We start from the raw sequence: 114,834 nt of genomic DNA on the forward strand, positions 1-114,834 counted from the left end.
TTCTGCCTGTTCATTTAACTCCTCCCCTGTTTTGGCCTTCACAAATTAATTGCTTTTTGTTCATTTCTTTTCGCTTTTCCCCTCTTTAAATTAATTTCTGCCATTATTGCATAACAAACTTATCTGAATATTCATAAAAATTTCAAAAATGTTGCATTGAATAAAATTTGGTAAAATAAAAGGGTTTTAAAGAAAGGTCTTGAATAAGGATTAAGGTATTTTTTACCTGAAGGAGCTGATGACATGGAAATAGAAAAAACGGAGCTGCAGAAACAGGGGAATTTCAATTCCTGGCGGCTGTATATGACATTGCCCATTGTATCATGGGCACTTTACGATTTTGCGAATACTATTTTTTCCTCAAATATTAATACCATTTTCTTTCCTTTTTACCTGCAGGAAGTAATAGGAGAGAATGAAGTTTTGAATCAGATAGCGAGCACCTTTATTTCTTATTCAAATGCGCTGGCAAGCTTTTTTCTTGTCCTGTTCTCTCCATTGTTTGGGGTTATGATAGACAGGACAGGAAGAAAAAAGAAATATATAGTAATCTTTACGCTTATTACTGTAATGGCGACCATTTTAATGGGGGTTTTTGCATCAAGCCAGATTAGCGGGAAAATATTTGGGCTTCCAGTTTATCTTGCACTCGTTATTATATGTTTTATTATTGCAAAGTTTTTTTTCCATTCCAGTCTGGTTTTTTACGATGCCATGATTTCCGATTTGGGAACAAAGCAGGATATACCGCTGATTTCAGGCTTTGGAGTGGCTGTTGGCTATATCGGAACCCTTGTAGGGCTGACAGTTTATTTATTTGTAGGAGATGACGGTTTTCACGAATCTTTTATACCAACTGCTATATTATTTCTGCTGTTTTCTTTGCCGCTGTTTTTCTTTGTAAAAGATAAGCCTTACCAGGCAAAAGAAAAACAAAAATTTTTATCAGGCTATAAGGAAATTTGGCAGACCTTTAAAGATATGAAACATTATAAGGCGATTTTCACTTTCATGATTGCCTATTTTTTTTTAAATGATGCAATTGCCACAACGATTGCCATGATGGCTGTTTACGCAAAAACCATTGTCGGCTTTTCAACTGGCCAATTCATTTTGCTATATCTTGCTTCAACGGTGTCCAGTATAATTGGTTCTTTTGTATTTGGATATATTACCAAGGCGAAAGGGCCCAACAAAGCGGTTAAATACGTTGGGATCCTTCTTCTTGTTGCTCTGGCAATTGCTGTTGGGGCTGTCAATGAAATCATGTTTTGGATTGCGGGCAGCATGTTTGGCGTCGCTCTGGGGTCCATGTGGGTTACCACAAGGACTTATATTGTGGAATTGACTCCAGAAGATAAAAGAGGGCAGTTTTTTGGTTTGTTTGCATTTTCAGGGAAAGTATCTTCCATAATCGGACCCGTTATTTATGGAAGCATTACTTTGATCTTTGCCAGCTATGGAAACCTGGCAAGCAGACTTGCTTTAGGTTCATTGATGATATTAACTATAATTGGACTGCTTGTTCATTCAAAAATTAAGGATGACAGCATTCCTGAATAGGTATGCATCTGTATCGCATGTAAGAAGCAAGCCGCCAATGGCTTGCTTTTTCTTGTTTTAGCAAAGCAGCTGACTTCCAGTCTCAGAAATAAGGACTTTTTTCATAATGAACTGAAATTTTTATAAGAAATTTTATCCATTCATGGTATATTAATAGAGAAAAAGATTCATAATTCATATTCGGTGTCTTGCTGCTCATAAAACAAGTGTCTTACAAACAGGAGCCGCGAACTTAGATATAAGCATATGAAAAAGGAAGGGCGAAAAAAGTGGAACAGAAAAAAGGCATTTTACTGGAAAGCGGAACGAATGAACTGGAGATTGTTGAATTCTCAATAGGAAGGAATAAATTTGGGATTAATGTTATTAAAGTGAAGGAAATTATTAATCCTGTCCCTGTCATTCCTGTCCCGCATTCTCATCGTAATATTGAAGGGATCATTGAACTGAGGGGAGAGGTTCTTCCAGTAGTGGATGTAGCATCATCATTAAATATGCCGGCCTCAGAAAGCCCTCAGCAGGATAAGTTTATTGTGACAGAGTTTAATCAGCAGAAAATTGTTTTTCATGTTCATAATGTTTCAAAAATTCACCGCATTTCCTGGAACCAAATTGAGAAGCCTTCTGAAATGTATCAGGGTCAGGAAAGCCAGATTATCGGAATCATAAAGCTTGAGGATGAGATGGTGCTGCTCCTTGATTTTGAAAAAATGGTCACTGAGATAAATCCTGATTCAGGGATTAGCATCCAGAAGGTGCAGAAACTTGGAAAGCGTGAAAGGTCTGACAAGAAGCTGCTTATTGCTGAAGACTCTCCACTCCTAAGAAAGCTTTTGAATGATACTTTAAATGAAGCTGGCTTTTGTCAAATTGAATTCTTTGAAAATGGATACGATGCTTATAGATATTTGCATTCCTTAGCCGAGTCGGGGCGTGATGTCACTGAGGAAGTGCAAATCATGATCACTGATATCGAAATGCCGCAAATGGATGGGCATCACCTTACTAAAAAAGTTAAAGATCATCCTGTGCTTGCAAAAATTCCAGTTATTATTTTTTCTTCATTGATTACCGAAGATCTTCGCCACAAGGGTCAGATGGTTGGAGCCAATGCGCAGGTGAGCAAGCCTGAAATTGCAGAATTGGTGCTTTTGATAGATCAGTATGCATTATAGAACCACCACAAAGAAAAAGCTGGAATACTCCAGCTTTTTCTTGTTAGGTAAGAAAGTATAACTTTGAACTTTGATAATTGTCTAGCTCCAGCGCCTGCCCCCTCGAGGTCACAAGCCTGTCTAGTTGCGGCTCCTAGGGACGAAAGCCTAGCCAAACCCTTCCAGAAGGAAAGAACACCTTCTTGCATGGCTCGTCTCATGCTTGTCGTCCCTGTGCAGCCGCCTCCACATTTCGGCAATCCTCCTAAAAAGGCAAAGGACGCCTTTCCATGAGGCCCGTCTTAGGCTTTTCGGGGGTGAGCACCTAGGGAAAGCTTCCTTGGATGTTCTTCGCAGGAACAAGCGGTTTCGGCTTGTTCCGAAGGCGCTTGCGCTTTTCTTGATTAAAAGTAACTTTCTCCTAATTTCTTAAATACAGGTTTTTCATAGCGGTGCTTTTTTGCATTTGGCTTGCTATTAAGCTCTTTTAGCCCTGTATATGACATAAGCAATTTTTTCGCCGCATTAAGAGATAGAGAAGATTTTGGATTTCTGACGAAGGAATCGAGTTTGCCCAAATGGGGAAGCTCTGAGAAATCCTCTTTAGAAGGCGGAAGATGGAAAGAATAATTCCCGCATTTTACGAGAACATCTGACTGCTGCTGGCTGTTTTTTGGATTGCCAGAATAGTGAAGGCCTGCTTTCTGGGCTTTTCCTTCTCTAATTAACTTTTGAAGTGCATCGTGCTTTAATTTATACAAAAATTTAGGGTTTGGTGCTGTCTTTGCATGGCGGTTAACGGTGAAGATGGCTTGAGAGAGGTTTTCAACCGTTGGTTGCAGATGGGGATATTGTTTCTTATCAGAATTCAATTTCCAATCTCCTTTCAAATTATAAAGGGGTATAAACAATATTATACCCTTTTTAGTCAATAAAACCAACTTGGATAAGGCTTTTAATAAAAAAGCTTATCCATCCAGCTGCTTTCTGCTTATAGGTTGTAAGGATCCTGACTTTTTCCATATAACCATCAGCATTGATGAACCTAATAATGTTGTTGCCAAGCCAGCGCCAATCATAACAAAAGAGGCACCTAGCTGTTTTGCAAGAAGAGCTCCTGCAGCAGGTGCAATAAGCATGGAAAAAGTCTGCAGGGACATGGCGGCAGCCGAAACTCTGCCCATCATTTGCTTTGGTGTTTCAGATTGGAGCACATAGCCGTAAGGAACAGATTCTCCAGCTCCTAAAAGACCTAATAGACATGCACCGATTATCCAGACCAGTGGAGGGAAATTAAGAAGACCTAAGCCTCCAAGTCCAACAGCTACAATAAAAGTGCCGCTTAATATGGCCGAAGAACTCATTAAATGGACGGGTTTTCGGTTCCACCCTGTCCAATGGCCCAGCAAAAGTGAGCCAGCAACACTGCCTGCTCCCACTGCACTGATCAGTAATCCAAAATTGCCCTCATTAAATCCAATCTGCTTTGCAATAAAAATAAATAACCCATCATAAAGGAAAATGATGAAAAATGCTGCAGAAGAAAGAATAATTGAGACCCTTAAAAGGGGAGTGTGGAAAATATGTTTTATGCCCTCTGAAAATTCTTTCCAATAACTTGTTTTGACAGTATAGTCTTCTGCCATTCTTTTATCTGATTCCTCAAAAGAAGTTAAGCTGGGAAGAAATAGAAGGAAAACAATGGCTGCAATGAATCCTGCTGCTTCAAATAGAAAGGGGCTTTTTGGTCCGAAAACTGCTATTATCCCTCCGCCTAATGCTGGCCCGGCAATTTTCATGGTATTGACTGAAAGCTGGCTTAGAGTTACTGCTTCAGGCAGCATGCTGTCAGGTACAATCATCCGGATAGCACTCTGCCTTGCCGGGTCGTAAAGGGCTGATACGGTTCCCTTTAAAAAGACAAATAATAGCAGAATGTATAGGTTGGGAGCGTAAAACAAGCCTCCGACAAAGACAATTCTTAAAAGGAGGCAAACGATCATAACAGCTTTTTTCGGTAATCTATCCACAAATACACTTGCAAATGGACCGATAATGACCCAGGGAAGGCCGAGAACAATAATAACAGAGGCAATTGCCGTTTCATCAAGCCCCCAGTGATAAGCGACAATAACCTGCAAAGCAATAAAATCGAGCCAGTTACCCAAATCGGAAAATAACTGGGCACCAAATAGAGAGCGAAAGGATTTCAGCTTGAGTGGTTTAAAAATGCCGGGTTTCATTGGCAATTCCCCTTATCCCCGCCAATGGCCCTCCTTCGCCTGTTTAGCAGCTTTTCAGTATTGCCATGAGGGTCCTGGCCATCTGGCAGATTATTATTTTGCAGCGCTTCAATTGATTCTTCAATCCATTTAATTTCTGTTTCCAGCTTCATTTCTGCATATCGAATAGAGAGGCAGCCAAGCTTGCTGACATAGGAGTATCCATTTCGCGGCCATTCTTGTACAAATTTTAGAATATCAGAGGTTTCTTCTTTTCTTTTTAATAAATGGCTAATTAACACTTCATTATCCATATCTTCATGCCATGTTGACATTTTCATTAGCAATTCATCTTTAATAACCGGGAAAGAAGGAGGAATCTTCAGCCAGTTCTCAAACTCTTTCCAGCCTTTTGCAGTGAGCTCATACATTTTTTTCTTTCTTCCTTCATCTTCCTGCTCGATTGCATAGATAAATCCTTCTTCCTCCAGCTTTTTTAATTTCGGGTAAATGCTCCCATAGCTCATTCCCCAATAAAGGCCAGCAGCTTTGTGTTCAAATTCAGATTTAATATTATATCCTGTGCTGGGCCAAAAGCTTAGTACAGCAAGAATGGTATGTTCTATAGACAATTATAAAACTCCTTTCAATGTATCATGCTGATATATCAATATGATATGTTGTGTTTAAAAAAATATCAACTAAAAAATAAAAACTTTCGCAATTTTTCAGCGAAAGTTTTGTTGAAAGGACGATTGTAAGTAACAGCTAAGGCTGTATCCGTACCCTGGTGCCATTTGGCACTATGCGTGACAATTCGAGCACATCCTGGTTATACATGCGTATACAGCCTTGGGAAACAGATTGGCCAATTGAGGAAGGATTATTAGTTCCGTGAATTCCATAGCCGGCTTTCGACAGGGAAAGCCACATGACACCATATGGGCCGCCGGGATTAGGTTCTCTGTTCACAATAACAAACTCTCCAATTGGGGTCTGTGTCAGCATTTTTCCGACGGCAATGGGGTACACTTTTTGAATGGAACCGTTATATAAAAGAGTTAAGCTTCTTTTACCTCTTGAAACAATGATGGTATACGGAATGGAATCTGGTTCCGGCAGCCCTGGTATTACTAATCGCTGGCCGGGATAGATCAGGCCTGGGTTTACAATGGAAGGGTTTGCCCCCAGAAGCTCGCTTAAAGGGCGGCGGTAATTCTTTGCGATTACAGACAATGTCTCACCAGGTTTTACTATATGGTACATAACAATCACCTCTTTCTGAAAGGTCTATTCAAATATATGCCTGCAAAAATGATCTTGTAACTTATTGAATAAATTGTGTCACGAAGGCAGCAAAAAAAGGAAAGCTGCAAAGGTGTGCTTTCCTTTAATTCCCGCTGTTTGATTGTAGGGTAAATACCGTCAGTTCAGGTTTGGATAAAAACCGGAAGGGCAGCCGGGTTGTACCAAGCCCTCTGTTTACATAAAGAGTTAAAGGGCGTTGGCTGCCGATTTCATAGAAGCCTTCATAGTATCTTTCAGCATGCGGCGGTTTAACTAACGCTCCAATGAACGGCAGTTTTATTTGTCCTCCATGACTATGGCCGCTCAACTGCAGATTGATGTTGAAAGCTGAGGCTTCATCTGCTAAATCCGGTGCATGGGACAATAAAATGTTATAGGAAGAATCGTCCAGACTTCCGCTGGCAAGCTTTATGTCCGGTTTGCCGAGCATGGCATCGTCAATGCCGATAATCTGGATGCTGCTTCCGGAAAACTCGATTTTCCGATTTTCATTCAGCAAAAGAATAAACCCGGATTCTTCCATAATAGATTTATAGATATCAGAACCATAGCCCCCGTGATCATGGTTTCCATAAATAGCAAACCTTCCAAGCGGCGCCTGAATCCTTTTCAGGAGGGGGGCGATTTGGTTTGCCTCTTTATATTTGTTGGGTTCATCCATCAGATCACCTGTAAAGAAGACAATATCAGGCTTCAAGCTGTTTATCTTTTCAATCAATTTTTCAAGCTGTTTCAGGTCATAATGAAATCCTAAATGGGTATCGCTGAATTGGATGATTTTTTTATTATGGAACGCTTGTGGAATAGCGTTGTCAGAAATTTTGTAGTTTGTGATTTCCAAGAGCCGCGGCTCAATATCCCGTGCATAATAATAGCCGCCTGCACTAATACCAAAAACAGCAGCAAAAAAGCCGAGAGCTCTTTTTAAAAAAGATCTTCTGGACACTTTTTCCGGCATTTAGCATACCAACCTATCTATTAAAATTTTTTTTGAAGTATTGAGCATGAGTAAAGGCAATGCTTCTCATAGCAGTATCTTTAATACTATCAAACTATCCTATTAAAAAGAAGAAATAACTATGCTTGTTTTTTATCCTTCATTTTCCTTAAAATTATTAATTAATTTGTAAATAATAATTCGAAAATTCTATATTTAATGGTAAAATATAAATGAATGATCATTCATTTTTTGAGAGGGGAATTAGAATGAAGAATAAAACAGTCATTGTTACTGGCGGTTCCAGCGGTATGGGAAAATATATGGCAAAGAGGTTTGCTGAAGCCGGAGCGAATGTGGTGATAACAGGAAGGAATCCGGAACGCCTCGAGACAGCAAAAGCTGAAATTCAAACCTTCCAGGGTCAAGTTTTGACAATTCAAATGGATGTCCGTGAAATTGAACATGTTAAACATATGCTCAACGAAACACTAAATGTATTTGGACAAGTTGATTTCCTTGTTAATAATGCAGCGGGAAATTTTATATGCCCTGCAGAGAGCTTGAGTGCAAATGGATGGAATTCTGTTATTAATATTGTCTTGAATGGAACCTTTTATTGTTCGAGTGAAGTCGGTAAACACTGGATTGAAAAAGGAGTTAAGGGAAGCATCATTAATATGGTGGCTACATATGCATGGGATGCTGGAGCGGGTGTTATACACTCGGCAGCAGCAAAAGCAGGTGTATTATCCATGACAAGAACCTTGGCTGTAGAATGGGGAAGAAAATACGGAATTAGAGTGAATGCAATAGCCCCAGGTCCGATTGAAAGGACAGGAGGGGCTGACAGGCTTTGGGAATCAGAAGAAGCTGCAAACAGGACACTCCAAAGTGTGCCCCTTGGCAGGCTCGGTAAGCCGGAAGAAATCGCAGAATTGGCATTCTTCCTTTTCTCTGAGCATGCAGGTTATATTAATGGGGAGTGCATCACTATGGATGGAGGACAGTGGCTGAATCAATTTCCATTTTAATGCTTATGAATACCGGCTGAATTAATTTCAGCCGGTTGCCATTTCTATTGGTAACTTACTGCTCTGGATTGCAATGCTTTCCATGATGAGATGAATCGTTCTTTAGAAACCTTCACCTGTTTTTTCCCTGAGAGGGGATCGTTTAGAATTACAAACTGTTCATCATAGCCTACCAATACGACTGCATGAAGATCTAAAGGAGTTTTAATGGTTTTGCCGGAGTGAGTCCAGGACTCCCAGCGGTCAGGAAGCCTATAATCTCCTGTTGTCCAGACCACAGCAGGATATCCCTTGGATACATGCATAAGAATCGCTTCAAAATTTTGGCCGGATAAATTTACGGCTCTTCCGGGAAGATATTTATTCACTAATTCTTCAATTGGTTTATCAAAAACAGCGTAGCCTGCACTTGTCCCGGTCATATCTCCTACAAATCCTTCTGCTGGATTACCCCATTTTAAAATATCGCCTTTTGAACGTATCAGCGGATCATTATCTTTCTTTACTGCATTATACAAATCCATTTTCCCTACTTGCACACCTGCATGCCGCAGGACCATTGTCAGGCTGGTTACTTCGCATCCATACTTCAATTCGGGGTTTTGTCTGATTAGTGGAACATCAATGATGACAGATTCCTTTTTCACAGCCGCAGGAGTTTTCGGAGATTGGGCTGTTGCTTTCTGCTGTACCTTCTTTGCCTTTACTGGTATTTGTGCATCCAGATCTTTTGAGGCCATGTCAGGCTTTTGCAAAGGACTGGCAGGTTCTGAATGGCCGCAGCCAAGCAAAGGAATAAGAAGGGATATAAATAGGAGATTTCTCATGAAATACCCTCTTTCTTTGATGTCCTGATATTAGCTTGTGAGAGAAGGCGCGGCAATATGATGCAAAGCTTTTGCCAAACAATGCTGTTTTATCAAAAAGTGGAATCTATATTTTGAATAGTAAAAGTTTTAAGCGAATATGGTATAATAACTCATTAATATACATAGGGAGGCTAGGACATGGATGCATTGGATATCCTTACAGATTTGGATAATGTATTTCCTTATTTCCAGCCAATATTCAGTGCAGATGAGCATCGTGTCATTGGTTATGAGGTTTTAGGCCGATATAGAGGATCTGATGGAGTTATAAGTAGTCTGGGGCCGTTCTTCCAGGATGAGAATATTCCTGAAGAATACCGGATTGAAGTAGATTATGAAGTATTAAAAAAGGCTTTGGATAAGGCCCGGGACCTGGATAAGGATATTTTGCTTTTTGTCAACAGGGATGCTGACTTGCTCATGTATAATGACGGGGAACAATTTTTAAATACCCTCCAGGAATATGAAAAACAAGGAATAAGCCTTGACAGGATTGTATTGGAAATTACAGAACGGAATTATAAGGGAGATATTGACCATCTGGACCATCTATTGAATTATTACAGGACTTATGGAATTAAATTAGCAATAGATAAACTTGGAAATGAAAGCAGTCATCTCGATAGGATCGGGCAATTGGCTCCCGACATTTTAAAGGTGGATCTGGAGTCCATGAAATCAAATGCTTCTGCTTATAATTTTAATGATATCCTCTATTCTTTATCCATGCTTGCCAGGAAAATAGGAGCGAGCATGCTTTTTGAAAATATTGAAATGGTTTACCAGCTTCAGTTTGCCTGGAAAAATGGAGGCCGTTATTATCAAGGTTATTATTTGCAAAAACCGGCTGAAAATTTCACTGATAGAGATATTTTAAAGGAAAAATTTCGAAGTGAATGCCATCGGTTTATTGTACATGAAAAGAAAAAACTGGAGTCCTTGTATCAGGTTACACTTGAGTTCAACGAAAAGATGATTGATTTTGCAAATAAAAATAAAAAGGTTTTTGTATATGAAGAAACCTTGGAGCAGATTGCGGTTCTTCTGGATGGTGCAGCTTTTCGCCTGTATATTTGCGATGAAGATGGATTCCAGAAATCTGCGAATTACTTCAAACGGGATGGGGAATGGATAACCCAGGAAGAATATCTTCACAAAAACTGGAGCTGGAGGCCATACTTTCTTGAAAATATCATGAAAATGCGAATAAATAAAAAAGGCATCCTCTCTGATTTGTATACTGATATTGAGACAGGTGAAACAATCAGGACGTTTTCCTTTCCGCTTAATACCAATGATTACTTATTTGTGGATCTATCGTATGAATTTTTATACAACCATGATGGGTTATTATAAGCATAAAATTTTAAAAGTATAAACAATCTTAATTTGAGGAAATGTAAGTGTAGAACTTTCCTTGAGGAGAGATTAGACATGAGCATGTACACATTGATCATTTTACTAATTGGAGTGGGTATCCTTGGATACTCCTTAGTTTACACTTTGTTTGTTGCAAAAGAGCGAAAAGCCGTAAAGGGCGATATTGATGCAGAATTGCCGGATAATGTTCAGAAGCATGCATATATTAGAAATCCGATTTTTCTAACGTATGTGATTTTCTTTGGAATTGTTCTTGTTATGATTATCTATTTTGCACTTACATGGAATTGGTAAAGACCCTCATAGGCAGGGTCTTTTTTTATTGAAATGGGTACTTGCTGCTGATTAACAATATTTACATCATTATTTATATACACTTTTCCGCTTATTGCGTTAATTCTTTGTCAATTCGGGTAGATTCATAACAAGAAAAGAATTATTATGTCAAAACGTAAGAGAATTTCGGGTGCGAAAACCGGCAACAGCAGCTTTATTTGCTGGTAAAATTGATGGTACACAATAGTAAACGATTAAGAAAGGGAGAGTGGAATGTACAAGCACTTAGCAGGAATTATTATAACAATTGCAGTCATGGCAGCAGCGATTCCTTCCCATACAAATGCCGAGAGCCTTAACAATAACCAAGAGGTATACAAATTCTTGCAAAATGCATTTCATACACAGGTTTCGCTGAGCGAGGAAGAGCGAAGCATGAAGGAAGTCGATGAATTGCTTGACCCATATTTTTCTGAAGAGCCTAAAGCTGAATTTCTGAATGAAAACCTTGTTTCAGAGAATGGCAAGTATTTTACCCTTGGATCTGATGCTGCTGCATATTACATTCCCTTCTTTACGTATTCAGATAGTACAAAAGTAGTTAAAGAAGGAAGCAAAATTTATGTGTATGAATACTTTCCGGAAAATAATGAAGGCCCAGTAGAATACGAAGGTCACTATGAGGGACTTTTACTTGTGGAACAAGAAGGGGAATTTAAAGTCGCCAAATTCCTGGGTGAAAATATACCCGAGAAAATTTTAAAGAAAGCCGAGAGTAATGAAGAAGCAGCAACACAAAGCTCATTTAAAACACCTGAAAATCCAAATTGGATTAACAAACCGTCGTATCAATTCGGTTTCCTGCTGAATCCATTCGACGCTTTGTTTCGTTCCGGAAGTATGGTTTTAACAGATAATAAACAAGGTATAATTGCTTTATTTGAACATCAGGAATTAAACGGGCAGCTGGCATCCAATTAGATGATAGGAGCTTAAAAGCTTAGCTTTTAAGCTCCTATTTTTATTATTGCAGCCTGACAGGCAGGAGATCCATGCAATTGAAGTTTCACTTTATGCCATCATCTAATACAGATTGCAGTCTTTCCAGGTCAAATCCCCTAATGACAGTATCTCCGATGACAATTGTTGGAGTGGAAAAAGATTTATATTGTCTGGTCAGCTCTTTGTGGGCTGCTGCATCTTTTTTAATATCTTTTATCGTATAAATATATCCTTTTTCATTCAAAAACATCTTCGTAATCTCACAGGGCGGACAATCCGGCTGTGTGTATAAAACAATTTCTTTCAAAGTGCTTCCCCCTGAGTTTTTTGTTATTCCATCATAATGCAGGATATTAAAGTAAGCAATCAGTTTGTTTTTTGCATATAATCTATCAATCCCATAGAGCAGACAGCGATATCCACAGAAAGGATCTTATATACAGGGTGGTCAGATGGGATGCCTCTGCCATTTAGATTGGCTTTAATTTTTTCTTCAAGCATGGCTTGCGCTGCCTGTGTCTGCTGATCAATAGAACCGCCTTCAGATACGGCAATTCTGCCTGTATGGAGGAATATCTTAAGCCAATCCTTAATTTGCCTGTAGACCTCTTTTGGGTTTGTACTCATTCCATAATGGCCAAAGAAAATAAAATCAAGATCCATTTTTTCATACATGCCAATGGATTCGAGCATTTTGCCTGGATCGAATTGGTTTGGTGAAGTTGAGGGCAGATACATTTCAATTCCATTTTCTTTTAATTGAGGATAAGATACACCAGCCGTGTCTCCTGTGAACATTCCATTTAAAGCAGGATGAAAGATACTGAAGTGGTGATTAGCGTGCCCAGGTGAATGAAAAAATTTCAGAGTGCAATTTGGTCCTATTTTAAGCTCTTCTTCATGTTCTTTTGTGATAATTTTATCCTCTCGAACAGGCAAAATAGGATTAAACAGTCCATCAAATTTATCTCCGTAAACAGCTTTTGCACCAGCAATTAAGCGTGAAGGATCTGCTAAGTGCCTGCCGCCTTTCGGGTGGACAATAACCTTTGCATTCGGACAATGGGTTAGTAAAAGGCCTGTGCCGCCTGCATGGTCAAGATGAATATGGGTAACGATGATATACTCAACTTCCTCAGGCCGAATGTGAAGCTGGCTTAGCCCTTCCAGTATGTAGGGAATTGAAGGGCTTGCGGAAGTTTCAATCAAAGTCAGCTTTTCCTCTGTTAAGACATATGTACCGGTACGTTTTTCCAGTGAAAGATCAAAATCGTCAATTAAATATAGATTTTCCGCTAATTTTTCAGGTTTTGCCAAAAAAAATCACATCCTTTATAAAGCTTTTGCTTGTACAAACACCTGACAATATTTTATTCTGTTAATATTGGTATGTAAAGCATCGAGCTTGAATATTCTGAATTTATTTCTTTAGGATAGAAACATGCCAAAAGAGAAACCTAAATGTAGAATTATGGGTTTTGTTTTGGAAAGGAGAGAGAGCATGTCACAGCTTCAAGGTATATTAACACGCTTAAAGAGCTTACAGGAACAAGCAACAGGCGGAGAGCCAATGCAAAGATTTTTTGAGGTGAATGGTGAAAGGAAATGCCAGGTAACTTTTCATCCGAAAAATGAAACATTTGAACTGGAAGTATATTACGATAAAGAAAAGCCAAAAAGATATCAATTCGACAACATTGATATGATTACGATCGAAATTTTCGATTTGATTCAATAATCCACCATATACATAAGGGGCCTTTTGGGCCTCTTTTCTTATTAAAAACAGCTTGAAGAAAAAGCGTGCTATAATATGAAATATCAATCTTCCAGAGGTGTGAAATGTATTATCTGCTCATGATTTTGCTGTTTTTTACAGTTCTTCTTTTGCTTGCAGATTTAATTAATACAAAAAAAGAAGTAATCCGGATCAGGAAAACTCTTGAAGAAATGAAAGAAATTTTAAAAGATAATAAGGACTCGAAAAAATAGGTATTGAGAACAATAAGTAATAAAGGACCCTTTGATTTGAGGTGAAGCAGAATGATGCCAATTGTAACATGTCCAGGATGCATGGCTGAAAAAGACATCGATGCCGTTTTAACCGCACAGTCCAATCAAAATGTTATTTTTCGCTGTCCTGACTGCGGCTATGAAGTAAAAGACATTCAAACGAGCAAAGGTTAATAGGGGCAAAATGCCGGAGACTATGATAAAATGGGTAAGAAGTATAACTAATTTTTGAGGAGTTTTCGGCGATGATCAGTCTCCATAGCGAGGAATTTTTAGAATTTAACATAAGTGATTTCATGATTCCTTCTGAACGGGTAGCACATGTACAGGTTGGCAATAACCTGGAGCATGCCCTCTTAGTGTTAACAAAAAGCGGATATACAGCAATACCTGTACTAGACCCGCAATATAAGCTGCAGGGCTTAATCAGCACACCCATAATCATGGATTCTATTCTCGGGCTAGAGCGGATCGAATTTGAGCAGCTGGAGCAAAAAAGGGTTGAAGAGGCTATGAACAGAAATATCCCGCGGCTTGATGCTGAGTCCTCTATACAGCAATCGATCGAGCTTTTAGTTGACCATCCCTTTATATGTATAGAAAACAAGGAAGGCTACTTTGAGGGAATACTGACTCGCAGAACAGTTTTGGATCAATTAAATAAGCACATCAGACGATTAAATAAGCGATAAACATCATTCAGCTCCCAGCAGTGGGAGCTTGCTTTATTTTCAATGATGAGAGTACCGGTGTATTTATTTCCGCTACTTGCAGGCGTTATTCATGTTTTTATTCATTTTGGAGGGGAAATGCTTGAGTCAGACTTTACATAAAAAAATGCCGGAAGGAAAGAGAAAAGTTACGAAAAAGCCTTTTGTGCTTGCTTCAGTTATGCTTGCCATGTTTATGGGAGCTATAGAGGCAACCATTGTTTCAACCGCAATGCCTGCCATTGTAGGGGATTTAGGCGGATTTGCTTTATATAGCTGGGTGTTTTCAGCTTATCTGTTAATGAATGCTGTGACTGTTTTAATTTATGGCAAGCTCTCAGACTTATTTGGGCGGAAGCCCGTTTTGACATTCGGGATTATCATATTTTTAATTGGTTCCATTTTATGCGGTTTTGCTGAATCGATGACAGCACTGATCATTTTCCGATTAATCCAGGGGGTTGGAGCTGGAGCAGTCATGCCGATAGCAACCACCATAGTCGGGGATATCTATACAAAAGAGGAAAGGGCACAGGTTCAGGGTTATTTATCAAGCGTATGGGGTATTTCAGCCATAATGGGTCCTGCAATAGGAGGGCTTCTAGTTGAATTCGTCAGCTGGCGATATGTTTTTTGGGTGAACATTCCGCTTGGCATTATGGCTATAGCAGGCTTATGGCTCTTCCTTCATGAGAATGTGGAAAGAAAAAAGCATCAGATCGATTATGCAGGGGCTGTGCTATTAACGGTTTCCATCTCATCTCTGATGTTTGTGCTTGTTGAGGGAGGAACAAATTGGGCATGGAATTCCATCGAAGCAATCAGCCTTATAGCGGTTAGTGTGATTTCCTTTATTTTATTTATCCTGCAGGAACAAAAAGCTGCAGAGCCGATGATGCCTTTTAATATTTGGAAGGAAAAACCGATTTTAATTGCTAATTTAGCTTCACTGACAACTGGTGTGATGCTGATAGGGATTTCCAGTTTTCTGCCGGCATTTGTCCAGGGTGTGATGGAAAGGTCGCCGATTGTTGCAGGTTTTACACTTACGACCATGTCGATAGGTTGGCCAATAGCTTCTGCAGCTGCAGGCAAGCTTCTTTTGAAAATTGGTTTTAGAAGCACCTCTGTAATAGGGGGAGTATTCTTAATTGCAGGGAGCATATTATTTGTCACACTCACTCCTGAAGCAGGACCTGTATGGGCGGCGGCTGGAAGCTTTCTGGTCGGGGCCGGCATGGGATTAACTAGCACTGCTTTTATTGTATCCATTCAGAGTACAGTGGAATGGAAGCAAAGAGGAATAGCTACTGCTGCCAATATGTTTATGAGAAATCTTGGCAACACTATAGGAGCAGCCTTGCTGGGCGGGATTCTGAACAGCCAGATAAAATCATATATACAGAATAATGGTGAAGGCATAGATTCCAGCCTATCTTTAGATTCAGCAAATGTACTTTTAAATGAAGAAGCGAGAAACAGCCTGAATACGGGAGTGAAGGAAATCCTGCAAAATGGTCTCACCATTTCACTTCATTCAGTGTATTATGCGGTACTATTATTTGCTGTTATAAGTTTCTTACTGGTAATTGCTCTGCCAAAGCATGAAAAGGAAGCTGCCGATTAAACGGCAAGAGATCTCTGCATTTAATTTGCAGAGATTTTTATATTCTTAAAGAACTGTAAGCTTTTAAGGTGCTGATGTCCTTTCTAATGATAATGAAACTCTAATTCAATTAAGATATACTATAAGAAAAAGTTATGAGGGGAAGATGTTTATGTCTTCACTTACGGAATTTCACCTTTTATCAGTGCTGGCACAGGAAATGAATATGAGAAAAGCGGCTGAACGTTTATTTGTTTCGCAGCCAGCCCTTTCACAGCGTCTTGTAAATATTGAAAAGGAATGGGGCAGCAAACTATTCCTCCGCTCACAAAAGGGTTTGTCACTGACGCCCGCTGGAGAAATCGTATTACAATTCATTAATGAAGTTCTTGCGAAGGAAGAAAAGGTCAGGGAGTCAATTACAGCCTTGAATTCAGAGGTCCATGGCACCTTAAAAATTGCAGTTGCTTCAATCGTAGGGCAGAATTGGCTGCCTCAAGTTCTTAAGAAGTTTGTCAGCCGCTATCCCCAGGCAAAAATTTCACTGATCACCGGCTGGAGCAGTGAAATATTAAAATCGCTCTATGATGATCAGGTTCACATTGGAATTATTAGAGGGACTCCGGACTGGAAGGGGATTAAAATCCCTTTATTTAAGGACAGTCTTTATCTAGTGGATACAGAGATTACAAGGCCGGAGCAGGTCCTTGAAACAGACAGGCCCTTCATTCAGTTTAAGAGTGATTCCAACTATTATCAGGAAATTCAGGACTGGTGGCTGCGGCAGTTCAAAACGTCTCCAAAACGGACAATAGTAGTTGATCAAATTGAGACGTGCAAGCAAATGACTTTCAATGGAATAGGATATGCCATTCTTCCAGCCATTACACTGAATGGTGCGGAGAAAAATATTTTTAAAATCCCGCTGCTGGATGAAAATAATTTGCCGATTAAGCGTGATACATGGCTGCTGGGATATGAATCCGCCTTTCAGCTCAAGCAAGTTCAGGCATTTGTTGAGTTAATTAAGGAGCATATTGAAGAAGAAGGAAAAGGATATCACCCATGACTTCTATTTTCATTTATTTTTCTTGTTTTCAGCGCTTTTGTTTGTTAAAGTAATGCTAGTTGCAATGTTATACATAGAGGAGGATTTTTAATATGAAAATGATGGATGCCAATGAGATTATTTCATTTATCCAGAACAGCACAAAATCAACACCTGTAAAGGTTTATATTAAAGGTGAATTAGAAGGAATCGACTTCGGTGATTCAGCAAAGGCCTTTATAAATGGCAGTACCGGTGTGGTTTTTGGTGAATGGTCTGAAATTAGCCAGGCAATTGAAGCAAATCAGTCACAAATTGAAGATTATGTTATTGAGAATGACCGCAGAAACTCAGCGATTCCACTGCTTGATATGAAAAATATTAAAGCCCGCATTGAGCCGGGGGCAATCATCCGCGACCAGGTTGAAATCGGTGATAACGCTGTAATCATGATGGGGGCATCCATTAATATTGGTTCAGTGATCGGAGAAGGTACAATGATTGACATGAATGTTGTCCTTGGCGGAAGAGCAACAGTCGGCAAGAATTGCCATATTGGAGCAGGAACTGTGTTGGCTGGAGTTATTGAGCCTCCTTCAGCAAAACCTGTTGTTGTAGAAGATGATGTAGTTATAGGAGCCAATGCAGTGGTTCTGGAAGGTGTAACTGTTGGTAAGGGTGCAGTAGTTGCGGCAGGTGCGATTGTCATTGATGATGTGCCTCCTTACACTGTGGTGGCAGGAACACCAGCTCGTGTAATTAAAGAGATTGATGAAAAGACTAAGTCTAAAACAGAAATTAAGCAGGAGCTTCGCCAATTATAAGAGTTTGAAAGCGTGGATTGCGATCCGCGCTTTTTCTAAAGGTGAAAGCCTTTTGGTTACCCAAGACTGCTATAGCGTTAATGAAATATAAGGGGCATTTTTAACAAGGGGGAAGAAAGTTTGGACACAAACAATCCATTCGTTGCATTACGGCGGGAGCTGCACAAAATACCGGAGTTAGGGTTCCGTGAATTTAAAACACAGCAGTTTCTATTAGATTACCTGTATTCTCTTCCTCAGGACAGCATGGAAATTAAAACTTGGAAAACAGGTATTCTTGTGAAAATCAGCGGCAGGAATCCGTCCAAGATGATTGGGTATCGTGCTGATATAGACGGCCTCCCAATCATTGAGGAAACAGGCCTGCCGTTCAAATCCGTGCATAGTGAACAAATGCATGCCTGCGGACATGATTTTCATATGTCGATTGCACTTGGCCTAATAGCAAAATTTATAGAAGAACGCATTAACGATGATTTACTGTTTATATTTCAGCCAGCAGAAGAAGGGCCTGGCGGAGCAGAACCCATGCTTAAATCTGAAATAATGAAAGAATGGAAGCCGGATATGATATTGGCTCTCCATATTGCTCCAGAATATCCCGTCGGAACAATCGCATTGAGAGAAGGGCTGCTGTTTGCAAATACCTCAGAACTTTTCATTGATTTAAAAGGAAAAGGGGGACATGCAGCATATCCGCATAATACCAATGATATGGTTGTGGCAGCATGTACTTTGGTCAGCCAGCTTCAGTCCATCATTTCAAGGAACATTGATCCTTTGGACAGCGCAGTCGTTACAATCGGAAAAATTACAGGTGGCACCGTTCAAAACATCATAGCTGAAAAAGCGAGGCTTGAAGGTACCATCCGAACGTTATCCCCTGAATCAATGAAAAAGGTAAAAAGCAGGATTCAGGCGCTAGTAAAAGGAATTGAAGTTGGGTATGAATGTGAAGCTTCAATCGACTATGGAAGCATGTATCATCAGGTTTACAATGAGACAGCCTTAACGAAGGAATTCATGGAGTTTGCGCGTTCCAACACAGACATAAACGTTGTTGAATGCCGGGAAGCCATGACAGGTGAGGACTTCGGATATATGCTTGAAGAAATTCCAGGCTTCATGTTTTGGCTTGGGGTCGATTCAGAATACGGACTTCATCATGCCAGGCTGAATCCAAATGAAGCGGCAATCGAAAAAGCGATTGAATTGATTGCAGCATATTTAAGGTATAAAGGATAAGTCAGCTCATTTTGCAATAAGTATTTACTAAATAAAGTGGAAATGTTAAAAAAGCTGATTTCGCAGCACCTTTTTAGGTTCTGCGAAATCAGCTTTTTGCTTACGGTTTTATCCGGCAGCACTTTCTGATCCTGCGTGTTTTTGAATGAGCACCTGATGAGGGAATGGAATTTCGATTCCGTTAGCTTCCAGGGCTTCCTTCAGTGCTTTTCTCAGCTGCCGTTCGACAGCCCACTGTTCCATGTTTTCTGTCTTTGCAATAATTCTTAATACAACATCCGATGAGCCTAATGTTTGTACGCCAATGACATTAGGTCCTTCCACAATCGCCTGGTTTACTTCGGCGATTTTGTCGCAGGTTTCCTGAAGTACTGTGATAGCTTCATCAATATTGTCATCATAGGAGATTCCTATATCAACCAGTGCGCGCATATTGCCGCGGGAATGATTGCTCAGACTGGTAATCTCCCGGTTCGGGATATAATGCAATGTACCGTCAAAACCGCGGATTTGAGTAGTTTTTAATCCAATTTGCTCCACTATTCCTGAGTAGCTTCCGGTAGTAACATAATCACCGACATCAATTTGCCTTTCCAGCAATATAAAAAATCCTGTTACTACATCGCTGACAAGGCCTTGAGCTCCAAAGCCGACCGCCAATCCGACTACCCCGGCACCGGCAAGAATGGCAGTTGCTTTTATACCGAAAATCTGAAGAATCGTAACAGCAAAAATAAAAATAAGTACGTAAGAGAAAATGTTTTTAGCAAGACTTTGCAGTGTCTTCGATCTTCCCGGAGATATTCTTTCCTTCCTCCCGATTCCCTCAAAACTTTTATGTATTATTTTATTCCCAGCAGACTTAACGATTAAAAATGCAAAATAGATAGCTGCCAGCTTTAATAGAATAAGTCCGGCATCAATCAGCAGGGCTTCCCAATTTATTTGCGATAAATTTAGATTCTCCATTCTAACGCTTCCTTTCAGTATGATTAAAGTCATCATTTTATCGCAACAGCACTTTATATGCAAACGGTTAGCCTTTCTATCATTCGGGCAGCTCTATATACTGGCTGGATGTGAAAAACTAAATTACTGATATGCAGGATTTTAGATCGAAAGCCTTTTAGCGATTTCAAAGGGTATTAATAAAGATTAGGAGTTTGAATAGACTCATTAAGAAGATAAGCTTAAAAAAAGTGGAAAAATCAAACAAAAAGGGGTGGAAAAATACTTCGAAACTCGATATATTTAATATTACGTTCTAACTTTTCTAATTTTTCCGCAAATTAAAGGGGGCATGCAGATGGAAACATTTAAAAAGTTAAAGCAATATTACTGGCCATATAAACATTACTTTCTCTGGTCCATATTCTTTCTGTTTATTGTGACAGCGATTACGGTTGTGTATCCAATGATCCTTCAGCTGACAATTGATGAGGTTGTCATTGGGGGAAATTATGGGTGGATACCTTATTTGGCTTTAGGCTTCATTGCCATAATGGGTGTAAAAGGGGCAGCGACATATATCCATCAGTACACTGGTGATTTGTTTGGGATCACATCGGTCTATAAACTTAGAAATGTACTTTATGAAAAGCTGCAGTTCTTGCCGTTTCGATATTATGACAATGCAAAAACAGGCGATTTAATGTCTCGGCTTACTGCTGATGTTGAGGGGTTCCGTTTTTTTCTTTCATTCGGATTTTCTGAACTCATACGTTTTGTTTTACTGATCTTTATCAGTGTTTCGGTCATGTTTTATTATTCTATTCCACTGGCGATTGTCACTCTTATTACGCTGCCTTTTCTTGCGGTAGTCACCTTTAAATTCGATAAAGCTGTGCATCCGGCATTCCGGAGCATCCGCAAATCATTCGGACGGCTGAATACAAAAGTTCAGGAGAATATAAGCGGAATTAATACAGTGAAGTCATTATCACGGGAAGATTTTGAGATAAATAAATTCAATGACTCTAACAGTGACTATAAAGATAAATATCTCTTTACATCGGATATTTGGGCTAAGTATTTTCCTTTAATGGAGTTTCTGGGCAATTTAAGTGTTGTATTGCTCCTGGCTTACGGAGGTTATCTTGTTATGGCTGGCAGTCTGAAGCCAGGGGAGCTTGTCGCTTTTTACAGCCTTCTCTGGTATATTATGTGGCCTATTATGAACCTTGGATTCATCGTTAATCTCTTTTCTCAGTCCAAAGCTTCCGGAGAGCGGCTTATTGAGATCCTTGAGGCAGATAATGAAATTGAGGATATAGAATCATGTGTTAAAGCAGAACGTTTGCTGGGTGAGGTGGAATTTCGCAATGTTACGCTGAAATATACCCAGGATGATAATGACGCTTTATCCAACATCTCTTTTCATGCTGAGCCAGGAAAGGTAATTGGGTTAATAGGCTCGACAGGATCAGGAAAAACGAGCTTAACACAGCTTATGACAAGATTTTATGAGCCAGTTGAAGGTCATGTGATTATAGATGGTGTAAATGTGCAGGAATACTCTCTTCAATCTCTGAGAAGAAATATCGGCTTTGTTCTCCAGGAATCCTTTTTGTTTTCTTCTTCGATTAAAGCAAATATTGCATTCGGAAAGCCTGAATCCACTATGGAGGAAATCATTGAAGCTGCCAAACGTGCACAGGCACATGAATTTATCATGGAGCTTCCTGATCAATACGATACCGTTCTTGGCGAAAGGGGCATGGGGCTTTCAGGCGGCCAGAAGCAAAGGATTGCGATAGCAAGGGCCATCTGTGCAGATCCCAGTATTTTAGTATTGGATGATGCAACAAGTGCTGTGGATATGGAAACAGAATTCAGAATACAAAAAGCCTTGAAAGAAGTAATGGCTGATCGAACTACCTTTATCATTGCCCACCGGATTTCTTCCCTGAAGCATGCAGATGAAATACTTGTACTAGAGAACGGGAGAGTGGCAGAACGGGGAACACATGAAAAGCTTCTTAAAAATAATGGCCCATATCAGCGGATTTACGATATTCAATATCAGGACCGCGATAAGGTTCTCCAATCAAATGCAGGCTAGGAGGTGCCTCCTTGAAAAAAAATAAAACAAAAAATGAAAATGTGTTAAATAGATTTCAATACTCAGCCGACGAAATTATTGAGAAGCCTTTTAACTGGAAGCAAATGCTGCGCTTATTCAGTTATATGGAGCCATACAGAAAAAATTTACTTCCGCTCTCAATTATTATGGTATTAATAAATACAGCAGTCAGGCTTATAATTCCCATCTTAATCGGTGTGTATACGTTAGATAAAGCTTTGATTGAAAAGGACGGCAGGCTGCTCGCCATTCTGGTTTCAGTGATTGCAGTACTCTATACCATTTCATATGCTGCAAACTATTACAGGATAAAATGGATGAATAAGCTTGGCCAAAGTGTAATTTATGATCTTCGGAAACATTTATTTACACACGTACAGACGCTTTCGCATCGTTTTTTTGATCAGCGTTCAGCAGGATCCATACTGGTAAGGATTATGAATGACATAAATTCGCTTCAGGAGCTGTTTACCAATGGGGTCATAAATCTGCTGATGGATCTGATTATGCTGGCAGGGATTTTTATTATTTTATTTACACTAAGCCCAGAACTGACTCTGGCAATCATGGTCATTTTGCCCATCATGTTTTTTATCTCGACCAGCTTGCGCAGAAATATCCGCAGATCGTGGCAAACGGTCCGGTTAAAACAATCCAAATTGAATTCTCACTTAAATGAAAGCATTCAGGGGATAAGGATTACCCAGTCTTTTACACAGGAAAAAGAGAATATGGCATTCTTTGATGGTGTGAATACTGAGAACTTTGAAAGCTGGAGAAATGCATCTCAGAAAAATGCAATGTTCAGGCCGCTGGTTGAATTGACCAATGCCCTGGGTACCGCTGTACTGATTTGGTTTGGGGCACATCTGATTCAGGATGGGTCAATCTCAATCGGTGTATTTGTTTCTTTTGCCTTTTATTTAGGGATGTTCTGGGAGCCTATTTCCCGTCTTGGAATGGTTTATAACCAGCTTCTCATGGGAATGGCTTCCTCTGAACGAATCTTTGAGTTTCTTGATGAGAAACCAATCGTATCAGAAAGGAACGATGCATTTCATTTACAGGAGATAAAAGGGAAGATTGAATTTGAGAATGTCACATTTTCCTATGATGAAAAAAGAACAGCCTTAAATGGGGTTTGCCTTGAGATAAAAGCAGGGCAAACCGCGGCGCTTGTGGGGCATACAGGATCAGGTAAAACGACCATAGCAAATTTAATCAGCCGCTTTTATGATCCTTCGGGAGGTTCTGTAAAAATAGATGGCTATGACCTGAAGGATGTATCTTTATCAAGTTTGCGCAAGCAAATCAGTGTGGTGCTGCAGGACACTTTCATATTTTCCGGAACAATCTATGATAACATCCGTTTTGGCAGACCTGATGCAACTGATGAAGAAGTAGTGGAAGCAGCCAAAGCCGTTGGTGCACATGGGTTTATTGCAAAACTTTCAAAGGGATACGAGACTGAAGTGGAGGAAAGAGGAAATATATTATCGGTGGGTGAGAGGCAACTCCTCTCCTTTGCCCGTGCTTTACTTGCAGACCCTCGTATTCTTATACTAGATGAAGCTACTGCCAGTATTGACACTGAGACAGAGGTCAAAATCCAGCAGGCTTTAAAAACACTCTTAAAGGGAAGAACGGCAATTATTATTGCCCATAGGCTATCCACAATCCGTGAATCCGATCAAATCTTTGTGCTTGATCATGGAAATATTTTAGAAAAAGGAAATCATGAAGAATTAATGAATGCAAAAGGTGAATATTATCATTTGGTAAAAGCACAATTCAATATGCTTGATGCAATGTGAATGAACAAAAAAACCTCCGAGCGTCCGAGCGGAGGTTTTATTTTATCAGGAAGGAATATCTAATAGCTATACTTCTGTTTATGCTAATATGGTATTATTGTCTATATTGCTAACTATTCTGGGGGAAGATAGGATGAAGAAAGAATTTGCTGTTATCGGACTTGGACGTTTTGGAGGAAGCATCTGCCATGCTCTGGCTGAAGAAGGAATGGAAGTAATGGCGATTGATGTAAATGAAGACCGGGTGAACGAATTCGCGAAAATCGCTTCACACGCAGTGGTTGGCGATACCACGGATGAATCCGTTATCAAGAGTTTGGGAATACGCAATTTTGACCATGTTATCGTAGCAATTGGCGATAATATTCAAGCCTCCATCCTGACGACTTTAATTTTAAAAGAGGTAGGAGTTAAAAAAATTACGGTTAAAGCTCAAAATGATTATCATGCAAAGGTATTGAGGAAAATAGGGGCAGATCATGTTGTTCATCCTGAACGGGATATGGGCAGAAGAATAGCCCATAGTATCGTTTCAAATAATGTTCTGGATTATCTGGAACTATCAGATGAGCATAGCATAGTAGAAATTGTTGCTAATGAAAAACTTGCTGGCCATAGCATTATTGATCTTGATATCCGTGCAAAGTACGGAATCAACATTGTTGCCATCAAAAGAAAAAATGAAATTATTGTGTCTCCGCAGGCGAATGAAAAAATACAATTTGACGACATCCTTATAGTTATTGGAGCAGACGTAGATATCAACCGTTTTGAAAAGAAAGTGATGTCTTAATTTGAAAAAGGCTGTATCTCTTACTAGAGAGATACAGCCTTTTTTTCTTATACTAAATACATTATAGATCCACACGAGCCCATGAAGGTTATTAAACTTCCATGATAATCGGTAAAATCATTGGACGGCGCTTTGTTTTTTCATAAAGGAAGGGTGCAAGTGTGTCAGTGATTTCATTCTTGATTTCTGACCATTGAGTTGTTCTGCGTTCCATAACTTTGCTTAAGTGTTTTGTAATGAGTGCCTGTGCATCATTGATTAAATCTCCGGATTCCCTCATGTAGACGAATCCGCGGGAAATTAAGTCAGGGCCAGCAGCAATTTTGAAATCCTTCATATTGATGCTCACTACGACAACCACTAAACCTTCTTCAGATAGAATGCGGCGGTCCCGTAAAACGATATTTCCGATATCACCAATTCCGCTTCCGTCAATATAAACAGAACCAGACGGTATTTTACCTGCTACTTGAGCAGAATCTTCGCTCAGGGCCAGGACTTCACCATTATCCATGATGAAGCAGTTTTCTTCATCTACTCCACAATCCACAGCTAATTTGGCATGCATTTTCTGCATTCTGTATTCACCATGAATCGGCATGAAGAATTTTGGCTTAATTAAACGAAGCATTAGTTTTTGTTCTTCCTGGCCGCCATGACCGGATGTATGAATATCGCTTAATTTGCCATAAATGACTTCTGCACCTGCACGGGAAAGTCTGTCAATAGTTCTGCTGACACTAATTGTGTTCCCGGGAATGGGTGAGGAAGAGAATACAACAGTGTCGCCAGGAATGATTTGGATCTGGCGATGCGTTCCGTTAGCAATTCTTGATAGGGCTGCCATTGGCTCTCCCTGGCTTCCTGTACATAGGATTGTCACCTGGTTGGCTGGAAGTCTATTAATTTGATGGGCATCAATAAAGGTGTCTTTTGGTGCCTGAATATAACCCAATTCCTGTCCGATATTTATAGCTGCTTCCATGCTTCTTCCAAAAACAGCAATCTTTCGGCCATTCGTGACGGCCGCTTCAGTCACCTGCTGAAGACGGTGAATATTAGAAGCGAAAGTGGCAAAGATAATCCGTCCTTCAACTTTGCGGAAGATGTCATGTATGCTGTCGCCAACTCGGCGTTCAGACATGGTGAATTCAGGTATTTCACTGTTTGTGCTGTCAGAAAGCAGACAAAGGACGCCTTCCTTTCCGATTTCAGCCATTTTTGTCAAGTTGGCCGGCTCTCCCACAGGAGTGAAGTCGAATTTGAAGTCCCCAGTGTGAACAACTTGTCCAGGCGGCGTTTTAACAACGATGCCATATGAATCAGGGATACTGTGAGTCGTCCGGAAAAAAGTCACAGAAGTTTTCCGGAATTTAATGATATCGTCTTCCTTGATTTCATGAAGAGTGGTTTGTCTCAAGAGTCCGTGTTCTTCAAGTTTGTTTCTTAGTAGGCCAAGGGCCAGCTTTCCGCCGTAGACAGGGATGTTAACTTCTCTTAGGAGATATGGAATTCCACCGATATGGTCTTCGTGCCCATGAGTGATAAATAATCCCTTAATCTTATCTTCATTTTTCACTAAGTAAGTGTAATCAGGAATAACATAATCGATTCCAAGTAGCTCGTCCTCAGGGAATTTAATTCCAGCATCAATCAGGATAATTTCATCCTGGAATTGGACAGCGTAAGTATTTTTTCCGATTTCACCCAGTCCGCCCAGGGCAAAAACGGCTGTTTGATCATTTTTAACAAATTTCATAAATTACTCAATCTCCAATACTTTAAAGTCTTCATTTTGTCTTTCGTATTCCAGGAATTCTCCTTGGACAGATGTTACAAATTCAATATTATAGTTGCGGTCAGCCAGCTTTAAGCGAACGTCTCTCTCAGAATCGCCTTCCACAAAAATGGTTTTTGTTTTTTCTCTAACCGGTACCTCTGTCTTAGAATCCTGATAATATACCTTGAAAATCATTTCTATCTCTCCTTAATCCGATAAAAAACTTTTATCTAATATATAAAATAATAACATGTATTACATGTTTTTTCCTGCCGGATATGAATAATAAATTCTTCTCAGTGCTAATATGCTCCCGAATCTATGTAAAAAAGTATACTGATAACCAATTTACAATAAGGAAGGAGCCCTTCGCAAGTTTGAAGGGCTCAAATTTGTCAGGCAATTGATTTTTTTCGAAGCATTTCATTCCACTGTTTTAAAAGCTTCTTTCTCAGCTTCTTTAACATAGTGGATCAACTCCTTACTTTCTATTTTAAACGATCCTTGTCCAAAGTAAAGGCAGCAAGGACGTTTTAAACAGATTTTTGTAAATAATGAGGTCTCTTTTAATAACTGTCTAGCGCAGGGAGCCTACCGCCTTGAGTTGTCAAGGGGCGGGGCAGGCGCATCTGCTTTTCTTAATTATATTATATGGTAAAATAGTTAAATCTCTCATGGGTAAAAATGGAAATGTTGTCTGTTAATAGCATGGGAATTGACTTTTTAACTTTATGGGTTTAGTGTTTTATTACGATAAATCATGTCATAGCAGCCAGTAAAAAAACGCTTGAAAGGAAGTTAATTTTAAAATGAAAAAGATTGTTTTCTTTGATATAGATGGGACCTTATTGAATCACGATAAAAACTTGCCGGACAGTACGAGAGAGGCAATCGGCAAGCTGAAAAAGAACGGAACTTTCGTGGCAATTGCCACTGGCAGGGCGCCTTTCATGTTTGAAAGTCTTCGCAGAGAACTTGATATTGATTCATTTGTCAGCTTTAATGGCCAATATGTAGTATTCGAAAACGAACCCATTTATCGTAATCCTCTTAAATCATCTGAGATTGAAAAGCTATATCTTCATGCACAGTCAAATGGGCATCCATTGGTGTTTATGAATGAGAAAACGATGAAATCCACAGTACACCACCATGCATTTATTGAAAAAAGCATGGGCAGCTTAAAGTTTCCGCATCCTGAGGAAGATCGTGAGTTTTACAGCGGAAGGGAATTGTATCAATCGCTCCTGTTCTGCGAGGAAAAAGATGAGGAAAAGTATATTTCTTCTTCTATATATCCTGATTTTGGCTTTATCAGATGGCATCCATACTCTGTTGATGTTTTGCCTGCAGGCGGTTCTAAAGCTGAGGGAATAAAACAAATGATTAAAAGGCTTGGGTTTGATTTGAAGGATGTATACGCGTTTGGAGATGGACTAAATGATATAGAGATGCTAAACGCTGTAGGAACCGGAATAGCAATGGGCAACGCAGAAGATGTGGTTAAGAAGGCTGCAGACCATGTAACCTCCGGTGTTGACGATGAAGGAATTTGGAAGGGGCTAAAGGAACATCAATTAATATAGGAAATGAAGGAAAGCATCCGAGTAATTAGCTGGAGGCTTTCCTTTTGTCATGCTATGGATCAGCAAGCTACCGCTCTATAGCAATTGCATTTTCAATTGGATGAAACGGATTTTGTTTATTAATGTGATCGTAAAACATGATACCGTTCAGATGATCAATTTCGTGCTGAAATACAATGGCTGGCAGCCCTTTGAGCTTGAGTTTTACTTCATTGCCCTGCAAATCAGTACCTTTTACTGTCACTTTTGCATATCTGGGTACAAAACCGGGTATGGATTCATCAACAGATAAACAGCCTTCTCCTTCAGCCAGATAAGAAAGCTGCACAGAATGACTAATGATCTTAGGGTTGAAGAGAGCATAACTGTATAGATCCTGGTTATAGGTTACATGAACAGCGATCATCCGCCTGGAAACATTAATTTGAGGAGCAGCTAAACCAATGCCTGCCCTTAAGCCATATTTTGCAGAAAGCTCTGGATCCTGGCTGTTTTTTACATATTCCATCATTTCTTTTAAGATTTGTATTTCTTCTGCAGATGGTGGCATGTTCACTTCCGCGGCAATTTTCCTTAAAGTTGGCTGGCCGTCGCGAATAATATCTTTCATGCTCAGCATGATTATCACTCCCGCTAAGTAATAAAGAATAGAAAAATGGCTAAATTATTGGCAAGAAGATCAAATGACATAGCCAAAAAAAACCATGAGTCTATTTAATTATATTCAGTCTATCAGAGCGGAGCAAAAAAGTTAATAAGAGAAGGCGCCTTTGGCACCTTCCCAAATAATTAAAACTTCCAGCAAGCGCAGCCAACTATGATTAAGAGAATGAATAATACTACTATTAACGCAAAACCTCTGCCGCAGCCGGCTCCTGCTACTGGATATCCGCATCCAAAACCGTAACCGCCATATCCGTACATGAAGGATAACCTCCCTAAAGTAAGATTATCGTCCATTTTTTTGAATTGCCGCATCGGACGATTAATATAGCCTATGTTTTTAATGATGTTTGGTGTAGGCCTATGCCCAAGTCATAAAGGAAAAATGGAGTGAATAGATTTAAATTATACTTGTAATGAGGACAAGCTTCTGCAATGATGCGAAGAGTGTCAAACCAAAGGGCTATTGTCAAACCGGGCAGGTACCTTTATAGTTAAAAATGTTATAAGTAAGGAGGTTTCAAGGTGTTGATTTTGAACAAAAGTAGACTGCTGCTTGTTTTTATCATAGGGGCTTTCATCCTCACAGGCTGTATGAACAGTCCGGATCCCGAGGAAAAAATATATGATGTGCTGGAGAGTGTTGTAGCTAAAGAAAAGGATTTTGAAAAGCAGCAGGAACCGCTCGTGAAGCTGGAGAAAAGAGAAAAGGAATTATACGATAAAATTATCAACCTGGGAATGAAGGATTTCGAGGAAATTAAAAAGCTGTCTGATGAAGCTTCCGCCATTGTGGATCAGCGGGTAGCTCACATGGAGAAAGAGCAGGAAAGCATCCAGGCGTCGAAAAAAGAATTTGAGACATTATCTCCGACCATAGAGGAGATAGAGGATCAAAAATTGAAAGATAAAGCTAAAGAGCTGTATGAGATCATGATGGAAAGGTATAAAATCCATGATGCTCTTTACAAGGATTATTCTAAAGCGACTCAATTAGATGAAGAGTTGTATGCCATGTTTAAAAAGGAGGATCTTACTCTAGAACAGCTGGAAGGTCAAGTGAGCAAAATAAATGATATGTATGAAAAGATACTGGCTTCAAATAAACAGTTCAATGAAAAAACAAAAGAGTATAACGAAGCCAAACTGGATTTCTATAAAGAAGCAGGACTTGAAATAAAAACAGAAGGATAATATTAATGCCGGCATATTAATGCCCGGCATTTTTTTGCTTTTGCTATTCTTAAAAGCAATTGAATGAGAGGAAATGCCGCTCGGGATGAATTTTAAAATAATGACGGGAGGGTTTTCTTTACTATAACACATCGAAATATAATAGTTTTTTATAGTACAGATGCGATTCAGTCGATAATACAGTTTTGATTATCAATAAAAAATATAAAAAGTATGGAAACTGTGAAAAACAAAAAGCAAGGTAATTGACTAAGGTCTTGGAGGTGTATTAAACTAAATCTCGTAATTAATTCTGTATCAATTATGTTGCAAAATAAATTGATACAGAATATGATAGTTAAAGATGAACAGAAAGACGTTTTTTTAGAAGTGATCTGTGGAACACTATTTAAAAGTATGCATATGGCAGAAACGAATGTTCTGCTTTTTAGAGATGCTTAATAAAACATGCCGGAAAGAGAAAACTTTTTGCCTTTGGAAAGAGTATCTAATATGGCTTCGTTTTGGGTAACCTAATTTTTGTGTATAAAACTCTATAAACGTCTTTTTATGAAAGGAAAGGGTGACTGATATGGCTTCTAAAACAAAGAAGGCACAATTCGATGCTAAAAAACAGCTCGAAACAGTTGAAGAACAGTTCCAAACTCTACAAATTTTAAACGAAGAAGGCAAGGTTGTTAATGAATCAGCAATGCCTGACTTAAGCGACGAGCAGCTTCAGGAATTAATGCGCCGTATGGTTTATACTCGCATTCTTGATCAGCGATCCATTTCACTTAACAGACAAGGCCGCTTGGGCTTCTATGCTCCTACTGCCGGACAGGAAGCTTCTCAGCTAGCATCTCATTTTGCATTGGAGAAAGAAGATTTCATTCTTCCAGGATATCGTGATGTTCCTCAAATCATTTGGCACGGCCTTCCGTTATACCAGGCTTTCCTCTGGTCCCGCGGACACTTTGAAGGCGGAAACATCCCTGAAGGTGTAAATGTCATTTCACCTCAGATTATCATTGGAGCTCAATATATTCAGACTGCAGGGGTTGCCCTTGGAATGAAGAAGCGCGGCGAAAAGAAGGTTGCCATCACTTATACTGGAGACGGCGGTGCTTCACAAGGTGACTTCTATGAAGGCATCAACTTTGCAGGAGCATTCAAAGCACCTGCTATCTTCATTGTTCAGAATAACCGCTTTGCAATCTCTACTCCAGTAGAAAAACAATCAGCAGCAAAAACAATTGCACAAAAAGCAGTGGCTGCCGGAATTCCTGGAATTCAGGTTGATGGTATGGATCCTCTTGCTGTCTATGCAGCTGTTCGCGAAGCGCGTGAACGTGCATTGAATGGTGAAGGTCCTACACTAATCGAAACTTTGACTTACCGCTACGGACCACACACAATGGCCGGTGACGATCCAACGCGTTACCGTACTTCTGACCTGGATAATGAATGGGAAAAGAAAGATCCGCTTGTTCGTTTCCGCAAGTTCCTTGAGGATAAGGGCATCTGGAATGAAGACATGGAAAACGAAGTAATTGAACAAGCAAAAGAAGATATTAAAGAAGCTATTAAAAAGGCTGATGATACACCTAAACAAAAGGTTACTGACCTTATGAACATTATGTATGAAGAAATGCCTTATAACCTAAAAGAACAGTATGAAATATACAAAGAAAAGGAGTCGAAGTAAGCCATGGCGCAAATGACAATGATTCAGGCAATTACTGATGCTCTTCGCACAGAATTGCGCAACGATCCGAATGTATTGGTATTCGGTGAAGATGTGGGCGTAAACGGCGGCGTTTTCCGTGCTACCGAAGGCCTTCAAAAAGAGTTCGGCGAAGAGCGTGTATTTGATACACCTCTAGCTGAATCCGGAATCGGCGGTCTGGCAGTCGGTCTTGGTTTACAAGGCTACCGTCCGGTGCCTGAAATCCAATTCTTTGGATTCGTCTATGAAGTAATGGATTCTATTTCCGGCCAGCTGGCACGCATGCGTTACCGTTCCGGCGGAAGATATAATTCACCGGTTACAATCCGTTCACCATTCGGGGGAGGGGTACATACTCCTGAAATGCATGCTGACAGCCTGGAAGGCTTAATGGCTCAACAGCCTGGGCTAAAGGTTGTGATTCCGTCAACTCCTTATGATGCAAAGGGACTGCTTATCTCTGCAATTCGCGATAACGATCCTGTTATCTTCCTTGAGCATATGAAATTGTACCGTTCTTTCCGTCAGGAAGTGCCTGAAGAAGAATATACAATTCCTCTTGGTAAAGCAGAAGTTAAACGTGAAGGTTCCGACCTGACTATTGTGACTTACGGAGCAATGGTTCATGAATCTCTAAAAGCGGCTGAAGAGCTTGAAAAAGAAGGAAAATCTGCAGAAGTTATCGACTTGCGTACAGTTGCTCCTATTGATATTGAAACAATTATTGCTTCTGTTGAAAAGACAGGAAGAGCAATTGTTGTTCAAGAAGCACAAAAGCAGGCTGGTATTGCAGCAAGTGTCGTTGCAGAAATCAATGATCGTGCTATTCTCAGCCTGGAAGCACCAGTTCTGCGTGTAGCTGCTCCAGATACTGTTTTTGCTTTCCCGCAAGCTGAAACTGTTTGGCTTCCAAACTATAAAGATGTTATTGAAACAGCTAAAAAAGTTCTTGAATTTTAATCGCATTTAACTGATGACACAAGGGGGGAAATATCCCCCTGACGTGTTTTATAATGAACGATCGAAATAATAGGAGGGTGAATTCCATTGGCATTCCAATTTAGATTGCCTGATATCGGTGAAGGTATCCATGAAGGTGAAATCGTCAAGTGGTTTGTAAAGCCAGGTGACGAAGTACAAGAAGATGACGTGCTTTGTGAAGTTCAAAACGATAAAGCGGTTGTTGAGATTCCTTCCCCAGTTAAAGGTAAAGTTGAAGAAATCCTTGTTGAAGAAGGTACAGTTGCAACTGTAGGTCAAGTATTGATTACTTTTGATGCTCCTGGTTATGAAGACCTTAAATTCAAGGGAGATCATGAAGATGAGGCTCCTAAAGAAGAAAAAACAGAAGCGCAAGTTCAGGCAACTGCTGAAGCTGGCCAGGATTTGAAGAAGGAAGAAGCTCCTGCTCAAGATGCACCAAAAGAAGGAGTAGTTATTTCTGAGACGGAAGTAGATCCTAATCGCCGTATTATTGCTATGCCGTCTGTTAGAAAATACGCTCGTGACAAAGGTGTAGATATTCGCCAGGTAGCTGGAAGCGGCAAAAATGGACGCATTCAGAAAGATGATATTGATGCATTCCTGAATGGCGGAGCAAAAGCTGCTGAAGCCACTGCTAAAGAAGACGCACCAAAAGCTGAAGCAAGAGAAACTGCACCTGCAGCTGCACAGGCGATTCCTGCTGGACAATATCCAGAAACTCGCGAGAAAATGAGCGGAATCCGTAAAGCAATTGCAAAAGCTATGGTAAACTCTAAGCATACAGCTCCACACGTAACATTAATGGATGAAATTGATGTTACGAAACTTGTTGCACACCGCAAGAAGTTTAAAGAAGTTGCAGCTAATAAAGGAATTAAGCTTACATTCCTTCCTTATGTGGTAAAAGCATTAACAAGTGCATTGCGTGAATTCCCAGCACTAAACACTTCAATCGATGATGCAGCAGGTGAAATCATCCATAAGCATTACTACAATATCGGTATTGCAGCGGATACTGAAAAAGGTCTTCTTGTGCCAGTTGTTAAGGATGCAGACCGCAAGTCGACATTTGCCATTTCTAATGAAATCAATGAGCTGGCTGGTAAAGCCCGTGATGGCAAGCTTGCTCCAGATGAAATGAAGGGTGCTTCATGCACAATTACAAATATTGGTTCTGCCGGCGGTCAATGGTTTACTCCGGTTATCAATCATCCAGAGGTTGCCATTCTTGGAATTGGCCGTATTGCTGAAAAGCCAGTAGTGAAGGACGGAGAAATTGTTGCTGCTCCAGTATTGGCATTGTCACTAAGCTTTGACCACAGAATTATTGATGGAGCAACTGCACAAAATGCATTAAATCACATCAAGCGTTTACTGAACGATCCAGAACTATTGTTAATGGAGGCGTAATAACAAATGGTAGTAGGAGATTTCCCAATCGAAACAGATACTATAGTCATTGGTGCGGGTCCTGGTGGATATGTTGCAGCGATTCGTGCAGCACAGCTTGGACAGAAAGTAACAATCGTAGAAAAAGCTAATATGGGCGGTGTTTGCTTAAACGTTGGATGTATTCCTTCAAAGGCTTTAATCGCAGCAGGCCACCGCTATGAAAATGCAAAGCACTCAGATGTAATGGGTATTACAGCTGAAAATGTAAAAGTTGACTTTACAAAAGTACAAGAATTTAAATCCGGTGTAGTTAATAAGCTTACTGGAGGAGTAGAAGGTCTTTTAAAGGGCAATAAAGTTGACATCGTACGCGGGGAAGCTTATTTCGTTGATGCGAATACCCTTCGTGTAATGGATGATAATTCGGCACAAACTTATACATTTAAAAATGCAATCATTGCTACAGGATCGCGTCCAATAGAATTGCCAACGTTTAAATTCTCTAAACGAGTTCTTGATTCAACAGGTGCACTGGCACTTCAAGAGATTCCAGAGAAAATCGTCGTTATTGGCGGCGGTGTTATTGGAATCGAACTTGGCGGAGCTTATGCGAATTTTGGTTCTCAAGTAACGGTTCTTGAGGGTGCGGATGATATCCTTGTCGGTTTTGAGAAGCAAATGACATCACTTGTTAAACGGAACTTAAAGAAAAAAGGCGTTGAATTCATTACGAAGGCACTTGCTAAAGGTGTTGAAGAGAATGAAAATGGAGTTACCGTTAAGTTTGAAGAAAAAGGCGAAGAGAAATCTCTTGATGCAGATTATGTATTTGTAATGGTTGGAAGACGTCCAAATACAGACGAACTGGGCTTAGAACAAGCCGGCATTAAGATGACTGAACGCGGTGTTATTGAAATCGATAAACAATGCCGTACGAATGTAAGCAATATTTATGCAATTGGTGATATTGTTGCAGGTCCTCAATTGGCTCATAAAGCTTCTTACGAAGGCAAGATTGCTGCAGAAGCAATTGCAGGCCATAACGCAGAAATTGATTACTTAGCAATCCCGGCTGTGGTATTCTCTGAACCTGAATTGGCTTCTGTAGGATATACTGAGCAGCAGGCTAAAGAAGAAGGAATCGAAGTAACGACAGCGAAGTTCCCATTCGCAGCAAATGGCCGTGCCCTTGCACTTGATTCCACTGACGGCTTTTTAAAGCTAGTGACACGCAAAGAGGATGGCCTTGTAATCGGTGCGCAAATCGCTGGTGCAAGTGCATCTGATATGATTGCTGAGCTTGGATTGGCTATTGAAGCAGGTATGACTGCAGAAGATCTTGCCATGACTATTCATGCTCATCCAACATTGGGTGAAATCACAATGGAAGCAGCAGAAGTTGCTATTGGAAGCCCAATTCACATTGTAAAATAATTAAAAAAATCCTCCCTGCCAGGGGAGGATTTTTTTGTATATGATGACTATTTTTCGTCTTTTTCATCCATTGCATCAGCAAGCGGATGAATGATCTTCTCTTTAGGTACCGTGCCATTAATTTCTACAATCACTTTATCTTGATAGACCAGCAGCATGGCAGGGCAGTTTTCTACATTATAATTGCTTATATGGCTGGATTCAGATGCTGTTATGATTTTCATATTCTTGATCAGATCCGGATAGCTTCTCTTTAATTCGATGATGGCATCATAATAGGATATTTCCTGTTCATATTGTTTTTTATCCGTGAAAAAAATGAGCTGTTTAACACTATCGTCTATCTTCAGCTCTTTTTTTACTTCCTTATGATTGCATGAAGAGGTTACAAACAAGAGTGCAGTAATTAAGATCAGCGGCAGACCTTTCATCATTTTGCCCTCACTTTATTATAAATTCCACCGTATGACATAAGATTGTTTTATCTAAAGCAGTATAGAAGTCTCGGTGATTTTCCAGTCTTCTGACAGTTGATGAGCAATTCATAATAATCTCCTAATATTTATGAGTATTTTATCATGTAGTGAAAGAAAATTTTGGCTTGTCATTCAAATGTTACAGAAATGAAAAATAAGAATATCCTTTTCAACATATATTACATACACAAGTGTTTCTTCTATTAAAAAAGCGGGTAAGGATTAAAAAATTTGGTGGTGGAGTGCATGAAGATTTATACAGCTCTTTTGCTGCAGATGTTAATTTGGAGCGGATATACTTTTATTGAATGGCTGTCAAAATATGACCAGCTCATATATAAAGTCATTATGTTTTTTGTTTTTTTCTATTTGGCAATAAACATTGGAAATTGGGTAATTAAGTCTGCAAAAAAAACATTTATGGTAACTGTTATGAGCTTAAGCTTATATGCATCTTTCCATTTTGCAATGTCCTACCTGTCCCATTGGTAAAGATAAGTATAAGGATAAAAAAATCGGCACCTTTTGCAGGTGCCGATTTTTTATTTGGCTTTATCAGCTGTTTTTTTCAGGATGTCCTCTTCTTTAAACGATTTAACCAGCGATGCCACAATTAGAAGCATAATGATGGTAAAAGGGAGTGCAGCTATAATGGAAGCTCTTTGGAGAGCTTCAAGACCTCCTGTCCATAAAAGGATGGCTGCAGATGCTGATTGAATAATGCCCCAGACAAATTTCACTTTTCCCGGAGGGTTCAGGCTTCCGTTAGTCGTCTGCATGCCAAGAACAAAAGTAGCTGAGTCTGCAGAAGTAATAAAGAATGTACTGATTAAGAAAATAGCCATTGAGCTAAGAACAGTGCTGAAAGGGAAGTTATCAAACACAGTAAATAGTGCTACCTCCATTCCCTGCTGCTCGATTGTTTCCATGATAGGCTTGGCCTCGAAGAATTCAAGGTATATACCTGTTCCTCCAAAAACAGAGAACCAAAGGGCTCCAAATAGGGTTGGAACAGCAAGCACACCAATGACGAATTCTCTTATTGTCCTTCCACGGGATATTCTTGCTATGAACGTACCGACAAATGGCGCCCAGGCAATCCACCATGCCCAATAAAAAATGGTCCAATCCTGAAACCATGTCAGCTCCTGATCAAAAGGGCTGAGCCTGAAGCTCATGGATGGAAGGTTTTGAATATAAGACCCAATTGTCGTTGTGAACAGGTCCATAATAAAGTTAGATGGACCTACAAACAGCAGAAATAATAATAAGGATATTGCTAAGATAATATTTAAGTTACTTAAATACTTTATTCCCTTGTTTAATCCGGTTTGGGCTGAAAACATAAACAAGACCGTCACAACGACAATAATAATTAATTGAGTGTTGAAATTATTACCGATACTGTCGAATATTCCAGAAAGTCCTCCGGAAATCTGAATGGCACCCAGACCTAGTGATGTTGCAACTCCGAAAACAGTAGCAAAGACGGCAATAAAATCAATTAATACGCCCAGCGGCCCGTCCACTTTCCTTCCTAAAATTGGCCTCAAAATGGAGCTGATAACTCCCGGTGCTCCTTTTCTGAACTGGAAATACGCCAATGCAAGCCCAATGACAGTATAAATAGCCCATGGATGAAGACCCCAATGGAAAAAGGAGTACCTCATGGCTGCCCTGGCTGCTTCAGGTGTCTGTCCTTCGAGAAAAGGGGGGGCATAAAAGTGATACATAGGTTCCGACACTCCCCAAAAAACCAGGCCTATTCCCATCCCGGCACTAAAGAGCATGGCAAACCATGATAAATAGCTATATTCGGGCCTATCTGCATCCTTGCCCAGACGAATATTCCCGTATTTGCTGAATGCTAATAGGATAGAAAAAATTAAAAAGATAGAAGCTGATAAAAGGTAAAACCAGCCGAACTTCTCCAATATGAATCCTTGAACAGATGCTGTAACAGAATCAAGATTGCCTTTTGGCAGTATAGTCTTTGGGACAAGTCCCCATAAAATAAAAATTGCTGTGAATATGACTGAAACCGTAAATACTGGTGTCAGTTTCTTCATCAAATCCCTCCAAATCTTATTATAATGAACGTAAATAAAATAATTCCGTAAAACTCCCAATCCTAAAAATGCAGGAAAATAAGAATTCCGCATTCCTGACAGTTATAGCTTGATTTTTAAAGCATTTTGAAGCTCAGCAGGGGAGAGCAGCTTCCCGAAAAAGATCGACTATGTAAAATCTAAAGGATGTATAGATCCTCACAGAAATTCTAAATTTTACTTTTTGAATGTTCAAAACGGATCTATTTCGGGTAAAATCAGTAGGTAATGGTAAGGTGTCAAAAAGGGGGACAACTCCTTTAAAAGGCCATTTCACATACTAACACTAATTGGAGTGAGATTAAAGGGATATGCACTGTAGGGGGGGCAATATGAAAATAACGGGGCTTATCATAGGTGTTTTTTTTCTAATGATTTTGGCTTCTTGCACGGATCTTACTGCGGTTCAAAAGCCATCAGAATTGGAAAAAGAAGAGTATAAGCAAGAAGAAAATAATTCGGATGACCATTCCAAAGTTCATGAATCAAAATTGCAGAAGAACAAGGGAGATGACGAAAGAGAGCCTAAAGAAGAGGCAGTATCCTTATCAGAGCCGCAATACAAGATAAATGCAAGTAATTGGACAGTAGAACCAATGAATCATGCAAACTCAAAGGTTGTATTACTGACTATTGACGATGCTCCAGATAAAAATGCATTGGAGATGGCCAGGATCTTAAAAAAACTTTCAGCACCTGCAATCTTCTTTGTTAATGGACACTTCATTGATACTCCGGAAGAAGCAGAAGTTTTGAAGGCAATTCACGAACTTGGTTTTGCTATTGGTAATCACACATACAGCCACTACAACTTAAAAACCTTATCCGAGGCACAGCAATATAATGAGATTGTTAGTCTTAATGATCGAGTAGAAGAGATTATCGGAGAGAGGCCAAAATTCTTCCGGGCACCATTTGGATCCATTTCAGACTACAGCCGAAAGGTTGCTAAGGATGAAAACATGATTCTCATGAATTGGACATACGGATATGACTGGGAAAAGGAATATCAATCAAAAGAAGCTTTGGCAGATATAATGATTAATTCACCCTTTTTAGTGAATGGTGCAAACTTATTGATGCATGATAGGCAATGGACAAAAGAAGCATTAGAGGATATTGTGAAAGGGTTGCGGAATAAAGGATTTACACCTGTCGATCCTGCTCAGATCAGCCAGGAAATAGAATGAGAACAGCAGCCGCTGTTCTCAACGTTTTTTATAAATGAATTATTTTCTTTTATAATAGTACATGATTCTTCCATTGAAGAGATGCAATTCACCTTGCAGCTTTTTAGCAAGAAATTTGCAAAATTCATTAGCTTTACCTTTATCTCCAAAAGTTGCAGTTTCCGGCAATGTAACCTGTATGTAGGCCTGCTCCCGTTCAGAGCCGTCTTCCTCAATAACTTTTTCTTTATCAATGCCAAGCAATATGGCATTATATCGGTCATGGTCTGAATATAGGTAAAACCAGGTTCCTTTTGCTTCAGGCTTCTCTTTAATCTCATAAGGAAAAGCGGCATCATTATATTCCCATTTAATCTGGCTGCCTGTTTTGCCTGTAATATCCTTATAATATAAGAAAAGTTCTTTAAGCTCTTCTGTTGAAATATTTTCCTTAGCTGATGAAGGAACCAGCTTGATAAAAGAATTAGCCGCCAACATCTTTCCCCCCATTATCCCCATAATTATGGTAATGAACATCTTCCTTCATTCTAGCATTAGATAAAATCTTATGACAACTTAAAATAGTAAGGTAAATTTAAATTACTTGTCAAAGCGCCTAAAATAAATTATAATAATATTCTAAATATTTATTTAAAAGGGAGGTATTTTATGGATTATTTTGAGAAGCTCTATGATGAGCATGAAAACGTGAATGTCCGTTTTGTTGGATTTACCACCGAGTCAACACGGTATGATTTTGGAATTGTTTATACAAACCTCTTCTTTTCTAAGCCTCTGGTTATTTGTATGCAGACCGGCCGCTCCACTCTCCTTGACCCAAAAGATCTCGAAGACATCGAATACTTGCAAAAGGCATTTAAGCTTGATTTATATGAACAGGCAGCTGATTTAAGCGAGTTTTTCATAGAAGCGATCCCTGGTGCACGTTTCGAAGAACAATACGATTAAACAAAAAAAACAGGCCGAATTGGTCTGTTTTTTTTATTATGTCATACTATTAATAAAGGTTTATAAATGTTGTCAACGTAAATACCAATAAAAAACAATAATTATGTTATACAATTAGGCTTGATAATTTAATAATGTTATATTATTATTGATTTATAGATAAAGCGCTTTCAAATGATTCTAAAACTCATTGAAAAGGAGAATGAAAAGATGGGTACAATCGTATGCCAGGCTTGCAATTCAACTATTGATCACTTTGAGGATGAAAAAGTAACAGTACTATATTCAAAAAAATGCAATTGCTGTGATGGAGAAAAAACAGAGAATACAAAAAATAATCGTTAATAATAAAAAGAGCCTTTCCTAAAATGGAAGGCTCTTTTGCATTATCTGATGGCCCGGTGCTCTTCAATGACACGAAGATATTTGAAGTCGTAATCTTCCGGCCCTTGAACTGGAAGTCCCGCTTCCATATTCGTTTTAATATAACGCAGGTTTTCCTTAGTAATGATTTCTCCTGGAATAAATATAGGTATTCCGGGAGGATAAACCATAATGAATTCGGCGATAATTCTTCCTTCTGATTCGTCAAATGGAACCAGCTCTGTGTCAGCATAAAATGCGTCACGGGGAGTAAGCGATAAAACGGGAATATCAGGCAGCAGCACTTGAGTTTCAAGCTTTTCAGTATTTCCTTTACGCTCATTAGCGAGTTCGGCAAGAGCGGAAACTAAAATATCAGCTTCTCTTTCCGTGTCACCGGGGGTAACAATGCAAAGGATATTATATAAATCGGACATTTCTACTTCAATATTATGATGTTCCCGAAGCCAATTTTCCACATCGAAACCATTCATGCCAAGTTCTTTGACAGAAATAATCAATTTGGTCGGATCGTAGTCATGCGCCGCTTTTGTTTCCAGTATTTCTTCACCGACACAATATAGCCGGTCAATTTCATTGATGCGGCGGCGAATGGACTGGGCCAAATCAATAGTCTTTTGAATGAGTTCCTTTCCTTCAGTGGCAAGACGTTTTCTGGCAACATCCAATGAGGCAAGCAGTAAATAAGAAGTGGAAGTTGTTGTCAGCATGCTTAAAATGGATTGTACCCTTTTGGCAGAAACAAGATTCCCTTTCATATTTAAGATTGAACTTTGTGTCATGGACCCGCCCAGTTTGTGGACTGATGTTGCTGCTAAATCAGCTCCGGCCTGCATGGCGGATAATGGAAGATCGTCATGGAAGTGAATATGCACACCATGGGCTTCGTCCACAAGGACAGGCACATTGTATGAATGGGCTATTTCAACAATTTTTTTTAGATCGGCAGAAATACCGAAATAGGTAGGATTAATTACTAATACCCCTTTGGCATCCGGATGAAGTTCCAGGGCTTTCGAGACGGATTCAGTTGTTATTCCGTGAGATATTCCCAAGTTTTCATCAATTTCAGGATGTATAAAAATAGGGGTTGCCCCTGAAAACACAATTGCAGACATGACGGACTTATGAACATTCCTCGGAACAATGATTTTATCCCCTGGCCCGCAGACAGCCATAACCATGGTCATGATGGCTCCGCTCGTTCCTTGTACAGAGAAGAATGTTCTATCCGCCCCAAAGGCCTCTGCTGCAAGATCCTGTGCTTCTTTTATAATGCCTTTGGGCTGATGAAGATCATCAAGAGGACCAATGTTAATCAGGTCAATAGCGAGTGCATTATCACCTATATATTCCCTGAATTCCGGATCAATCCCGGCACCTTTTTTGTGGCCGGGTATATGAAATTGTACCGGATCCTTTTTTGCGTGTGCAAGCAAACCGCTGAACAGCGGTGTTTTGTATTGAGACAACTTATTCCCACACCTCTTTAAAATAATATTTCAATATACTCATGCTGTTATAAAACATTTGCATTATAGCATTATTCAATCCCTTTGCATAGAAAGTTTTATTGCATACTGATTCTGTTAATGCCTGTCTAGTTTCCGTCCCTAGGGAGGAAAGACCTGCCAATTCCTTCCGGAAGGAAAGAATACCTCCTCGCATGGCTCGTCTTGTGCTTGCCGTCCGTCCCTGAGCAGTCGCCTGCTATTTCGGTTTGCCATTAGTTTTAGAAGTTAACAGGAATTTAAACCTTACAAATAGAAATAAAAGTTAGGAAGAAATGGAGGTTATATAAATGAACTGGAACACACGTGTGACAGAATTATTGAAAATTAAATATCCAATTATACAGGGCGGTCTTGCCCATCTTGCCTATTCAGATTTGGCTGCAGCTGTTTCAAATGCCGGAGGATTAGGGCAGGTTACCGCAATGTCTCTCAGCAGCCCGGAAAAACTTAGAGATGAGATACAAAAGGTGAAGAAATTGACAGACAAGCCGTTCGGGGTTAATTTTGCTATTGGACAGCATGGAAGGCCATTTTCTCACTACCTGGATGTTGCGATTGAAGAAGAAGTCCCTGTTATTTCTATGACAGGGGGAAATCCTGCTCCTATATTTGATCAATTAAAGGGTGTAAATGTTAAGAAACTTGTACTTGTGGCGGCAAAACGGCAGGCGGTAAAGGCGGAGGAACTTGGGGCCGATGCTGTGATGGTTGTCGGTCAGGAAGGCGGCGGACATTTAGGCAGGGACGATATTGGAACCTTCGTTCTTGTACCTCAGGTGGCTGATGCTGTATCAATTCCTGTTATAGCCTCAGGAGGAATCGGAGACGGCAGGGGCCTGATGGCAGCATTAAGTCTTGGCGCAGAGGGTATTGAGATGGGGACAAGATTTGTTGCAACAAAAGAATGCGTACATGCTTCTGAATTATATAAAAATCGTTTAGTCGAAGGCACAGAAAATGACACAGTAGTCATAAAAAGAACTATAGGAGCACCCGCAAGGGTTATCGCTAACTCATGGTCGGAAAAAATACTCGATATCGAAAAACAAAACGGCGGCTATGAGCAGTTAAAAGACTACATTAGCGGGAATGCTAATAAAAAATATATATATGAAGGGAAAGACCATGAAGGATTTGCATGGGCTGGACAAGTTATGGGATTAATTAAGGATATCCCGTCTGTTGAGGAATTATTCCAGCGGATCATTGCAGATGGAGAATCAATCAGAGGGAAATGGATTAAATAATTATGATAAAATAATGTGACAAAGCACCATGAATTATCATAAATGAGGTGAAGTGAAGTGGAATATCAATACCCGATTGACCTGGATTGGTCAACAGAAGAAATAGTTGACGTCATCAAATATTTTGAAAGCATTGAAATGGCATACGAAAAAGGAATTGAGCGAGAACAATTCATGAATGCATATAGACGCTTTAAGGAAATTGTTCCGGGAAAAGCCCAGGAGAAAAACATCTGTGATGAATTTGAAGAACAAAGCGGCTATTCCTCTTACCGGACAGTTAAATTGGCCAAAGAACTTTCACCTGGGGATAAAGTAAGAATGCAGAAATAGACTTGGTAAAAAAACAAACCTTCAAATTGAAGGTTTGTTTTTTTTTGAGCTGCCTGATCCACGTTATGCGAAACATGTTTATGCCATTTTGTATAGGGGTAATAAATTTCTAAATACAGATTCAGCTTTTTCAATAAACTGATCAGGTGACATGAGAACGGCATCTTCTCGAGAAATTTGATAGCCGCAAAGAATTTCAGCTTTTTTAACATTTTGCAGGCGCTGAAACATGGATCTCAATTCTTCTTTGGATAGTTCATTATGCATAACAGCATCTGGTTTTGTGTGATCGCCGGACCAGACATAATCTTTGGGTATTTCTTTATAAAATTTATCCAGGCTGTTCTCAAAAGACTTGCCTGCGGCAGCTTTATTCGGTGCTTCATAGATGATGGCAAACCAGATGAATACATGCGTTTCCCATAAACCTATTTGGAAATGAGGAAGCATTTTGTATCCCCTTGCATTGCCTGCAAATGCGACCCAAGTATCATTTGGCGGATTCTTTGTTCTTCTGGCATGCTTAGCAACATGAGGGAACATTTCATCTCCTGACAGGTTTGAGAGTGAGGGTGCAAAATGGCGTCCCAACTCTTCTAACTTAGGCCTAATAACAGATTTTAACCTGTCCATTCTTTCATCAAGACCATCTATTTTAAAGACATCGAAATCATCGTTTGTGAAACCAGGAAAAGACATAAGCTAACCTCCTATATGCTTTGTCAAATATTGTAGCATAACCTCGAACAATCGAAAAATTTTAAGCTTTAAAGAAGAGACTAAATAAAGTTTTAGGTTATCGCACAAATTAGTTGCAACTGAGAATTGTCCTTCATATGATAATAGTAAAAATAATCAGAAAATTAAACACTATTGGAAGGGGTGTACTGTCTAATGAAACAACTTATGAATACAGTGAAGAAGAAAAATGGTGATAGGGAAAGAACAGCGGTCTTAAGGCTGGAAATGGATTATGAGTTAGCTACTTTGTTTGATGCCATGTCAGAAAGGAATGAAGATCTCCAGAAACAATCAAAACTAAAGCTTGAAAAAATCAGGCAGGAACTTCTCAGATTAAAAGCACTTTAAGATTAATTGTGACTAAAGGAGATAAGGCAGAAAAAATGCAAAAGAAAAGAAAGAATAATTAGAAACGGACTCCCTGATTACATGAGGAGTTCGTTTATTATTTTGGCAATTGTTTTTTACTGCAAATGATAACCCGCATCATAGGAGAGTATATAACTTGAAGAACCTTGCTAATTCATTTAAGCTAGTTATATTTTAATGATATACCAAGCGGAGGGCTGACCAATGACAAATTGGAGTGAAATTCATACATATGCCAAAGCCTTGATTAGAGAGGCCGGCGAGAATATTAAAAATTCTTTCAGCAAAACGTTGACCATCACCACCAAGTCAAATGCAAACGATTTAGTGACAGATATAGATCAGGAAACAGAACAATTCTTCATAAAAAAAATTAATGAAAAATATCCCGGCCATCGAATCCTTGGTGAAGAGGGTTTCGGGGATAAGCTAAGTGATATGGAAGGAATTGTCTGGATTATTGATCCAATTGACGGAACGATGAATTTTGTCCATCAGCAAAGAAACTTTGCCATATCAGTAGGCATTTATGAAAATGGAAAAGGGAAAATTGGATTAATTTACGATGTAGTCCATGATGAGTTATATCATTGCATGAAGGGACAGGGTGTTTTCATGAATGATTTGGAACTTCCGCCATTAAAGGAAACGGAAGTATCAAAGGCAATAATCGGACTGAATGCTACATGGGTTACGGAAAATAGAAGAATTGATCCATCACTCCTGGCTCCACTTGTTAGAAATGCAAGAGGAACTCGATCCTATGGTTCAGCTGCAATTGAAATGGCATATATTGCATCCGGGAGGGTTGATGCATACATAACAATGCGTCTGGCTCCATGGGATTTCGCCGCAGGTGTGATCATGATCGAGGAATTGGGAGGAATTGCAACAACCGTTAAAGGTGATCCGCTGAACTATCTTGAAAACAATTCTGTTTTTGTCTCTAAGCCAGGGCTTCATCAGGAAATTATGAAAGAATACTTAAAAAATGGCAATTGGTAATTTATCGAGCAGCAGCGTCACACATGCAGACTTGACATTTTTTTTAGAGGTCATCAAGGATAGTGCTGCTTGGGAAGAAGAAGAAAAAAGCGGGCATAACCTAATGGAATATATGGCCAGGTATCAGAAATTGAATGGTGAGTGGAGAATTTGGAGGCTTGATGGAGAACGGATAGCCGTCACATTCCATGTGAATTCATCTCCTTCTAACGGGAAACCATGGCTCGGTACGATTCTGGTTAAGAACTGTATTCGCAGGAAAGGAATCGGTACTAAGATTATCGAGCAGTTGGCCGCAGAATTAAAGGAAAAAGGAGAAAAGTCTTTCTTTGCGGGTGTTCCTGAAAACCGGCAAAATTGGATATATTTTTTAGCTGACGCCGGTTTTGAGCAATTCAAAATGGAGGCTTCTCCTGATGAAAAAGAATTCTTAATAATGGTCTGTCCATTAATTTGAAAAAGCTGCAGCGCAGAGCTGCAGCTTTTATGCCGTTTCTATAATAAACCGTCTTCCTTCATTTTCTTCTTTGTTTTAAAACCGTATCCCATTACAAAAATTAAAGCAATGATGGCAATAATCATGCCTATAATGCTTCTTTCAGCTACAGCAACGCCTATGCCCATCATGCATAGAGCTGCGCCAATCGCAAAGGCTAATAAAGGCCACTTGATTTTGTCCATAAATTTTTTCCACTCCCAAGCGGATTATTTTAAGTAAATACTGGCGAAAAATATGTAAAGAGAATAAAAATAAAAAGCATACATGAGGAATAAATCCTTTTCTACATTATTTTACACAAAAAGCTTTTAGGTTTCTATAGTAATTGTGATATAATGTATCAGTTGTGAAAAATGTTAAAAAGTGATTCAGTTTTTATAAATAGGAGGAAATCTTTTGAAATTAAGAGAAGATATTCGAAATATTGCAATTATAGCCCACGTTGACCATGGTAAAACAACATTGGTTGACGAGCTTTTAAAACAGTCCGGGACTTTCCGTTCAAATGAGCATGTGGAAGAGCGCGCGATGGATTCAAATGATCTGGAAAGAGAACGCGGTATTACGATCTTAGCTAAAAACACTGCAGTTAAATATAAAGATACAAGGATTAACATTCTGGATACGCCTGGCCACGCAGATTTTGGCGGTGAAGTAGAACGTATCATGAAAATGGTTGATGGTGTCTTATTAGTAGTTGATGCATATGAAGGGTGTATGCCTCAAACGCGTTTCGTACTCAAAAAGGCTTTGGAGCAAAAATTAACACCAATCGTAGTAGTAAATAAAATTGACAAGGAATCTGCCCGCCCAACAGAAGTTGTTGATGAGGTTATCGATTTATTTATCGAACTTGGTGCAGACGAAGACCAGCTTGAATTTCCGGTCATATACGCTTCAGCTATTGCTGGGACTGCAAGTACAACTCCTGATAAACAGGATGATGATATGCATTCGGTTTATGAAGCAATTATTGACCACATACCAGCACCTGCTGATAATCGTGAAGAGCCGCTCCAATTCCAGGTTGCCCTTTTAGATTACAATGATTATGTGGGAAGAATCGGTATTGGCCGTGTATTCCGTGGAACAATCAAGGTCGGCCAGCAAGTTGCTTTAATGAAGCTTGATGGTTCGGTCAAGCAATTCCGAGTTACAAAAATCTTTGGATTCTTCGGACTTAAGCGCGAGGAAATTCAAGAAGCATTTCCTGGAGATCTGATCGCTGTTTCCGGAATGGAGGACATCAACGTTGGAGAAACCATCTGTCCTGTCGAGCATCAGGAAGCACTTCCTGTTCTAAGAATAGATGAGCCAACATTGCAAATGACTTTCGTTGTAAATAACAGCCCATTTGCAGGAAGAGAAGGAAAGTATATTACAGCCAGAAAAGTTGAAGAAAGATTGCGTGCCCAGCTTGAGACAGATGTGAGTCTTCGTGTCGAAAATACAGATTCACCTGACGCTTGGGTTGTATCTGGACGTGGAGAACTTCATTTATCAATCCTCATTGAAAATATGCGCCGTGAAGGTTTTGAATTACAGGTTTCCAAGCCTGAAGTAATTATTAGAGAGATTGATGGTGTTCGCTGCGAACCGGTAGAACGTGTTCAAATTGATGTGCCAGAGGATAATACCGGCTCAATCATTGAATCAATGGGTACACGTAAAGGTGAAATGCTTGATATGGTCAATAACGGAAATGGCCAAGTGCGACTAACATTCAACGTCCCAGCCCGCGGACTAATTGGCTACTCCACAGAATTTATGACGCTTACTCGCGGATATGGTATTATCAATCACACATTTGACAGCTACCAGCCTGAAATTAAAGGACAAATCGGAGGCAGAAGCAAGGGTGTGCTTGTTTCCATGGAAAGCGGAAAGTCATCCACATATGGTATTATGCAAGTAGAGGATAGAGGTACCATTTTCGTTGAACCAGGTACTGAAATCTATGAAGGAATGATAGTTGGAGAGCATACTCGCGAAAATGACCTTACTGTCAATATCACTAAAGTGAAGCATGCAACCAACATCCGTTCTGCTAATAAGGATCAAACGAATGTAATTAAAAAGCCGCGTATTTTGACTCTTGAAGAAGCGCTTGAATATTTGAATGATGATGAGCTGCTTGAAGTAACACCTGAGTCAATCAGACTGCGCAAAAAAATTCTTGATAAAAATGAACGTGAAAGAATGGCCAAAAAGAAGAAATACGCTGAAACTAACTAAGGCTAAGAAGGGGAGGAGAGAAGGATATGGATGTTTCACAGCGCCTTTCTTTTTTCGCTGCTTTGTTCAAAGTCCATGAGAATCCCACAACTGGAATGTGGCTTCTATATATAACAATTGTTCTACTATCCATACTGGTTTTTAAATTAGGGTTTGCCAAGAAACTTCCTATAATAAAATCAGCTGTTATATATACCTTCTTGATTTTAGGATGTACCGTGCTTACATTTCTTGGGGTATTCCTTCCTGTAGCAGAAGGTCTTGTTGTGGCTGCGTTAATCTTGATTATCTATAAAATCCGCCTTCACCAGGAAAAGAAAGAACAGGCAAAGGCGGAATAACCGGGAGAGGCTGAGATGAAATCTTTGCAGGATTCACTGTATAACTGGTTAACGATAAAAATTGTCTGTGATAAACGTCCGGATGATACAGCAGCAGCAGACACAGAAAAAATGTTTTTTGACATTCTTTCAGAAGAGCATAAGATTTCTGATATCGAAGTTGAGAAAGATGATCTAATGTACTTTGTGCATTATTCTAAGGATAAAGAACGGAAAAAGAGCCGTTTTCCCCGTGAATTAATAGAAGTGATGCTTAATCAGATTCAAAATGAACCAGAAAAGTATGTGAATTATCCAGAGGATTAAGAAAAGCCGTCCCTATATGTTGTTAGGGACGGCTTTTTTATAGTTTAGGAATTTATAAAATATACAGGACGTGGCGGTTTTAGTTGAACTTCAGCTGATCAAGGCGCTTCCGCTTTTATTCTGCTCTTCATGATCGGTGTTGCCCGATTTACCATTCTTCCTCCTGGACTTTGCTTCGGTAGAGCTTAAAGTTTCCGGTATCTGCTCTTTCTTGAGTTTTTTCGGTAATTCTTGTTTCACATGGTTTGCACATATATGTGTGAATAGGGCGGTTTCGAAGCCGTTTAGCCTGTAAGGACTCGTTTTCAATTGATTCGATTTTATCACAAAGTACACATTTTACTCGCATAGGACACCTCATATTGTTTTTGCTGTTGTTAATACCATTATAGTATAAGTTAAGGATTGATTCGAATGCTTTAACGGCAAATTAAAATTTTTACGGTCAGACCGTATCGGGTTTATTGTGTTAGTTCATATTAGTATAGAAAGTGCAAAGGCTTCAACCAAACTTAAGGATAGGATGTTATTGGTTGAAAGAAAAGCGTTATCATACTATGATGAAGTTAATAAAGGAGGGAAAAGAATGGCAAATCAGGTAGAACCGAAATTAATTAAACCATTATATGACGAACTGCAAAAGGAACGTTTTGTTACACTTGCTACTGTTGATTTTGAAACCGGCGGTCCTAATGTCAATGCGATTTCATGGGTTTTGGCAAAAAATGAGGAAACATTGTATTTTGCAGTCGATAACCGTTCCAGGATTGTTCAAAATATAAATAGCAATAACATGGTTGTTCTGAATATTATTGCGAATGAATCTACATATTCCATCGCTGGTAAAGCTTCTGTTAAGGCAGAAAAGATGGAAGGAGTACCTCTTAAGCTTGCCCTTATGGAAATCACTGTGAAAGAAGTCCGTGATGTTATGTTTTACGGGTCTAAGATCACTGTAGAGCCGCAATATGATAAAACATATGATAAAGACGCAGCAGCCCGTTTGGATAAACAGGTTATGGAAGCGATGAAAAAAGCTTAGTTCCCTCTTGGAACTAAGCTTTTTTTGGGGGGCTAAAAAGCGGCAGGCACCTATACCGATTAGCTAAAAAGCTATAGATGCCTGTCACCCTTTTATTTATGATAATTCGATTGTTCTTCCTGTTTTTGTTCGAGCTGTTTTTCCTGATCATTGTCGAGCTTTTTCTTTGGATCTTCGGTTGCGTTTTTCTCATTTTTCTTTTTGGGATCAACTAAATCGGCTGGAACTTCAGGCATAAGCCGGCCTGCGATATCTGCCAGTTCATTCATGATTCCTTGCAAGGGTTCACCGTTTTGGATGTCATCAGCTATTTCCCGCAGCCTTGCGTTAATATCCGGATCAGCCACTACAATTGCTCTTGCACCATGAGGATCATTTTTGAGGCTTTCGGCAACTGAATATTTAATTGTTCCAACCTCAGAACGGTCGAGGTTTTTGTTCACATCTACTCCGACTATAGCAAAACGTCCAAGGACAACAGCAGTGGCATCATTCACATTAGGAACTCGGGTAGCCAAATTGACAAGATGCCTGGAAACTTGCTGTCCAGTCTCCCTGTCAACTTCCTGTATTGTACTATTTTTAACATTTATCGTGTTGGTATTTTGCTGTTCCTGATGGTCTAGCGCCTGATTGCCGTTCATACCGCACCCTGATAATAGCAATCCTGTCATGCATATCAGCAGCCATCTATTCATATTTGACACCTCCGGGCGATCAAAATTTCCCTGAAATTGAAATTGGTCACTTGACTTTTCAGGTTCAGGAATAATGAGATTCTTTAATGTTATTGTGCAAAATTTCTTCTATCTTTATTCGGCATTACATATATTTTTACCAAGATAGATTTGTCCACTTCATTAGGTAGCTTTATTCCTGATTAATCAACATCTGTAAAAGAATGAATAATATAAAACAACAGGAGAATATCCATCAAGATTGAAGGTGATTCTTTCATGAAGCTGCAAATCCGCAAGCAGGGGACCTCGCTTTTGTAATTTGCTAAATAAAGACACAAGAGGAGCAGGAGGCATCATATTGAGTAAAATTTACGTATTAGATACCAATGTCTTGTTGCAGGATCCTAATTCCATATTTTCATTTGAAGAAAATGAAGTAGTCATTCCGGCTGTAGTACTAGAAGAAGTTGATTCTAAGAAAAGGTATATGGATGAAATTGGGAGGAACGCAAGGCAAGTATCCCGGCTGATTGACAGCATGAGGGAGACGGGTAAGCTGCATGAGAAAATACCTCTTGAAAATGGCGGAAGCCTGCGAATTGAGTTAAATCATAGGTCTTTTCATGAACTTCAAGAGATTTTTGTAGAAAAAACAAATGATAATCGGATTTTGGCAGTTGCAAAAAACCTATCACTTGAGGAAGAGACAAAAGAAAATGGACGAACGGTTATTCTTGTAAGCAAAGATGCCCTTGTCAGAGTTAAAGCGGATGCTATCGGGCTAATATCAGAAGACTTCTTAAGTGACCGTGTGGTTGAAAATGATCATTTATATCCTGGGTTTCTGGAAGTCTATATCGGACTCGATATTATGAACCGCTTTTATGAAAAAGGAGAACTGCCGTTATCAGAAATAGCGAACCATCCTTTCTACCCTAATCAGTTTCTGGTGATGAAGGATGCGCTGGGTTCATCTTCGTCTGCGCTTGGTATTGTGGACAAAGGTGGAAAAAAAGTGAAAAAGCTTATTTTTGACCATGATCATATTTGGGGGATCAAGCCAAGGAACGTCCAGCAAACAATGGCTCTTGAGCTCTTGCTGAGAGATGATCTGCCGCTTGTTACTCTTATCGGAAAGGCAGGGACTGGGAAAACTCTTATGGCGCTGGCATCCGGATTAATGCAGACAGAAGATTATGGCCAGTACAAAAAATTACTGGTGGCTCGCCCCATTGTGCCGGTAGGAAAAGATTTGGGATTCCTTCCCGGAGAAAAAGAGGAAAAGTTAAGGCCGTGGATGCAGCCGATATATGATAATTTAGAGTACCTGTTTAATGTCAAAAAGCCAGGTGAATTGGATGCGATATTGGCTGGTATGGGCTCTATTGAGGTTGAAGCTCTGACATATATTAGGGGGAGAAGCATACCAGATCAATTTATTATTATTGATGAAGCACAGAACCTGACAAAACATGAAGTTAAAACTATTTTAACCAGGGTGGGGGAAGGAAGTAAGATTGTCCTGATGGGAGACCCTGAGCAAATAGATCATCCCTACTTGGATGCTTATAACAACGGGCTCACCTATGTGGTGGAGAGATTTAAAGATCAGGTTATCTCAGGGCATGTTAAGCTTGTTAAAGGTGAGAGATCTGGCCTTGCCCAACTTGCTGCTGACCTATTATAGCCTGCATGAAAGCGGCTCTGGAATCTGCAGTCTTTAATGTCCGTTTGGCTCCCGAAAGAAAAGCGCAAGCGCCTTGCCCACGAATAAACCAGTCTAAGAGCAACACGTCCTCCCAAAAGCTACCGCTTTCGGTCGTGCGAATTTAATGCTGACGAAACTTTCCTTTCCTTGTCCTGGGGCCTCAAGCACAAGACGAGCCTCCCGGAAAGGCGTCCTTTGCCTTTTTGGGAGGATTGCCTGAAATGTGCAGGCGACTGCCCAGGGACGACAAGCATGAAGGTATTTTTTCCTTCTGGAAAGGGATTGGCTAGTCTTTCGTCCCTAGGAGCCTCAGCTAGACAAGCTTGTGACCTCGAGGGGGGCAGGCTTCATTCGCTAGACATTTTTGGGCGTTCAAATATTGTATATATTAAATAAAAGGGCGATGCACAATCGCCCTCTCCGGTCATTCCACTCTAAATGCCTTCACTCTTTTTATGGGTGAGTTTTGATTGCTTCCATCCCCGTAATAGACATGAACTGGCCCATCTTCTTTTAAAGGTTTTCCATCCTTTGAGAACCCTAATATCAAATCGTCGGCTTGAGATAAAGTTAATCGAGTTTCCCCATCTTCACTTTCAATGATAACAGTTTCAGCATTCTCCTTTGGTTCTGCATTCCTAAGAAATGGCTTAAAAGGTATACCGAAAGTGCCTGTCAGAACCTTTTCTTTTTCAAATTTCTTTTCTGTTTTAAGTGTTGGAGGAAATACTGCGCCTTCCATGATTTCTCTATCCCAGTGCTTTGAGACTGCCTTGGTATATTCCTCAAGTTCATTTTTCCTGATGCCATCTTGAATAAAGTATGTTGTCAAATCGAGTCTCCGATCATCGAATATCCAGACTCCTGGATCTAAGGTGATTTGGTATTTAACGTTTCCTTTAAAGGCAATTATATTTTCCATATTGATCCTCCTGTCGGCGCATTAATGTATGTATAGGGTAAGTATACAGATTTTTGAGCGGCTTGTCATACAGGCATTCCCCGCAGTGAGTTGGGACAAGATATCAATATGAAAAGAACGAATCCGGGAGGTTCACAGATGACATGTCATACAAACGCTGATCTTCAGAAGATTGTTAATGAGGCAGCCCTGCATACTGTTTATGGAGAGGTGGCAGGCTATATTCCCGCACTTGCAGAGGTAAATAGGCATGACCTCTCAGCTGCTGTATATAATATCCAAGAAAAAAGCTGTATTTACGCGGGTGATTATCAAAATAAATTCACTCTTCAAAGCATATCCAAAGTTCTTGTTTTGGCTTTGGCGATCGAGGATATGGGATACGAATATGTTTTCGGAAAAGTGGGAATGGAACCAACTGGTGACCCGTTCAATTCAATTTCCAAACTGGAAACTTCAATCCCCTCTAAACCATTAAATCCAATGATTAATGCAGGAGCTTTAGCAGTAACTAATATGATAAAAGGTGAGAGCTCCGATGAAAAATGGCATCGTATAATAGAGTTTGTGGGGCGGCTCGTAAATGATAAAAATGTATCTTGTAACGAAATAGTTGCAAAATCTGAATTTGAAACCTCATGGCTTAATAGGGCTTTATGCTATTTTATGAAACAGCATGGTGTAATTAATGGTGATGTAGAGGAACTAATAGACATATATACAAGACAGTGTGCAATCGAAATGAACTGCTTTGATCTTGCCAGGGCAGGTGCAGTACTGGCATTGGATGGAAAAGATCCTGAAACATATGAAGAGGTTATTCCGTCTGATATTGCCAGGGTTTGCAAGACGTTAATGGTGACATGCGGGATGTATAATGCTTCTGGAGAGTTTGCTATTAAAGTTGGCATACCAGCAAAGAGCGGGGTATCCGGTGGAATACTAGCTGTGGTGCCAAATAAATGCGGAATTGGCATATTCGGCCCTTCCCTGGACAAGAGAGGAAATAGCATCGCTGGTGTAAAAGTGCTTGAAATGCTTTCAAATCGAAATGACTACAGTATATTTTGAAATATATGGAAAGTGAGTATATTATGAAGGAATTCCTGGTCGAATCCCTTATTATCCTTGCTTTTTTCCAAGCTTAAGTATAAAATTTATAGATAGGATGATCGCTCGGAAATGGAGGGATTGAAAGTTGGCTTCTGACATGATTATTGATCACAAAGAAAAAGCAAATGCTCTATTAAAGGCAGATGCTGCTAAAATATTAAAATTAATTAAGGTGCAAATGGATAATCTGACTATGCCTCAATGTCCTCTATATGAAGAGGTTCTTGATACCCAGATGTTTGGCTTATCCAGAGAAATAGATTTTGCTGTCCGTCTTGGATTAATTGAAGAGGCTGAAGGCAAGGCTATTTTAGATGAATTGGAAAGGGAGCTATCCATGCTCCACGAAGCCTCAGTAAAAAAATAAAAAAAAACTCAAACATCTTTTAAAGATTGTTTGAGTTTTTTTATAACTGCATGAATTTTAAAAGAAATGAAATAGTATATCCACAAGAAAAGAAATCCCTAAGTTGTATAACTTATTTTTAAATTAGTATGGCATAATTATAGAATTTTTTTCTTTGCTGTGTTACATTTAAATTAACTTTTCTTTTCTTCAAAGCAGGATATTCAATACTATAGTAGAATAAGTAATAAACTTTAGAAGATAAGGGAAGAGGGCTGGATGTTTAAAAAAATATTAAAATCATATGATTATACCCTGATTATTGCAGTTGCCCTGTTATCTGTTTTTGGACTCATTATGGTATTCAGTGCAAGCATGGTAACAGCGGTGCAGATCTATGATCAGGAAAGCGACTATTTTTATAATAAGCAAAAAATGCATTTAATTATCTGTGCAATTGTTTTTATTATTGTCGCTCTATTTCCTTACAAAGCAATGCAAAGCAATAAATTTCTTGTTCCGATGGTGTTCATTTCGTTATTCGGCCTGATTGCGCTATTTATTTTTGGTAAAGTAGCCGGCGGGGCGATGAGCTGGTTTGAAATCGGGAGCAGAAGCCTTCAGCCTGCAGAATTTGTCAAGCTTTCAGTCATCATATATTTAGCAGCTGTCTATGCAAAAAAGCAGCCCTATATTAATGAGTTTAATAAAGGGGTTCTTCCCCCGCTTGCTTATCTGATTCTAGCTGCTTTGCTTGTTGCAGTTCAGCCTGACTTTGGTTCTGCGATGATTATTTTTCTGGTAGCAGCTGCCGTCATTTTTACTTCAGGCATGAATTTCAAAAACATATTTAGGCTAGGACTATTCGGGGTAATATTAGCTGCGCCTTTTATCCTTCTGTTAAAAGATAAGATTTTCGCACCTTATCGATTGGGCAGGGTCGAAGCATTTAGGGATCCCTTTGGATCAGAATTCGGGTATCAGCTATCGAATTCCTATATTGCCCTTGGTGCAGGCGGATTAAAAGGGCTGGGTCTTGGCGAAAGCATACAAAAGCTTGGTTATCTTCCTGAAGCGCATACAGACTTCATTATGGCTGTAATTGCTGAAGAGCTTGGGGCATTTGGAGTAGGTTTTGTAATTTTGCTTCTCGGGTATATTGTCCTGAGGGGAATCTTTATCAGTTTAAAGTGTAAAGATGCTTTTGGCAGCTTATTGGCTATTGGCATATCAGCTATGATAGGTATTCAGGCATTCATCAATCTTGCAGGGATTTCCGGTGTTATGCCGCTGACAGGTGTCACACTTCCATTTATCAGCTATGGAGGTTCATCTCTGCTTCAGCTTTCGATTGCAATGGGGATTTTAGTCAATGTATCTATGTTTGTAAATTATGAACAAAAATACAAAAATAAAAATGAACAGACAAAACCGGAATCCATGGAACTGGCTTCCGAAAAAACATTTTCCATTCGTAAATAGGCACAGAAACTTTTCAGTGCTTTATTTATACATCAATCAGCAGAAGCTGATTACATAATTGCTTCCATCAGGGAGCAGCCAATTCAAAGTTACTAAGGCCGGCCAGCGGGAAACCCACCCGGCCTCAACTTGGATTTGGCAGAATATTGCCAAAAAATACATAAAGACGAGGTGTTTTGGTTGAGCAGAAGAATTAACAAGGTATTAGTAGCCAATAGAGGAGAAATTGCCATTCGAGTGTTCCGTGCCTGCACAGAGCTGGATATCCGCACGGTAGCCATCTATTCCAAAGAGGACTCCGGATCCTATCACCGCTATAAAGCAGATGAAGCTTACCTGGTAGGGAAGGGAAAAAAACCGATTGATGCCTATCTGGATATTGAAGGAATCATTGACATTGCGAAAAGCAGTGATGTTGATGCCATTCATCCGGGATACGGATTTCTGTCGGAAAATATTGAATTCGCAAAACGCTGCGAGGAAGAGGGCATCATATTTATCGGTCCTACTTCTAAGCATCTGGACATGTTTGGGGATAAAGTTAAAGCAAGAACCCAGGCACAGCTTGCAGAAATTCCGGTTATTCCAGGCAGTGATGGCCCTGTAGAAAGCCTGGATGAAGTGATTAGCTTTGGCAAAAATCACGGATTCCCCATTATCATTAAAGCTTCACTTGGCGGCGGCGGAAGAGGCATGCGCATCGTAAGGAGCCTGGAAGATGTTAAAGAATCATATGAGCGTGCAAAGTCGGAAGCTAAAGCTGCTTTTGGAAATGATGAAGTTTATGTTGAAAGATTCATAGAAAGGCCAAAACATATAGAGGTACAAATTATTGGTGACAATGAAGGGAATATTGTCCACCTGTATGAAAGAGATTGTTCAGTCCAGAGGCGTCACCAGAAGGTTGTAGAAGTAGCACCTTGCGTATCTCTTTCCAAAAAATTAAGAGATGATATATGCCAGGCTGCTGTCAATCTTATGAAGAATGTAGATTATATTAATGCAGGAACTGTGGAATTCCTTGTATCAGGTGATCAGTTTTATTTCATAGAAGTAAATCCGCGTGTGCAAGTTGAGCATACGATCACCGAAATGGTAACAGGAGTAGATATTGTACAAACACAAATTTTAGTGGCTGAAGGCTACTCGCTGCACAGTAAAGAAGTGGGTGTTCCGGAACAGGAAAATATTCACATTCATGGATTTGCCATTCAATCACGTGTTACAACAGAAGATCCTTTAAATAACTTCATGCCTGATACTGGGCGTTTAATGGCTTACAGATCAGGCGGCGGTTTCGGCGTGCGGCTTGATGCGGGGAACGGTTTCCAGGGGGCAGTAATCACCCCTTATTATGATTCACTGCTTGTTAAACTCTCAACGCACGCTATGACTTTCCAGCAGGCAGCATCAAAAATGGTGCGGAACCTGCAAGAGTTCCGAATCAGGGGCATTAAAACAAATATTCCTTTCCTTGAGAATGTAGTAAAACATGAGAAATTCTTAAGAGGGGAATATGATACATCATTTATTGATGAAACACCTGAACTATTCCTGTTCCCAAAAAGGAAAGACCGCGGAACAAAGATGCTGAGTTATATCGGGAATGTAACTGTTAATGGATTCCCGGGAATTGAAAAGAAGAAACGTCCGGTATTTGATGAGCCGCGGGTGCCAAAATTAAAATACAGCACAGATTACCAGGACGGCACAAAACAAATATTAGATAATCACGGTCCTGAAGGACTTGTTAAATGGATTAAAGAGCAAAAAGAAGTTTTAATTACTGATACGACCTTCCGTGATGCCCATCAATCATTGCTGGCGACAAGAGTAAGGACGAATGACCTGAAGCATATCGCAGAACCGACAGCAAAATTGCTTCCTGATATGTTTTCCTTTGAAATGTGGGGCGGTGCAACTTTTGATGTCGCGTATAGATTCCTGAAAGAAGATCCTTGGGAAAGGCTGCTGACATTGCGCGCAAAAATGCCAAATGTTTTATTCCAGATGCTTCTTCGTGCTTCAAATGCAGTAGGATATAAAAACTATCCGGATAATGTAATAAGAGAGTTTGTTGAAAAATCAGCCTACGCTGGCATTGATGTCTTCCGGATATTCGATAGCCTTAACTGGGTTAAAGGGATGGAAGTCGCAATTGATGCTGTCCGCCAGACAGGGAAAATTGCAGAAGCCTCCATGTGCTATACAGGTGATATTTTGGATCCTGCAAGAACAAAGTACAATCTTAAATACTATAAAGACCTGGCAAAAGAGTTAGAGAATCAGGGAGCCCATATACTGGCAATCAAAGATATGGCTGGTTTATTGAAGCCGCAATCAGCATACACCCTTATATCTGAATTGAAAGAGACTGTTGATATTCCAATTCACCTTCATACTCATGATACGAGCGGAAATGGAATTTTCACATATGCAAAAGCTATTGAGGCTGGAGTGGATATTGTGGATACGGCCCTAAGCACAATGGCAGGTTTAACATCCCAGCCAAGTGCTAATTCTTTATATTACGCACTGCAGGGGAATGACAGACAGCCAAAAATTGATATCCAGTCGCTTGAGCAGTTATCTTACTATTGGGAAGATGTACGCAAATATTACCAGGACTTCGAAAGCGGCATGAAGGCCCCTCATTCAGAAGTCTACCAGCATGAGATGCCTGGCGGACAATACAGTAATCTTCAGCAGCAGGCTAAAGCTGTTGGCCTTGGAGATAAGTGGGATGAAGTTAAGGACATGTATTCCCGTGTGAATCAAATGTTTGGTGATATCGTTAAAGTTACACCTTCTTCCAAGGTAGTTGGTGATATGGCGTTATTTATGGTCCAGAATCAGCTGACAGAGCAGGATGTTTTGAATAAAGGCAAATCTCTGGATTTTCCAGACTCAGTTGTAGAATTGTTTGAAGGCTATTTAGGACAGCCGTATGGAGGATTCCCGGCAGAACTGCAAAAGGTCATATTGAAAGACAGAGAGCCAATCACTGTCCGCCCGGGTGAGCTTCTTGAAGACGTGGATTTCGATGCTTTAAAAGAAAAACTCTTTAAAGAACTGGGAAGGCAAGTTACAAGCTTTGATGCAATTGCCTATGCATTGTATCCAAAAGTATTTATGGACTATATTAAGACCAGTGAACAATTTGGTGATATTTCTGTTCTTGACACCCCAACATTCCTATATGGTCTAAGGCTGGGTGAGGAAGTCGAAATTGAAATTGAAACAGGTAAAACATTGATAGTAAAATTAGTTTCTATTGGCCAGCCTCAAGCTGATGGCACAAGAATTGTTTATTTTGAGCTGAATGGCCAGCCTCGTGAAGTAAGCATAAAAGATGAAAGCATTAAAGCAACTGTAGCCTCCAAGGCAAAAGCTGATCCGCATAATGAAAGTCATATTGCTGCCAGCATGCCGGGAACTGTAATCAAGGTGCTTGTAGAAAAAGGTGAAAAAGTCGAAAAGGGCGATCACTTAATGATTACAGAAGCTATGAAAATGGAAACAACTGTACAGGCGCCATTTTCTGGAACAGTTAAAGACATCCATGTCTCGAACGGTGAAGCAATTCAAACAGGAGACTTATTGATAGAGCTGTCAAAATAAAGTGAAACTGCAATCAGTGTGGATCTTATCCCCACTGATTGTTAGTTGAGGAGGCCACAGTCTTTGTTCTTCTTTTTGGGCCCTTCTATCCTCCTTGATTCCACTGTGTCATGAAGTGGGGGTCTCACTCCCATAAGACTGCGAAAAATTAACAAAAGAGCTTCGGCAGTTTGCCGAAGCTCTTTTGTTTAAAGCAATTATGGAATGGAAGTAATGGTCGGGATAGCAGCTTCATCATTTTTCTCATTTTCCCTAACAGCTGAAACAGCAAGCTCATTCTTCCTGCTCCGTGAGGACAGAAGGATAAAATAGCTTAATACTCCAAATAAGCAGGAAATAAAGAATGCGTGGGCAAGAGCTATATACAGGTTAAGTCGTGTTAAAACAACTAATGCACCAGCAGCAACCTGCAGGGTTACTAAGATAAATGAAATGATCCAGCCCCAATAAACAACTTTCTGCTCCTTGTAATGCTTAATTGCAAGATAAGTAATGTAACCGATCCATATGAAAATTAATCCGGCAGCAGCTCGGTGGCCCATTTGCACCCATTCATACATATTTTCCGGAAGAGCGAAAGAACCGTTAAAGCAAAGCGGCCAGTCACGGCAGACAAGACTTGCATTAACATGGCGCACAAGCGCGCCAGTGTATACAACAGCATAGCTGTATATAGAAACTCCAATAATATGTTTCCTCATTCTTTTATCAATAATGAGCTTCTCGGCTTCGAATTTCTTATCTACTTCAAAGATAAGCAAAGTCAAAAGCAGTACTGCAGCAAATGATATTAAGGAAATCCCGAAATGAAGGGCAAGTACAAAATCAGATTGCCCCCATACTACTGCGGCCGCTCCAATTAAAGCCTGGAGGACAAGGAAGAAGAATGAAGTGAGTGATAAAAACTTTGTTTCCCTTATATGTCCCAATTTTCTCCATGTCCAAATCGATAATATCAGGACCATAAAACCAACTGAGCCTGAAACAAGTCTGTGCGCCAGTTCGATAATCAATTCAGGAGTAATGTCGCTTGGAACAAATTCGCCATTGCAAAGCGGCCAGGATTTTCCGCATCCCATTCCTGATTCAGTTTTAGTTACCAGGGCACCGCCGAGCAAAATTAAGAGCATGCCGATAGTTGTAAGAACGGCAAACCATTTTAAAGATCGTTGCAAAGCCTTTCACCTTCTTTAAATATTCTATGTCTATCAATGGGAAAACAATTGAATTACTAAGTATTTGTCCGTTATCTATCTTATCAAAGATTCTATAAAAAGCCATATAGTAATGTGCGTCATTTTACTTTTTCGATAGTACAGGAATAAAGCTTTTTTTACAACAGTTATAAAATTTATAAAGTTAATTATAGTAAAAAAGGTTGAAACTTGTAATGGAGTTTGCTAGAAATATAAAGGGGGTATAAAATGGATAACCCCTGTCGCGGAAAGTATCACAAAATACATAAAAGTGAGTATATTTTTTCTTCTGTAGTTTTCTGAAGCAGTTTTATTATCTCAAAAAAGCAACCATTCTTTAAGTGAATTTATTTTTTGACACAAATTAGTCATAAATTATTCTAAAAAAATTCACAAAAGAGTTTTAAAGTGTGATTTAATATACAGAGAAATGGTTTAGTTTCATTTAGATAATAAACAGTTTGAATACATTATTAATGGAAGAAAACTATTAGGATTATTATTATTCATCCAGGGTTTACCCCTCGTTTTTTATCGCGTACATAGCTTTGCAGGGATTTATGCTTTATAGTAGGTGTTGTGCAAAGATACCTTTTGTCTGCGATAAGAGATAAAGGAGGAAAAGATATGTCTAACTCACGGGCTTTGAGTGATGCTGCAATTGAGGACAGTAAGCGAAGCCTTCAAAAAGATATACCTGAAACTACAGTTTGGAAGGATTTTCTTGCCCTAATCAAAATAGGCATTGTGAACTCCAATCTGATTACAACCTTCACCGGACTTTGGCTTGCACTGCATTTTTCCGGAAAGGGATTTTTCAATAATCTTGATCTGGTTCTTTATACAGTCATTGGCTCCTCATTGATTATTGCAGGCTCCTGCAGCCTAAATAATTATATTGACCGCGACATTGATCCATTAATGGAAAGAACAAAAGGGAGGCCAACTGTTACTGGGAAAGTAAACCCGGGCAAGGTTGCACTTTTGAGCTTTCTGCTTATTGGCCTTGGTACGGCCTTTTTAATGTTTACAACAGCAGCAGCAGTTGTAATTGGATTAATTGGCGTTTTCAGCTATGTTGTTTTATATACAATGTGGACGAAACGCAGATTTGTATCCAATACGATTGTAGGCAGCATTTCAGGAGCAGTTCCCCCGCTGATCGGGTGGGCAGCTGCTGATGGCAATCTCGACCCAATGGCTTGGGTGCTGTTCGCTATCGTTTTTATCTGGCAGCCTCCTCATTTTTATGCTTTAGCAATGAGAAGGGTGGAGGAATACCGGGCTGCGGGAGTTCCCATGCTTCCAGTTGTAAAAGGGTTTAAAGCTACCAAAAGGCATATTTACATATGGGTTGCAGCTTTATTGCCGCTGCCATTTCTTATGCCATCACTTGGATTGCCTTTTTTAATCCTGGCCACAGTATTGAATATTGGATGGTTATTGACGGGATTATATGCAAGGAGATTTAACAATGATATAAAATGGGCTACATTAATGTTTGTATACTCCCTGCAATATCTGACCATCATGTTTGTAGCTATGGTGATCATCACAATTATCTAACTTAGTTAGGAAATTCTTTCTTTCGCTAGTAACGAGAGAGGATTTATCCATATTTTTTGATCAAACAATTCAAAAAATGAAATTTTTACGAAAGAGGGGTTTGATTAAGCTATGAAAAGGCTTGCAAAGTGGCGTCTTTTTTCTCTGTTTGCAATGATGGCGCTCATTCTTTCCGCTTGCTCCGGCAAACCGTATTTATCTACGCTGAATCCTGCCGGCGAAGTGGCGCAAACACAATTTGATTTGATGGTGTTAAGTACTGCAATTATGGTAGGAGTAATTGCGGTCGTAACAGTAATCTTCTTTATTGTTATTTTTAAATTCCGCCGCAAGGACGACAGAATTCCAAAACAAGTTGAAGGAAGCCACAAACTGGAAATCATTTGGACTGTTATTCCTATTCTTTTGCTTCTAATTCTTGCTGTACCTACAGTTTCTGCTACCTTTAAGCTTGCAGATGTAAGCCCAATGGAAAAGAAGAATGAAGAAGGCAAAACAGACGCACTTGTTGTTAATGTGCGTGCAAACTTATACTGGTGGGAATTTGAATATCCAAACCAGGAAATTATCACTGGCCAGGAATTAGTTGTGCCAACTGATGAAAAAGTTTATTTCAATCTTATTGCTTCAGATGTTAAGCACTCCTTCTGGATCCCTGCTGTAGGCGGTAAGCTGGATACGAACACTGACAATGTGAACAAATTCTGGCTGAAATTTGATGGTGAAAAGGCTGCTGAGGCTGATAATTTCTTCTATGGAAAATGTGCTGAGCTTTGTGGTCCTTCCCACGCTCTAATGGATTTCAAAGTTAAAGCGGTTCCACGAGATCAATTCGATCAATGGGTAACTGCCATGCAGGACGTTAAAGAACCTAAAAAGGCAGAGACAGATCTGGCTCAAGCTGGTCAGGAAGTCTTCAATAACAGCTGTATCGGCTGTCATGCTGTAACACCGGCTAACACTGCTCCTGAAGCAGCTCGTCTAGCTCCTAACTTAACGAACTTCGGTGATCGTGACCGTATTGCTGGTATCCTTGACCATACTGAGGAAGATCTTAAGGATTGGTTAAGAGATCCAGAGACATTCAAGCCTGGAAATAAAATGACAGGTACGTATGGTGAATTGACTGAAGAACAGCTTGATGCCCTTACAGAATACTTAATGGGCTTGAAAGTTACCGAACAATAGGGGATTTTTGAAAAGGGAGGTAAAATTGTGAGTACCTTAGCACAAAAAAAAGGTTTCGGAGCGGTTTTATGGGATTACTTAACAACAGTTGACCATAAAAAAATCGCAATCCTTTATCTTATAGCTGGCGGATTTTTCTTCTTGCTTGGCGGATTGGAAGCCATGTTCATCCGTATCCAGCTAGCAGTACCAAATAATGACTTTGTAAGTGCCGGATTGTATAATGAGATATTAACAATGCACGGTACAACGATGATCTTCTTGGCGGCTATGCCACTAATTTTTGCTTTTATGAATGCAGTTATGCCACTTCAAATCGGTGCGCGTGACGTTGCGTTCCCATTCTTGAATTCTTTAGGATTCTGGCTGTTTTTCTTTGGCGGAGTTTTCTTGAACCTATCATGGTTCTTAGGCGGAGCTCCTGATGCCGGCTGGACTTCTTATGCTTCTTTATCAATTGCTTCTGAAGGGCATGGGATCGACTTCTATGCACTTGGGCTGCAGATATCAGGGGCTGGTACGTTAATCGGGGGTATTAACTTCCTTGTTACCATCATTAACATGCGTGCTCCTGGTATGACATACATGCGTATGCCGATGTTCACATGGGCAACTTTTGTTACATCTGCATTGATTTTGTTTGCATTCCCTGCTTTAACAGTAGGATTATTCCTGTTAATTTTCGACCGTATGTTTGGATCTAACTTCTTTGATCCGGCAATGGGCGGTAATACAATTATCTGGGAGCACTTCTTCTGGATTTTTGGTCACCCTGAAGTTTATATCTTGGTATTGCCGGCTTTCGGTATTTTCTCTGAGATATTTGCGATTTTTTCAAGAAAGCGTCTTTTCGGATACTCTTCCATGGTATTCGCAACGGTTCTTATTGGTTTCTTAGGATTCATGGTATGGGCTCACCATATGTTTACAACTGGTATGGGGCCGATTGCTAACGCAATTTTTGCTGTTGCCACTATGGCAATTGCAGTACCGACTGGTATTAAGATCTTTAACTGGCTATTTACAATGTGGGGCGGAAGCATAACGTTCACAACTCCAATGCTTTGGGCTGTTGCCTTTATTCCTTCCTTCGTAGCCGGCGGTGTAACTGGTGTAATGCTTGCATCTGCTGCACAGGATTATCAGTACCATGATAGCTACTTTGTAGTTGCTCACTTCCATTATGTTATTGTCGGCGGTGTTGTGTTTGCATTATTTGCAGGTGCACATCTATACTGGCCAAAGATGTTCGGAACAATGCTAAACGAGTTCCTTGGAAAAATTACATTCGTATTATTCTTTATTGGATTCCATTTAACATTCTTTATCCAGCATTTCCTCGGCCTTTGGGGAATGCCTCGCCGCATCTTCACTTTCCTTCCTGGACAGGGACTTGAAACGGCAAATATGGTTAGTACTGTCGGTGCCTTCTTCATGGCAGCTGCAGTAATCATTATGTTAATTAATATTGTCATTACAAGTGTTAAAAATGAAAAAGTTGGCAATGATCCTTGGGGAGATGGCCGTACTTTAGAATGGGCCATTCCATCACCGCCTCCATTCTACAACTTCAAGCAGCTTCCGCTGGTTCGCGGTCTTGATGCATATTGGCTTGAAAAAATGGAAGGCAAAAAAGGCATGTCACCTGCTGAACCGCTTGGTGATATTCATATGCCAAACAACTCTTTCATTCCATTTGTAATTTCTTTAGGTCTATTTGTTGCTGCATTTGGTGCAATGTACCGAGCGGAGCATAGCTGGGGTATTCCAGTCCTGATCGCTGGTATGCTTATTACCTTAGGTTCTATGTTTGTTCGTTCTGTTAAGGATGATCATGGATACCACATTCATAAAGAAGATTTGGAAGATAATAATGATAAGGGGGTTAAGGCATAATGGCTGCTGAACAAAAAATGACTTATGAAACTTGGCCGGCGTCGCCTGAAAAGCAAACCCTCGAAGCCAAGAACAAATTCTTAGGTTTCTGGTTTTTCCTTGGGGGAGAGACGGTTCTATTCGCATCCCTCTTCGCAACATACCTTGCTTTAAAAGATAAAGTACCTAGCAGTGATATGGCTTTAGCAAAGGACTTGTTTGAAATTCCATTGGCATTCATTATGACGATGCTATTATTAACAAGCTCGTTAACAAGCGTGTACGCTATGTACCACATGAAGAATTTTAACTTTAAAAAGATGCAGCTATGGCTTGGAATTACTGTTTTGCTTGGACTTGGATTCCTAGGATTGGAAATTTACGAGTTCAATCACTATGTGCATGAATTCCATCATAGCTTTACAAGCAGCGCCTTTGGTTCAGCTTTCTATACATTAGTCGGCTTCCATGGTGGTCACGTTGCATTTGGTTTACTGTGGATCACTACTTTAATGATCCGCAACAGCAAGAGGGGATTAAGCCTTTACAATGCTCCTAAGTTCTATGTAGCCAGCCTGTACTGGCACTTCATCGACGTTGTTTGGGTATTCATCTTCACTGTAGTATATTTAATGGGAATGGTGGGATAAACTGATGGCCAATCAACAACCAAACTCAGGTAACCCAAGAGTAGACATTGAATATAGACGCAAAAAAAGTGCAGAAGAGATGAAACATCAAGTTATCACCTTTGCACTTATGATCTTCCTGACAATTGTTGCGTTCGTAGCAGCAGGTTATGAAGGTTTCTCTGGATGGTTTATTGTTCCATTCATCCTGATTCTTGCAATTGTGCAAGTAATCTTTCAATTATATTATTTCATGCATATGAGTCACAAAGGTCATGAAGCACCTGCATTGTTCTTATATTCCGGAGCATTAGTCGGATTTATCACAATCATTGCTTTCTTGACTGTTATTTGGTGGTAAGTATAAGAGAAAATCGGCTGATGGCCGATTTTCTTTTTATGTAACGCAGCTTTAGCAAATTAATAAGCATTTATTGATTTATTGAGATTGCAGGCTGAAAAGAGTATAATGATACTTGTCAATATGGAAAGCAGAATATTCATGGCAGGATGCGTTTATGGCAGTTGAGCAATATTGAATGAGGTGAAAGCATGTCTTTAGAAATATTCGGTTTTCGTGCACTTTGGAGTCCATATTTCTTTTTATTTGTACTATTGATACTTACAGGCTACTATATGATTACAATAAAGTACCGCGGAAAGTTCAAGAATAGCGAGCCTTTAACTAGAAGGCAGGGTGTTTATTTTACTGTCGCGATGATCGTGTTATATGTAATTAAGGGCTCCCCTGTGGATTTGATGGGCCATTTAATGTTCTATGCCCATATGATTCAAATGGCTATCCTGTATTTAGTTGTTCCTCCCCTTGTTGTCATGGGAGTCCCTCAATGGTTATGGAGAGCAGTGATTAATCACAAAGCTATTAAACCTGTTTTCCGTCTTTTTACAAAGCCATTAATAGCAATAATCCTGTTTAATGGAGTATTTTCCATTTACCACATACCGGATGTTTTTGATGTAGTCAAAACAGATATGATGTTCCATACTGTGTATACATCTGCTCTGTTCCTGCTTGCAATCTTTATGTGGTGGCCGACGATTAATGAGCTCCCTGAAATGGAATCCCTTGACGGTCTGAAAAAGGTAGGATATGTTTTTGCCAATGGTGTTTTATTGACACCAGCGTGTGCACTGATCATATTTGCAGATACTCCAATGTACAACACATATTCTGATCCGAATGCCTGGGCGCAGGCGCTTCAGTTGTGTGTCCCTTCTGCAACACTGGCAAGCCTGAACCTCAGCGGACCCGAAATGTTTAATTCAATGTCACTTATACACGACCAGCAGCTTGGCGGCGTAATTATGAAGATCATCCAGGAAATTGTCTATGGCATCATCCTCGCGCAAATCTTCTATGCATGGTATAAAAAAGAACAGGAAATTACACCTTCTGAGGAAGAAACAATGCTAAATCCGCATTTAGTAAAATAATGAAACTCCAGTCAGCGGCTGGAGTTTTTTTTATAAAATACTTATTTTTCCTTTTCCTTAAACAAGCAATGAAATCTATCACTTACTAATTGATAAATATTGAACAATTAAGGAACTTTTATGAAAAGCCCTTACAGTTTGTTGAAAAAAACAGTGCACTCTACTAAAATTAACTTTGTACTAATCAACAACATATTGCTGAATTTCAAACCGATATTGGAGAGAGGAAGAATCTATGGAATACTCATTGCCTATACTGCCTACCATCAGCACTACTTTTATTGTACTCAGTGCAATAACGGTTGCGATTGGATGGGTCCAAATTAGCCAAAAGAAGCTTGAAGCTCATAAAAAAACAATGACCTTGGCTGCTGTGTTTGCTGTTATTTTCTTTATCATATATGCCAGCAGAACAGTATTTATAGGAAATACTGCTTTTGGGGGCCCTGATGATATAAAAATTTATTATACAATTTTCTTGATTTTTCATATTACGCTTGCAACTGTAGGAGCAGTATTAGGAATTATCTCATTATATACAGGCTATAAAAATAAATTGGCAGCACATAGAAAATTAGGCCCGGTTACTAGTGTAGTCTGGTTCTTTACTGGCATAACAGGTGTTGCAGTCTATTTGCTGCTGTATGTTTTCTATCACGGCGGAGAAACAACCTCTGTCATTAAGGCGATTTTGGGTACGTAACAGGTTAAAGATGCCGCTATCTATTCAGCGGTATTTTTTTTGCTCATAATTATATCCACTTCCTGTTTTAAAAGGACTTATTAAGTTTATGGCGAATATTATAAGGATATTTAATTGGGAGTGAATTTTGTGTCTGTAAGAAAATTATCAGAGAATGAATATATAGAGGCCATGAAGCTTTCCATGTATGCTTTTCAGTACAATGTGCCTGAAGCTGACATCCCAGCCAGGAAGGACCGATTAAAAAATCATTCCATTTTTGGTATCTGGGAAGAGGGAAGTCTGGCTGCGAAGCTTCACATCATCCCACTTAAAGTTCATATTAATGGATTTGAATGGAACATGGGAGGTGTTGCAGGTGTGGCAACATATCCTGAATTCAGGAGAAAAGGGTATGTAAGCAGCCTGATAAAGCACGCTTTGATCGAGATGGACAAAAAGGATCAGCTTTTTTCATTTTTGCATCCTTTTAATATTTCTTTCTATCGGAAATTCGGATGGGAGATATTCACCGAATATAAGAAAACCCTTATTAACAAAATAGATTTACAAATGGCCGGAAAATCTTCAGGGACCATTAAACGATATACTAAGAACCAGCACACAAAAACCATAGAAAAAATTTATAAAGAATATATGCTCCGTTATTCAGGCGGGCTTGTAAGAGACGCATATTGGTGGGAGAACTTTGTTTATTCAGACTATCAGATTGCGGTGTACTTTGACGAAGCAGGTGAAGGACAGGGCTATATTTTATTCAAAGTAAAAGACAATAAAATGGAGGTCGAAGAATTTGCAGCTTTAAATCAGGAAGCCAGAGTGAATTTATGGAATTTTATCTGTCAGCATGATTCGATGGTTGAGGAAGTAAAGATCATTACATCAGTACACGATCCATTTCCTTATTACCTGAATCAGCCAAATTTAAAAATGGAGGTTTTCCCTTACTTTATGGGGAGAATCGTCAATGCTGATAAGTGTCTCAGCCAATTTTCATTCAATGAAAATAGTGAAAATGTCTTTCTGCATATTGAGGATCACCATGCACCATGGAATAATGGAAGCTACTTAATTGCAGGCGATGGTGTCAGGGTGTTTAAAGAGAAAGAAGGAAGCCAATGCACAAAACCTCCAGCTCGAGGTCTGCGCTTGTCTATCAATGCCCTTTCAGCGATTATAATTGGCTATAAGAGGCCAATGGAGTTATATGATTTAGGCGAAATTAAAGGACCAAGAAATGATGCTGAGATACTGGAAAGAAAAATTCCTGTTCAACAATCCTTTTTCTACGACTTTTTTTAAGAAAACTCAGTAGAGATATATGCAGGAAAGAAAAAGCGTCCTAGCGGACGCTTTTTTACTTATTCATTGAGTTTATATTTTGAAATTCATCCTAATAAGTCCTGCTTCTTTTGCGGAATTAAACGCAATGACCAGTAATGGGCCAATAATGAAGCCCAGTATTCCAATGAGTTTCAGGCCTAGATACATGGCTATTAGCGTAGCAAGCGGAGATAGCCCTATATGGGTGCCCATTACCTTTGGCTCTACTGTTCTGCGGATAATTAACAGGACGGCTGCAAGAATTGCCAATTGTGTACCCATAGCTAAATCTCCTGTCAGCAGGTGGAACAATGCCCATGGGCCAAGAATGACAATCGAGCCAATAATAGGGATAAAGTCAATAATCCAAATGATTATAGACATGATCAATGCCATTTCTGGATTGATGAATAATAATCCAATCAGGGAAACGATAAAGATAATCACACTTACTAGAAATTGGGCCTTAAAAAAGCCAAATCCGACATAGGACAGCCGTGAAGTCATAAACTTGACTTTATCTGCTGTTTTTTCTGTAAGGTGATTATATAAGCCTTTCCTTAATCGGGGAAGATCTATTAAAAACAAAAATAATGCAATCAAATATACGATGAAACTGACAAGATAATTCGGGATGTTTGTCAGAAGTGCTTTTAAGCTATCAATATTTACGTAAGCGACAAGGTCATTCTTCGTTTTATTCAAGAAGGATTGAATCTGGTTGCTTATTTCATCAACAAGGTCTTTAGGAAGGTCTTTGGCGGCATTGGAAAAGTCCGCTTCTGCCCTGAGCCATGCTTTTGTGATTTCATTAATGTACATAGGAGCATTCTCAACAAGTTTAATGGCTTCAGTTATCACTTTTGTCGTAATAAAATAGCCTGATAAGCCAATGAAGAGGACAAATCCTAGAAAAGTAATCAGCACGGATACTCTTCGGTTTATTTTTATTTTATTTTGCAGCAGTTTCACAACCGGCTCCAGGATTAATGCGGTAATAAATGCAACAATCAGCGGAACAGAAACAGGCAAAATGAAATAAAAAACGGCAGTTATAAGAATTACAGCAATCAATATTAATAAAAAACGTTTTGTGAATATCGCAGACAAAATAAGTCCCCTTCCCCAATTTTGTTAACCATCAAAAGATCGTAACACTTTGATTATAGTATGCATTAAATATTATAAAAACTGAAAGTAATTTGGTTTAAAACTGAGAGATTATTGCCCGATATATAATAAATCGTACAGAAAGAAGTGAAAGAAAGATGCATAACGATCATCTTGACTTCGAGACGATTCAGGCAGCCAGTGATATAATCTCCGCAATCGTAGAATCGAGCCTGCAGGAAAGAGAAAGCGTCATTCCTCTTAATCATGAAAGATTCACATTCTTTAAGAAAATAAAAGACCCGATCTCAATATCTTTTAAAAACACTGAAGTATATCTGAAGATTAAGCTTAACTTTATAAAGGGAAAAAATATTTTGGAAGAAACTCTCCAGATTCAGGAAGAAATCAAAGATGAAATTGTTCATTTAACCGGACTGGAAGTTAAAAGAGTTGATCTCTCCATTCAAAAAATTATACCTGCGGGAAACAGTCTTCCGGAACGATGATTTTTTGAAGGTCATACAGCTAATGTAAAAAGACGCATGATGTTCATGCGTCTTTTCCATGTTAAAAATAAATTCATAAATCATAATGAAAAAGCAAAAATTACTCAGCGAATTGGTCAATCTCTGCTTTGATCTCACTTAGAATTTTTTCGCATTGACTTACTAATGATTTAGGGAAGGTTTCTCCTTCACCGTATTCTACCCCATGCGGATAATAATGTTTGCCAAGCAGGGGAGTCATAAGCTGGATATTTGCTCTATGTGCACCTACATCTCCTTCAGCAGCATATCCAAACACACGAAGGTAAAATACACCCTCTTTTAATTCGAACTTACGGTCATATGTAACTCTTTCATAATCCCATTGCCCTTCACGGACCAGGCCGTGTGAAAGCATTACTTCATCTAAGCGGGTTAAGTCTGCTTTTTTATTTTCCAGACCTGTGTTTTCAAATTTCATAATTGTCCCTCCTGAAAACAATCCATGGTTCAGATGAACGATCCATGCATAATTTTAACAAGTTTATCTCAAATTTAATAATAGTAGAAAAAAGGATAACTTGCAACGGATTCATGCAAGAAAACATCGATCTCTGAAAAACGTTAGTTGAAATGCCATAATTGAATGACTGGCTGCCTTAACATTAGCAAATATAAACTCGGTGCTGCCAAACTGTGAAAGGGGAAGCGTCAATTGCGGAAATTCAAAACCATTATTATCTTCTTTTTTCTTATTTTTTTCACAGCAGATCATGCGGGCGCAGCAACAGATTACAGGGTTGAGCAAAAGGACACTCTTTGGGAAATTGCGCTAAGATTCCAGCAGGATTTACAAGAAATTATTAATAGCAACCCCCAAATAGAAAACCCTGATTTAATTTTTCCTGGTGAAATTATTATCATTCCCGGTGATGGAAGGGAAATTGCTATTCCCAAAATGGATGTGAATGAAATTGAGCTTATCAAGCTTGCCAACCAAAAACGAAAAGAATTAAGGCTTAAACCATTATCTGCCGATTTGCATCTGAATGGTGCAGCCAAGAAAAAGTCTTTGGACATGATGAAATTAGAATATGTTTCACATAATTCTCCTACATATGGAAATCCTATTGAAATGTTAAGGAATCAGCGGATTTCTTTCCTGACCGTAGAGGAGAATATTGGGGCGGGCTATAAAACAGCTGATGAAATGTTTGCTGCCTGGATGAATTCCTCAGTCCACCGGGAAAATATTCTAAGCAAAAAGGCAACACATATTGGTGTTGGCTATATTCAAGGAGGCCTGCACGGTCACTATTGGACCATATTTATTGTTGAGAAAAAACAAGGAGGATAAAAAATGGAAATGATTCGTGATATTATGACCGGCCATGTTGAAAGCTGTTCTCTACTGGACAATGTGTATGAAGTGGCAGTTAAGATGAAAGAATTAAACGTAGGGGCTATCCCAATTGTGGATAATGAGAAGCTAGTAGGAATGATAACTGACCGGGATATAGTTCTTCGCTGTGTGGCAGAAAAACACCCTGCTTCATCCAAAGTAGAAGATATTATGAGCAGCCATTTAGTAACCGTTACCAGGGATACAGAGGCTCGGGAAGCTGCACGCTTGATGGCTGAACATCAAATTCGCAGGCTTCCTGTTGTGGAAGGTGACAAGCTTGTTGGAATAGTATCTCTCGGGGACTTTGCTATCCGTCATTTAACGGATGACCAGGCTGGAGAAGCGCTTACTGATATTTCAAAACACGGAACTGAAGCACAGCATTAAGAGGACACCATTAGGGTGTTCTTTTTTTATTATCTGCCTAGACCAAAACAGCAATCTAATAAGGAAACCGCTCTTTGTATACATAGATTATTTTACATGGGGAACTCAGTGAAAAGAATAGATAAACAATACACCTAATGGTATGATTAATAGTATAGATTGCATGATTTTAATTAGGTTCCATTATGCAGAACACACTGCAAGTTATACTTTTTACATACATTAAATACAATGAATGAGAGAAGGGAGGGACGGTTCTCTGAGGGCACTTTTTCGAATTTTAGTTTTGATTTCCATTTTTCTGGCAGCGGGCTTTTACATAGATATTGGACGTAATGAGAAAGGGGAAATACTTGTCAATCAGGAAAATACACAGCCTGGTGCAATTAAGGATATAAGTAACGATGACAATAATTTATCTTCCAATACAGGGTTCCCTGAAAAAGGCATGGTATCCTTTATAGGGAAATCCGCTGCGGAGCTTAAAGAAAGTTTAGGAGCACCCTCAAGAATAGATCCTTCTTTCTATGGCTACGAATGGTGGATATATAATAAAAGCGGTACTGAGTACATTCAGGCTGGGATAAGCAAAAATAAAGTGGTTAGTTTGTTTGCGACAGGTGAAGATGCAGACATTTATCCTTTCAAAATAGGGCAGCCCATTGGTGAATTATATGCATCCGTCTTTTTTGGAACAGATTTCAACCTTAAAGTAAAAGATAGCTCATATCGTTTCGAATTGTCCGAAGATGACCTGAATACAAGGCCGCTGGTTATGGTTGGAGAGTATTATGCACAGCTGAATATAGATAGATTTACAGGGACACTCTCCAGTGTGAGAGTAATGGATGCAGCCACCTTAATTAAGCTTCGCCCGTATGAAATGGTTTACCGTGGTGAATTATTGGAGCCCCCCCTGGCTTCTCCTGCCTTTGAGGAAGATGTAGAGAGAGCGAAAGAAAAGCAAATTCTTGACCTTACAAATGTAATAAGGGTCAGACATCATTTACAGCCGTTGAAATGGGATGATATGACTGCAGCTGCAGCTTTTGCCCATAGTAAAGATATGTATGAAAGCAATGACTTTTCTCATACTTCTAAAACTTATGGAGATTTGTCGGACCGACTTGAAGCTGGGGGAGTCTCATATGAGGCTGCAGGGGAAAATATAGCTGCAAATTATACGGATGCCCCCGCCGTCGTTGAAGGATGGCTTAACAGCAAAGGCCATCGGGATAGTCTGCTGAACGAAGAATTTACACATCTTGGAGTTGGAGTTTATAAAAAGCATTATACGCAAAATTTCATAAAAAAAGCTGATGAAGAAACCTAAAATTAAAAAGAGCCTAAGTATGAGGCTCTTTTTCAGTTTTTGCAATTTGAATACGGCCAACCTGAAAAAAGTCATCCTTCCAATTTCCATATAGGTGAACAGAATCGCCAATCTTTACAGAAGGGATTCTGGTATTTTTCATTAAAGGGGTGATTTTTTTAATATTGGAATGTTTGTTGCTCTTTGTTTGGATGGTCAGCTCAAGAACATGAACATAGCGGCTGTAATTATAGCGCTGCCTGCGCTCGCTGATCTGGACGACTTCGCCGGACATTATGGCCTCTTCAGGGACATTTTTTAAGCTTGCCCACTTCTCATAACCCTCACGCATTTCCTTTTTTGTCAGCCAAAAAAAATAAAGGCAAATAATTGGTATAACGATAGCGGTGACCATTTTCCCACCTGCTTTTAATTATTAACGTTCTTCTTTTCAATGATAAAAAAACTGCCTGTTGCCTGAGCAATTTTTCTTCCATCCGAGCGGAGTACATCTGCAGATAATACCATGCTTTTTGTTCCCTTATGGTCAATCGTCGCTCTGCATGTCACGTATTCTCCTTTACCAACTGCAAGATAATGAATGTTCAACTGTGTCGTAACAGCCCCAAAGCCTTCAGGAAGAAGTGATGCTGCAAGTGTTCCCATGGCAGAGTCAATAATGGTTGCGGTTATTCCTCCATGGAGAATGCCCAGCGGATTATTGACTATCTGACTTAAAGGAACAGTCAGAATGCATTCATCCGCGGTTATTTGCCGTTCTATATGAAGAAGTCCGCCGATATAGGAACTGTTTTGACCGGTCTGTCTTTTATGAAAACCTAATAGAAGGGACTCTAAGGCGCTCAATTCTTCCTCAGTTGCATTCTTGGTGCACTGATCAAATAATTCCATAAGTTCTCTGTTCATTCTAATTCACCTTTCGATAACTTTCTGCATTCATATATTATCATTAATGGCAGAATTTTTGAATTTATTTTAATGGCTGAATAGAGCAGGCATTTCATTCACCTTTTCCATTCCTATTCATATGGTATTATAGGCATTTGCATCAGAACGAGGTGATATGGCATGACTAAAACGAAACTTCATCCCTCAGTCGAAAAGTTTAAAGAGTTTGTAAAACAGAATCCGCAAATCATCAAGGAAGTCAGGGCTGGAAATACAACTTGGCAGGAATTATATGAGGATTGGTATTTGCTTGGGGAAGAAGATTCAAGGTGGGATTCCTATAAAGAAAACAAAGATGAAGCACAAAAGCCAGAAGAGAAAAAAAATGACTGGATGGGAAGTATCATGGGTACTCTTAAGCAAATGGATGCGAATCAAATGCAGGGGTACATCAGTAATCTCAGCCAGGCCCTTTCAGCAGTACAGGGTGTCATTTCCCAATTCCAGGGCGGCGGCCAGAAACCATCAGGAGGCTCAAAATCAAGTGTGTCTAAACCAAGCAGCCCTTTTACATTTAAAAAGGATTAAGGGGTTAAACAGATGAGAAAAGATATTGTCGAGTATCTAGAACAAAAAAAGGAACTAAAGCAATTTATCCGTGAGCAGCCTCATTGGTATAGAACACTGAGCAGAAATCCAAATGAAATTCAATCTCTTGAAGTGGCCGCACTGCATTATTACAAAAAAACGATTCCCCACCAAGTTGAAAAATTTACTAATGGAGTGCAAATGGCTTCCATGATGATGAGCATGTTTCAGGCTATGAATTCTCAATCCAGTTAGGAAGCTTTCTCGTTACCCGAGAGAGCTTTTTATTTGTTCTGTCCTGCTCCACGCCTGACTTTTGTCAGAGGCAGGCAAGAAGCTGTCACTTTAATAATTACAGAGTAAAAATAAGCTGCTGGGCAAACACTATCTTTATCAGATGGTTACGGATGACATTATTAAGGAGTGTAAAATAATGAAGAGGCAAAAATGCATTTTATTATTGCTGGTTATTTTTGTACTTGCAGCATGCCAGAAAGATCTGCCAGAACCAGAAACAAAATTGGAAGCCAGTCCGGTAAAAGAAGTTGAAGCAGCATCGCTTATAGGTCCTTCAGGTGTTGAAAGCGCAGCCAAAGATCCTTTTTATGTCAGACACCAGGTGAAAGGAAGAGACATTTTCGTTGAATGTATTGTGCAGGATGTTTCCTTTAGGAAACAAAGCAGCAAAGAAAAGGGCAAAATTCTTCTGTATATAAACGGAAAGAAAAAGGATGAAATCCATTCTGCTGCTTTTATAGTCAAAGGACTTCCATCAGGCAAACATCGAATTGGATTGGAGCTCATAAAAGGCAACAGTGCTGAAGCATCTTCAAAAAGAGAGTTTATTGTGGTGATCCCTTAGTTTACTTGCTTTAGCTTTAAACCGTTTCATGATAAAATAAGAAACGGAGGTGAGCTGTTTTGCTTGCTACATTAGAAAGAATGGCTATTTTGGACAAAGCTGACGAACTTGCAGCTATGATTACAGAATCTGAAGAAGCGGAACATTACCGCAAAAGTTTATATAAATTAAAGAACAGCCGTGAAACACAAAGGAAGATACAGGATTTTGTCAAAATGAAAGAACTGTATGAAGAAGTTCAGCGATTTGGCAAATATCATCCCGAATACAAAAGGGTAATGATGTCTATTAGAGAGCTAAAGCGCGACATGGATATGGATGCCCATGTGGCAGAATTCAGAAGAGCTGAAACGGGCCTGCAAAATCTGCTGGATGAGATAAGCATGATGATAGGGCGTTCTGTTTCTGAACATATTAAAGTTCCTGCCGGCAATCCCTTCTTTGAATCAAGCTGCGGAGGGGGCTGCGGTTCTGGAGGCAGCTGTGGCTGCTCTGCTTAAAAAACCAGCAAATGCTGGTTTTTTGTTTTGGATTAGTACACAGTTTGAACCTTCCCATTGAAACCTGACATTTTTCTATGCTAGACTAAATAAAACAAACGATCGCTGAAGGGGAAAACTATATGCTTGGTCAAAGGCAAGGAATAATTGTCTGGCTTTATTCATTAAAGCAGGCGAAAATGTTAAGAAGATTTGGAAATGTGCATTATGTTTCAAAGCGGCTGAAATATGTTGTGCTATATTGTGATCTTGCTGATACGGAAACAATTATGGAGAAGATAAATTCATATTCTTTTGTTAAAAAAGTGGAACCATCCTATAAGCCGTTCCTAAAAACGGAATTTGAAAATTCCAAACCGGACAAGGCTAAAGAATATGATTATAAGATGGGAATCTAAAAAGGCGTGAGCATAAGCTCATGCCTTTTTGTGAAATCTTTTACTGCAGCGGTGCAATATAGTGATTAAGCCTTAAAATCCCAATCAAATACTGATAATATAATTCCTTTTCATTAAAAATAGCAGAAGGCTTTACTGCCAGCTGAATAATTTCCTTATTAAGTGCTTTCGCAGCATCCGCAAATAAATCATATCGTTTATTTGGTGATGTCTTTGGATTAGGTATCCCTTCCCGGCAAATATATAAAGGCTGAAATCCGCCAGGGTCTGTCGGCTTCAGTATCACTGCCAGGGATGTCACTTCTTTATTATTAATGCTCGTATGGAAAGCAGCCATGTGGGACAATCGATGCTTATTTGCCTGGGCAATTTCAATTAATTCATAAATATCAGAGTAACCTTCACCAATTTCTATAAAACGCTGTATCAAAATTAAAGCCCCCCTTAAAACTCATAGCATTCACTTCTTAAAAATAAAATGCCTTTTGTCCATCCATACTTTATCATTTTCAGCATAAAAATAGAAGTAGCACCTAAAAAGCAGAGGGGAGAGTGTATGTATGCTTTACCTTTTTTTTTCGATGACATTTTTTCTGTGGGCAGCATATTTGGTAAAGAGGGATATTTCTGCAATTGAAAAAAAGCATATTCATCATATGAATGGTTTTATTGTGGTCTCTATCATTGCAGCACTCAGTGCAAAGGGGATGCTGACAGCAGCTTATAATATGGATGTCTTTTCTCTGACACTTGGTGAACTTGAAGAATTTACGTCGTCACAAGGTGTATCGTTTGATGATTGGGCAATTACCTGCATGAGCATTGGGGATGTGAGCGGTATTTTAGATCATGGTGTGGACTTTGATTTTGCATAAATTAAAGTAACGTATCCGGCGGAGAAGTTTTTATGGTCCTTTTTATGATCTCTGTTCATGAAAAAATTCCCAGGCATAAAATATGAAATTTCATACAAATTATACAAAAAAATTGTGACGGATGACCTTCCCTTTGGTATTGTTAGGTTAGAAGAAAATTGACTAAGAGGGAATAGCAATGTGGAAGGCATCTTTATTTATTTTTATAATTTTGTCTGGAATCATTTCAGGCATGCTGTTGTGGCAGTGGCAGGCTTATTCTGAGCATGCGATTGCCTTGGAGAGTTCCGGGGCGATTACACAGGATATCACAGTTGACACACGTCTAAATGAACTTAAAATCACTCAAAAGATACACGGACTTATGGCACAGGAAGAATATAGGCTTGTTATCCCCGAAGCTCTGTTCAAATGGAAATGCAAGAATGGAGCCGGAGAAGCCTGTGATTCAGCAGATGAAAATCCTTTTACCTTTTTTTCTTCTGATGATCAGATGGTATTTGAGTATGCTGTACCGATAAATGAAAGAAATAAAGCATTTTTGTTAACTGATTGGTTTGTGGAAATTCCCGGCATTAAGGCTGAAAGCTTGTCTATTACTATTTCGGATTCTTTCAAAAGAGAGGGTTCGTGGGCAGCGGGAATCCCCCTAAAAGCCCGAAAGAAATTAGAACTTATCGATTATTATTATTTCGAGGGCAAAGGGAATGTTCCACCACTTTACTGGCAGCAAAAACCACTGTTAAAGAAAGCTGTTAACAACACAGAAGTATACTCAGAAGACATACAGGCAGCCAGCTTAAATTTCCAAAAACTAAATGAGATTGGAAATTTCCCATTCTTGACGATTATCTTTACTAATCAATATCCTGAATATAAGGATGAAAATATCCTTATTGCATCTCCCCGCACTGAGGCCAAAATGCTGGAAAAAGATATTATTACATTGCAGTTTCGAAGAAAGCTTGCAGACAGCACTCAAGTGTGGATAATCGATGTTTTATCCTCAGGCTTATTAGATCTTAAACCCAGTTCAAAAAAAGGAAGCATAGTACTGCAGGAGCTGCAGGGAGAGTTAACCGATGATGAGCTGAAAGCTTTCTTTATGATAGTAAACAAGGTGAATTCTCTGACTCCAGAAAAGCTGGACAAGCTCTTAAGTGATGTGAAAGGTCTTAGCACACAGTTTTTCACGATGAATACAAAAAGCGATGCTCCGTTTGTTCCTCTGTATTTCCAGGAAGAAAAAAAGCTTTTGGTATCTGGTGCTGAGAAAGCAAACATTGATTTAATCTATAGGGATGGAAAGAGGCTTCTTCCATTTGCAGAGACGATGAAGTCATTAGGATATGAAGTTAAGATCCTATCCGGTGAGGAAACGATGCTTTTGTCAAAAGGGAATAACAGCTATCGATTTTACTTAAATAAAAATGTTTTCATTTATAATGAAGAAGATTATGGACTGCTTGAAAATCCATTAACCAATCAAAACGGAACCGTATTTATAGAAATCCAATGGTTTAAATCACTGTTTGGAGTGACTGCTGAAGAAAGAGAAGACGAGATTCATCTGACGTCCGATCCAGACTAAATGAATCCAAAATAAAAAGCCCTGCAGATAACTGCAGGGTCCTTCTATATCCTTTTCAGGATAGAAGGCAAAGGGAGAGGAGAAACCGGAGGAAGAACTTATGGGGAAACGTAAGTCTTCTCCGCGGTTGGCAACAACATCCTCGAATAGATGCTGTTAATTACATTATTTCCACAATCCTCACGGATATACACTTCACGCTATAAATTTTTTCAGCTGATGATTCCGCTTACAATTTGCCGGGTGGCTACCAATTGTAAGATATGGTAGGATAGGATAGAAAAAAGCAGTTTTCCGAGCTCAGCGGACAGGAAAATTGACAATTTGCAGGTTAGCGGTGATAGTATGCGAGTGGTATCAGGAACAAGAAAAGGGAAGATATTGAAAGCTGTTCCGGGCAGTTCAACCCGTCCGACTACTGATAAAGTTAAAGAAGCTATTTTTAATATAATTGGGCCGTATTTCGAAGGGGGCCTTGGGCTTGATCTATTTGCGGGCAGCGGCGGTCTTGGCATTGAAGCCCTCAGCAGAGGAGCAGATAAGGTTATTTTTGTGGATCGGGATGGGAAGGCCATTCAAACCATCCATGAAAATATTCGGACATGCGGTTTTGAAGAAAAGGCGGAAGTATATCGAAATGATGCAGATCGTGCCATTAAGGCAATATTAAAAAGGGATCTGGTTTTCGATTATATATTTCTCGATCCGCCTTACCGCAAGCAGCAGCTTCTTAAGCTTCTGAAGTTAATTGATGAGAATGATCTGCTTTCGGTTCAGGGAACGATTCTATGCGAACATGGTTCTGATGTAGAGCTCCCTGATTCAGTCGGAAGACTGGTTCAGCGGAAACATGAAAATTACGGGATAATTTCTATCTCAATCTACAGCTGGGCTGAATAATACATACTTAGAATGCTTATGGAAAACGATACATAATAAGAACATGACAGGGGGATATCAATGGGAGGCATCGCGGTTTGTCCAGGCAGCTTCGATCCAATAACTTATGGCCATTTGGATATTATTAAGAGGGCGGCAAAGGTATTTGAACAGGTTTATGTAGTTGTATTGAATAACTCTTCAAAAAAACCTCTTTTTACTGTTGAAGAAAGAATTCAGCTGATAGAAGAAGTAACAAAGGATCTTAAAAATGTTAAAGTAGATTCGTTTCAGGGGCTTCTGATGGATTATGCAAAATCGGTTAATGCGAGTGCTGTCATTCGGGGCTTGCGGGCTGTTTCTGATTTTGAATATGAAATGCAGATAACATCCATGAACAGAGTCTTGAATGATGAAGTGGAAACCTTTTTTATCATGACTAATAATCAGTACTCGTTCTTAAGTTCAAGCATTGTGAAAGAAGTGGCAAAATATAACGGGAACATATCAGAACTCGTTCCTGACACTGTAGAAAAAGCTCTTAAGACCAAGTTTAGCTAAACACTAGAGCGGGGTGTCTTTCCTGCTGATTGTACTGGAATAATATAAAACGGGTGCCCGATTGATAGGTACCCGTTTTTTGTTATCTCTTATCCAAGCGCCTTGCGAGCATAAAGGTATAAACAGAAAGTGCAAGTATGGTTATAAGCGGTCCTGAAGCAGCTATTCCATCAAATAATTTGCCGAAAAATGAATATTTCTCAAAAAATCCGACCGGAATGGCATTGGATGGCTGTTCTGTATTGTAAAACCGTTCATAAATAGGCTGCCAAAGGATGTATGCATAAAAGGCGGCAGCAAAGCCGTGAAGGATTCTTGCGAAAAAGAATGGCTTGAAATTAATATCAGTTTGGGCAAGGATGCTTGCTACCTGAGCCTGCACGCTGAATCCGCTGAATGCGAGTATGAAGCTGACAATAATGACCTGCTGCATTAATGTTGCCTGCTGAACCTGGCTTGTCATCTGGCTGCCAAGTGTTATTTCAAATAAGCCTGAAATGAATGGGATGCTCAATTCGGTTGGCAGACTAAATATTGACAGTACCGCCTCTAAGCCTTTAGCAAGGAATGCCGTGATTCCCAGATGAAATAGAAGTTTGTTAATAACAGAGAATAATATGATAAATCCGCCAATCATTAAAAGTGTTTGGATGGATGACATGACTGCATCCCCAAGAAGCTTGCCTATAGGGCGATTATCTTTTATTCTTGTCCGATGAAGAGCTGATAAGGCTGCCCGTAACGATGGTTTTGACGTCTCTGCACCAGGTGGAGGCTGCCTGGTTTTTTTTCCGTAGAACCTCATTAATAAACCGACAGTAATATTGCCGAGATAATGAGCTAGGGCTAATATAACACCAAGCTTGGCGTTATTAAAAAAACCAACAGATACTGCGCCAAAGATAAACAAAGGATTTGAACAATTAGTGAAAGAAACCAGGCGCTCTGCTTCTGTTTTTGATAGCTGTCCTTCCTGCCGAAGTCTTGCGGTCAGTTTGGCACCGGCTGGATAGCCTGAAGCCATCCCCATTGCCCATACAAATCCTCCGACTCCAGGTACTCTGAATAAAGGTCTCATCAAAGGTTCAAGGAGTACCCCGATGAACTTTACTACACCGAAGCCGATCAGCATTTCCGATACAATGAAGAAAGGCAGCAATGAGGGGAACACAATTTCCCACCACATATTTAATCCCCTGATTGATGCATCAACCGATTCCTGGGGAAAGGAAATTAATGAGATGGCTATTAAGGTTACAGAGAGTGCAAGAGTAACCGTTTTTAATTTGGAACGAAACACGGACAAGCCTCCCTCAAGTTGTACTGACTGTGCAATGATTTTAAACAATGGTAAAATAAAGAAGCGTTTAAATATATATTTTCTCATGACTTTTTCATTTATTTTACTTGAATGAACGAAATGCAGGTATACAAGGGTCAAACTTTTGCTGTCAAGTCTTGTCCCCATATAACCCAATATACTCATAGAACTTTAAAATAGACCATAGAATTAGGTACAGGCATATTGTATTTTTCAGCTGAAGATTTTTATTGTATGCTCCTTTTGGAAATAAATAGAATAGAATAACTTGAAGGCAAAAGTTCTAATCGGCCATTGGCGTTTGAGGGGGGAGTCTTTTGCAGCGACCGAAAATAGGATTGGCACTTGGTTCGGGAGGAGCTCGGGGATTCGCTCACCTGGGTGCCATCAAGGTCTTGAAGGAAGCCGGCATACCGATTGATTATATTGCCGGCAGCAGCATGGGTGCCATGGTAGGCTGCTTTTATGGGGCCGGACTTGATGTTGATCGTTTATATAAACTTTCCAAAGCATTTAAAAGGAAGTATTATTTAGATTTCACGGTTCCTAAAATGGGTTTTGTTGCAGGGAAACGAGTAAAGGAACTGATCCGTATATTTACTCATGGAAAAAATCTTGAGGACCTCGATATTCCTGTCAATGTTGTGGCTACTGATTTAATGACTGGAGAAAAGGTTGTTTTTAAAAGCGGCCCCATTTCTGATGCTGTAAGGGCAAGCATTTCCATCCCAGGCATTTTTGTGCCTGAAAAATTAAACGGGCGCCTTTTAGTGGACGGAGGAGTAGTGGACAGGGTTCCTGTGTCTGTTGTTAAAGAAATGGGGGCTGATATTATCATCGCCATCGATGTCTCACATGTCAAAACGAATGCGGAAATCACTTCAATCTATGATGTTATTATGCAAAGTCTGGATATCATGCAGATGGAGCTGGTTACTCACCGGGAGATAGCTTCCGATTTTATGATCAGGCCCCGGGTGGAAATGTATAGCTCCCGTGCATTTACCAATATAGAAGAAATCATCAAAATCGGCGAAGAAGAAGCAAAAAAGCATATTGACAGTATTCATCATTACATAACAAAGTGGAAGGAGCATCCCGACAGATGAGAAGCAAGTTTTATACCCGTTCCTTCTTGGTTTTGGCAGTTATTCTTCTGGTTAGTTCGTTTTATTATCTGCCTTATTATGTATCAAAGCCAGGTATGGCTAAAGAACTGGAACCAATTATTGAGGTCGAAAACGGCAATGAAGAACAAGGCAGCTTTATGCTTACGACTGTAAGAATGGGCCGGGCTAATATATATGCATACGCAGCTGCTAAATTCAGCAAGTATCAGGAACTATACCCTGTAGAAGAAATACGTTCCGAAAATGAAACAGAAGAAGAATATAATGTACGGCAGCTGCATCTGATGGCAACATCCAAATTGGCTGCTATTGAAACTGCCTATAAAAAAGCTGGCATACCTATTCATTATCATTATAATGGCGTATATGTCCTTAATGTGCTCCCTGATATGCCTGCTCACGGCAAACTGCAGGCTGGTGACCGCATCTTTAAAGTGGATGGCAAGGAGTTCAAATCCTCTGATGAATTTATCAGCATGGTCTCCAATAAACAGGAGGGCAGTGAAATAACATTAACCTTTGAACGCCAGGATAAGACTAAGGAAACCTCGATTCCTTTAAAGACACTCAAAGAAACAGGAAAGCCGGGAGTGGGAATTACCCTGGTTGATGACAAAGAAATAGAGGTTGAACCGGCAGTGAATATTGACAGTGAAGAAATTGGCGGCCCTTCCGCCGGGCTGATGTTTTCACTTGAAATTTACAATCAGCTTATAAAAGAAGATTTGACTGGAGGCTATAAAATAGCTGGAACCGGAACTATTAATTCGGAAGGTACAGTCGGAAGAATAGGCGGCATCGAGCAAAAAATTGTGGCCGCTGACAAAGCCGGAGCAGAAATCTTCCTTGCCCCTAATGAAAAAGGAGCAGAAGAATCCAATTACAAAGCCGCTGTTGCAACAGCCAGGGATATCAAGACTGATATGAAAATCGTTCCTGTGGAAACCTTTGATGATGCGGTTGAATATTTAAGGAGCCTGGATTAACAGGAGCTTGCACCAAGCATTGAACAGCCAGCGGCAATCAAGAAACCGCTGGCTGTTCATTATTATCTGCTGGCAAACTGCAGCTTTCAGTTTATAGAATTAAGGAGTTCATAATTTAATCAACCATAATAGGAGGCTGATTAAATTCCTTCTGCATTAGAGTACGGTCCCGACCACCATCTATACCCATTGCATATACCCGGGAAGCTTTAATATCCAGCTGCAGCTGCTGTGCAGCGTGTGAAGAAATTCTTGAAATCAGCGGCAGTTTTAATTCGAATTTATGCCTGTTTAAATACTTCCTGCCGTTCTTGGACATCCCCAGAAGATGCAGATAATCTGCTTTTAATGGTTTGTTGGGCATCTCTGACTTTTCTGTATTTGTAAGGATATGCACACATGCCCGCTGAAGTCTTGTCCAGGTGTAACGCTTAGTTTTAATCTTCTCCATAAACTGCTGAAAAGTTTGAGCCTGGAGTGCTGCTGATAAAAACCTATGCTCCAAGCCTTCTTCCATTTCATAAATGTCCCGTAACTTTTCCGGCTGTAGATGAACCAGTCGGAATTTTAAGAAGGGCCAATATTGTTCCCATTGGTGAAACCCGCCAAACTCTTTTTTATACTGAAGTAAACCTTGATATGTAGTTTCCGGAACATATTGGCGAATGGATTCAATCTCTCCATTCTTGGAAAAAAGTGCTTTTCTTATGCTTGTGGCACTTGCTATGGAATCAGAAGCAAATTGTTCGTCGTGGTATCCTGCGCTTTTTCTTGCAACTGTAAAAAGTTCCATGGATGAATATTGCCTTCGGGCTGACTTTAAATACTGAAAGCCAAGAATATTATTAGGTTTTGAAAGGTCTACCAATTCACCTTCAGGGTTCAGATCGAGGAATGCCATCGATGTTGCTTTGGGATAGCTGAAGCCAGCATCCAGATGCACTCTGACCCTTTCTTGATAGGCAGAATTATGTTCCTCAAGAAAAGATAAAGTTTGGTGAAAGCTTTCCATACTGCCGGATTCGCTTCCGAAGCAAAGGCTCCTGCAGCCGGCTGCTTCCAGAATGGATACAGCTCCGCTTGCAAAAATATCTGCCTGCTGAACAGCAAACTGGTATGGAAGCTCAAATACAATATCTGCACCCGCTCTTAATGCCATTTCAGCACGTTTCCATTTGGAAACTAATGCAGGTTCCCCCCTCTGGAGAAAGTTGCCGCTCATGACAGCTATAATGGTTTCTGCACCTGAAACTTTTTTTGCCTGCTCCAAATGAAAAGCATGGCCGTTATGAAAAGGATTATATTCTACAATTACACCTGTTGCATTCATATTGACATACTCCTCGAAAAGGTTTAAAAAGATATGTAATGGAAAAAGTATTAAGAAACAAAATCTTTAAATCCTGCAAAATTTTTTTTACTGAAGAAGCTTTCAATAGTAGGATATTAGCTACATTATAGTGTAAAGAAAAAATATTGACAAATAATTATAGGAAGGCTATAATTACCTTTGTTGCCTTGGGGTGATTCGTATGAAATGGACTTTAAGTCAGTTACAAAAATATCGAAGCAAGGATTTTCCCATTGATGAAACTGTCAATGTTGATGAGGTCATGAAATTGAATCCGGAAATACGCGGTGCATCACCAATGCATGTGACGGGCCGTACGGATATTGATTCTGCCAAAGTGACTTTTCATTTAAATATAAAGGGTCATTTAATATTACCTTGTTCTCGTACTTTAGTTGACGTAAATTATCCAATTAATGTTGAAACAACTGAAACTTTCCTTTTAAAAGGTCTTGATTATGAGACTGAAGAGGAGGTTCACCAGGTAAAAGGGGATGTGATTGATTTAAATCCGATCCTTCATGAGATCCTTTTACTCGAAGTCCCAATGCAAGTTTTCTGCGAAGACAGCAGTGAAGAAGGAGCTCCTCAATCCGGTAAGGATTGGGAGGTCATTCAGGAGCAGGATAAACAGGATAAAGTAGATCCTCGTCTTGCCGGACTTGCTCAATTTTTTGATCAGAATGATCCTTCTTCCGATTCATAACGGAAGAAAAACAAGAAGCACTTGAAGACACCAGCTTGCTCTGGCCTTCATAACTTTCTTAATGGGTGTGTCCAATTCCTATGGACATCCTCTAATACTCTTTAAGGAGGTGGGAAGAATGGCTGTACCTTTTAGAAGAACATCTAAAACTGCGAAGAGAAAACGTCGTACCCATTTTAAATTACAGGTTCCTGGTATGGTAGAATGCCCAAACTGTGGTGAAATGAAACTTGCTCACCGCGTTTGCAAAGCTTGCGGAACTTACAAAGGAAAAGAAGTAGTAAACGACTAATCCTTTAGATATAAAGCACAAGAACTTAGTTCTTGTGCTTTTGTCGTTTTTAGGCAGTGATTTTGCCTCATCAATAAGTAACTATCTATGTATATTTTTGCTAATATTATAAATAGTTTAACCAATTACAAGGAGGCAGCCATGAACCCTTACATAATTGAAGAATTCGAGAATGGACTTTTAGTATTTAAGATTAACAGGCCTGAAAAAAGGAATGCCATAAGCTATGAAGTTATGGATGGCCTGGAGATCGCACTTCATAAAGCAGGTAAGAAATCAGTTAAGGCACTTGCGATTACAGGAGAGGGAGACCAGGCTTTTTGCTCAGGAGGTGATCTATCTTCCTTTCACAGCTTAAAAACAGAAGATGAAGCTTTTGGAATGCTAAGCAGAATGGCTGGTCTTTTAAAAGATATACTATTCTTGCCAAAACCAACTATTGCCATATTGAATGGAACAGCTGTCGGCGGTGGCTGTGAGCTTGCTGCTGCATGTGATTACCGGATTGCCAATGCAGGAATTAAAGCCGGTTTTATCCAGGGAACTTTAGCCATAACAACCGGCTGGGGCGGCGGTTCCATCATTATGGAAAAGATGCTTCCTGCCAATGCCATGAGAATGCTGATGGAAGCAAAATTATATTCTGATGAAGAATTAAAAGAATTAGGTTTCATACATTCTGTCTTTGAAGGGAATCCAATCGACGGGTGCAAGAGCTTTCTGGAAAGAATGCTTAAGCTTGAGAGTGAGGTTTTGGAAGCTTATAAAGAACTTCTTGTAAAAAAGTGGGCTGCAGCTGGCTTAGAAGAGAGAATTGATCAAGAAGTGCGTCGCTGTTCGGTTTTATGGGAGGGAGAAGCGCACCATAATAAAGTTGACAGTTTCCTGAATAAGCCTTAAACATATCCTTCCGAAATTAGAAAAAACCATTAATTTCCTGGGGATGAATAAAGTTACACTTTATAATACGATATCAGTCTATCTTTTCTAGCATTGGCATATGTATAAAGAAAAACACTAGGAGGGATACACTGATGTCTTCAACCCGTCAGGATGCTTGGTCTCAAGATGAGGATTTACTGCTTGCAGAAATCGTACTCCGTCATATTCGTGAAGGAGGAACTCAGCTTCAGGCATTTGAAGAAGTTGGCAAACAGTTAAGCAGAACCGCGGCTGCCTGCGGATTTCGCTGGAATTCCTTTGTAAGAAAACAATATAAATCAGGAATTGAACTGGCAAAAAAGCAGAGGAAAGAAATGAAGAAAAGTCCGCAGGCTGTGGAAGTGGAACAAGAGCTTCCAGCTGTTCCAGAGGAAAATGCGGAAAAAAGAAATGAAAACTCAGTTCAGTCAATTAAAAGGACTATCGAGTTTGAGGAATTAGCCTCTTTCCTGAAAGAGTTATATGAAAAAGCTCAGAAGCCTGATGTCTCAGAAGATCCTTATCCTAAAAAACGCATTCAGGAGCTTGAGAAGCAAATGTACTACCTGGCAGCGGAAAATGAAAAATTAATTAAAGAATTGAATACAATGGAGCAGGATTACAAAGCTCTGGTAGAAATTATGGAAAGTGCAAGAAAGCTTGTCGGGCTCAAAGACGGCACCCGCCACAAAAACTTGAATTTTACTGTGAATCCCGATATAAAGCCTGAGAAGGTGGAGAAATAGATGTAGCGTAATTAAATAGAAATAAGCGGACTGCAATAGTCCGCTTATTTAATGACTTAGTAGTAGTAGACAGCATCTTAATGGGTTTGTTCTTTAACTCCTGCCGGGAACCAGGCCAGCGGATTCTCTCCCAGGTCGCGTTCCATATCATAATTGACGGGTTCGAATCCCATTTTCTCCCAGAAAACTTTCGATTTTACTCGTGGATTTGTTTTAATAGGAAGTCCAAATCCTTTGGCAAATTCTACAAGTTTCTGGCCGTAGCCTTTGTTTTGATAGTCAGGCAGGACTTCAAGCTTCCATAACTCCAGATAATCCTGTGCGGGATCGAAATATCGATCGAATCTTGCTTCTATCTGGTAAAGGCTCATACGTGCTACAAGTTTATCCCCGAAATAAATGCCGTAGAAAGGCGACTCGCTGTCATTTTCAATAATATTAGCTTCAAGGTCTTCGAGCATGGATAGCTCCTGCAGTCCATACTCTTTGAATTTCTTAAACTCTTCCAGTGTTTTATAATTTACTTTTAATTTTTCAACTTTATAGTTCATAAAATCTCCCCCTTAGCCATCGATGTATAGGAATTCTGCAGATGTAACCGCTTTATAATGCCTTCCTAATAGTTGAAAGGTTTTTTCTATGTCTATTATTATATAACAAGTAAACAAAAAATTCTGCACATATGAAAAACTTAATATATTTTTAGTTTTTTTATAAAAATCAGAAAGCGTTTACAAAAACAGAAGGAAATAGGCAGAAGATTGTAGAAATATATATTATTGCAGGATTACTACAATGAGAAAGGGGACCGATTGTGCGAAAAATTCTGATTGCCAACAGGGGAGAAATTGCTTTAAGGATAATTAAAACCTGCCGTGAAATGGAAATTGAGACTGTTGCCATATATTCTGATGCAGACAAAGATCTGCCATTTGTTAAAGAAGCTACATATGCTTTCCGTATTGGTGAACCGCCTGTTAATAAATCTTATTTAAAGACAGAGGCCATTTTGGAAATTGCAAAGAGGGAAAATGTAGATGGAATTCATCCGGGATATGGTTTTTTATCAGAAAACGCCGTCTTTGCAAGAGCCGTAATTAATGCGGGTATTGCTTTTATTGGACCAGATCCTGAAACCATTGAATTGATGGGGGATAAAATTGTATCCCGCAATACTATGAAGGAAGCGGGAGTGCCGGTTGTCCCAGGAAGCGGAGAGGGAACATCCACTCTTGAGGAAGCATGCAGGCTTGCGGATTCTATGGGCTATCCAGTCATGCTGAAGGCCAGTGGGGGAGGCGGAGGTATTGGAATGGTGCGCTGTGAAAATGAGCAAGCGCTCGCTAAGTCTTTCGACTCCACAAAAGCCCGTGCCAAAGCCTATTTTGGATCTGATGAAGTATTTATTGAAAAATATATAGACAATGCCAGACATGTCGAAATACAAGTGTTTGGTGACCATCATGGGAATATCGTACATCTATTTGAAAGAGATTGCTCTATTCAGAGGAGACATCAGAAAGTAGTAGAGGAATCACCGTCACCTTTCCTTTCAGAGCAAACAAAACAGAAGATGTATGAAACGGCTTTGACTGCTGCCAAAGCAGTCAATTATAAAAATGCCGGAACAATTGAATTTATTGTGGATGAGCAGGAGAACTTTTATTTTCTTGAAATGAACACAAGACTTCAGGTTGAACATCCCGTAACTGAACAAGTAACTGGGCTGGATCTTGTAGAATGGCAGCTGCTTGCAGCAAGAGGAGAAAAGCTGCCGCTGCAGCAAAATAGCATCAACCAGGCTGGCCATTCAATTGAATTTAGGCTGTATGCTGAGGATCCTGTAAGCTTTATGCCTTCTCCAGGCAAATTGTCTAAATTTGAGTGGAAAGATACCCCAGGAATACGCGTTGATTATGGATATGCTTCAAATACGGCAGTCAGCCCATTTTATGATCCAATGATTGCAAAATGCATTATATATGGCCAATCAAGGGATGAAGCGATAGAAAATGCCTTACAATTCTTTGAGGGACTGGGAATTGAAGGCATTAAAACAAATGCACCGTTATTTAAAGAAATATTAAAAGACGAAGATTTCCGTAAAGGGAATTATTCTACATCATTTCTAGCAAAGAAGGCTTTTGCCGTTAACTAAAAGGAGGAAAATACAATGAAAGAAATTACATCATCAATGGCAGGTACTGTATTAAATGTTTTGGTTGAAGCGGGTCAGGAGGTTAATGCAGGCCAGGAAGTATTAATGCTTGAATCCATGAAAATGGAGATTCCAGTTGAAAGCGAAGCTGCTGGAAAAGTAGCTGAAGTGAAGGTAAGCATAGGAGATTTTGTTAACGAAGGCGATGTGCTAATCGTATTCGAATAAGAAGGCTGAGACACGGATATCCAATACAGGTGGCTGATGCTGAGTACCGTGCAGCAATAAGCAAGTATAACGAAGAATGGAAAATTTATATTTTAGGAGGATGGGAATGACCACTGCAAAGACATTAACAGAGACGCTGCAGGAAAGAAGCAGGGTAATAGAAGCTGGCGGACATCCAAAATATCATGAAAAGAATGTAGCCCAAAATAAGCTCTTTGTCAGAAGACGGCTTGAACTCCTGTTTGATGACGGATTCTATGAGGAAGATGGCAAGTTTGCGAACTGTCAGGAAAGTGATCTTCCGGCAGACGGGGTTGTAACAGCAGTTGGCAGGGTAAATGGCCAGACCGTTTGTGTAATGGCTAATGATTCCACAGTAAAAGCCGGTTCCTGGGGTGCGAGGACGGTTGAAAAGATTATCCGTATACAGGAAACGGCTGAGAAATTAAAAGTTCCGATCCTTTACCTGGTTGACTCTGCCGGTGCCCGTATTACCGATCAGCTTGATATGTTTCCGAATAGACGAGGAGCAGGGAGAATTTTTTATAACCAGGTAAAACTTTCAGGCATGGTACCGCAGATATGTCTGCTTTTTGGACCTTCTGCTGCTGGCGGAGCTTATATACCTGCGTTTTGTGATATTGTTATTATGGTAGATCAAAATGCATCTATGTATCTGGGTTCACCAAGAATGGCAGAAAAGGTTATTGGGGAGAAGGTTACCCTTGAAGAAATGGGCGGTGCCCGCATGCATTGTTCTGTCAGCGGCTGTGGCGATTTGCTTGCATATAGTGAGGAAGAGGCCATTGATTCAGCAAGAAGATATTTGGCTTACTTTCCTGCAAGTTTTAAAGAAAAATCAGTGAAGCTCGAGGCGGTAATGCCCAAATCCGGCCGCAGCCTCGAAGAAATTATCCCTAAAAATCAAAATGCCCCATTTGATATGTATGAGTGTATTGATTCCTTAATTGATGAAGGCAGCTTTTTTGAAATTAAGAAACTTTTTGCAGGGGAACTCATTACGGGACTTGCACGGATTGGGGGGAATCCTGTAGGGATTATTGCCAACCAGCCAAAGGTTAAAGGCGGGGTATTATTTGTGGATTCTGCTGATAAAGCAGCGAAATTTATTCAGCTTTGTGATGCTTTCCATATTCCGCTATTATTCCTTGCAGATGTCCCTGGATTTATGATTGGGACTAAGGTGGAAAGAGCAGGGATTATCCGGCATGGTGCAAAGCTTATTGCTGCGATGAGTTCTGCAACAGTGCCGAAAATTTCAGTTGTCGTCAGAAAAGCATATGGAGCCGGGTTGTATGCAATGGCTGGACCAGCTTTTGAACCTGATTGCTGTATTGCCCTGCCTACAGCACAAATCGCAGTTATGGGTCCTGAAGCAGCAGTAAATGCGGTTTATTCCAATAAAATCAATGCGATTGAAGATCCGAAAGAAAAGATTAAATATGTTCAGGAAAAACAGCAGGAATATAAAGAAACAATTGATATCTACAAACTTGCCTCTGAATTAATTGTTGACGATATTGTTGCACCTTCAGAATTAAGAAATGTTTTAATTAACCGTTTTAACCTGTATGAGACTAAAGAATTGACATTCAGCATCCGCAAACATCCGGTTTATCCAGTTTAATACTTTATCCTTTTAAAAATCCCTTTTTCGATCTTCGAAAAAGGGATTTTTTTAAAGGATTTAGCTGATGAAAAATGGAATAAAGAAAATAAATATTGGAATTAGTAATTAAAACATTCCATTTTACCCATGAATTTATCTTATTTTGTTAAAATATGCTTAAAAAGTAAAAATGGTGGAGTCTGTTATGAAAATAGCTATTATCGGTGGAGGCGCCATTGGCCTTCTGTTTGCCCATTATTTAAATGAAAATCATGAAGTGCGTGTTTATATTAGAAACAGTACTCAATTGCAAAAGCTGCGCAAAAAAGGACTTACAACTGAGAGAAAAGGCATTCGCAGCAATGCCCCCTTAAAGGCATTCCATTTCAAAGAATGGAAGGGAGAAGAGGATTTAACAATCATTGCTGTTAAGCAATACAGCATTCCTGAAGTTGTAAAGGACTTAATGGAAATGAATACTGGCAAGTGTGGATCATATTTGTTTTTGCAAAATGGCATGGGGCATTTGAAATGGGCTGAAATGCTTGAAGCGGAAAATATTTATGTGGGCAGTGTAGAGCATGGTGCTTTAAAGTCAGAGCCTGACACAGTGCTGCATACTGGAATTGGGGTAACCAAAGTGGCTGCTTTAAAGGGAGATGTGGAACTTTTATCGAAAATATCCGATTCAGCATCTTGTTATTTTCCTTTTAAATTTGCCGAGAATCACATAGAAATGCTAATTGAAAAATTAATCGTAAACTGTGTTATAAATCCGCTTACAGCAGTTCTCCGTGTGAGAAATGGTGAACTCTTAGCTAATAAATATTATTATCAGTTATTTTTGAGGTTGTTTGACGAGGTAAGTGGCATATTAGGCATTCCTGATAAAGCAGGTGCATTAACCCATGTAAAAAGTGTCTGTGAGGAAACAGGGATGAACAGATCTTCAATGCTTAAGGATATCGAAGAAGGCAGAGAAACAGAGATAGATGCTATTTTAGGATATATCCTTGAGGAAGCTGAAAAGAAGAAGATGTCTGCTCCATATTCTGAAAGTCTTTATTGTCAGATCAAAGGCAGGGAGTAAAAAGGGGGAAATGAGTTGAATACTGTGTTCTCAAGCCTAATTGCAACATTGGTGACCATACCGCTGCTCGGATATCTGGCTGTTTTTATTATCAGCAAACAAATCACTAAAAAACACAAAAGATCTGTACATATTGCCCTGGATGTCAGCACATTATTTTTTATTCTGGCGGTTCACTATTTAATTGTCGTAATCTGGGATAAATCCTATCTATGGATGATAGTCCTATCACTGCTGATTACAGCGGTCACTTTTATTATCATGCATTGGAGAATTAAGCAGGAAATCAATCTGCGTGCCTTATTCAAAGGGTTCTGGAGATTCAATTTTTTACTTTATTTCACCGCTTATATAGTTCTAATGTTAATTGGGCTTGTTCAAAGGGTAACTTCTGTTGTCTTCATTCCATAAGTAAAGCAGGTCCGGAATATAATTATTTTACCTCTAGAATTAAAGCATTTAGGTAAGCAAAGTTTTTTTCTTTTCATTTAAGACAATGCTATACTCATAAGATGAAAATTAAAATTGATCAGCTATGAGAAAGGAAGTTCATTAATGGAGATTCTTAATCTCTCATTGCCGGCAACAAACCGGTTTGCAACAGATTATATTGCACAAACAGAAGAAATTATGCAGTTTTTTCACTATCGTTATAATTCCGACTCTGATTATAAAGCACGGTTAGCTGAACTGAAGGGCCGGTCGTTTATGAGAAATGAACTTTCTGAATATATTGGAGAGTTTATGGATCAATTCCCTGCTTCCCCGGCTGTTCATGACTCACTAAATAAGCTGAAGCAAGAAAATAGTGCAGTGATTATCGGAGGGCAGCAGGCCGGTATTTTGACGGGACCCCTATATACTATACATAAAATCATCTCAATCATAAATCTTGCAAAACAGCAGGAAAGTAAGCTGGGAATCCCTGTTGTTCCGGTATTCTGGATTGCGGGGGAGGATCATGACTATCAGGAAGTAAATCATATTTTCATCGAGAAGAATAATAAAATGGAAAAAATGACTTATCCTGAAAAAGTTTTAGAGAAGAAGATGGTTTCAAATATCCCTTTGAACCGTGAAAAATGCAGGGCATGGGTGGAAGACATCATTGAGACTTTCGGAGAGACGGAACATACAAAAGACCTTCTTTTGAGTTTAGAAGGAATTATTATGCATTCACAAACCTATGTGGAGTTCTTTGCCGGCATTATTATGCATTTATTTAAAGAAACAGGGCTTCTTCTGGTTGATTCAGGTGACCAAAAGCTTCGCAGACTTGAAAGCAGCATTTTTGGCAAACAGATCAAAGGTTTTGAAGATATCACAAAGCGTGTGAAAAGCCAGCAGCAAAACTTGGAGAATGCCGGGTTTCCAAATGCTATTGACTTAAGTGAAAATGCTGCAAACCTATTTTATTATGATGAAAAGCATAAAGAAAGAATACTTTTGGAGTTCAATCAGGAAAAAAAGGTATTTACCGGTAGGGAACAAACTCACGAGTTCTCAATGAATGAGCTCCTGGAGATTTCAGAAAATCATCCCGAACGACTAAGCAATAATGTGGTGACAAGGCCTATCACACAGGAATGCCTGTTTCCGGTTCTTTCCTTTATAGCCGGTCCTGGCGAAATTGCCTATTGGGCTGAACTAAAAATGGCATTTGAATGGTTTGGAATGAAAATGCCTCCGATTATGCCCCGTTTAAATATCACTATCTTAGAACGTTCTGTGGAAAGTGATTTGAGAGAATTAGGACTTGATTTGCAGGGCGTGCTTGTATCAGGCACGAAAGCAGAGAAAGATGAGTATCTGAGGAGTATTAAAAATGAAAGCATAGAAGCCCAATTCCAAAAAACAAAAGCTCAAGTAAAACAAAACTATGAGCTAATCGAAGAACTTACAATGAAAGAGGTTGACGCCCTTCTTCCTATGTTAAAGAAAAATGAAGATCTTTTAATAAGGCAGATAGATTTCATGGAGAATAAAATCCAGAAGTCCATCCAGCAAAAACATGAAGTAATCATTATGAAATATGAAAAAGCTGAAAACTCACTGAGGCCGGGTGGAGTTCCTCAGGAGAGAGTTTGGAATGTTCTCTATTACCTTAATAAATATGGGATGAATTTCCTTGAAGAATTGATTGAGTACTCCTTTCATTTCGATGGGACACACAAAGTCATAAAAATTTAATATTCGCCATTATTCTTCGGACCTTTTCCATACGGATGAGGTCTTTTTTTTGATGAAAAAAGATGAAATCCCTTTATATCCTGACTATTCCCCATCGTGAAAATCTGTGAAAAGCATAGTAAAGAATTTAAAGAAAATGTAATAAAAAGACGAACGGAAAATGGGGGAATACCTTATGGGAAGCAGGATTTTATATGAAGTGGTAGAATAATTAAAAACATGTGGAGGAAAGTGGGGGATTGTGGTACATTTGAGTTAGAAAGTGGGTGCAGTGGGTATGTTCATGGGTGAGTTCCATCACAACGTTGATAATAAAGGCCGTCTCATCGTGCCATCCAAATTTCGTGATAACTTGGGTGAAACATTTGTTTTGACACGCGGACTTGATCAATGTTTGTTTGGCTACCCCATGGATGAGTGGAGGCAGCTTGAAGAAAAATTAAAGGGCCTTCCGCTTACCAAAAAAGATGCCCGTGCATTTACCCGTTTTTTCTTTTCAGGTGCCACTGAATGTGAAATTGATAAACAAGGAAGAATAAATATTGCTTCCCCTCTTCTGCAATATGCAAAATTGGAAAAAGAATGTGTAGTGCTGGGCGTTTCCAATCGGATCGAGATATGGAGCAAAAATCTTTGGGAAGATTATTTTGCAGAATCAGAGGAATCTTTTGCTGATATTGCGGAAAACATGATTGGGTTTGATATATAATGGGAATGTTTTAGTAATATAATTTCCCATGATACAAAGATATTTGTTTAGCTCCAGGTGCCATTAATGCATCTCGTGCTTCTCGGATTGGAAAGGTGGATTCATACAACAATGTTTGAACATACAACAGTACTATTAAAAGAAACAGTAGAAGGCTTAAATATCCATCCTGATGGAGTGTATGTGGATTGTACGCTGGGCGGTGCAGGCCACAGCGAATTAATTCTTTCCCAGCTGTCTGAAAAGGGAAAGCTGTATGCATTTGACCAGGATGACACAGCGATTGCTCACGCAAAAGAAAAACTGGCTGAATATGGTGACAGAATTACGATCATCAAAAGTAATTTCAAGTATCTTCAGGAAGAGCTTGCAAACCTGGGTGTGTCAAAAGTAGATGGTGTTTTATATGACCTTGGCGTTTCATCACCTCAATTGGATACACCTGAAAGAGGTTTCAGCTATCATAATGATGCCCCGCTTGATATGAGAATGGATACAGGCGCTGACATTTCCGCTTATGACGTAGTAAACAGATGGGAATATGGTGAACTTGTGAAAATCTTCTTCAGATACGGAGAAGAGAAATTCTCGAAGCAAATTGCGAGGAAGATTGAAGCGGCCAGGGAAGTTTCCCCGATAGAAACAACAGGCCAGCTGGTTGAGCTGATTAAAGAGGCAATACCTGCTCCTGCCAGACGAAAAGGCGGGCATCCCGCCAAGCGTGTATTTCAGGCCATTAGAATAGCTGTTAATGATGAACTTGGTGTATTTGAGGATTCTCTTCACCAGGCTATTGACATATTAAATCCCAATGGAAGAATCAGCGTGATCACGTTTCATTCACTGGAGGATCGGATTTGTAAAGCGGCATTTAAAAAAGCCAGTGAAACACCAAATCTTCCTCCCGGCCTCCCGATTATTCCAGATGAATATAAACCAATCTTAAAGCTCATTAACAGAAAGCCGATTCTGCCTTCAGAAGAAGAGCTGGAACACAATAATCGGGCAAGGTCCGCTAAACTGAGAATAGCAGAGAAGCTTTAAGGGATTACGAATACTCATGTAGAGAATAAATAAAAAATTTACAGGAGGGGAATTATGAGCAATTTAGCCCGAAAAATTCAAGAAGAAAAACAATTTGATATCCAAACCCAGCCCGTCCAGGCTCCCAAGAAATTATCAAAAAAGTCATGGCTTTCCCCCGGGGAAAAAATACTGGGACTTGCTTTCACTGGCATTGTTTGTTTTGGTGCTGTACAAATGGTTTCAAACCAGGCAGCCATATACGAAGTGAATAAAGAAATTCAGCAAACAGAAGAAGCAATCCAAACGCAGAATAAAGTGAATACAGATCTCAAAATGCAAGTGGGCGAATTAAGTACATACGAGCGCATTAAAGCAAAAGCTGAGGAAATGGGACTTAAATTCAGCGGAAATAATGTCAAGGTAGTGGAAGATTAATGAAGAAACAGCCAAATATCAATTTTGGAGCAGCGATATTATTTTTAATATTCAGCCTGCTCTTTTTTGTATTAATTTTCCGCTTTGTTTCCATTCAGGTTACAGGGGAAGCAGCGGGACATGCACTTGCGGCAAAAGCTCAGCAAAAATATGAACGTGAAAAGACAATTCAAGCCAAAAGGGGTACTATCTATGACCGCAATGGTGAAGTCATTGCCGAGGATACTATTTCCTACAAGCTTGTAGCAATCCTTGACAAAAGTATGAAGCCGGATTATGTGAAAGACCCTGAAAAAACAGCAGCGGCGCTTTCGAAAGCAATCGATCTGGAAGAGTCGGAGATATATAGAATCTTAACGAAGAAAACAGAAAAAGGGGACCCGCCATTCCAGGTTGAATTTGGTAAAGAAGGGCGCGATCTTCCGTTAAAGACAAAAAGAGAAATTGAAGATATGAATTTACCGGGAATTACATTCATAACTGACTCCAAACGGTTCTACCCAAATGGCGTCTTCGCCTCGCATTTAGTCGGATATGTTGAAAAGAAAAAATCGAAGACGAATAAGACCGATACAGTAGGGATGCTGGGTCTTGAACAGAGTTTGAATGATGTGCTTACAGGAAAAGATGGAAAGTTCAGCTATGAAAGCGATATATGGGGCTATCTCCTTCCAAATGGAGATCAAAAAATCCAGCCGGCTCAAAATGGCAAAGATGTGTATTTGACAATCGATAAGAAAATCCAGACTTTCCTCGAAGATTCCATGAATAAAGTAGACGAAGAGTATAAGCCGAAAAAGATGGTTGCTGTAGTCGCGGATGCCAAAACGGGTGAGATTTTGGCAATGGGACAGAGGCCATCCTTCCACCCGAAAACAAAGGAAGGCATTGAAGAGACGTGGCATAATGAAGTGATCGAAAACTCATTTGAGCCCGGCTCAACTATGAAGATCTTTACTTTGGCTGCAGCCATTGAGGAGGGAGAATTTGATCCGAATGAATGGTATAAATCAGGAAGTTATAAAGTAACAGAAAATTCACCGGCTATACGCGACCATAACCAGGGACGGGGCTGGGGGTCCATTACTTACCTTGAAGGCGTTCAGCGTTCGTCGAACGTGGCTTTCGCGAAAATAGTTAAAGAGAAGCTTGGTTATGAAAAATACAGGGAATATATAACAAAGTTTGGATTTGAAAATCCAACTGGAATTGACCTGCCGAATGAAACAGGCGGAAAAATAGCTTACGAGTGGCCGCTTGATAAGGTAACTACCGGATTCGGGCAAGGTTCTGCCATTACGCCGATTCAGCAGGTACAGGCAGCTACTGCCATTGCAAATTACGGCAAAATGATGAAGCCTCATGTGATCAGCAGTATTGTTGATGGTGATAAAAATGAAGTATTAAAAAAAACAAAGCCGGAAGTGAAGGGGAATCCAGTTTCAGCAGAAACGGCCAAGAAAACAAGGGATATCCTGGAAACGGTTGTGTCTTCTGAAAACGGAACGGGTTACAAAAGGTATAATATTGAGGGCTACAAGGTTGCCGGAAAAACGGGGACTGCCCAAATCCCTGACCCAAATGGCGGAGGATATTTAACTGGGCATGAAAATTTTATCTTCTCTTTTTTAGGCATGGCGCCAAAAGATGATCCTGAACTGATCATCTATGTAGCTGTCCAGCAGCCGGATATTGACCTGAGTACAAACGGTGCAGAGCCGGTTTCCAAGATTTTTACACCGGTTATGAAAAGCAGTCTTCAATATTTAAATATCGAGCCGGCAAAGGAACTGAAGGCGAACTCTGAACAGGCACCTGAAGTGGAAGGGAAAACAGTTGAGGAAGCAAAAGCAGAATTGAAAAAGTCCGGTTTTGAAGCTATTGTACTGGGAAAGGGAAGCAAGGTTGAAAGACAGGTCCCTGGAAATATGTACAATTTGCTGGAAGGAGAACGAGTAATCTTAAAGACTGAAGGCGATTTAACAGTACCCGATATGAATGGATGGTCGCTGAGGGACGTTATGAAGGTGGCAAAGCTTGCTGACTTAAAGCTGAATACTGTAGGAAGCGGATATGTGGTGAAGCAAAATCTGAAGGCTGGTTCTGCACTCAGGGAAGGTGACTATTTAATCGTCGAACTTGAGCCGCCTGCAGAGAAATATAATGAGGAAAATGCACAATCAGAAGAGCAGCAGGAAGAAGAGGAAGCAGTGCTGGATTAAATTAGAACGTACTGCCGGATGAGCGGCAGTGCGTTCTATTCATTTATGTACAAGCATATATTGGAACGAGCCATAATCTAAGGAGGTTCGTCCGTACATGCGTGTTTCAAATGTAACCGTTCGAAAACGGCTGACTGTAGCGTTGTTTGTTGGTATTCTCGTTTTTTTTATTATTGATTTGCGTCTTGGATATGTTCAATTCTTTCTGGGGAATTTGCTTACAGATGGCGCAAAGGAACTATGGAGCAGAGACATCCCTTTCGAACCGGAAAGAGGAGAAATCGTCGACCGCAACGGTATTCCACTGGCTACGAATGTCAGTGCTCCAACTGTCTATGTTGTACCCAGGCAAATAAAAGATCCTGCTGATGCTGCAGAGAAATTGGCTGCAGTGCTGAATATGTCAAAAGAAAAAGCTTACCAGCTGATCACCAAAAGAGAATCAAGTGTGAAAATCCCTGAAGGCCGAAAAATTTCCCATGAAAAAGCGAAAGAAATCCGTGCACTGGAAATTGAAGGCATATACATTGGTGAAGATTCAAAACGCCATTACCCTTTCGGGAATTATCTCTCACATGTTTTGGGGTTTTCGGGAATTGATAATCAGGGTCTTATGGGGCTGGAATTATATTATGATGAAGAACTAAAAGGAAAAAAAGGATCTGTTAAGTTTTATGCGAATGCAAAGGGAGAACGGATGAACGATATGGCGGATGACTACAAGCCGCCGGTTGATGGTATGGATTTAAAGCTCACTATCGATTCCAAGATTCAGACAATCGTAGAAAGGGAGCTTGATATTGCTCAGGCTGAATACAACCCTGATGGAATAATAGCAATTGCCATGAATCCAAATAACGGGGAAGTTCTTGCCATGGCCAGCAGGCCTGATTTTGACCCTGCGAATTTTAGGAATGTACCCCCGGAAATTTACAACCGCAACCTGCCAATCTGGAGTACATACGAGCCTGGTTCTACATTCAAAATCATCACTCTGGCAGCTGCGTTAGAAGAAGGCAAGGTAGACTTGGAAAAGGATCATTTTCATGATCCGGGATCTGTTGAAGTTGGCGGTGCAAGACTAAGATGCTGGAAAAAGGGCGGCCATGGCAGCCAGACTTATTTGGAAGTAGTTCAGAATTCCTGTAACCCTGGTTTTGTAGAGCTCGGTGAGCGATTAGGCAAAGATAAACTGTTTAAATACATCCGCGACTTTGGATTCGGAGAAAAGACCGGTATCGACCTGCAGGGCGAAGGGAAAGGGATTCTATTTAATCTCGACCGGGTTGGCCCAGTTGAGCAGGCAACTACTGCTTTTGGACAGGGAGTTTCTGTGACTCCGATTCAGCAGGTAGCAGCCATTTCGGCTGCCGTTAATGGGGGAACATTATATACCCCTTATATAGCCAAAGAGCTTATTAATCCGGCTACCGGGGAAATATTGATGAAAAAATCACCTGATGCAAAGAGAAAAGTAATATCAAAGGAAACATCAGATGAAATCCGAAAAGCGCTTGAATCAGTTGTGGCAAAAGGGTCGGGAAAAAAGGCCTTTGTAGACGGGTACCGTGTAGGCGGTAAAACTGGAACTGCACAAAAAGCGCAAAACGGCCGTTACCTGGAAAATAACCATATTGTATCATTTATAGGATTCGCACCTGCAGATGATCCGCAGCTTGTTGTTTATGTGGCTGTGGATAATCCAAAAGGAACTATTCAATTTGGCGGGGTAGTTGCTGCTCCAATTGTCGGAGAGATCATGGGGGACAGCTTGCGGGCGATGGGTGTAAAGCCGCGGAAAAATCAAATTGAAAAAGAACTGACATGGATGGATTCACCAATGATTGAAGTTCCTGATATGGTCGGCCTGACAAAGAAGGATCTGGGTGAGCTCTACCTTAACCTGAAAATTGATGCGAGCGGCACAGGAAATACAGTGGTCAAGCAAACGCCTCAGCCTGGCATCAAGTTAAAGGAAGGTTCAACGATCCGGCTGTATTTTGACGACAAATAAGAATAGGACTGAGGGCGGCATTATCCTGCGCCGCCTGAATTTTTTTGTTTGTAAGGAAACTGCAACATACTTTCAGGGTTTGGGTTCTATATATTAAATAGCTAAAAAAGCAATTATCATGTACAATATATATCGCCATCATATAGAATGTTAGTTTGAGAACTTAGAAATGAATATGACAAGAGGCAGTAAAAAAGGATTAAATTGTTCTGTTTAACACGAGAGGATTGGTAGACATGGAATTACATAAATTGCTGCGATTTTTGCAGCCATATATGACTTTTAAAGGGGAAAACCCGGAAATTACAGCGATTGTTAACGATAACCGGAAAGTTACACCTGGAAGTCTGTTTGTTTGTATTGAGGGCTATACGGTGGATGGCCACGATTTTGCGGCCTCTGCTGCCGAAAAAGGTGCAGCAGCAGTCATTGCCCAAAGAGAATTGGATTTGGATATCCCGGTTATAGTGGTAAAGAATACAAAACGGGCCATGGCTGTGCTGGCTGATGCTTTTTATGGACAGCCGAGCAAGCAGCTTCATTTAATTGGCATAACAGGAACCAATGGCAAAACAACAACAAGCCATTTAATAGAGAAGATCCTTGCTGATGCAGGAAGGAAAACCGGCTTAATTGGCACGATGTATACGAAGATTGCCGATGAAACCTTTGAAGTGAAAAATACCACTCCTGAAAGTTTGACTCTGCAAAGCACATTTAGAAAAATGGCAGATGCAGGTGTAGATTCAGCCGTAATGGAAGTGTCTTCACATGCACTTGATGAAGGACGCATTCATGGGTGTGATTTTAATATAGCCGTATTTACAAACCTGACTCAGGATCATCTGGATTATCACAAAACAATGGATGAATACAGGAGAGCAAAAGGGCTGCTTTTTGCCCAGCTCGGAAGCTCCTATAATCATGAAGAGCCGAAATATGCCATTTTAAACTCAGATGACCCTGCTTCTGCAGAATATGAAAAATCGACGGCAGCTCATGTCATTTCCTATGGAATTGATCAGGAAGCTGACCTTCGGGCAATTAATATTCAGATGACTTCTGGCGGGACAGAATTTGACTTAATCTCTCCATTTGGAAAGCATAAAGTATCTCTGAAAATGATAGGCAAATTCAGCATCTATAATGTCCTTGCCAGCATAGGTGCAGGGATCGCTTCAGGGATATCAATCTCGCAAATCATCAAATCTGCTGAAGAAGTTAAAGGCGTAGCAGGCAGATTTGAAACCGTAGATGCAGGTCAGGATTTTTCTGTGATTGTTGATTATTCACATACTCCTGACAGCCTGAAAAATGCTTTGGAAACGGTAAAGCAATTTGCCCTGAAACGCATTTTTACCATCGTGGGATGCGGAGGAGACAGGGACAGATCCAAGCGGCCGCTAATGGCTGAAATTGCATGCCAGTACAGTACAGACCCGATCTTTACTTCTGATAATCCCCGAAGTGAAGACCCAATCCAAATCCTTAGGGATATGGAAGAGGGAGTAAAAGGTGAAAGTTATAAAACAATCGCCGATCGAAAAGAGGCCATTCACTATGCCGTGAAAAATGCCAGTAAAGGAGACGTTATTTTAATAGCTGGCAAGGGCCATGAGACATATCAGCAGGTAGGGAACCAGGTTTTCGACTTTGATGACCGTCTTGTCGCAAAAGAGGCTATAGAGGAGCGATAAAATGTATTTGATGTATCGGGATTTAGCGGTATTGTTTCCGTCCGTAAAAGGGATAAAGGATAATGAGCTTGAATTTCATACGGTCGCTTCCTCCTCTTCCGCTCTGCAGCCAAAAGGAATTTATATTCCTTTTGGAGAGGCCGGAAATCTGAAAGAAGCTATAGAAAAGGGGGCTGTTGCTGCTCTCTGGCATGAGAATGCAGAGACGCCGGCATATACCCCAAATCATTTCCCTATTTTTTATACTAACGACTTAACGAAAGGCTTAAAGGACATCATGAAATTATATATAGAAAAATTAAACAAATCAGAAGAAAAGATGAACACAACTAATTTCCTTATTTCAGGTGAAAAAAGTCTTAAAGAAAACGAAGCAACATATGATATTGCTGTGATGGCTGAAAGATTAGCGGAAGCTGCAGGAAATGCCAAGCGGGAAAGGAGGGGATAAGTATGATGGAGCAAGTTATTTTTTTCACAATATTGGCAGGCTTTTTAATAACTGTTTTGCTGTCTCCCATTTTTATTCCCTTCCTGAGAAGACTAAAATTCGGGCAGAGCATCCGTGAAGAAGGCCCTAAATCCCATCAGAAAAAGACAGGTACCCCGACAATGGGCGGAATCATGATTCTTCTTTCTGTTACGGTGACCACTTTGCTTATGACCGGGAAATTTTCAGGGCCTACTGTAGAAACTTATTTGCTGCTGCTGGTTACCCTGGGCTTTGGACTCCTCGGTTTTCTTGATGACTTTATTAAAGTAGTATTAAAGCGCAACTTAGGTCTGACTTCAAAGCAGAAGCTTCTGGGCCAAATCATTATTTCTGTTATTTTTTATTTTGTTTTCAAGCAAAATGATTTTTCAACAGAAGTGCATATTCCGCTGACAGACATTTCGATTGATTTGGGCTGGTGGTATGTTTTATTTATTATTTTCTGGCTGGTCGGATTCTCGAATGCTGTCAATCTGACAGATGGACTTGATGGTCTTGTTTCAGGAACTGCTGCAATCGCTTTTGGAGCATTTGCAGTACTGGCATGGAATCAATCCCAATTTGAAGTTTCCATTTTTTCTGTAGCTGTAGTGGGAGCGGTATTGGGTTTCCTTGTCTTTAATGCCCACCCTGCAAAGGTGTTTATGGGAGATACAGGATCACTGGCTTTGGGAGGGGCTATTGCGACCATAGCCATCTTGACAAAACTTGAAATCATCCTGATTATTATCGGCGGTGTTTTTGTTATTGAAACATTATCTGTTATTTTACAGGTGGCATCTTTTAAGACCACCGGGAAGCGGATCTTCCGTATGAGCCCGCTCCATCATCATTATGAATTGGTGGGCTGGTCAGAATGGCGTGTTGTCGTTACATTCTGGACCGTAGGCCTATTATTTGCAATCTTAGGAATCTATATTGAGGTGTGGGTGTAAGTGAAAGAAGTCAATCGCTATCGACATAAAAAAATATTAGTACTGGGTCTGGCCAAAAGCGGAGTGAGTGCAGCTTCTCTTTTACATAAGCTCGGAGCATTTGTAACTGTTAACGATTTTAAGCCTCTTGCGGAAAATCCTGAAGCTCAAGGACTGCTTGAACAAGGGATTACGGTTATATGCGGGGGCCATCCAATTGAACTTCTGGAAGAGGGGTTCGAGCTGATTGTAAAAAATCCGGGTATTCCTTACCATAATCCAATGATAAAAGGAGCTCTTGAAAAGGGCATACCGGTCATTACAGAGGTGGAGCTTGCCTTTCAGGTCTCTGAAGCTCCTTTTATTGCGATTACAGGTACCAATGGAAAAACCACCACAACTACTCTTGTGTTTGAAATGCTTCAGGCAGGAAGCAAAATGCCGCTGATAGCAGGAAATATTGGAACAGTAGCTTCCGAGGTTGCCCAGAATGCTGCAGAAGAAAATAATATCGTGATTGAGCTTTCATCGTTTCAGCTGATGGGTATTCAGGATTTCAGGCCGAGAATCGCCATTTTAACAAATTTATATGATGCCCATTTGGATTATCATGGCACTAGAGAAGAGTATCATGCAGCCAAAGCCAATATTACGATGAATCAGACTGAAAAGGATTATTTCATAGTCAATGCCGATCAAGATAAAGTAATGGAAGCCGCTGCACGGTCAGAGGCGAAAATAATACCTTTTTCAACCTCCAGAGTCCTGTCTGAAGGGACATATGTCAAAGATGGCTGGATTTATTTTAATGATGAACAAGTGATGAAAAGAAAAGATGTTTCATTGCCGGGAGAGCACAATCTTGAGAATATCCTGTCCTCAGTGGCTGCTGCCAAGCTGACAGGTGTCGGGAATGAAGCCATTAGCCAAGTTCTAAGTTCGTTTACCGGAGTCAAACACCGCCTGCAGTATGTAGGCGAATACCAGAGCAGGAAATTTTATAATGACTCTAAAGCAACGAACATTTTAGCAACGAAGAATGCAGTGTCAGCATTTGATCAGCCTGTCATTCTTCTTGCAGGCGGTCTTGACCGCGGAAATGGCTTTGATGAACTCATCCCATCTCTCAAAAGGGTAAAAGCTCTTGTAACCTTTGGACAAACAGCTGAAAAGATTGAAAATGCAGCGATGGAAGCGGGAATAAAAATAATTGAGCGTGTCGATAATGTTGAAAAAGCCGTACCTGCCGCCTTTAAGCTTTCAGAGCCAGGAGATGTGATTCTGCTTTCTCCTGCTTGTGCAAGCTGGGACCAATATAAAACTTTTGAGGTTCGGGGAGACATGTTTATAGATGCGGTGCATAAGCTTAATTAAGGGCTTGTCTGCGGGACTATGGGAACTTCAGCAAAGGCATACATCTGCTTCGCGTGACATTTAGAGCTTTAATAAGGAACGCAATAAGACTTCCGGAAAACAGGTAAGTTTATTTGCGGCAGGAAAAAAGTTCCTTGATAGCCCTAAAACTTGCATTCGAGGTGTTTTCGTTGCCGACCAAAAAAACCACTCCCGATGTTATATTAATGATCGTCACTTTTATGCTGCTTGCTGTAGGATTGACTATGGTATATAGTGCAAGTGCAATTTGGGCAGATTATAAATTTGATGATTCTTTCTTTTTTGCGAAAAGGCAAATGCTTTTTGCCGGAGTTGGAATTATTGCGATGTTTTTTATCATGAATGTGGATTATTGGACCTGGAGAACATGGGCAAAGGTTTTAATCATTGTCTGTTTTGTACTTTTGCTCCTGGTGCTCATTCCGGGAATCGGCAATGTGCGAAATGGCTCGCGGAGCTGGATTGGTGTAGGAGCATTTTCTGTTCAGCCTTCCGAGTTTATGAAGCTTGCCATGATTGTGTTTATGGCAAAATTCCTCTCCGAAAAACAAAAGCTGATCACCTCTTTCAGAAAAGGTCTTGTTCCATCTTTAGGGCTTGTATTTTTAGCATTTGGATTAATAATGCTGCAGCCTGATTTAGGCACTGGAACTGTAATGGTGGGTACTTGCGTCGTCATGATTTTTATCGCGGGAGCGAGGATCAGCCACTTTGTCTGGTTTGGCGTTGCAGGTTTAGCCGGATTTGTCGCACTTGTTCTGTCGGCCCCATACAGGATAAAGCGGATTACTTCATTTCTAGACCCATGGGAAGATCCTCTGGGCAGCGGATTTCAGATTATCCAGTCCTTATATGCAATAGGGCCTGGAGGGTTGTTTGGCCTTGGTCTTGGACAAAGCAGACAGAAGTTTTTTTATCTTCCTGAGCCGCAGACAGATTTTATCTTTGCTATTTTAGCTGAGGAACTGGGATTTATAGGGGGATCCTTTGTCATTTTATTATTTGCACTTCTTTTATGGCGCGGCATCCGCATAGCACTGGGCGCCCCTGATTTATATGGGAGTTTCTTGGCTGTTGGGATCATAGCAATGGTCGCTATTCAGGTAATGATAAATATTGGAGTAGTAACAGGACTGATGCCTGTTACTGGCATCACACTTCCGTTTCTGAGCTACGGGGGATCGTCTTTGACACTGATGCTCATGGCTATAGGGGTTCTGCTTAATATAAGCAGATATGCAAGGTACTAGCGCATTTTATAACATGCTATTCGGAAACCCTGTGAAGCAGGGTTTCTTTTTTGGAAGAAATAATTTATCCAGCATAGAAGAATTATCAAACTTCTTTGCAATTTTGCACATTATTACATTTCTTTAACATTATGATGTACGTTCCTATCTATTTGTTTTGAATATAGTAGAATAGGGAAAAGAGGGGGAGTGTTTTCCGCTCGAACGCTGGATGACCTTCACTAAATCTGTAAGCTTTATATTTGTTCATAAAATAAAGCTTAGATTTCTTTGATAATTAGACTCTTTTTTGAGGTGAAAGAATGAAAATTGCTGTTAGCGGCGGAGGAACTGGCGGACATATATATCCGGCACTTGCGCTTATAAGACAAATAAAGAAAGAACATAAAGATGCCGAATTTTTATATATTGGAACTGAAAAAGGGCTTGAAAATACGATTGTCAATCGTGAAAATATCCCTTTTAAATCAATACATATAACGGGTTTTAAAAGAAAACTTTCTTTGGAAAATGTTAAAACTGTTTTAAGGTTCCTAAAAGGCGTTCGTGAAAGTAAAAAGATGCTTAAGGAATTTAATGCGGATGTCGTGATCGGCACCGGCGGTTATGTTTGTGGTCCTGTTGTATATGCTGCATCAAAGCTTGGCATCCCAACCATAATCCATGAGCAAAACAGCGTCCCGGGATTAACCAATAAGTTTTTAAGCAGATATGTTGATAAAATCGCAGTCTGCTTTGAAGAAGCAAAGGCTTTTTTTCCGGATACTAAAACAGTCATGACAGGAAATCCTCGTGCTTCAGAGGTGCTGGGACAGGATGGGATCAGGGGGAGACTATCAGCAGGATTAAAAACGGGTGTCCCTGCTGTGTTAATCTTTGGAGGCAGCAGAGGGGCAAGGCCAATCAATGATGCAGTTCTAAAAACTCTGGCTGAGCTGGGTGAAAAGTCATATCAGGTTTTATATATCACAGGGGACGTCCATTATGAGGATGTACAAAAAGAAATAGAACTGGTCGGAAGCCCTGAAAATGTAATGATTAAACCATTTATTCACAATATGCCAGAAGTGCTGGCCGGAGCAGACCTGGTCGTGTCACGTGCTGGAGCCACAACTTTGGCAGAGATTACCTCTTTAGGAATCCCGAGCATTTTAATCCCAAGCCCATATGTAACAAATAACCACCAGGAGAAAAATGCAAGGGCGCTAAGCGACCATGGTGCTGCAGAACTATTGCTTGAAAAAGAGTTAACAGGGAAAAAGCTTATTGACAGCATCGACCGAATCATTCTCGATAAAGATAAGATGAGTAACATGAAGGAAGCTTCAAAAAAACTTGGAATCCGTGATGCATCAAATAGGCTATACACATTAATGGCCGAATTGGTCTCCAATAAGGTGAAGTAGCCCCAAATAGTAAATTTGCATAGAATAAATAAATTTAGGCACAGATCAATAGAAAGGGAGGTAAATATGGACGAATTTATCAGCAAGCTTAGAGAATTAAACATCGGAACAGTTAAAGAAAATGAGCCGATGGCTAATCATACAACAATGAAAATTGGCGGACCCGCCGATTTGTTTATTGAGCCTTCTTCCATAGAAAACCTGGCAAAAGCGATGGAACTGATCCAGAGCTATAAAATGAAATGGAGAGCAATTGGAAGAGGATCTAATTTGCTCGTATCTGATGGAGGCATAGAAGGAGTGGTCATTAAGTTGGGCCGCGGCATGGATCAACTGGATCTTAATGGTGCGGAATTAAGAGCAGGCGGGGGTTATTCATTGGTTGCCCTCTCCACAATTATCAGCAAAAAAGGCTTGTCAGGTCTTGAATTTGCCAGCGGAATTCCCGGGTCTGTAGGCGGAGCAGTTTATATGAACGCTGGTGCTCACGGTTCTGATATTTCGCAGATCCTGACCAGAGCACATGTTCTTTTCGAAGATGGGAAGATGGAATGGCTCACGAACGAAGAAATGGAATTCTCTTATAGAACATCCGTCCTTCAAAAGAAACGTCCGGGTATTGTTCTGGAGGCCGTTTTCCGGCTTACAGAGGGAGACAGGGAAAAAATTTCCTCTGCAATGCAAAAAAATAAGGATTACAGAAAGGAAACCCAGCCTTGGAACTACCCATGTGCAGGCAGTATTTTCCGTAACCCGCTTCCGGAATATGCTGGCCAGCTGATAGAAAAAGCCGGAATGAAGGGCCATAGCATCGGCGGTGCGCAAATTTCCAATATGCATGGGAATTTCATCGTGAATGCGGGAGATGCCAAAGCGGAAGATGTACTTGCATTAATTCAGCATATTAAGGATACAATCTTTGATTTGTATGGAGTAAAGATGGAGACAGAAGTGGAAATAATCGGTCGAAAGTAACGGGGAATAATACCTTACGTATACCATTTATTGTGATATAATAATTTATTAGATAACAGTAAATGTAGTAAAAACGGCATGGTTTACATGCCGTTCTCTTCCCTAATTCAGTATTGCATAAATTTTGCTGGACAAGCTGCTTTGTTTTAATTTATTGTCCTTGCGCTATTCTGAAAAAATATGAAGGTATACTCTAAACTTCTATAACTGTCTAGCTCCAGCGCCTATCCCCTCGAATTGTCGGGGGTGGGCAAGGCGCTTGTGCTTTTCTTAATGGGGTGATAAAAGTGGAGAAAAGTAAGGTTGTCTCGCTTGAGGATCGAATACCGAAGCTTAAACAGCAAAGAAAGAAGAAAGCGAACAGAAGACTGATCTTTTTGCTGCTGCTTTTTTTCTCGCTGATTGTTTTAGTTATTTACTTTCAATCGCCCTTAAGCCATATTAAACAAATTAAGGTATCCGGCAATTCAATTTACGATAAAGAAGAAATTATTCAAATTAGCGGTGTTACTGAAAAAACAAATATTTGGAAGGTTGACGAAGAGGCTATTGAGGGTAAGCTTAAAGAACTGCCTGAAATAAAATCTTCAACTGTTAAAATTCAGCTGCCAAGCACAATTAATATACAGGTAGATGAACTGAAGCGCATTGCCTACATAGCGAAAGAGAAGCATTACCTTCCTGTTATGGAGAATGGGAGCATATTAAAGGATGAAAAGGTTGCGGAAATCCCTGTCAACGCTCCCATCCTTAATGACTTTTCTGAGGGCGACATCCTTAACATGATGATTGGGGAGCTTGAATCACTGCCTGAAGAGGTGTTAAATTCGATTTCCGAAATCCATCATTCTCCCAAAAAGACAGATTCCAACCATATTACTTTGTATATGAATGATGGTTTTGAAGTAAGTGCTACTTTAAGAAGCTTTTCAGAAAAAATGGCACACTACCCTTCTATCATAAGCCAGCTGGATCCTGAGAAAAAAGGAATCATCGACTTGGAAGTAGGATCTTACTTTAAAGCTTATGAAACAGAGGGAGCTGAAGAAGTTGAAAAAGAAAATGAAGGTGAAGGGTAATCATGTAATATTCTCCCTGGTGTTTCTCGTACTGGGTTACATGATGGCTTTTTCCTATCACCTTACACAGGGAGAAGATGAAAAGCCGGCATTAAGCGGAAAACAGTGGGAAAGAGATTTGGAACTTCGTAATCAGCTTGTCGAATTGGAGGAAAAAAACAGAGCTCTTCAAAAAGAATTAAATACAAAACAGGAAAACGTTCTTGACATTGAAAAAGAGCTTTCACAGGAAGCCCAGGTTTATTTTAATCTTGCCGAGGATGCTGAGAAGTACAGGATGCATCTTGGTAAAGTAAAAGTAAAAGGTACAGGAGTGGAAGTAACTCTGGCAGACGGTGACTACGATCCGGATGAAGATAATATTAACAATTATATCGTCCATGAACACCATGTTTTTAAGGTTATTAATGAACTCTATATTTCCGGAGCTTCCGCAGTAGCTATAAATGGCCAAAGATTATCACACAGTTCCTATATTGTTTGCAATGGGCCTGTTATAGAAGTTGACGGCTACCAGCATCCCGCCCCTTTTGTCATCACTGCCATTGGTGATGCCGAGGTGCTTTCCTCTGCTCTGAATCTGACAGGCGGAGTAAAAGACACATTGGTGGATGAAAACATCCATTTCACATTAGAAAAAAAGGGCGAAATCATCATGGAACCATTACTGGGTTCGTAAAGCCAATCCAGCATTGTAAGCAGTATTAATTTGTCCACAGAATAATTTATTCGGGAAAGCAAGGTGGAATTAAAGTGGACAGCAAGAAGAAATTCAGCTTTACCTTTATAACCGTAATAATTGGCTTTATGATTGCCATACAGTTTCAAACAGTTAAGGAACCGGCTGTCCGGGATACAAGGGATACCTGGCAGCTTAGAGGTGACATTCTTAAAGAAAAAGAACTGCAATTAAAACTTTTGCGGGAAATTAGTTCAAATGAAGAAAAAATTGCCCAATATGAAACAAAGCGCAAACAAAGCAAAGAGCAAGTGCTTCGTGATACGCTGGAAGAATTAAAAATGGAAGCCGGACTAAGTGAAGTGACGGGACCAGGCATAATCATAAGCATTGAACCGGTGCATGAGGAGCTTCTTCTGGGCAAACAGGCTGATTCTGTTTCCCCGGATTTGCTCAAGAGGCTTGTCAATGAGTTAAATATGTATGATGCCAAGCACATTTCCATTGGAGGCAGAAGGATCATCAACACGACAGTCATAAGGGATATCAACAGTGAGACCATGATAGACGGATTTGCCTTAAATCGCCTGCCTATAGAAGTGAAAGTAATAACTGAGAATGCCCAATCTGCCGAGAAGCTTTTTAATCGCATGCAAGTATCAAATACTGCCGAAGAATTTTTCATTGACAATCTGAGGGTTAAGGTGGAAAAGTCTGCAGAGCCTGTCACGATTCCTGCATATGATGAGGCATTGAGAATCAGACATATGGAGCCTGTGAAACCTGACGAAGGAGGCAAATCATAATGTGGCTTCCTGTTTTAGGATTGATCATTGGTGTGATACTTGGACTTATGACAGATATAAAAGTGCCGGATGAATACTCGAATTATCTTTCCATTGCTGTTCTTGCTGCATTGGATACTCTATTCGGAGGGATCAGGGCGCAGCTTCAAAATATTTATGATGAAAAAGTTTTCGTTTCCGGTTTCTTTTTTAACATCCTGCTGGCAGCAAGTTTAGCTTTTCTGGGTGTCCATCTTGGTGTAGACTTGTACTTAGCAGCAGTATTTGCTTTTGGGGTCAGGCTTTTCCAAAATATTGCGGTCATCAGAAGAATTTTAATCGCAAAATGGTCCCAAAACAGAGAAAAAACAGAAAAAAATGATATTTAAAAAAGGGAAAGTATTAGTTTTGACGAATAATTTTATAGATAAACTAACTTACTAAAACAAACAACAGCAAGAAAAGATTGTTGTTCAATAATCGGAATTGCAAAAAAAAGGAGGTGCCAGAGAATGAACAGCAATGAAATATATGTTAGTCTTGACATCGGTACATCCAGTGTAAAAGTAATCATTGGGGAAATGGTCAATGACTCTTTAAATATTATTGGTGTTGGCAATGTACAGTCAGAAGGGTTACGCAAGGGTTCCATTGTTGACATAGACGAAACCGTTCATTCTATTAAAAAGGCAATCGAACAGGCTGAGAGAATGATAGGAATGGAGATAAAGAATGTGATTGTAGGAATTACCGGTAATCATGTTATGCTTCAGCCATCCCATGGTGTTGTTGCAGTCTCGAGTGAAAATAGGGAAATTACAGACGAAGATGTTGCTAGAGTCATAGACGCGGCACAAGTTGTATCGATCCCGCCGGAAAGAGATATTATTGATGTCATTCCAAAACAGTTTATCGTTGACGGATTGGACGAGATCAGTGATCCCCGCGGAATGATTGGTGTGCGGCTGGAAATGG

Annotated in this window: 122 protein-coding genes (1 of these 122 cut by a window edge); 91 read left to right on the forward strand and 31 right to left on the reverse strand. The window is 39.9% G+C overall.

The annotated features are described in order from the left end of the window. The first annotated feature begins 243 nt into the window (after positions 1-243). Together AC0VZ9_RS08980 and AC0VZ9_RS08985 are read left to right on the forward strand one after the other, a co-directional pair. Entirely contained in the window at positions 244-1,563 is a 1,320-nt protein-coding gene (locus AC0VZ9_RS08980; RefSeq protein WP_009331011.1) for an MFS transporter, read from the forward strand. Between the two features lie 269 nt (positions 1,564-1,832). Next, entirely contained in the window at positions 1,833-2,738 is a 906-nt protein-coding gene (locus AC0VZ9_RS08985; protein ID WP_009331010.1) for a chemotaxis protein, read from the forward strand. Positions 2,739-3,121: 383 nt separating this feature from the next. Here AC0VZ9_RS08985 and AC0VZ9_RS08990 read toward each other — a convergent pair whose 3' ends face one another. The 5 genes from AC0VZ9_RS08990 to AC0VZ9_RS09010 form a co-directional block, all read right to left on the reverse strand. Next, positions 3,122-3,589 carry a YkyB family protein gene (locus tag AC0VZ9_RS08990; protein WP_009331009.1) on the reverse strand — a complete coding sequence of 156 codons (468 nt, stop codon included), beginning with the start codon at positions 3,587-3,589 and terminating at the stop codon, positions 3,122-3,124. 96 nt (positions 3,590-3,685) lie between these two features. Further along, complete coding sequence (locus AC0VZ9_RS08995; protein ID WP_009331008.1) at positions 3,686-4,960, reverse strand: MFS transporter; 1,275 nt, start codon at positions 4,958-4,960, stop codon at positions 3,686-3,688. Next, positions 4,957-5,571, reverse strand: coding sequence for a helix-turn-helix transcriptional regulator (locus AC0VZ9_RS09000; RefSeq protein ID WP_009331007.1), 615 nt, complete (start codon positions 5,569-5,571; stop codon positions 4,957-4,959). Before AC0VZ9_RS09000 ends, AC0VZ9_RS08995 begins: the two co-directional genes overlap by 4 nt. A 136-nt stretch (positions 5,572-5,707) precedes the next feature. After that, positions 5,708-6,205, reverse strand: coding sequence for a L,D-transpeptidase family protein (locus AC0VZ9_RS09005; RefSeq protein ID WP_475397277.1), 498 nt, complete (start codon positions 6,203-6,205; stop codon positions 5,708-5,710). Between the two features lie 124 nt (positions 6,206-6,329). Continuing rightward, entirely contained in the window at positions 6,330-7,205 is an 876-nt protein-coding gene (locus tag AC0VZ9_RS09010; RefSeq protein WP_019381659.1) for a metallophosphoesterase, read from the reverse strand. A gap of 248 nt (positions 7,206-7,453) precedes the next feature. Between AC0VZ9_RS09010 and fadH the strand changes: the two genes are divergently transcribed. Continuing rightward, positions 7,454-8,218: a 2,4-dienoyl-CoA reductase gene (fadH, locus tag AC0VZ9_RS09015; RefSeq protein ID WP_009331004.1), complete on the forward strand. Its 765-nt coding sequence runs from the start codon at positions 7,454-7,456 to the stop codon at positions 8,216-8,218. 44 nt (positions 8,219-8,262) lie between these two features. On the opposite strand, the gene AC0VZ9_RS09020 is transcribed toward fadH, so the two are convergent. Beyond that, positions 8,263-9,045, reverse strand: a complete 783-nt coding sequence (locus AC0VZ9_RS09020; protein ID WP_009331003.1) for a C39 family peptidase — start codon at positions 9,043-9,045, stop codon at positions 8,263-8,265. Positions 9,046-9,225: 180 nt separating this feature from the next. Between AC0VZ9_RS09020 and AC0VZ9_RS09025 the strand changes: the two genes are divergently transcribed. The 3 genes from AC0VZ9_RS09025 to AC0VZ9_RS09035 all read left to right on the forward strand — a co-directional run bounded on the left by AC0VZ9_RS09025 (position 9,226) and on the right by AC0VZ9_RS09035 (position 11,724). Further along, positions 9,226-10,443, forward strand: coding sequence for an EAL domain-containing protein (locus AC0VZ9_RS09025; RefSeq protein WP_009331002.1), 1,218 nt, complete (start codon positions 9,226-9,228; stop codon positions 10,441-10,443). Between the two features lie 78 nt (positions 10,444-10,521). Further along, the gene (locus AC0VZ9_RS09030; RefSeq protein WP_019381660.1) at positions 10,522-10,761 is read left to right on the forward strand and encodes a hypothetical protein; all 240 of its coding nucleotides are present in this window, start codon (positions 10,522-10,524) and stop codon (positions 10,759-10,761) included. A gap of 255 nt (positions 10,762-11,016) precedes the next feature. Then, positions 11,017-11,724 carry a DUF3993 domain-containing protein gene (locus AC0VZ9_RS09035; protein WP_019381661.1) on the forward strand — a complete coding sequence of 236 codons (708 nt, stop codon included), beginning with the start codon at positions 11,017-11,019 and terminating at the stop codon, positions 11,722-11,724. An 85-nt stretch (positions 11,725-11,809) separates the two neighbouring features. On the opposite strand, the gene AC0VZ9_RS09040 is transcribed toward AC0VZ9_RS09035, so the two are convergent. Continuing rightward, positions 11,810-12,052: a glutaredoxin family protein gene (locus tag AC0VZ9_RS09040; RefSeq protein ID WP_009330999.1), complete on the reverse strand. Its 243-nt coding sequence runs from the start codon at positions 12,050-12,052 to the stop codon at positions 11,810-11,812. Positions 12,053-12,111: 59 nt separating this feature from the next. Beyond that, on the reverse strand, positions 12,112-13,062 hold the full coding sequence (locus tag AC0VZ9_RS09045) for an MBL fold metallo-hydrolase (protein ID WP_019381662.1): 951 nt from the start codon (positions 13,060-13,062) through the stop codon (positions 12,112-12,114). A gap of 184 nt (positions 13,063-13,246) precedes the next feature. On the opposite strand from AC0VZ9_RS09045, the gene AC0VZ9_RS09050 reads away from it, so the two are divergent. The 8 genes from AC0VZ9_RS09050 (at position 13,247) to AC0VZ9_RS09085 (ending at position 19,191) form a co-directional block, all read left to right on the forward strand. Next, positions 13,247-13,483 (forward strand): YkuJ family protein, encoded by a 237-nt coding sequence (locus tag AC0VZ9_RS09050; protein ID WP_019381663.1) that lies wholly within the window; start codon positions 13,247-13,249, stop codon positions 13,481-13,483. 104 nt (positions 13,484-13,587) lie between these two features. Beyond that, the gene (locus AC0VZ9_RS09055) at positions 13,588-13,737 is read left to right on the forward strand and encodes a hypothetical protein (protein ID WP_019381664.1); all 150 of its coding nucleotides are present in this window, start codon (positions 13,588-13,590) and stop codon (positions 13,735-13,737) included. Positions 13,738-13,788: 51 nt separating this feature from the next. Further along, a complete protein-coding gene (locus AC0VZ9_RS09060) occupies positions 13,789-13,932 on the forward strand; it encodes a hypothetical protein (RefSeq protein ID WP_019381665.1) in 144 nt (47 codons plus the stop codon). Positions 13,933-14,003: 71 nt separating this feature from the next. After that, complete coding sequence (gene cbpB, locus AC0VZ9_RS09065) at positions 14,004-14,450, forward strand: cyclic-di-AMP-binding protein CbpB (RefSeq protein ID WP_009330996.1); 447 nt, start codon at positions 14,004-14,006, stop codon at positions 14,448-14,450. Positions 14,451-14,595: 145 nt separating this feature from the next. Further along, complete coding sequence (locus tag AC0VZ9_RS09070; protein WP_009330995.1) at positions 14,596-16,095, forward strand: MDR family MFS transporter; 1,500 nt, start codon at positions 14,596-14,598, stop codon at positions 16,093-16,095. A gap of 151 nt (positions 16,096-16,246) precedes the next feature. Then, positions 16,247-17,143: a LysR family transcriptional regulator gene (locus tag AC0VZ9_RS09075; RefSeq protein WP_019381667.1), complete on the forward strand. Its 897-nt coding sequence runs from the start codon at positions 16,247-16,249 to the stop codon at positions 17,141-17,143. Between the two features lie 92 nt (positions 17,144-17,235). Next, positions 17,236-17,946 carry a 2,3,4,5-tetrahydropyridine-2,6-dicarboxylate N-acetyltransferase gene (gene dapD / locus AC0VZ9_RS09080; RefSeq protein WP_009330993.1) on the forward strand — a complete coding sequence of 237 codons (711 nt, stop codon included), beginning with the start codon at positions 17,236-17,238 and terminating at the stop codon, positions 17,944-17,946. A gap of 120 nt (positions 17,947-18,066) precedes the next feature. Next, positions 18,067-19,191 (forward strand): N-acetyldiaminopimelate deacetylase, encoded by a 1,125-nt coding sequence (locus AC0VZ9_RS09085; RefSeq protein ID WP_009330992.1) that lies wholly within the window; start codon positions 18,067-18,069, stop codon positions 19,189-19,191. 108 nt (positions 19,192-19,299) lie between these two features. On the opposite strand, the gene AC0VZ9_RS09090 is transcribed toward AC0VZ9_RS09085, so the two are convergent. Next, positions 19,300-20,160 carry a mechanosensitive ion channel family protein gene (locus tag AC0VZ9_RS09090; RefSeq protein ID WP_019381669.1) on the reverse strand — a complete coding sequence of 287 codons (861 nt, stop codon included), beginning with the start codon at positions 20,158-20,160 and terminating at the stop codon, positions 19,300-19,302. A 337-nt stretch (positions 20,161-20,497) separates the two neighbouring features. On the opposite strand from AC0VZ9_RS09090, the gene AC0VZ9_RS09095 reads away from it, so the two are divergent. From AC0VZ9_RS09095 to AC0VZ9_RS09105, 3 genes are all read left to right on the forward strand, one after another. Next, a complete protein-coding gene (locus AC0VZ9_RS09095; protein WP_019381670.1) occupies positions 20,498-22,252 on the forward strand; it encodes an ABC transporter ATP-binding protein in 1,755 nt (584 codons plus the stop codon). An 11-nt stretch (positions 22,253-22,263) separates the two neighbouring features. Further along, positions 22,264-24,087 carry an ABC transporter ATP-binding protein gene (locus AC0VZ9_RS09100; RefSeq protein WP_009330989.1) on the forward strand — a complete coding sequence of 608 codons (1,824 nt, stop codon included), beginning with the start codon at positions 22,264-22,266 and terminating at the stop codon, positions 24,085-24,087. A gap of 133 nt (positions 24,088-24,220) precedes the next feature. After that, positions 24,221-24,880 carry a potassium channel family protein gene (locus tag AC0VZ9_RS09105; protein ID WP_009330988.1) on the forward strand — a complete coding sequence of 220 codons (660 nt, stop codon included), beginning with the start codon at positions 24,221-24,223 and terminating at the stop codon, positions 24,878-24,880. 91 nt (positions 24,881-24,971) lie between these two features. Here the strand turns inward: AC0VZ9_RS09105 and rnjA are convergent, their stop codons facing one another. Then, positions 24,972-26,639: a ribonuclease J1 gene (gene rnjA / locus AC0VZ9_RS09110; RefSeq protein ID WP_009330987.1), complete on the reverse strand. Its 1,668-nt coding sequence runs from the start codon at positions 26,637-26,639 to the stop codon at positions 24,972-24,974. 3 nt (positions 26,640-26,642) lie between these two features. Further along, positions 26,643-26,855, reverse strand: a complete 213-nt coding sequence (locus AC0VZ9_RS09115; RefSeq protein ID WP_009330986.1) for a DNA-dependent RNA polymerase subunit epsilon — start codon at positions 26,853-26,855, stop codon at positions 26,643-26,645. A gap of 614 nt (positions 26,856-27,469) precedes the next feature. Between AC0VZ9_RS09115 and AC0VZ9_RS09120 the strand changes: the two genes are divergently transcribed. Further along, on the forward strand, positions 27,470-28,246 hold the full coding sequence (locus tag AC0VZ9_RS09120) for a Cof-type HAD-IIB family hydrolase (protein WP_475397278.1): 777 nt from the start codon (positions 27,470-27,472) through the stop codon (positions 28,244-28,246). Positions 28,247-28,313: 67 nt separating this feature from the next. On the opposite strand, the gene def is transcribed toward AC0VZ9_RS09120, so the two are convergent. Both def and AC0VZ9_RS09130 read right to left on the reverse strand, forming a co-directional pair. Further along, positions 28,314-28,865 (reverse strand): peptide deformylase, encoded by a 552-nt coding sequence (gene def / locus AC0VZ9_RS09125; RefSeq protein ID WP_475397279.1) that lies wholly within the window; start codon positions 28,863-28,865, stop codon positions 28,314-28,316. A 170-nt stretch (positions 28,866-29,035) separates the two neighbouring features. Next, positions 29,036-29,170: a YjcZ family sporulation protein gene (locus AC0VZ9_RS09130; RefSeq protein WP_019381671.1), complete on the reverse strand. Its 135-nt coding sequence runs from the start codon at positions 29,168-29,170 to the stop codon at positions 29,036-29,038. A gap of 264 nt (positions 29,171-29,434) precedes the next feature. Here AC0VZ9_RS09130 and AC0VZ9_RS09135 point away from each other — a divergent pair, with 264 nt between their 5' ends. The 5 genes from AC0VZ9_RS09135 (at position 29,435) to lpdA (ending at position 35,621) form a co-directional block, all read left to right on the forward strand. Beyond that, positions 29,435-30,103 carry a YkyA family protein gene (locus AC0VZ9_RS09135; protein ID WP_019381672.1) on the forward strand — a complete coding sequence of 223 codons (669 nt, stop codon included), beginning with the start codon at positions 29,435-29,437 and terminating at the stop codon, positions 30,101-30,103. A gap of 571 nt (positions 30,104-30,674) precedes the next feature. After that, positions 30,675-31,790 (forward strand): pyruvate dehydrogenase (acetyl-transferring) E1 component subunit alpha, encoded by a 1,116-nt coding sequence (gene pdhA, locus AC0VZ9_RS09140; RefSeq protein ID WP_009330982.1) that lies wholly within the window; start codon positions 30,675-30,677, stop codon positions 31,788-31,790. A 3-nt stretch (positions 31,791-31,793) separates the two neighbouring features. After that, complete coding sequence (locus AC0VZ9_RS09145; RefSeq protein ID WP_009330981.1) at positions 31,794-32,771, forward strand: alpha-ketoacid dehydrogenase subunit beta; 978 nt, start codon at positions 31,794-31,796, stop codon at positions 32,769-32,771. Positions 32,772-32,858: 87 nt separating this feature from the next. Beyond that, on the forward strand, positions 32,859-34,205 hold the full coding sequence (locus AC0VZ9_RS09150) for a dihydrolipoamide acetyltransferase family protein (RefSeq protein WP_009330980.1): 1,347 nt from the start codon (positions 32,859-32,861) through the stop codon (positions 34,203-34,205). Positions 34,206-34,211: 6 nt separating this feature from the next. Further along, a complete protein-coding gene (lpdA, locus tag AC0VZ9_RS09155) occupies positions 34,212-35,621 on the forward strand; it encodes a dihydrolipoyl dehydrogenase (RefSeq protein ID WP_009330979.1) in 1,410 nt (469 codons plus the stop codon). A 47-nt stretch (positions 35,622-35,668) separates the two neighbouring features. Here the strand turns inward: lpdA and AC0VZ9_RS09160 are convergent, their stop codons facing one another. Continuing rightward, positions 35,669-36,055, reverse strand: a complete 387-nt coding sequence (locus AC0VZ9_RS09160; RefSeq protein ID WP_009330978.1) for a hypothetical protein — start codon at positions 36,053-36,055, stop codon at positions 35,669-35,671. Positions 36,056-36,343: 288 nt separating this feature from the next. Here AC0VZ9_RS09160 and AC0VZ9_RS09165 point away from each other — a divergent pair, with 288 nt between their 5' ends. Then, the gene (locus AC0VZ9_RS09165) at positions 36,344-36,589 is read left to right on the forward strand and encodes a hypothetical protein (protein WP_009330977.1); all 246 of its coding nucleotides are present in this window, start codon (positions 36,344-36,346) and stop codon (positions 36,587-36,589) included. Positions 36,590-36,639: 50 nt separating this feature from the next. Here the strand turns inward: AC0VZ9_RS09165 and AC0VZ9_RS09170 are convergent, their stop codons facing one another. Next, on the reverse strand, positions 36,640-38,166 hold the full coding sequence (locus tag AC0VZ9_RS09170) for a glycine betaine uptake BCCT transporter (protein WP_475397280.1): 1,527 nt from the start codon (positions 38,164-38,166) through the stop codon (positions 36,640-36,642). 371 nt (positions 38,167-38,537) lie between these two features. Here AC0VZ9_RS09170 and AC0VZ9_RS09175 point away from each other — a divergent pair, with 371 nt between their 5' ends. Continuing rightward, the gene (locus tag AC0VZ9_RS09175; RefSeq protein WP_475397281.1) at positions 38,538-39,395 is read left to right on the forward strand and encodes a polysaccharide deacetylase family protein; all 858 of its coding nucleotides are present in this window, start codon (positions 38,538-38,540) and stop codon (positions 39,393-39,395) included. A 39-nt stretch (positions 39,396-39,434) separates the two neighbouring features. Here AC0VZ9_RS09175 and AC0VZ9_RS09180 read toward each other — a convergent pair whose 3' ends face one another. Further along, a complete protein-coding gene (locus AC0VZ9_RS09180) occupies positions 39,435-39,872 on the reverse strand; it encodes a DUF1885 family protein (protein WP_009330974.1) in 438 nt (145 codons plus the stop codon). Between the two features lie 171 nt (positions 39,873-40,043). Here AC0VZ9_RS09180 and AC0VZ9_RS09185 point away from each other — a divergent pair, with 171 nt between their 5' ends. Together AC0VZ9_RS09185 and AC0VZ9_RS09190 are read left to right on the forward strand one after the other, a co-directional pair. Further along, positions 40,044-40,343 carry a DUF3055 domain-containing protein gene (locus AC0VZ9_RS09185; protein WP_009330973.1) on the forward strand — a complete coding sequence of 100 codons (300 nt, stop codon included), beginning with the start codon at positions 40,044-40,046 and terminating at the stop codon, positions 40,341-40,343. Between the two features lie 210 nt (positions 40,344-40,553). After that, complete coding sequence (locus AC0VZ9_RS09190; RefSeq protein ID WP_019381676.1) at positions 40,554-40,688, forward strand: GapA-binding peptide SR1P; 135 nt, start codon at positions 40,554-40,556, stop codon at positions 40,686-40,688. Between the two features lie 41 nt (positions 40,689-40,729). Here AC0VZ9_RS09190 and AC0VZ9_RS09195 read toward each other — a convergent pair whose 3' ends face one another. Beyond that, positions 40,730-42,199 carry an aminotransferase class I/II-fold pyridoxal phosphate-dependent enzyme gene (locus AC0VZ9_RS09195; protein WP_475397282.1) on the reverse strand — a complete coding sequence of 490 codons (1,470 nt, stop codon included), beginning with the start codon at positions 42,197-42,199 and terminating at the stop codon, positions 40,730-40,732. Between the two features lie 329 nt (positions 42,200-42,528). Between AC0VZ9_RS09195 and AC0VZ9_RS09200 the strand changes: the two genes are divergently transcribed. Together AC0VZ9_RS09200 and AC0VZ9_RS09205 are read left to right on the forward strand one after the other, a co-directional pair. Next, a complete protein-coding gene (locus AC0VZ9_RS09200) occupies positions 42,529-43,488 on the forward strand; it encodes an NAD(P)H-dependent flavin oxidoreductase (RefSeq protein WP_009330969.1) in 960 nt (319 codons plus the stop codon). A 57-nt stretch (positions 43,489-43,545) separates the two neighbouring features. Beyond that, positions 43,546-43,821 (forward strand): UPF0223 family protein, encoded by a 276-nt coding sequence (locus tag AC0VZ9_RS09205; RefSeq protein WP_019381677.1) that lies wholly within the window; start codon positions 43,546-43,548, stop codon positions 43,819-43,821. 78 nt (positions 43,822-43,899) lie between these two features. On the opposite strand, the gene AC0VZ9_RS09210 is transcribed toward AC0VZ9_RS09205, so the two are convergent. Next, entirely contained in the window at positions 43,900-44,520 is a 621-nt protein-coding gene (locus AC0VZ9_RS09210) for a YktB family protein (protein WP_009330967.1), read from the reverse strand. 195 nt (positions 44,521-44,715) lie between these two features. Between AC0VZ9_RS09210 and AC0VZ9_RS09215 the strand changes: the two genes are divergently transcribed. From AC0VZ9_RS09215 to AC0VZ9_RS09225, 3 genes are all read left to right on the forward strand, one after another. After that, entirely contained in the window at positions 44,716-44,910 is a 195-nt protein-coding gene (locus AC0VZ9_RS09215; protein ID WP_009330966.1) for a hypothetical protein, read from the forward strand. A gap of 225 nt (positions 44,911-45,135) precedes the next feature. Then, positions 45,136-45,936: an inositol monophosphatase family protein gene (locus AC0VZ9_RS09220; protein ID WP_009330965.1), complete on the forward strand. Its 801-nt coding sequence runs from the start codon at positions 45,136-45,138 to the stop codon at positions 45,934-45,936. Further along, positions 45,923-46,393: a GNAT family N-acetyltransferase gene (locus AC0VZ9_RS09225; RefSeq protein WP_475397283.1), complete on the forward strand. Its 471-nt coding sequence runs from the start codon at positions 45,923-45,925 to the stop codon at positions 46,391-46,393. The genes AC0VZ9_RS09220 and AC0VZ9_RS09225 overlap by 14 nt, the downstream gene beginning before the upstream one ends. 38 nt (positions 46,394-46,431) lie before the next feature. Here the strand turns inward: AC0VZ9_RS09225 and AC0VZ9_RS09230 are convergent, their stop codons facing one another. Further along, entirely contained in the window at positions 46,432-46,617 is a 186-nt protein-coding gene (locus AC0VZ9_RS09230; protein ID WP_475397284.1) for a YlaF family protein, read from the reverse strand. 214 nt (positions 46,618-46,831) lie between these two features. Between AC0VZ9_RS09230 and typA the strand changes: the two genes are divergently transcribed. The 3 genes from typA to AC0VZ9_RS09245 are packed head-to-tail and all read left to right on the forward strand — an operon-like array spanning position 46,832 to position 49,317. Continuing rightward, a complete protein-coding gene (typA, locus tag AC0VZ9_RS09235) occupies positions 46,832-48,670 on the forward strand; it encodes a translational GTPase TypA (RefSeq protein ID WP_009330962.1) in 1,839 nt (612 codons plus the stop codon). Between the two features lie 26 nt (positions 48,671-48,696). Continuing rightward, a complete protein-coding gene (locus AC0VZ9_RS09240; protein WP_009330961.1) occupies positions 48,697-49,011 on the forward strand; it encodes a YlaH-like family protein in 315 nt (104 codons plus the stop codon). A gap of 15 nt (positions 49,012-49,026) precedes the next feature. Next, positions 49,027-49,317: a hypothetical protein gene (locus AC0VZ9_RS09245; protein ID WP_009330960.1), complete on the forward strand. Its 291-nt coding sequence runs from the start codon at positions 49,027-49,029 to the stop codon at positions 49,315-49,317. A gap of 148 nt (positions 49,318-49,465) precedes the next feature. Here the strand turns inward: AC0VZ9_RS09245 and AC0VZ9_RS09250 are convergent, their stop codons facing one another. After that, on the reverse strand, positions 49,466-49,666 hold the full coding sequence (locus AC0VZ9_RS09250; protein ID WP_009330956.1) for a YlaI family protein: 201 nt from the start codon (positions 49,664-49,666) through the stop codon (positions 49,466-49,468). 237 nt (positions 49,667-49,903) lie between these two features. On the opposite strand from AC0VZ9_RS09250, the gene AC0VZ9_RS09255 reads away from it, so the two are divergent. Continuing rightward, positions 49,904-50,359, forward strand: a complete 456-nt coding sequence (locus tag AC0VZ9_RS09255) for a pyridoxamine 5'-phosphate oxidase family protein (protein WP_019381680.1) — start codon at positions 49,904-49,906, stop codon at positions 50,357-50,359. Positions 50,360-50,451: 92 nt separating this feature from the next. On the opposite strand, the gene AC0VZ9_RS09260 is transcribed toward AC0VZ9_RS09255, so the two are convergent. Continuing rightward, the gene (locus AC0VZ9_RS09260; RefSeq protein ID WP_217027488.1) at positions 50,452-51,057 is read right to left on the reverse strand and encodes a YhcN/YlaJ family sporulation lipoprotein; all 606 of its coding nucleotides are present in this window, start codon (positions 51,055-51,057) and stop codon (positions 50,452-50,454) included. Between the two features lie 337 nt (positions 51,058-51,394). On the opposite strand from AC0VZ9_RS09260, the gene AC0VZ9_RS09265 reads away from it, so the two are divergent. Continuing rightward, positions 51,395-52,726 (forward strand): PhoH family protein, encoded by a 1,332-nt coding sequence (locus tag AC0VZ9_RS09265; RefSeq protein ID WP_180321099.1) that lies wholly within the window; start codon positions 51,395-51,397, stop codon positions 52,724-52,726. Positions 52,727-53,171: 445 nt separating this feature from the next. Here the strand turns inward: AC0VZ9_RS09265 and AC0VZ9_RS09270 are convergent, their stop codons facing one another. Next, positions 53,172-53,669 carry a molybdopterin-binding protein gene (locus AC0VZ9_RS09270; protein WP_019381683.1) on the reverse strand — a complete coding sequence of 166 codons (498 nt, stop codon included), beginning with the start codon at positions 53,667-53,669 and terminating at the stop codon, positions 53,172-53,174. A 138-nt stretch (positions 53,670-53,807) separates the two neighbouring features. Between AC0VZ9_RS09270 and glsA the strand changes: the two genes are divergently transcribed. The 4 genes from glsA (at position 53,808) to pyc (ending at position 60,231) form a co-directional block, all read left to right on the forward strand. After that, entirely contained in the window at positions 53,808-54,740 is a 933-nt protein-coding gene (gene glsA / locus AC0VZ9_RS09275; RefSeq protein WP_475397501.1) for a glutaminase A, read from the forward strand. A gap of 127 nt (positions 54,741-54,867) precedes the next feature. Beyond that, positions 54,868-55,149: an Fpa/YlaN family protein gene (locus AC0VZ9_RS09280; RefSeq protein ID WP_019381685.1), complete on the forward strand. Its 282-nt coding sequence runs from the start codon at positions 54,868-54,870 to the stop codon at positions 55,147-55,149. Between the two features lie 258 nt (positions 55,150-55,407). After that, complete coding sequence (locus AC0VZ9_RS09285; RefSeq protein ID WP_009330949.1) at positions 55,408-56,610, forward strand: FtsW/RodA/SpoVE family cell cycle protein; 1,203 nt, start codon at positions 55,408-55,410, stop codon at positions 56,608-56,610. Positions 56,611-56,790: 180 nt separating this feature from the next. Continuing rightward, complete coding sequence (gene pyc, locus AC0VZ9_RS09290) at positions 56,791-60,231, forward strand: pyruvate carboxylase (RefSeq protein WP_475397285.1); 3,441 nt, start codon at positions 56,791-56,793, stop codon at positions 60,229-60,231. 197 nt (positions 60,232-60,428) lie between these two features. Here the strand turns inward: pyc and AC0VZ9_RS09295 are convergent, their stop codons facing one another. Beyond that, positions 60,429-61,406 (reverse strand): COX15/CtaA family protein, encoded by a 978-nt coding sequence (locus AC0VZ9_RS09295; RefSeq protein WP_009330947.1) that lies wholly within the window; start codon positions 61,404-61,406, stop codon positions 60,429-60,431. A 648-nt stretch (positions 61,407-62,054) separates the two neighbouring features. On the opposite strand from AC0VZ9_RS09295, the gene cyoE reads away from it, so the two are divergent. The 8 genes from cyoE to AC0VZ9_RS09335 all read left to right on the forward strand — a co-directional run bounded on the left by cyoE (position 62,055) and on the right by AC0VZ9_RS09335 (position 70,145). Beyond that, positions 62,055-62,993: a heme o synthase gene (cyoE, locus tag AC0VZ9_RS09300; protein WP_009330946.1), complete on the forward strand. Its 939-nt coding sequence runs from the start codon at positions 62,055-62,057 to the stop codon at positions 62,991-62,993. 111 nt (positions 62,994-63,104) lie between these two features. Further along, positions 63,105-64,181: a cytochrome c oxidase subunit II gene (gene coxB / locus AC0VZ9_RS09305; RefSeq protein WP_009330945.1), complete on the forward strand. Its 1,077-nt coding sequence runs from the start codon at positions 63,105-63,107 to the stop codon at positions 64,179-64,181. Between the two features lie 27 nt (positions 64,182-64,208). Continuing rightward, positions 64,209-66,077, forward strand: a complete 1,869-nt coding sequence (gene ctaD / locus AC0VZ9_RS09310) for a cytochrome c oxidase subunit I (RefSeq protein ID WP_009330944.1) — start codon at positions 64,209-64,211, stop codon at positions 66,075-66,077. Continuing rightward, positions 66,077-66,706 carry a cytochrome (ubi)quinol oxidase subunit III gene (locus AC0VZ9_RS09315; protein ID WP_009330943.1) on the forward strand — a complete coding sequence of 210 codons (630 nt, stop codon included), beginning with the start codon at positions 66,077-66,079 and terminating at the stop codon, positions 66,704-66,706. Before ctaD ends, AC0VZ9_RS09315 begins: the two co-directional genes overlap by 1 nt. A gap of 4 nt (positions 66,707-66,710) precedes the next feature. Continuing rightward, a complete protein-coding gene (gene ctaF / locus AC0VZ9_RS09320) occupies positions 66,711-67,046 on the forward strand; it encodes a cytochrome c oxidase subunit IVB (protein WP_009330942.1) in 336 nt (111 codons plus the stop codon). A gap of 191 nt (positions 67,047-67,237) precedes the next feature. Continuing rightward, positions 67,238-68,140 (forward strand): cytochrome c oxidase assembly factor CtaG, encoded by a 903-nt coding sequence (ctaG, locus tag AC0VZ9_RS09325; RefSeq protein WP_019381690.1) that lies wholly within the window; start codon positions 67,238-67,240, stop codon positions 68,138-68,140. A gap of 235 nt (positions 68,141-68,375) precedes the next feature. Further along, the gene (locus AC0VZ9_RS09330) at positions 68,376-68,843 is read left to right on the forward strand and encodes a DUF420 domain-containing protein (RefSeq protein WP_009330940.1); all 468 of its coding nucleotides are present in this window, start codon (positions 68,376-68,378) and stop codon (positions 68,841-68,843) included. A gap of 129 nt (positions 68,844-68,972) precedes the next feature. Continuing rightward, positions 68,973-70,145 (forward strand): GNAT family N-acetyltransferase, encoded by a 1,173-nt coding sequence (locus AC0VZ9_RS09335; protein WP_475397286.1) that lies wholly within the window; start codon positions 68,973-68,975, stop codon positions 70,143-70,145. A gap of 72 nt (positions 70,146-70,217) precedes the next feature. On the opposite strand, the gene ytvI is transcribed toward AC0VZ9_RS09335, so the two are convergent. After that, positions 70,218-71,276 (reverse strand): sporulation integral membrane protein YtvI, encoded by a 1,059-nt coding sequence (ytvI, locus tag AC0VZ9_RS09340; RefSeq protein ID WP_009330938.1) that lies wholly within the window; start codon positions 71,274-71,276, stop codon positions 70,218-70,220. 158 nt (positions 71,277-71,434) lie between these two features. Here ytvI and AC0VZ9_RS09345 point away from each other — a divergent pair, with 158 nt between their 5' ends. Then, positions 71,435-71,785 (forward strand): Asp23/Gls24 family envelope stress response protein, encoded by a 351-nt coding sequence (locus AC0VZ9_RS09345; protein WP_009330937.1) that lies wholly within the window; start codon positions 71,435-71,437, stop codon positions 71,783-71,785. Between the two features lie 100 nt (positions 71,786-71,885). Here the strand turns inward: AC0VZ9_RS09345 and AC0VZ9_RS09350 are convergent, their stop codons facing one another. Further along, complete coding sequence (locus AC0VZ9_RS09350) at positions 71,886-72,245, reverse strand: YugN family protein (protein WP_009330936.1); 360 nt, start codon at positions 72,243-72,245, stop codon at positions 71,886-71,888. 234 nt (positions 72,246-72,479) lie between these two features. Here AC0VZ9_RS09350 and AC0VZ9_RS09355 point away from each other — a divergent pair, with 234 nt between their 5' ends. The 3 genes from AC0VZ9_RS09355 to AC0VZ9_RS09365 all read left to right on the forward strand — a co-directional run bounded on the left by AC0VZ9_RS09355 (position 72,480) and on the right by AC0VZ9_RS09365 (position 74,889). Next, positions 72,480-73,121 carry a CAP domain-containing protein gene (locus tag AC0VZ9_RS09355; RefSeq protein WP_475397287.1) on the forward strand — a complete coding sequence of 214 codons (642 nt, stop codon included), beginning with the start codon at positions 72,480-72,482 and terminating at the stop codon, positions 73,119-73,121. Between the two features lie 3 nt (positions 73,122-73,124). Beyond that, complete coding sequence (locus AC0VZ9_RS09360) at positions 73,125-73,556, forward strand: CBS domain-containing protein (protein ID WP_475397288.1); 432 nt, start codon at positions 73,125-73,127, stop codon at positions 73,554-73,556. Between the two features lie 235 nt (positions 73,557-73,791). Beyond that, a complete protein-coding gene (locus tag AC0VZ9_RS09365) occupies positions 73,792-74,889 on the forward strand; it encodes a CAP domain-containing protein (RefSeq protein ID WP_475397289.1) in 1,098 nt (365 codons plus the stop codon). Positions 74,890-74,902: 13 nt separating this feature from the next. Here AC0VZ9_RS09365 and AC0VZ9_RS09370 read toward each other — a convergent pair whose 3' ends face one another. Together AC0VZ9_RS09370 and AC0VZ9_RS09375 are read right to left on the reverse strand one after the other, a co-directional pair. Further along, positions 74,903-75,283, reverse strand: coding sequence for a hypothetical protein (locus AC0VZ9_RS09370; protein WP_475397290.1), 381 nt, complete (start codon positions 75,281-75,283; stop codon positions 74,903-74,905). Between the two features lie 14 nt (positions 75,284-75,297). Next, complete coding sequence (locus AC0VZ9_RS09375; protein ID WP_475397291.1) at positions 75,298-75,795, reverse strand: PaaI family thioesterase; 498 nt, start codon at positions 75,793-75,795, stop codon at positions 75,298-75,300. A 162-nt stretch (positions 75,796-75,957) separates the two neighbouring features. Between AC0VZ9_RS09375 and AC0VZ9_RS09380 the strand changes: the two genes are divergently transcribed. The 5 genes from AC0VZ9_RS09380 to AC0VZ9_RS09400 all read left to right on the forward strand — a co-directional run bounded on the left by AC0VZ9_RS09380 (position 75,958) and on the right by AC0VZ9_RS09400 (position 78,125). Next, positions 75,958-76,365 (forward strand): YlbD family protein, encoded by a 408-nt coding sequence (locus AC0VZ9_RS09380; RefSeq protein ID WP_009330930.1) that lies wholly within the window; start codon positions 75,958-75,960, stop codon positions 76,363-76,365. Between the two features lie 12 nt (positions 76,366-76,377). Continuing rightward, complete coding sequence (locus tag AC0VZ9_RS09385) at positions 76,378-76,620, forward strand: YlbE-like family protein (protein ID WP_009330929.1); 243 nt, start codon at positions 76,378-76,380, stop codon at positions 76,618-76,620. A gap of 178 nt (positions 76,621-76,798) precedes the next feature. Further along, a complete protein-coding gene (locus AC0VZ9_RS09390) occupies positions 76,799-77,227 on the forward strand; it encodes a hypothetical protein (RefSeq protein WP_475397292.1) in 429 nt (142 codons plus the stop codon). A 59-nt stretch (positions 77,228-77,286) separates the two neighbouring features. After that, positions 77,287-77,727, forward strand: a complete 441-nt coding sequence (locus AC0VZ9_RS09395; protein WP_217030301.1) for a YlbF/YmcA family competence regulator — start codon at positions 77,287-77,289, stop codon at positions 77,725-77,727. 122 nt (positions 77,728-77,849) lie between these two features. Beyond that, on the forward strand, positions 77,850-78,125 hold the full coding sequence (locus tag AC0VZ9_RS09400) for a YlbG family protein (RefSeq protein ID WP_009330926.1): 276 nt from the start codon (positions 77,850-77,852) through the stop codon (positions 78,123-78,125). 40 nt (positions 78,126-78,165) lie between these two features. Here the strand turns inward: AC0VZ9_RS09400 and AC0VZ9_RS09405 are convergent, their stop codons facing one another. Beyond that, positions 78,166-78,555: a DUF7147 family protein gene (locus tag AC0VZ9_RS09405; RefSeq protein ID WP_009330925.1), complete on the reverse strand. Its 390-nt coding sequence runs from the start codon at positions 78,553-78,555 to the stop codon at positions 78,166-78,168. Positions 78,556-78,685: 130 nt separating this feature from the next. On the opposite strand from AC0VZ9_RS09405, the gene AC0VZ9_RS09410 reads away from it, so the two are divergent. From AC0VZ9_RS09410 to coaD, 4 genes are all read left to right on the forward strand, one after another. Then, positions 78,686-79,000: a hypothetical protein gene (locus AC0VZ9_RS09410; protein ID WP_226280704.1), complete on the forward strand. Its 315-nt coding sequence runs from the start codon at positions 78,686-78,688 to the stop codon at positions 78,998-79,000. A 178-nt stretch (positions 79,001-79,178) separates the two neighbouring features. Further along, complete coding sequence (locus AC0VZ9_RS09415; RefSeq protein WP_475397293.1) at positions 79,179-80,591, forward strand: stalk domain-containing protein; 1,413 nt, start codon at positions 79,179-79,181, stop codon at positions 80,589-80,591. A 345-nt stretch (positions 80,592-80,936) separates the two neighbouring features. Continuing rightward, complete coding sequence (gene rsmD, locus AC0VZ9_RS09420; RefSeq protein ID WP_009330922.1) at positions 80,937-81,491, forward strand: 16S rRNA (guanine(966)-N(2))-methyltransferase RsmD; 555 nt, start codon at positions 80,937-80,939, stop codon at positions 81,489-81,491. A gap of 60 nt (positions 81,492-81,551) precedes the next feature. Then, on the forward strand, positions 81,552-82,031 hold the full coding sequence (gene coaD, locus AC0VZ9_RS09425; protein WP_009330921.1) for a pantetheine-phosphate adenylyltransferase: 480 nt from the start codon (positions 81,552-81,554) through the stop codon (positions 82,029-82,031). Positions 82,032-82,113: 82 nt separating this feature from the next. Here coaD and ylbJ read toward each other — a convergent pair whose 3' ends face one another. Further along, positions 82,114-83,331, reverse strand: coding sequence for a sporulation integral membrane protein YlbJ (ylbJ, locus tag AC0VZ9_RS09430; protein ID WP_282140193.1), 1,218 nt, complete (start codon positions 83,329-83,331; stop codon positions 82,114-82,116). Between the two features lie 338 nt (positions 83,332-83,669). Between ylbJ and AC0VZ9_RS09435 the strand changes: the two genes are divergently transcribed. Then, entirely contained in the window at positions 83,670-84,461 is a 792-nt protein-coding gene (locus AC0VZ9_RS09435; RefSeq protein ID WP_009330919.1) for a patatin-like phospholipase family protein, read from the forward strand. Beyond that, positions 84,458-85,468 (forward strand): SepM family pheromone-processing serine protease, encoded by a 1,011-nt coding sequence (locus AC0VZ9_RS09440; RefSeq protein ID WP_475397294.1) that lies wholly within the window; start codon positions 84,458-84,460, stop codon positions 85,466-85,468. Before AC0VZ9_RS09435 ends, AC0VZ9_RS09440 begins: the two co-directional genes overlap by 4 nt. A 115-nt stretch (positions 85,469-85,583) precedes the next feature. On the opposite strand, the gene AC0VZ9_RS09445 is transcribed toward AC0VZ9_RS09440, so the two are convergent. Next, a complete protein-coding gene (locus tag AC0VZ9_RS09445) occupies positions 85,584-86,798 on the reverse strand; it encodes a nucleotidyltransferase (protein ID WP_251175657.1) in 1,215 nt (404 codons plus the stop codon). Positions 86,799-87,000: 202 nt separating this feature from the next. On the opposite strand from AC0VZ9_RS09445, the gene AC0VZ9_RS09450 reads away from it, so the two are divergent. The 4 genes from AC0VZ9_RS09450 to AC0VZ9_RS09465 all read left to right on the forward strand — a co-directional run bounded on the left by AC0VZ9_RS09450 (position 87,001) and on the right by AC0VZ9_RS09465 (position 89,484). After that, positions 87,001-87,525, forward strand: a complete 525-nt coding sequence (locus AC0VZ9_RS09450) for a YceD family protein (protein WP_009330916.1) — start codon at positions 87,001-87,003, stop codon at positions 87,523-87,525. Positions 87,526-87,643: 118 nt separating this feature from the next. After that, entirely contained in the window at positions 87,644-87,817 is a 174-nt protein-coding gene (gene rpmF, locus AC0VZ9_RS09455; RefSeq protein WP_009791160.1) for a 50S ribosomal protein L32, read from the forward strand. Between the two features lie 141 nt (positions 87,818-87,958). Continuing rightward, entirely contained in the window at positions 87,959-88,717 is a 759-nt protein-coding gene (locus tag AC0VZ9_RS09460) for an enoyl-CoA hydratase/isomerase family protein (protein ID WP_475397295.1), read from the forward strand. 134 nt (positions 88,718-88,851) lie between these two features. Then, the gene (locus tag AC0VZ9_RS09465) at positions 88,852-89,484 is read left to right on the forward strand and encodes an RsfA family transcriptional regulator (RefSeq protein ID WP_009330913.1); all 633 of its coding nucleotides are present in this window, start codon (positions 88,852-88,854) and stop codon (positions 89,482-89,484) included. 77 nt (positions 89,485-89,561) lie between these two features. Here AC0VZ9_RS09465 and AC0VZ9_RS09470 read toward each other — a convergent pair whose 3' ends face one another. Next, entirely contained in the window at positions 89,562-90,035 is a 474-nt protein-coding gene (locus tag AC0VZ9_RS09470) for an N-acetyltransferase (protein WP_009330912.1), read from the reverse strand. Positions 90,036-90,298: 263 nt separating this feature from the next. Here AC0VZ9_RS09470 and AC0VZ9_RS09475 point away from each other — a divergent pair, with 263 nt between their 5' ends. From AC0VZ9_RS09475 to ftsA, 23 genes are all read left to right on the forward strand, one after another. Next, complete coding sequence (locus AC0VZ9_RS09475) at positions 90,299-91,642, forward strand: acetyl-CoA carboxylase biotin carboxylase subunit (protein WP_475397296.1); 1,344 nt, start codon at positions 90,299-90,301, stop codon at positions 91,640-91,642. Between the two features lie 15 nt (positions 91,643-91,657). Next, positions 91,658-91,870, forward strand: a complete 213-nt coding sequence (locus AC0VZ9_RS09480; protein WP_009330910.1) for an acetyl-CoA carboxylase biotin carboxyl carrier protein subunit — start codon at positions 91,658-91,660, stop codon at positions 91,868-91,870. Between the two features lie 106 nt (positions 91,871-91,976). After that, positions 91,977-93,518, forward strand: a complete 1,542-nt coding sequence (locus AC0VZ9_RS09485; RefSeq protein WP_475397297.1) for an acyl-CoA carboxylase subunit beta — start codon at positions 91,977-91,979, stop codon at positions 93,516-93,518. A 187-nt stretch (positions 93,519-93,705) separates the two neighbouring features. Further along, positions 93,706-94,590 (forward strand): 2-dehydropantoate 2-reductase, encoded by an 885-nt coding sequence (locus AC0VZ9_RS09490; protein ID WP_009330908.1) that lies wholly within the window; start codon positions 93,706-93,708, stop codon positions 94,588-94,590. Between the two features lie 24 nt (positions 94,591-94,614). Further along, positions 94,615-95,001: a DUF3397 domain-containing protein gene (locus AC0VZ9_RS09495; RefSeq protein ID WP_009330907.1), complete on the forward strand. Its 387-nt coding sequence runs from the start codon at positions 94,615-94,617 to the stop codon at positions 94,999-95,001. Positions 95,002-95,145: 144 nt separating this feature from the next. Further along, positions 95,146-96,780, forward strand: coding sequence for a bacillithiol biosynthesis cysteine-adding enzyme BshC (gene bshC / locus AC0VZ9_RS09500; protein ID WP_475397298.1), 1,635 nt, complete (start codon positions 95,146-95,148; stop codon positions 96,778-96,780). Positions 96,781-97,057: 277 nt separating this feature from the next. Further along, the gene (gene mraZ / locus AC0VZ9_RS09505) at positions 97,058-97,489 is read left to right on the forward strand and encodes a division/cell wall cluster transcriptional repressor MraZ (protein WP_009330903.1); all 432 of its coding nucleotides are present in this window, start codon (positions 97,058-97,060) and stop codon (positions 97,487-97,489) included. A gap of 111 nt (positions 97,490-97,600) precedes the next feature. Continuing rightward, positions 97,601-98,533 (forward strand): 16S rRNA (cytosine(1402)-N(4))-methyltransferase RsmH, encoded by a 933-nt coding sequence (rsmH, locus tag AC0VZ9_RS09510; RefSeq protein ID WP_009330901.1) that lies wholly within the window; start codon positions 97,601-97,603, stop codon positions 98,531-98,533. A gap of 54 nt (positions 98,534-98,587) precedes the next feature. After that, positions 98,588-98,950, forward strand: coding sequence for a cell division protein FtsL (gene ftsL, locus AC0VZ9_RS09515; RefSeq protein WP_217030328.1), 363 nt, complete (start codon positions 98,588-98,590; stop codon positions 98,948-98,950). Next, positions 98,950-101,172 carry a penicillin-binding protein gene (locus AC0VZ9_RS09520; RefSeq protein ID WP_475397299.1) on the forward strand — a complete coding sequence of 741 codons (2,223 nt, stop codon included), beginning with the start codon at positions 98,950-98,952 and terminating at the stop codon, positions 101,170-101,172. Before ftsL ends, AC0VZ9_RS09520 begins: the two co-directional genes overlap by 1 nt. A 97-nt stretch (positions 101,173-101,269) precedes the next feature. Beyond that, positions 101,270-103,186, forward strand: coding sequence for a stage V sporulation protein D (locus tag AC0VZ9_RS09525; RefSeq protein ID WP_009330892.1), 1,917 nt, complete (start codon positions 101,270-101,272; stop codon positions 103,184-103,186). A gap of 236 nt (positions 103,187-103,422) precedes the next feature. After that, the gene (locus AC0VZ9_RS09530; RefSeq protein ID WP_251175661.1) at positions 103,423-104,883 is read left to right on the forward strand and encodes a UDP-N-acetylmuramoyl-L-alanyl-D-glutamate--2,6-diaminopimelate ligase; all 1,461 of its coding nucleotides are present in this window, start codon (positions 103,423-103,425) and stop codon (positions 104,881-104,883) included. A 1-nt stretch (position 104,884) separates the two neighbouring features. After that, complete coding sequence (locus AC0VZ9_RS09535) at positions 104,885-105,334, forward strand: hypothetical protein (RefSeq protein ID WP_251175662.1); 450 nt, start codon at positions 104,885-104,887, stop codon at positions 105,332-105,334. A gap of 2 nt (positions 105,335-105,336) precedes the next feature. Continuing rightward, positions 105,337-106,311: a phospho-N-acetylmuramoyl-pentapeptide-transferase gene (gene mraY, locus AC0VZ9_RS09540; RefSeq protein WP_009330885.1), complete on the forward strand. Its 975-nt coding sequence runs from the start codon at positions 105,337-105,339 to the stop codon at positions 106,309-106,311. Further along, positions 106,312-107,664 carry a UDP-N-acetylmuramoyl-L-alanine--D-glutamate ligase gene (gene murD / locus AC0VZ9_RS09545; protein ID WP_251175663.1) on the forward strand — a complete coding sequence of 451 codons (1,353 nt, stop codon included), beginning with the start codon at positions 106,312-106,314 and terminating at the stop codon, positions 107,662-107,664. 170 nt (positions 107,665-107,834) lie between these two features. Then, positions 107,835-108,935, forward strand: a complete 1,101-nt coding sequence (spoVE, locus tag AC0VZ9_RS09550) for a stage V sporulation protein E (RefSeq protein WP_009330880.1) — start codon at positions 107,835-107,837, stop codon at positions 108,933-108,935. A gap of 302 nt (positions 108,936-109,237) precedes the next feature. Continuing rightward, positions 109,238-110,341: an undecaprenyldiphospho-muramoylpentapeptide beta-N-acetylglucosaminyltransferase gene (murG, locus tag AC0VZ9_RS09555; RefSeq protein WP_251175664.1), complete on the forward strand. Its 1,104-nt coding sequence runs from the start codon at positions 109,238-109,240 to the stop codon at positions 110,339-110,341. Positions 110,342-110,407: 66 nt separating this feature from the next. Continuing rightward, a complete protein-coding gene (gene murB / locus AC0VZ9_RS09560) occupies positions 110,408-111,316 on the forward strand; it encodes a UDP-N-acetylmuramate dehydrogenase (protein WP_251175665.1) in 909 nt (302 codons plus the stop codon). A gap of 287 nt (positions 111,317-111,603) precedes the next feature. Next, complete coding sequence (locus AC0VZ9_RS09565) at positions 111,604-112,395, forward strand: cell division protein FtsQ/DivIB (protein ID WP_009330874.1); 792 nt, start codon at positions 111,604-111,606, stop codon at positions 112,393-112,395. Beyond that, positions 112,343-113,074, forward strand: a complete 732-nt coding sequence (locus AC0VZ9_RS09570) for a DUF881 domain-containing protein (protein ID WP_009330872.1) — start codon at positions 112,343-112,345, stop codon at positions 113,072-113,074. Before AC0VZ9_RS09565 ends, AC0VZ9_RS09570 begins: the two co-directional genes overlap by 53 nt. Positions 113,075-113,148: 74 nt before the next feature. Further along, positions 113,149-113,880, forward strand: coding sequence for a DUF881 domain-containing protein (locus AC0VZ9_RS09575; RefSeq protein ID WP_019381714.1), 732 nt, complete (start codon positions 113,149-113,151; stop codon positions 113,878-113,880). Further along, positions 113,880-114,248: a small basic family protein gene (locus AC0VZ9_RS09580; protein WP_019381715.1), complete on the forward strand. Its 369-nt coding sequence runs from the start codon at positions 113,880-113,882 to the stop codon at positions 114,246-114,248. The genes AC0VZ9_RS09575 and AC0VZ9_RS09580 overlap by 1 nt, the downstream gene beginning before the upstream one ends. A 123-nt stretch (positions 114,249-114,371) precedes the next feature. Further along, positions 114,372-114,834 carry the 5' end (the start) of a cell division protein FtsA gene (gene ftsA, locus AC0VZ9_RS09585; RefSeq protein ID WP_009330865.1) on the forward strand. 824 nt of this gene lie beyond the right edge of the window, so only the first 463 of its 1,287 coding nucleotides appear in the window; its start codon is at positions 114,372-114,374; its stop codon lies off the right edge, out of view.

This window comes from Cytobacillus sp. QJM3NY_8 (genome assembly GCF_056173585.1).

Excerpts from the sequence above, each read along its gene's own strand:
- AC0VZ9_RS08980 (WP_009331011.1), top strand. The coding sequence starts at position 244 with ATGGAAATAGAAAAAACGGAGCTGCAGAAACAGGGGAATTTCAATTCC.
- AC0VZ9_RS08995 (WP_009331008.1), bottom strand. The coding sequence starts at position 4,960 with ATGAAACCCGGCATTTTTAAACCACTCAAGCTGAAATCCTTTCGCTCT.
- AC0VZ9_RS09005 (WP_475397277.1), bottom strand. The coding sequence starts at position 6,205 with ATGTACCATATAGTAAAACCTGGTGAGACATTGTCTGTAATCGCAAAG.
- AC0VZ9_RS09010 (WP_019381659.1), bottom strand. The coding sequence starts at position 7,205 with ATGCCGGAAAAAGTGTCCAGAAGATCTTTTTTAAAAAGAGCTCTCGGC.
- fadH (WP_009331004.1), top strand. The coding sequence starts at position 7,454 with ATGAAGAATAAAACAGTCATTGTTACTGGCGGTTCCAGCGGTATGGGA.
- AC0VZ9_RS09020 (WP_009331003.1), bottom strand. The coding sequence starts at position 9,045 with ATGAGAAATCTCCTATTTATATCCCTTCTTATTCCTTTGCTTGGCTGC.
- AC0VZ9_RS09025 (WP_009331002.1), top strand. The coding sequence starts at position 9,226 with ATGGATGCATTGGATATCCTTACAGATTTGGATAATGTATTTCCTTAT.
- AC0VZ9_RS09030 (WP_019381660.1), top strand. The coding sequence starts at position 10,522 with ATGAGCATGTACACATTGATCATTTTACTAATTGGAGTGGGTATCCTT.
- AC0VZ9_RS09035 (WP_019381661.1), top strand. The coding sequence starts at position 11,017 with ATGTACAAGCACTTAGCAGGAATTATTATAACAATTGCAGTCATGGCA.
- AC0VZ9_RS09050 (WP_019381663.1), top strand. The coding sequence starts at position 13,247 with ATGTCACAGCTTCAAGGTATATTAACACGCTTAAAGAGCTTACAGGAA.
- AC0VZ9_RS09055 (WP_019381664.1), top strand. The coding sequence starts at position 13,588 with ATGTATTATCTGCTCATGATTTTGCTGTTTTTTACAGTTCTTCTTTTG.
- AC0VZ9_RS09060 (WP_019381665.1), top strand. The coding sequence starts at position 13,789 with ATGATGCCAATTGTAACATGTCCAGGATGCATGGCTGAAAAAGACATC.
- cbpB (WP_009330996.1), top strand. The coding sequence starts at position 14,004 with ATGATCAGTCTCCATAGCGAGGAATTTTTAGAATTTAACATAAGTGAT.
- AC0VZ9_RS09070 (WP_009330995.1), top strand. The coding sequence starts at position 14,596 with ATGCCGGAAGGAAAGAGAAAAGTTACGAAAAAGCCTTTTGTGCTTGCT.
- AC0VZ9_RS09075 (WP_019381667.1), top strand. The coding sequence starts at position 16,247 with ATGTCTTCACTTACGGAATTTCACCTTTTATCAGTGCTGGCACAGGAA.
- dapD (WP_009330993.1), top strand. The coding sequence starts at position 17,236 with ATGAAAATGATGGATGCCAATGAGATTATTTCATTTATCCAGAACAGC.
- AC0VZ9_RS09090 (WP_019381669.1), bottom strand. The coding sequence starts at position 20,160 with ATGGAGAATCTAAATTTATCGCAAATAAATTGGGAAGCCCTGCTGATT.
- AC0VZ9_RS09095 (WP_019381670.1), top strand. The coding sequence starts at position 20,498 with ATGGAAACATTTAAAAAGTTAAAGCAATATTACTGGCCATATAAACAT.
- AC0VZ9_RS09105 (WP_009330988.1), top strand. The coding sequence starts at position 24,221 with ATGAAGAAAGAATTTGCTGTTATCGGACTTGGACGTTTTGGAGGAAGC.
- rnjA (WP_009330987.1), bottom strand. The coding sequence starts at position 26,639 with ATGAAATTTGTTAAAAATGATCAAACAGCCGTTTTTGCCCTGGGCGGA.
- AC0VZ9_RS09115 (WP_009330986.1), bottom strand. The coding sequence starts at position 26,855 with ATGATTTTCAAGGTATATTATCAGGATTCTAAGACAGAGGTACCGGTT.
- AC0VZ9_RS09120 (WP_475397278.1), top strand. The coding sequence starts at position 27,470 with ATGAAAAAGATTGTTTTCTTTGATATAGATGGGACCTTATTGAATCAC.
- def (WP_475397279.1), bottom strand. The coding sequence starts at position 28,865 with ATGCTGAGCATGAAAGATATTATTCGCGACGGCCAGCCAACTTTAAGG.
- AC0VZ9_RS09130 (WP_019381671.1), bottom strand. The coding sequence starts at position 29,170 with ATGTACGGATATGGCGGTTACGGTTTTGGATGCGGATATCCAGTAGCA.
- pdhA (WP_009330982.1), top strand. The coding sequence starts at position 30,675 with ATGGCTTCTAAAACAAAGAAGGCACAATTCGATGCTAAAAAACAGCTC.
- AC0VZ9_RS09145 (WP_009330981.1), top strand. The coding sequence starts at position 31,794 with ATGGCGCAAATGACAATGATTCAGGCAATTACTGATGCTCTTCGCACA.
- lpdA (WP_009330979.1), top strand. The coding sequence starts at position 34,212 with ATGGTAGTAGGAGATTTCCCAATCGAAACAGATACTATAGTCATTGGT.
- AC0VZ9_RS09160 (WP_009330978.1), bottom strand. The coding sequence starts at position 36,055 with ATGATGAAAGGTCTGCCGCTGATCTTAATTACTGCACTCTTGTTTGTA.
- AC0VZ9_RS09165 (WP_009330977.1), top strand. The coding sequence starts at position 36,344 with ATGAAGATTTATACAGCTCTTTTGCTGCAGATGTTAATTTGGAGCGGA.
- AC0VZ9_RS09170 (WP_475397280.1), bottom strand. The coding sequence starts at position 38,166 with ATGAAGAAACTGACACCAGTATTTACGGTTTCAGTCATATTCACAGCA.
- AC0VZ9_RS09175 (WP_475397281.1), top strand. The coding sequence starts at position 38,538 with ATGAAAATAACGGGGCTTATCATAGGTGTTTTTTTTCTAATGATTTTG.
- AC0VZ9_RS09180 (WP_009330974.1), bottom strand. The coding sequence starts at position 39,872 with ATGTTGGCGGCTAATTCTTTTATCAAGCTGGTTCCTTCATCAGCTAAG.
- AC0VZ9_RS09185 (WP_009330973.1), top strand. The coding sequence starts at position 40,044 with ATGGATTATTTTGAGAAGCTCTATGATGAGCATGAAAACGTGAATGTC.
- AC0VZ9_RS09190 (WP_019381676.1), top strand. The coding sequence starts at position 40,554 with ATGGGTACAATCGTATGCCAGGCTTGCAATTCAACTATTGATCACTTT.
- AC0VZ9_RS09200 (WP_009330969.1), top strand. The coding sequence starts at position 42,529 with ATGAACTGGAACACACGTGTGACAGAATTATTGAAAATTAAATATCCA.
- AC0VZ9_RS09210 (WP_009330967.1), bottom strand. The coding sequence starts at position 44,520 with ATGTCTTTTCCTGGTTTCACAAACGATGATTTCGATGTCTTTAAAATA.
- AC0VZ9_RS09215 (WP_009330966.1), top strand. The coding sequence starts at position 44,716 with ATGAAACAACTTATGAATACAGTGAAGAAGAAAAATGGTGATAGGGAA.
- AC0VZ9_RS09220 (WP_009330965.1), top strand. The coding sequence starts at position 45,136 with ATGACAAATTGGAGTGAAATTCATACATATGCCAAAGCCTTGATTAGA.
- AC0VZ9_RS09225 (WP_475397283.1), top strand. The coding sequence starts at position 45,923 with ATGGCAATTGGTAATTTATCGAGCAGCAGCGTCACACATGCAGACTTG.
- AC0VZ9_RS09230 (WP_475397284.1), bottom strand. The coding sequence starts at position 46,617 with ATGGACAAAATCAAGTGGCCTTTATTAGCCTTTGCGATTGGCGCAGCT.
- AC0VZ9_RS09240 (WP_009330961.1), top strand. The coding sequence starts at position 48,697 with ATGGATGTTTCACAGCGCCTTTCTTTTTTCGCTGCTTTGTTCAAAGTC.
- AC0VZ9_RS09245 (WP_009330960.1), top strand. The coding sequence starts at position 49,027 with ATGAAATCTTTGCAGGATTCACTGTATAACTGGTTAACGATAAAAATT.
- AC0VZ9_RS09250 (WP_009330956.1), bottom strand. The coding sequence starts at position 49,666 with ATGCGAGTAAAATGTGTACTTTGTGATAAAATCGAATCAATTGAAAAC.
- AC0VZ9_RS09255 (WP_019381680.1), top strand. The coding sequence starts at position 49,904 with ATGGCAAATCAGGTAGAACCGAAATTAATTAAACCATTATATGACGAA.
- AC0VZ9_RS09260 (WP_217027488.1), bottom strand. The coding sequence starts at position 51,057 with ATGAATAGATGGCTGCTGATATGCATGACAGGATTGCTATTATCAGGG.
- AC0VZ9_RS09270 (WP_019381683.1), bottom strand. The coding sequence starts at position 53,669 with ATGGAAAATATAATTGCCTTTAAAGGAAACGTTAAATACCAAATCACC.
- glsA (WP_475397501.1), top strand. The coding sequence starts at position 53,808 with ATGACATGTCATACAAACGCTGATCTTCAGAAGATTGTTAATGAGGCA.
- AC0VZ9_RS09285 (WP_009330949.1), top strand. The coding sequence starts at position 55,408 with ATGTTTAAAAAAATATTAAAATCATATGATTATACCCTGATTATTGCA.
- cyoE (WP_009330946.1), top strand. The coding sequence starts at position 62,055 with ATGTCTAACTCACGGGCTTTGAGTGATGCTGCAATTGAGGACAGTAAG.
- coxB (WP_009330945.1), top strand. The coding sequence starts at position 63,105 with ATGAAAAGGCTTGCAAAGTGGCGTCTTTTTTCTCTGTTTGCAATGATG.
- AC0VZ9_RS09315 (WP_009330943.1), top strand. The coding sequence starts at position 66,077 with ATGGCTGCTGAACAAAAAATGACTTATGAAACTTGGCCGGCGTCGCCT.
- ctaF (WP_009330942.1), top strand. The coding sequence starts at position 66,711 with ATGGCCAATCAACAACCAAACTCAGGTAACCCAAGAGTAGACATTGAA.
- ctaG (WP_019381690.1), top strand. The coding sequence starts at position 67,238 with ATGTCTTTAGAAATATTCGGTTTTCGTGCACTTTGGAGTCCATATTTC.
- AC0VZ9_RS09330 (WP_009330940.1), top strand. The coding sequence starts at position 68,376 with ATGGAATACTCATTGCCTATACTGCCTACCATCAGCACTACTTTTATT.
- AC0VZ9_RS09345 (WP_009330937.1), top strand. The coding sequence starts at position 71,435 with ATGCATAACGATCATCTTGACTTCGAGACGATTCAGGCAGCCAGTGAT.
- AC0VZ9_RS09350 (WP_009330936.1), bottom strand. The coding sequence starts at position 72,245 with ATGAAATTTGAAAACACAGGTCTGGAAAATAAAAAAGCAGACTTAACC.
- AC0VZ9_RS09360 (WP_475397288.1), top strand. The coding sequence starts at position 73,125 with ATGGAAATGATTCGTGATATTATGACCGGCCATGTTGAAAGCTGTTCT.
- AC0VZ9_RS09365 (WP_475397289.1), top strand. The coding sequence starts at position 73,792 with ATGAGAGAAGGGAGGGACGGTTCTCTGAGGGCACTTTTTCGAATTTTA.
- AC0VZ9_RS09370 (WP_475397290.1), bottom strand. The coding sequence starts at position 75,283 with ATGGTCACCGCTATCGTTATACCAATTATTTGCCTTTATTTTTTTTGG.
- AC0VZ9_RS09375 (WP_475397291.1), bottom strand. The coding sequence starts at position 75,795 with ATGAACAGAGAACTTATGGAATTATTTGATCAGTGCACCAAGAATGCA.
- AC0VZ9_RS09380 (WP_009330930.1), top strand. The coding sequence starts at position 75,958 with ATGACTAAAACGAAACTTCATCCCTCAGTCGAAAAGTTTAAAGAGTTT.
- AC0VZ9_RS09385 (WP_009330929.1), top strand. The coding sequence starts at position 76,378 with ATGAGAAAAGATATTGTCGAGTATCTAGAACAAAAAAAGGAACTAAAG.
- AC0VZ9_RS09390 (WP_475397292.1), top strand. The coding sequence starts at position 76,799 with ATGAAGAGGCAAAAATGCATTTTATTATTGCTGGTTATTTTTGTACTT.
- AC0VZ9_RS09400 (WP_009330926.1), top strand. The coding sequence starts at position 77,850 with ATGCTTGGTCAAAGGCAAGGAATAATTGTCTGGCTTTATTCATTAAAG.
- AC0VZ9_RS09410 (WP_226280704.1), top strand. The coding sequence starts at position 78,686 with ATGCTTTACCTTTTTTTTTCGATGACATTTTTTCTGTGGGCAGCATAT.
- AC0VZ9_RS09415 (WP_475397293.1), top strand. The coding sequence starts at position 79,179 with ATGTGGAAGGCATCTTTATTTATTTTTATAATTTTGTCTGGAATCATT.
- rsmD (WP_009330922.1), top strand. The coding sequence starts at position 80,937 with ATGCGAGTGGTATCAGGAACAAGAAAAGGGAAGATATTGAAAGCTGTT.
- coaD (WP_009330921.1), top strand. The coding sequence starts at position 81,552 with ATGGGAGGCATCGCGGTTTGTCCAGGCAGCTTCGATCCAATAACTTAT.
- AC0VZ9_RS09440 (WP_475397294.1), top strand. The coding sequence starts at position 84,458 with ATGAGAAGCAAGTTTTATACCCGTTCCTTCTTGGTTTTGGCAGTTATT.
- AC0VZ9_RS09445 (WP_251175657.1), bottom strand. The coding sequence starts at position 86,798 with ATGAATGCAACAGGTGTAATTGTAGAATATAATCCTTTTCATAACGGC.
- AC0VZ9_RS09450 (WP_009330916.1), top strand. The coding sequence starts at position 87,001 with ATGAAATGGACTTTAAGTCAGTTACAAAAATATCGAAGCAAGGATTTT.
- rpmF (WP_009791160.1), top strand. The coding sequence starts at position 87,644 with ATGGCTGTACCTTTTAGAAGAACATCTAAAACTGCGAAGAGAAAACGT.
- AC0VZ9_RS09460 (WP_475397295.1), top strand. The coding sequence starts at position 87,959 with ATGAACCCTTACATAATTGAAGAATTCGAGAATGGACTTTTAGTATTT.
- AC0VZ9_RS09465 (WP_009330913.1), top strand. The coding sequence starts at position 88,852 with ATGTCTTCAACCCGTCAGGATGCTTGGTCTCAAGATGAGGATTTACTG.
- AC0VZ9_RS09470 (WP_009330912.1), bottom strand. The coding sequence starts at position 90,035 with ATGAACTATAAAGTTGAAAAATTAAAAGTAAATTATAAAACACTGGAA.
- AC0VZ9_RS09480 (WP_009330910.1), top strand. The coding sequence starts at position 91,658 with ATGAAAGAAATTACATCATCAATGGCAGGTACTGTATTAAATGTTTTG.
- AC0VZ9_RS09485 (WP_475397297.1), top strand. The coding sequence starts at position 91,977 with ATGACCACTGCAAAGACATTAACAGAGACGCTGCAGGAAAGAAGCAGG.
- AC0VZ9_RS09490 (WP_009330908.1), top strand. The coding sequence starts at position 93,706 with ATGAAAATAGCTATTATCGGTGGAGGCGCCATTGGCCTTCTGTTTGCC.
- bshC (WP_475397298.1), top strand. The coding sequence starts at position 95,146 with ATGGAGATTCTTAATCTCTCATTGCCGGCAACAAACCGGTTTGCAACA.
- mraZ (WP_009330903.1), top strand. The coding sequence starts at position 97,058 with ATGTTCATGGGTGAGTTCCATCACAACGTTGATAATAAAGGCCGTCTC.
- rsmH (WP_009330901.1), top strand. The coding sequence starts at position 97,601 with ATGTTTGAACATACAACAGTACTATTAAAAGAAACAGTAGAAGGCTTA.
- ftsL (WP_217030328.1), top strand. The coding sequence starts at position 98,588 with ATGAGCAATTTAGCCCGAAAAATTCAAGAAGAAAAACAATTTGATATC.
- AC0VZ9_RS09520 (WP_475397299.1), top strand. The coding sequence starts at position 98,950 with ATGAAGAAACAGCCAAATATCAATTTTGGAGCAGCGATATTATTTTTA.
- AC0VZ9_RS09525 (WP_009330892.1), top strand. The coding sequence starts at position 101,270 with ATGCGTGTTTCAAATGTAACCGTTCGAAAACGGCTGACTGTAGCGTTG.
- AC0VZ9_RS09530 (WP_251175661.1), top strand. The coding sequence starts at position 103,423 with ATGGAATTACATAAATTGCTGCGATTTTTGCAGCCATATATGACTTTT.
- AC0VZ9_RS09535 (WP_251175662.1), top strand. The coding sequence starts at position 104,885 with ATGTATTTGATGTATCGGGATTTAGCGGTATTGTTTCCGTCCGTAAAA.
- mraY (WP_009330885.1), top strand. The coding sequence starts at position 105,337 with ATGATGGAGCAAGTTATTTTTTTCACAATATTGGCAGGCTTTTTAATA.
- murG (WP_251175664.1), top strand. The coding sequence starts at position 109,238 with ATGAAAATTGCTGTTAGCGGCGGAGGAACTGGCGGACATATATATCCG.
- murB (WP_251175665.1), top strand. The coding sequence starts at position 110,408 with ATGGACGAATTTATCAGCAAGCTTAGAGAATTAAACATCGGAACAGTT.
- AC0VZ9_RS09570 (WP_009330872.1), top strand. The coding sequence starts at position 112,343 with ATGAAACAGAGGGAGCTGAAGAAGTTGAAAAAGAAAATGAAGGTGAAG.
- AC0VZ9_RS09580 (WP_019381715.1), top strand. The coding sequence starts at position 113,880 with ATGTGGCTTCCTGTTTTAGGATTGATCATTGGTGTGATACTTGGACTT.